The organism is Pseudomonas sp. LBUM1669, from assembly GCF_059695705.1.
This window is the reverse complement of record NZ_CP166784.1, coordinates 6,138,089-6,251,482: the sequence shown is the minus strand read 5'-3', so window position 1 is coordinate 6,251,482 and position 113,394 is coordinate 6,138,089. Positions and strand designations below refer to the sequence as shown.

Here is a 113,394-nt window from a genome sequence, read left to right as displayed (position 1 = left end):
GACCGCACACTTTTGAAGTGGACACCGACTGCCAGCGCGCCTTCATCACCATGGAACTCATGCGTGGGCTGACCCTGGACAAACTGCTCTGCGAGCGGCCCCTGGGCCTGCCGTGGAAAGAGCTGCGCGACATCGCGCTGCCGCTGCTCGACGCGCTGGCCTACGCCCACGCTCGCGGCGTGCTGCACGGTGACATGAAACCAAGCAACGTGATGCTCAGCGAAGAAGGCGTGCGCCTGTTCGACTTCGGTCTCGGTCAAGCCGAAGAGGGCATCCTGCCCGGCCTGCCACACCTGAGCCGCGACCGCTTCAACGCCTGGACCCCGGGCTACGCCGCACCGGAGCTGCTCGAAGGCCAACCGCTGTCGGCCAGTGCCGACGTGTACGGCGTGGCCTGCGTGCTCTACGAACTGGCGGGCGGCAAACACCCGTTCCGTCGCTTGTCTTCAGTCGAAGCCCGCGACGCGCACCTCGACCGCGAGCTGCACGCACCGCGCAATCTACCGAAACACTGCTGGCCAGCCCTGCGAACGGCGCTGGCTTTCGATGCGGCCAAGCGCACCATCACCGCCGCCCAACTGCGTGACGCCATGGGCGCCACTTCGTCTTTGCTGCAGCGCCTGCGACTGCGGGCGTAACGGATGACTACCGAACAGGGAGCAAGCAATGTTCAACCCGTCTAACGAAACGCATTTCAGCCTGACCGTCGAAGACTACGTGGGCGACCTGCAAGTGCTGTCGTTCACCGGCACCGAAGGCATCAGCCAGCCGTATCGCTTCGACCTCGAACTGGTCAGCGAAAACCCCGATCTGGACCTGGAAAAACTCCTGCACAAACAGGCGTTCCTGGCGTTCGATCCGCAAGGCTCCGGCATTCACGGCCAGATCTACCGCGTCGCCCAAGGTGACGCCGGCAAGCGACTGACCCGCTACAAAATCTCCCTGGTGCCGCAACTGCAATACCTGCATCACCGCACCAACCAGCGCATCTACCAGCAGATGTCCGCGCCGAAAATCATCGCGCTGATCCTCGACGAACACGGCATCAAGGGCAACGCCTACCGCTTCCAGCTCAGCCAACCCTGCCCGGACCGCGACTACTGCGTGCAATACGACGAAACCGACCTGCACTTCGTCCAGCGCCTGTGCGAAGAGGAAGGCATTCACTACCACTTCCAGCACAGCGAGAAAGGCCATCTGCTGGTGTTCGGCGATGACCAGACAGTGTTTCCAAAACTCGGCCAGCCCACCGCCTACGTCCAAGGCAGCGGCATGGTCGCCGACGAGCCCGTCATCAAAGGCTTCAAACTGCGCCTGGAAACCCGCACCGGCCGCGTCACCCGCCGCGACTACGACTTCGAAAAACCACGCCTGCAACTCGAAGCCGCCTACAAGCCTGACGGCGAAAGCACCGAACCGGATCTGGAAGATTACGACTACCCCGGCCGCTTCCTCGACCGCGCGCGCGGCAAATTCCTCAGCCAACGCGCCCTCGAGCGCCACCGCGCCGACTACCAGCAAGCCGAAGGCAAAAGCGATCAGACCACCCTGGTCAGCGGCCACTTCCTGGAAATGTCCGACCACCCGCGCACCGAGTGGAACGACCTCTGGCTGCTCACCGAAATCGTCCACGAAGGCAAACAACCGCAAGTCCTCGAAGAGTCCGTGACCAGCGACACCACCGACAACAAAGACGACTTCCACCAGGGCTACCGCAACCGCTTCCTCGCCACCCCGTGGACCGTGTTCTACCGCCCGGCTCTGGAACACCCGAAACCCCGCGTCCTCGGCAGCCAGACCGCCATGGTCACCGGCCCCAAAGGCGAAGAGATTCACTGCGATCAGTACGGCCGCATCAAAGTGCAATTCCACTGGGACCGCGAAGGGTTGGCGGATGACAAAACCAGCTGCTGGATGCGCGTCTCCAGCTCTTGGGCCGGCGACCGCTACGGCGCCATCGTCATCCCGCGCATTGGGATGGAAGTGCTCGTCACCTTCCTCGAGGGCGACCCCGATCAGCCACTGGTGACCGGTTGCCTGTATCACAAGGAAAACCAGGTTCCCTACGAATTGCCGGCCAACAAGACTCGCACCGTGTTCAAAACCCTCAGCTCACCGGGGGGCGGTGGGTTCAATGAACTGAGGATTGAAGACAAGAAGGGTGCAGAGCAGATCTTCATTCATGCCCAGCGGGATTGGGATGAAAACATTGAGCATGACCAGAAGATTCGCGTGGGTAACGAACGCCACGATACGGTGGTCAAGAACACCTACACCGAGCTCAAGGCTGAAGAGCATCGCACCACAATTGCTGATCGTAAGGTTGAAGTGAAAGCCGACGACCACCTGTCTGTGGGGCAAAATCAACACGTCAAACTCGGCACAGCTCAGTTGACCTATGCGGGGAAAGAGATCCACCTCAAATCCGGCGACAAAATGGTGATTGAGGCGGGGATGGAACTTACGGTTAAAGCGGGAGGAAGCTTCATCAAGCTGGATGCTGGCGGTGTGACCGTGGTGGGGCCAGTTGTGAAGATCAACGCTGGGGGGGCGGCGGGAAGCGGAACGGGTATTGGGATTCTGGTTCCCGGACTGCCGATGATTGCTGATCAGGATCGGGCGGGCAGTGTGCTGAAGAATGAGGCGATTAAAAGCTATTACGAAAAAATTCAATTCGTAACGAGTTCTGGTGATCCAGTTGAGGGGCTTACTGCCGCATTTATTTTGCCTAACACGGCTTCCCCGTTGAGGTTTCGCAGCGATGCTGATGGCCACTCCCCTCAGGTAAAAGCGGATTCAGTACAAACTGCCGACGTCCACCTTGTATGGGACAGCTTTGGTGTTCCTGATGGGGCAGATGATTACGAACGGAGTCGAAAAAAATGAGTAGTGCACCCACCCCTTTGGCAAAAGTTGAAATTAACAAGGCCAAAAATGATCCCCCGCGACAGATCGAGGCGACGTGCGCGCATTTGTGGTCTCTTGCGCAATTTCACGCAATAAAACGGTTGAGTACCTACAGGAAGGAGTACTACCTGTTCGGTGAGTCAAAATGGATGCTTGTCGGTGACTTTAGTACCCGTGCTGCCCGTATTGCCGGTGTATATGCTTCTTTCTATTTGGAAGAAGAAGATGGCGGCAAGAAGGAATTTAAGGGGCGGTTTTATTGGATGGGATTGGCTGCATTTGCAAGCAAGCAAGTCATGTGCGGTCTAGATTTTACAAAGATTGCTACCGCTGCGATGCCTATTGGTAAACCCGTGATTGATATTGGGAAGAATGGTCTAGGTAAAGGTAATTTTTGGTTGTTTCAAGATATTTTTTGCTGGCATTGGTTTTATAGTAAGTACCCAAACAAATTTGAAGGTTGTTCGGGAGGTCGTAATAGTGAAAAGTTTGAAGAGATAATAAAAACAGGTTTGAAAATTCTGCCATGGGCTCAGGAGTCTTTGGGTGTCATTGATAATTTTAAAATAAAGCAGGAAGTAACTGATGCCTTTTCAACTATCAAAAAAGTTGAGGGGAAGGCGCCGGGAAAAGAGAGGCAGGATCTTCAGTATAAATCGCTCATTGCGACGGCAAATCATGAGCAGCTAAATATACTGCAACCACTTATATATGAAGATCCAGTGTTTAAAGCAATTCTTGATGTCCAGAAAAAATCAGAAGGGATGCCGCTTGTGCCTTTGCGGTCAGCTGCATTTTCAACAGCTTGCGACGTAAAAGAGCCAGAACTGAGAGAGCAGATGTATGAAGGTGATTTATATAACGCTCAGAATCGGATGGAATTTATTCAACAAATCGCCGATAAATATCATGGGCTCATGATAAATAGAAAAGAATACATGGAAAGAATGATTACTGAGATATCTGGATGGAGAAACAAACCGTGAAGTGGTATTGGATCTTACCGTTCCTCTGTCTCGCTGGATGCGATAGCGCCAAAAATGAAGGTGCCAATGAAATGAAAAATGAAGCAGTTAACATGAGTGTCGAATTGGGTAGCCCTGTCGAGACCCTATTGAAGAAAGGCCCATTAGAATTCACCTCCGATTGCTTGGATGCGGTAAACATGTGCTGGTATGAAATTAGGCGCGGAGGTAAGGATCAAGCGTTGATGAACGTAACCGTCACTCAGCCAGACAGTACTCTCGAAATAAAACAAGTGATAGGTCTTAATGTTGTCGTAGATGGCGATGTAACTCAGGATGTTGAAGAGGTTGTGATGACTCTCCGAGGATTGCCAGATAATAGTTCTCATGAAGAAAATAAGAAGCTTGTATACAAATTGATATCTGACCTCAAAGCCGGCGGTTGGAGGAAATATTATTTTTCTTCCGATCCTCGCATTTCCAGCTCGGAGTTAAATAAATTTGACTGGAAGGATGATGTTTTTGGCGGAACGCCATTAAGCCATCCGTTGTTTGATCCTGATCACGAAATGAGTTTGGACGACTGGCTGGCAGGTGATGGGTTTTATGATTGGTATTTGTACAGTGGTCACTACATTAGCCATGTCAAAGTACAAAGAAGAAATTCCGCCACTGATCCATCCCGGACAGGTGTATACCTTGTAAAAATCGAGTTCAAGTCTCTGGATAATTTCTGGAGGACGGACTTCGAGGAGGCAGTTCGACCTAGATGGAAAGAGTTATTTCCAGCTCATTTGCAACAGCTCCTCCAACGGCGTTCGGAAACAGAAGATCGAGCTCGAGCCGCTGGGGTGAAGATAGATGAAAGCTACAAAGCGCCGATTATGGAGCAAGTCAGATAGGTGAGATAAGAGGATGGATTTATTTCGAAAGTAAATCCATCCCCTTACTTCTCTTATGTTTTAACTTGTTGCACTTTCATCTCTAACTCATCCAGACGGTCCAAAGCTCGTTCCACCAAAAGTTGTACTCCATCCGCCATCCTGCTCAGCGCCAAGGCTACGGATCGCCGAGTGCCTTCCACATCGTCCGCCAGATCGGCGGCGATAGCGCTTATGGACAGCAGGTCTTCGGAGGCGTTGGCCAACAGAGCTTCAGTGTCGATATCGGGGGAGACGGTGAAGAGATTGCCTTTACGACGTTTGGCTGGTTTTTCGTTGGCCGGGGGGAAGTAATGGGCGAAAGCGCGGTCAACAGCTTCTTTATTGAGTTTTTCGGTGTCGAGGAATTCTTCAGTAGAGGTGCCAGATTTGTCTGGCGGGTTGGGCGTGACCTTGAACATGTATGTATCTCCATCTGTATTTTGGGAGCCACCACCGTTCGCTTGCACGCGAATATGGTGGCAACTGTGCGCAGGTGTGCAAGACCGGGCAGACGGACCCCGGCAGATCGCTCTCGAAAGAAAGATCTCCCACGCACAGCCGCCATAAAACAGGTGCCACGAGCAGGACTCTGCTCGACCAGCGACCAATGACGTTGTGCGTCGTCTTTTACCCGGACTTGCACGTCCGTGTCACCGTTTTTTGCGATGACAAGTAAAGGTTAGCGGTGAAAGTGAGGGGCGAATAGTTCATGAACAGCCCCACGTCTTGCAGGAAATGTCCGATAAACATGACATCCCTGTAGGGGCAAAATCAAAAGGCCGTGATTCCGTTTAAATAGTTGCGGCATGTAATAGATCGGTCTGACAGCGACGACCTGTCGACGTAACGGATGACCACCGAACAGGGAGCAAGCAATGTTCAACTCAGCTAACGAAACCCACTTCAGCCTGACCGTCGAAGACTACGTCGACGACCTGCAAGTGCTGTCGTTCACCGGCACCGAAGGCATCAGCCAGCCGTATCGCTTCGACCTCGAACTGGTCAGCGAAAACCCCGATCTGGACCTGGAAAAACTCCTGCACAAACAGGCGTTCCTGGCGTTCGATCCGCAAGGCTCCGGCATTCACGGCCAGATCTACCGCGTCGCCCAAGGTGACGCCGGCAAGCGACTGACCCGCTACAAAATCTCCCTGGTGCCGCAACTGCAATACCTGCATCACCGCACCAACCAGCGCATCTACCAGCAGATGTCCGCGCCGAAAATCATCGCGCTGATCCTCGACGAACACGGCATCAAGGGCAACGCCTACCGCTTCCAGCTCAGCCAACCCTGCCCTGACCGCGACTACTGCGTGCAATACGACGAAACCGACCTGCACTTCGTCCAGCGCCTGTGCGAAGAGGAAGGCATTCACTACCACTTCCAGCACAGCGAAAAAGGTCATCTGCTGGTCTTCGGTGACGACCAGACCGTGTTCCCCAAACTCGGCCAGCCAACGGCCTACGTGCAAGGCAGCGGCATGGTCGCCGACGAGCCCGTCATCAAAGGCTTCAAACTGCGCCTCGAAACCCGCACCGGCCGCGTCACCCGCCGCGACTACGACTTCGAAAAGCCGCGCCTGCAACTTGAAGCCGCCTACAAACCCGACGGCGAAAGCACCGAACCGGACCTCGAAGACTACGACTACCCCGGCCGCTTCCTCGACCGCGCGCGCGGCAAATTCCTCAGCCAACGCGCCCTCGAACGCCACCGCGCCGACTACCAGCAAGCCGAAGGCAAAAGCGATCAGACCACCCTGGTCAGCGGCCACTTCCTGGAAATGTCCGACCACCCGCGCACCGAGTGGAACGACCTCTGGCTGCTCACCGAAATCGTCCACGACGGCAAACAACCGCAAGTCCTCGAAGAGTCCGTGACCAGCGACACCACCGACAACAAAGACGACTTCCACCAGGGCTACCGCAACCGCTTCCTCGCCACCCCGTGGACCGTGTTCTACCGCCCGGCTCTGGAACACCCGAAACCCCGCGTCCTCGGCAGCCAGACCGCCATGGTCACCGGCCCCAAAGGCGAAGAGATTCACTGCGACCAATACGGCCGCATCAAAGTGCAATTCCACTGGGACCGCGAAGGGTTGGCGGATGACAAAACCAGCTGCTGGATGCGCGTTTCGTCGAGCTGGGCCGGGGATCGGTATGGCGCAATCGTCATTCCACGCATCGACATGGAAGTGCTGGTCACTTTCCTTGAAGGCGATCCTGATCAGCCGTTGGTGACCGGGTGCCTGTATCACAAGGAAAACCAGGTTCCCTACGAGTTACCGGCGAACAAGACTCGCACCGTGTTCAAAACCCTCAGCTCTCCAGGGGGCGGTGGGTTCAATGAACTGCGCATTGAAGACAAGAAAGGCGCGGAGCAGATCTTCATTCATGCCCAGCGGGATTGGGATGAAAACATTGAGCACGACCAGAAGATTCGCGTGGGTAACGAACGCCACGATACGGTGGTCAAGAACACCTACACCGAGCTGAAGGCTGAAGAGCATCGCACGACGATTGCGGATCGCAAGGTTGAAACGCGGCTCGATGATCACCTGACGATTGGGCAGAACCAGCATGTGAAGCTGGGGACTGCGCAGCTGACTAGCGTTGGGAAAGAGATTCATCTGAAGGCTGGGGCGAAGATTGTTATCGAGGCTGGCACCGAGCTGACCATTTTGGGCGGTGGCAGCTTTATCAAGCTGGATGCCGGTGGGGTGACTGTGGTTGGGCCGGTTATCAAGATTAATGCGGGTGGTTCGGCGGGCTCGGGCACCGGGATTGGCATCAAGCCACCGGTGCTGCCGGGAGCAGCGGATAAAGACAAGGCGGGGAGTTTGATGGATCAGGCGTTGGCCAATCCATTGAAGGAAACGCCTCCCGGACAGCTACGCCTACGCATTGCGCCGTTGCCGAACATGCCCGGTTATGCCGATGAGCCCTATCAGCTCTACGCGGATGGCGCGCCGATCAGCAAAGGCTTCAGTGATGAGCAGGGCAACGTGGTGTTCCAGCACATTCCCGGTACCCGCAACTATCTCGTGGAAACCATCAACGGCCATCGTTTCAGCATGGACATGAGTGAAGAGTCTACTGACCAGACGCGCCACCGCACTGAACGGCTGGGGCGTGAAGGCTACCGCGATTTTCCTGAGGGAGCGGCGTCGCTGGAAGCTGCGAACATCAGCGACGTGTTTCGCCATCTGTGGGCGGATCAAAGCGAGCCGAAGGCGTAAAAGGAGTTACTTGAATGACCTACCTCGACCAAAAATTATCGCTTTCGGTTGCAGAAAGCACCGCGACCCTGAGTGCCGACTGGTTCGCGCACAAAAACAATCCGCTGAGCCCGCCACGCCCGGCGGGCAACATCGTTACCCCGCTGGTGTGTGGCGAAGAAGCGTTCGGCAAAGTGTATGAGTGCATACAGAAGGCCAAGCGCAGCATCGACCTCATCAGCTGGGGGTTTGACCCGGGCCTGCGCCTCAATCGTGGCTCGGCCGATAGCCTCAGCCTGGGCGAGCTGCTCAAGAAAAAGGCTGATCAGGGCGTGGAAGTGCGAGTGCTGATTTGGAACAACCGACTGGCCCAGCTCGGGGAAAACTCGGTCATCGGTGAAGGCTGGAACGGTTCTGGCGGAACGTCGATGGGCTCGGGTATGACCCAAGGCCAGCCTGCGGACACCAGCGGGCGAGACGCCAAACGCCAGAAACTCCTGCAAAAGCAGCAGGAAGAGCAAGCAAAGCTGGCCAAGCTTTCACCCAGCGACGAAAGTGGCAGGCGCGCTTCGCGTGACAGGTTGATCAAGATCCAGATCGACCTGGATGCGCTGGACAGTGGCTACACCAAGGGCAGTGATTCGGGCGGAACAGTGCAAGATCCGAACGAGCAGATCAAAACGCGTGACTGGCACCGTTGGGTGCACAGCAGTGAGGCACGCAATATCGAATTTCGCACGCGGGACTTCAACTGGGCGGGCGAACTGACCTACGACGACGAAAACGGCTTGCGGGTCCATTACGGGCGTCTTGCCATTCTGTGGCGCTTGATGAAAAACGAGTCCCCGGATGTGCCTTTTATCCAGATGCTCGCACTCGGCCTGTTTCCCAGCCATCACCAGAAAACCCTGGTGATCGACTACATGGACCCGCAAACGGCCGAAGGCTTCGTTATGGGGCACAACCTGCAGCGCAACTATTGGGACACCACCGAGCATGCCTTCGACGACCAGAACGGCAAGCGCGACCAAGGCTTCGGCCCCTGGCAAGACCTCTCCCTGCATGTGCGTGGCCCGGTGCTGTTCGACCTCAACCACAACTTTTGCAATGCCTGGGACAAGGGCACCAATTGGATAAAACGTGCCTTCAGCGGCTCCTTGATCGACCAGCGAAAAGTGGTCAAGCCATTGAGCCTCATCTGCAATGGCGGTGAACCTGCGCAAATCTGCAGAACCCAGCCAGAAGAAGGACCGGAAACCACCATTCTCGAAGTGTATGAAAAGGCACTGGGCAACGTGCACCAGTACGCCTACATCGAGAACCAGTATTTCCGCTACAAACCTTTGGCCGAACGCCTGAAAAAAACCGCGGCCGACTACACCGCCGCAGGCAAGCTTCAAGACCTGTACCTGTTTGTGGTGACCAACAACCCGGAAAGCGGGCACTTCTCAAGCACCACTCACGAGACGCTGGATACCCTCGGGCAGGGAGAGCTGATGCCCTTGGCCCACCGCGATCTCAAATACGACCAGCGCCAGCTCGCCCTCCGCGAACGTGAACTGAAGGCCCAACCCAGCTCGCCTCAGCGCGATCGGGACCTTGCCGCCGTACACGCGAAAATGGCCAAGGAGAACATCGACTCCAGCCGCGCCGACGACTTGATCGAAACGGACCCCAACAAGCACTACAACCAGGCTGCGGCGAGAGAACTGGAACCTGAACTCATCCCGCCCAAGGGGCTAAAAATCATCGTTGCCACCTTGGTCAGCAGCAAGGACAGTGGAGCTCCGATAGCCACGAAAACCAGCGCAGAGCGGCAAACGGATAAGGCCATCGAAGAGCACCTCGGCCCTGAACAAGGCACGGCGCAATACAAGTCGATTTATGTGCACAGCAAATTGCTGCTGGTTGATGACCTGTTTTTCACCTTGGGTTCGGCGAATATAAATTTACGCAGCTTGCAGACTGACTCTGAATTGAACATCGCCATGCCTAGCCCGAAAACGACGCGGACTTGGAGAGATCGGTTGTGGGTGATGCATTCGGGGATGGCGGTTAGCGCGGAAGGTAGTACTCCAAGCGATAATATTAAAGATGACTTTGATAACTGGGAGCGCGCGGTAAAAAGGAACTGGAGGAATCAGAAACAAAACCTGCCTCTTAAGGGGCACCTTGTTAGATTTTGGGATTTGGTGACGCCTTATGCAAAAGCGGTTGATTAACTCAATATTCGCATTTTTATTCTTTTTTACTGGAGGTGCAGCCGTGGCTGATGAATTCAAATGTACCCATGAGGCAGATACTGCGCCGCCTCTGGATCAACAAGCAGATCAATGGTTTAAACAAGCTCGAGAGATCAGTAAAGAGCGGCTGCCTGATTGGGTTGAAGTGGCGAGTCTATACCAGCGTGCTGTAGAAAAAAATCACTGGAAGGCTATGCATAATCTTGCAGATTTATATTTGCGAGGTGATGGTGTTGAAAAGGATACAAATAAAGCAATTGATCTATATATGCTAATGGTTAAGTTGGAGGTTCCTCTTGGTTATTACGATATGAGTGTGATGACTCAGCGAGGAGTGGGGCTGGTCCAATCGGATAAAAATGCGATGATGTTCTTGTTAAAGGCAGGAGATCTAGGCAGCCCTCTGGCCCAACTTAGGCTGGGGAACATATATATATATGATCTGAAAAAATACAAACTAGGTGAGTCTTATTTACGCTGCGCTGCGCATCAGGGCGACGCAGAAGCAAATTATGAGCTGGGTGGCTATTATGAGGTGGTGGATAGGAACTATCCCGTGGCAATGCATTACTATCAAAGCGCTGCTTCCTTGGGGGAACGTAAAGGCGCAATGGAAATCAAGGATACATTTCGTGAAGGTAAGTTTTCTTATAAAAAGGATGAGAGGCTAGCCAAGGCGTACTACGAAGTGTCGAGCCAATTATCAAAAAATCCAGAACTTCGTCTTCCTAATCTAGCCAAAGATATTCCTCTTCCTCCAAATCCGGTTCAGGGTTATCACGGTGATAAAGATATCAATTGGAAACCTACTGGACGTGATGACGATTATTAAAGCATGGCTGGCGGCTGGCTTATTATCTGCCAATGGACTTGTGCTGGCTCACGAATTCAAGTGTGTCCATGAACAAGATACTGCTCCGCCTTTGAATCGACAGGCGGAGCAGTGGTTTCATCAGGGACGTTCTATCAGTAAAGAGCGCCCTGCAAACTGGACGGAAGTCGCTCGGTTCTATCAACAAGCGGTAGAAAAAAATCATTGGAAGGCTATGCACAACCTCGCCGAGCTTTATTTGCGTGCCGACGGGGTAGTCAAGGATACAAATAAAGCTATCGACCTATACATGGAGATGGTGAAGTTGAATGTGCCCTTGGGTTATTACGACATGAGTTTGATGACCCAGCGAGGTGTAGGCGTTGTGCAGTCCAATAAAGATGCCATGCTATTTCTGCTAAAGGCAGGCGACATGGGAAGCCCATTGGCTCAGACTGTGTTGGGGAATACATATATTTATAAGCTGAAAAAAGTTAGTTTGGGCGCAGCATATTTGCGCTGTGCAGCTCATCAAAATGATGCGAAGGCTAACTATGAGCTGGCTGAGTATTACGAAGTCACTGATAGAAACTATCCAGTCGCCATGCATTTCTACCAGCGTGCGGCTGCATTAGGATATGCGAAAGGGTTCTTGGCAATTGAAAATACTTTTAATTTTGGAAAGTTCGGATATAAGAAAGATGAAAGGCTAGCTAGCAATTACAGTGCGGTGTCTAGCAAGCTTTATAGTAACCCCGAACTGTTGTTTCCAAATCTCGCCAAAGATTATCCACTTCCGCCACACCCTGTTCAGGGCTATCACGGTGATAAAGATATCAACTGGAAACCGGCTGGGCGTAATGACGATTATTAAAGCATTGCTAGCTGCGGCCTTATTAAGTGCCAGTGGATTTGTTGTCGCCGACGAATTCAAGTGTGTCCATGAACAGGATACTGCTCCGTCTTTGAATCAACAGGCGGAGCAGTGGTTTCAACAGGGACGGTCTCTCAGTAAAGAGCGCCCTGCAAATTGGACGGAAGTCGCTCGGTTCTATCAACAAGCGGCAGAAAAAAATCACTGGAAGGCTATGCACAATCTTGCCGAGCTTTATTTGCTTGGCGACGGGGTTGATAAGGATACAAATAAGTCTATCGACCTATATATGGAGATGGTGAAGTTACAAGTGCCCTTGGGCTATTACGATATGAGTGTGATGACCCAACGTGGTGTTGGAGTAGTACAGTCCGAAAAAGACGCCATGATGTTTTTGCTTAAGGCTGGGGATATGGGGAGCCCGCTCGCACAGATCAGGCTGGGAAATATTTATATTTACGACCTGAAGAAATATCGACTAGGGGTGTCTTATTTGCGCTGTGCGGCGAATCAAGATGATGCGAAAGCAAATTATGAATTGGCCGCATACTACAAAATAGCTGATAGAAATTATCCTGTTGCATTGCATTATTATCAAAAGGCTGCTGCCTTAGGTGAGCGAAAAGATGCTATGCAAATCGAAAGTGTATTTCGGGATGGACTGTTTTCTTACCAGAAAAATAAGAAAGTTGAAGATGCTTATTATGAAATATCAAACCAGCTGTCGAATAATCCGGAACTTCGTTTTCCAAGCCTAGCGAGAAGCCACCCATTACCTCCAAATCCGGTTCAAGGCTATCACGGCGATAAAGATATCAACTGGAAACCGGCTGGGCGTAATGATGATTATTAAAGCATTGCTAGCTGCGGGCTTATTAAGTGCCAGTGGACGTGTTGTGGACGACGAATTCAAGTGTGTCCATGAGCAGGATACTGCTCCACCATTGAATCAACAGGCAGAACACTGGTTTCAACAGGGACGCTCTATGAGTGAAGAGCGCCCCGCAAACTGGACGGAAGTCGCACGGTTTTATCAGCAAGCGGCAGAAAAAAATCATTGGAAGGCGATGCACAATCTCGCCGAGCTTTATTTGCGTGGCGACGGGGTTGTAAAGGATACAAATAAAGCTATCGACTTATATATGCAAATGGTGAGGTTACAGGCGCCATTGGGCTATTACGATATGGGTGTTATGACTCAGCGTGGCGTTGGAGTGGTGCAGTCTGATAAAGACGCCATGATGTTCTTGCTCAAAGCTGGGGATATGGGTAGTCCGCTAGCGCAAAATAGGCTGGGCAGTATATACATATACGAACTAAAGAAATTTAAGTTTGGTGAGTCTTATCTGCGATGTGCTGCACATCAGGATGATGCGGAGGCAAGTTACGAGCTTGCTGCCTATTACAAAATAGTTGATAGAAACTACCCTGTTGCCATGCATTACTATCAGCTCGCCGCTTCTCTCGGTATGAAAAAAAGCGCGTTGCTGATTGAAAATACTTTTACGGATGGCGAATTTGGCTACGCGAAAAACCAAAAAGTAGCGAAAGCTTATAGCAATATCTCTAGTCAGCTATACAAAAATCCAGATCTACGATTTCCTGATTTAGCGAAAGATTATCCACTGCCGCCACACCCTGTTCAGGGCTATCACGCTGATAAAAACATCAACTGGAAACCCACGGGACGTGATGACGACTACTAATCCTGCGACAAAATGAGAGACTCTTTGTCAGAGAAAAGCATCCCGCTCAAATTCGCGGTGAACAGGTTTTCGACTTAAGCATGTCCATGAAGGACTCGACGAATGAAGGAGCACTGTAATGCGTAAGACCTTGGGGATTTTGGCGGCTGTGTTGTTAGCCCTTTCGATATTCAGTGCAGTGCTGGGGCTCGGGGGGATCGCTGCCGGAGCGACCGGCAGCGGAAGTATATCCAGCGGCCTTGATGTTGCCTTCACCGTGGCGTGGGTGTTCTTTGTCTTGAGTCTGTTAAGCGGAGTAGTCGCTGTTTTCTGCCCGAAAGACAGTCGTCCGTAGAGCGGGGAAGGGATGGGTTTTTTAGGCTGAACCCATCCCCCCAGTTTGCTATTTAGCGTTGGCCCGATGCTCCGCCGGATTCGGTGAATCAATATGATCCAGAGCTCGCTCCACCAACAACCGGACCCCATCCGCCAATCTGCTTAGCGCCAAGGCTAAGGAACGCCGTGCACCGTCCACGTCGTCGGCCAGGTTGGCGGCGATGGCGCTGATGGACAGCAGGTCTTCCGAGGCGTTGGCCAGAAGGGCTTCGGTGTCGATATCGGGGGAGACGGCGAAGAGGTTGCCTTTTCGAGGCTTGGGTTTGTCGCCGGGTGGTGGGGCGAAATGGTGGTCGAGGGCGCGTTCGGCGGCTTCGTGGAGTTTCTTCGAATCGAGGGATTCGTAGGGGGAGGTGGCTTCGTTTTCTGGTGGATTGGGTGTTGGCTTGATCATATGAGTAGTACCGATATTAGGAGCTAATCACCGTTTCGCTTGCGCTTCGAATGTGGTGGCAGCTGTGTATAGGTGTGCAAGACCGGAATCGGCAAACCGGCAGACCCGAAGGCCTCCCACACACAGCCGCCATAACAATTCGCGAGCATAAGAAAACGCTCGATGAATAGCCATAACCGATTGTGTGCCGATCCCGGACTTGCACGTCCGTGTCACCGATTTTGCGGTGACGAACAAAGCCTATCGGTGAAGCCCAAGGCTGCCTAGTTCACGAACAGCACCACGTATTGAAGGAAATATCCGAGGGAGTCGAGCGTAGAAAGATCAAAATCTTCACGCTTTTAAACACCCTCGTCTCGTCAATGACTTGGTAGTCATCAGCGTCAAAAACTACGGCATCTTCTTCTATCGCTGCACAACAGTGGCGTTCTCGCTTGAAGCCGCTACACTGCGCCGGCCGTTCACTTTTCTCTTGAGGCTGTGCGCATGAAATTTCGTTTTCTTCTGTGGATGCTGGGTTTGTTGATGGGTAAGGCCAGTCGGACGAATCCTGCGTTTCAGCAGCAGTTGGGTGACAAGGAATTGGTGTTCCAGCTACAGACCCTGGACGGGAAAGTGGCGCGGCATTTCTTTGTGAAGGATCAGCGCATTACCAGCAAGTCGGGCGTGTATGCCGAGCCGGCGTTTGCGATTGCCTTTAAAGATGCGGCGTATGGCTTTGCCACGATGCAGGCGAAGAACAAGCAGCTGGCGTTTATGACGGGGATTCAGGACAAGTCGATTCAGATCAAGGGCAACCCGGCGCTGGTGATCTGGTTTCAGGGGTTGACCAAGTATTTGAAGCCGCGCAAGGCGAAGGCTAAAGCCAAGGCTTGAGGTCGATGATTAACCCTGTGGCGAGGGAGCTTGCTCCCGCTGGGCTGCGAAGCGGCCCTACAGTCTGAGACCTCGGTTGTATCTGACACACTGCGTTGGCTGGGTTGCGACTGCTGCGCAGTCGAGCGGGAGCAAGCTCCCTCGCCACAGAGGTGTGGTGATTCAGAGATACCGAGGTGGATTCTTCGCGGGCAAGCCTCGCTCCTACAGGGATTGCGTGAATCCTGTGGGAGTGGGCTTGCCCGTAGTGCTTTAGGCCTGGCTGAATTGCGAAGCCAGTTCGCGCAGCAGCACTTCAGCCTCAAGCACTTTGCTGACGACGTCGTTGGCCTTGTCGCTAGTCAGGCCTACGCGTTCCAGCAATGCGTCCGGGATGTCCTCGTCGGGGCCGGAGCCAATCCCGCGTCCACGCAGCAATCGCACTGCCAAACACACCAGGTTCGGATACTCGGCATAGTCGCCGTCGTAGCTCGGATCGTGCTGGAAGCGCAACGCGGTGGCGAGTTCTTCGGGCATGTCCCAATAGCGCATCAACCACGAGCCAATCTGTTCGCGGCTGATGCCAAGCAGGTGTTGCTCGATGTAGCTGTGGCACAGGTGCGGGTTGACTTCCAGGTGGCGGCAGATCAGCGAGAAGTGCGGCGGGAACACGTGGGCCAGCAGCAAGTAGCCGAAATTGTGCAGCAGGCCGGCGAGGTAGGTCAGGCCGGCTTCCGGGCGCTGGGCGCGGGGCATGGCGCGGGTCAGGCCTTCGATGACGGCGGCGGTGTAGATCGATTGCTGCCAGTACGGCGTGGTGTGTTGCGGGTGGTCTTTGGGCAGGCTCAGGGTTTTGCCTAGGGCCAGGCCCAACGCGAGGTTGATCACCAGGTCGAAACCCAGGACACGCACGATCGCGTCTTCCACTGAACGAATTTTGCCCGGCGAGGCGTAGTACGGCGACGCGGCCCAGCTGACGACTTGGGCGGCCAGCGCCGGGTCGGTTTCGACCACGCCGGTGATGTCGTCGATGGTGGCGTTGGGGTCGACGCGCAGCTTGATGATTTTCTGCGCGGTCTCGGCCAGCGGCGGAATCTCGATGGTCTCTTCCAGACGTTGCTGGATGCGTCGCGCGGTGAACGCCTGGACGGCCTGGGTGATTTCCTGGCGGTCATCGTCGGGGCGGTCGAGGTTCGGGCGGATGGTGGTCAGGTTCTCGCCGAAGTTGGCGGCGCTGGCCTTGGTCAGCATGCTCTTGAAATCTTCGCGGGTGATTTCCAGCAGCAGGCCCGGCTCGCCCGAGTTGATCAGCAACTTCGGTTCGCGCAGCAGGCTTTCTTCGTACAGGCACGGCGAACTGGTCAGCGCCGGCAAGCCGGGCAGCAGACTCAGGTTGTGCTTACCAAGCATTTTCACAAGGCGTTCTGTGGGCACGGCGGTGAGGCGGCGACCGGTCAGTTCGGCGAGGCGGTTGAGGTCCAGCAACTGGCTTTGCGGGAACAGCACCATCAAGGCGCCGACCGCGTCGTCCACCAGAACGGCCTGCACTTTGCGCGAGGCGTTGAGGCCGTGGTGGTCGAGCACTTCTTGGTAGGCAATGCCCAACTTGCCCAGCAGCAGCCGAATAACAGACGGAGCGTGCAGGGGTTCCGGGGCGAGGGCAGCTTCAGTCATGGTCTGTATCCGTATTCAAACAATTGCAGGAGTATAACCAGCTTGTTTAAAAGCATCGTCCACAAACTGCGACGGTGCTCACACTTGGCCGTATTGCTGCCCATGGCGCAGCCAGCGGTCAAGCAACGGGCTGACATGGTCCGGCCAGCGTTCCAGCAAGGCCTGGGCGGCATCGCGCACGGCTGGCAGCAAATCGGCGTCGCGCATCAGGTCGGCGACCTTGAATTGCAGCAGGCCGGTCTGGCGCGTGCCGAGCATTTCGCCGGGGCCGCGCAGCTCGAGGTCTTTTTCGGCGATGACAAAACCGTCGTTGGTTTCGCGCATGATGCCCAGGCGCTGGCGGCCGATCTGCGACAGCGGCGGATGGTAAAGCAGCACGCAATGGCTGGCGGCGCTGCCTCGACCGACACGGCCGCGCAATTGGTGCAGTTGTGCGAGGCCAAGGCGCTCGGGGTTTTCGATGATCATCAGGCTGGCGTTTGGCACATCGACGCCGACTTCGATCACGGTGGTGGCGACCAGCAGTTGCAGGTTGCCGGCCTTGAATTCGGCCATGACGGCGGCTTTCTCGGCGGGCTTCATGCGGCCGTGGATCAGGCCAACTTTCAGTTCGCCCAGTGCTGCGGTGAGGTCTTCGTAAGTGGTCTCGGCGGCCTGGCAGGTCAGCTCTTCCGACTCTTCAATCAGCGTGCACACCCAATAGGCCTGACGCCCTTCGGCACAGGCGCCGCGCACCCGCTCGATGACTTCGACGCGTCGGGTATCGGTGACCAATACCGTGTTCACCGGGGTTCGGCCGGGCGGCAGTTCGTCGAGGATCGAGGTGTCGAGGTCGGCGTAGGCGCTCATGGCTAGCGTCCGCGGAATCGGTGTGGCGGTCATGATCAGCTGATGCGGGCACATCCGCCCGCCGACGCCTTTTTGCCGTAGCGCCAAACGCTGCTGCACACCGAAGCGGTGCTGTTCGTCGATGATCGCCAGGGCGAGGTTCTTGAACTGCACTTCGTCCTGGAACAGCGCGTGCGTGCCGACCACCATCGGTGCGCCGTTGGCGATTTGTTCCAGCGCGGCCACGCGGTTTTTGCCTTTAAGCTTGCCGGCCAGCCACGCGACTTCGATGCCCATCGGTTCGAGCCAGCGCTTGAAGGTGATGAAGTGCTGTTCGGCGAGGATCTCGGTGGGCGCCATCAGCGCGACCTGATAACCGGCCTCCAGCGCCTGAAGTGCGGCGAGGGCAGCAACCACGGTTTTGCCCGCGCCGACGTCGCCCTGGATCAGGCGCAGCATTGGTTCATGCTGACTGAGGTCGTAGGCGATTTCGTTGCCGACCCGTTGCTGGGCGCCGGTTGGCGTGAAGCCGAGATTGGCCAGGTATTGCGCTGGCAGTCGCGTGGCTTTCGGCATCGCCGGCGCGCGCAGGGAACGCATGCTTTCGCGCAGGCGTTGCTGGGACAGTTGATGAGTCAGCAGTTCTTCGAAGGCCAAACGGTGCTGCGCCCAGTGATGACCGAGGGCGAGTTCGTCGACATCGGCATCGGCGGGTGGGTGATGCAGGTAGCGGATCGCATCGGCCAGCGGCGCCAGTTGGTAGTCGCGCGCGAGTTCGGTCGGCAGCCAGTCGGGCAGGCTGGTGGGGCCGAGCATCGTCAGGGTTTGCATGCACAGTTGGCGCAAACGCTGTTGTGTCAGGCCTTCGGTGAGCGGGTAGACCGGGGTCAGGGTTTCATCCACCGGCGGTGGCTCGTCACCGGTGATGGCGCGGTACTCCGGGTGGTAGATTTCCAGCCCGGACGCACCGGGCCGCGCTTCGCCGTAGCAGCGAATCCGCGTGCCGCGTTTGAGGCCTTCTTTCTGCGCGTTGCTGAAATGGTAGAAGCGCAGGCTGAGCCCGCCGGTGCCGTCCTGAATTCGAACAACAAGGCTGCGGCGACGACCCATGACCACGTCGGCGCCGCTGACGGTGCCTTCGATCACAGCGTCCTGACCCGGTCGCAAATGGCCGATCGGGACCACACGCGTGCGGTCCTGATAGCGCAGCGGCAGGTGGAACAGCACGTCCTGAAGATTCTCCAGGCCGACCTTGGCCAGTTTCTCGGCCATGGCCTCACCGACACCCTTGAGTGCCGTCACCGACACTTGCGACAACTCGGTCATGACTGCAACTTACGCCGCAACCACCGGCACCGGCGGCTTGGCCACCGAGCACAGGCGAATGGAGTCAGCGAGGATCTCGATGGCTTTCGGACGCGGGAAGCTCGCGCGCCAAGCGATGGCCACGGTACGGAACGGTATCGGCGGCGTCAGTGGGCGCACTTCGATGATGCCGGGGGCGTAGTGATGGCTGTCCACTGCCGAGAGCGGCAGGATCGAAATGCCGAGGCCGGACGCAACCATGTGGCGGATGGTTTCCAGGGAGCTGGATTCCACCGTGGTGTGCTTGGCGCCGTCGTTGCCTTTGGCCAGGGTCGGGCAGGCTTCCAGCACTTGATCGCGGAAGCAGTGGCCTTCGCCGAGCAGCAGCAGGCTCTTGTCGTTGAGCAGGGCGGCGTCGATGGATTCTTTTTGCGTCCACGGGTGCTGGGCCGGCATCAGGACGTAGAACGGCTCGTCGTAGAGCTGCAGGGTCAGAACGTCGGCTTCGTTGAACGGCAGGGCGATGATGATCGCGTCGAGCTCGCCGTTGCGCAGTTTGTCGCGCAGCACGTGGGTGAAGTTTTCTTCGATGTACAACGGCATCTGCGGGGCGACCCGGTGCAGTTGCGGAATCAGGTGCGGAAACAGGTACGGGCCGACGGTGTAGATCGCGCCGACTTTCAGCGGAGCGGTCAGCTGGTTTTTGCCAGCCTGGGCCAGTTCGCGAATGCCTTGGGCCTGTTCCAGGACTTTCTGCGCCTGGGCAACGATGCCTTCGCCGACCGGGGTCAGGCGCACGGCGCTCTTGCTGCGCTCGAAAATCAGCACACCGAGTTCGTCTTCAAGCTTTTTCACGCCCACCGACAGGGTCGGCTGGCTGACATGGCAACGCTCGGCCGCGTGGCCGAAATGCTGCTCTTGGGCGAGGGTAACGATGTAGCGTAATTCTGTGAGAGTCATAGCAAGCGTCCATGAAGTTGCGAGCCAAGCATACCGGCTGCAATCGATAGACGCACGTTATCAGACTGAGTGTGCTGAGTGACACTGGGTAATGCCGGTTTGCCGCTGGTGGATATGCAAAAGGCACCTTTCGGTGCCTTTATGGCTATGCACGTATCTCCCTGTGGGAGCGGGCTTGCTCGCGAATACGGTGTGTCAGTCAAAGTTGATGGCGACTGTCACACCGCTTTCGCGAGCAAGCCCGCTCCCACATGGGGTTTTGTGTTGCGTTTAGCGGCGGCGTTTTTCCAGGGAGTAGAGGAACGGCGCCGTGATTTCGATGGTCCCGTTGGTCAGCATGTCGGCCGGCGGCTTGGGCAGCGGTTGGGCGAGGCGGATCATTTCCAGGGTGGCGCGGTCCAGATCGGCAGTGCCTGAACGGCCCACCAGTTCGTACGACAACACATTACCTTCGCCATCAACGATGAAGCGCAGACGGTTGGTGCCTTGCTTGCCCCGATTCTGTGCGCTCACCGGGTACTTTTTGTACTTGCCCAAGTGCGCAAGCAGGGTGCCTTCCCAGCTGGCCTTGGCAGCCTGTTGTGCCGGCGATGGACCCGGTGCCGGTTGCGCGGATTTCTCCGTCGGTGCCTGGGTCGGTTGCGCGTCGCTAGGCTTTTCCTCGGACGGCTTCTCCTTCGGCGGCTCCGGCTTTTTCTCCACAGGCTTGGGCGGTTGCGGCTTGGGCTTGGGTTTGACCGGCTTCGGCACAACGATCTCGGCCTTCGGCACTTCAGCCAGCTTCGGGATCGGCAGTTCTTCCACCGGAGCCGGTGGCTGTGGCGGCGTTATGACTTTCGGCGGTGCCGGCGGTGGTGGGGCGGGGACCGGCGCCAGCTCGACCATCATCGCCTGCGGCGGCAGCTCGATCGGTGGGCGCGACGTCCAGTTCAGCGCCAGCGCAATGGCCAGTGCATGGACGCCCAGCACCACGGCCAGGCTCGCGCTATAACGCGTCAGCTTATGGCGCGTCGTGATCATTTCTTGACTGCCGTCTCGAGCCCGACCAGACCTACCTTCAGGTAACCGGCGGAGCGCAGGTTGTCCATCACGCTCATCAGGTCGCCGTAATCCACGCCTTTATCGGCCTGGAAGAAGATCGTCGTGTCTTTCTTGCCTTGGGTCCTGGCGTCGAGGGTGGCGCCGAGTGCTTCGGCCTTCACTTCGTCTTCACCGAGGAACAGGCGCTGGTCAGCCTTGACGCTGAGGAACACCGGTTTCTCCGGCCGCGGCGCCGGTTTGGCGCTGGAAGCCGGCAGGTCGACCTTGATGTCCACGGTGGCCAGCGGAGCGGCCACCATGAAGATGATCAACAGCACCAACATCACGTCGATGAACGGCGTGACGTTGATTTCGTGGTTCTCGGCCAGATCGTCGTCTGCGCCTTCTTTCAAATGCAAGCCCATGGCTGATTACCCTACTTTGACCATGTGCGGTTGCGTGGAGCGCTCGGTGGTCGGCAGGTGATCGAGGTCACGACTGACCAGCAGCAGGACTTCAGCCGAGGCATCGGACACTTGAGCCTTGTAGCCAGCGATGGAGCGAGCGAAGACGTTGTAGATCACCACGGCAGGAATCGCCGCAACCAGGCCCAGCGCGGTGGCCAGCAGGGCTTCGGCGATGCCGGGCGCCACGACGGCGAGGTTGGTGGTCTGGGTTTTGGCGATGCCGATAAAGCTGTTCATGATGCCCCACACGGTGCCGAACAGGCCCACGAACGGCGCGGTGGAACCGATGGTGGCGAGCACGCCGGTGCCGCTGCTCATGTTACGACCGCAGGCTGCAACCAAGCGCTCGAGACGGAAGGCAACACGTTCCTTGATGCCTTCTTTCTCGCGGCTGTTGACCGACAAACGCATCTCTTCCAGGGCGTCATGCACCAGCAGGTTGGCGAGGGTGCCTTGCTGGGTGGCGGTCGCGCTGGCTTCTCTAAGGGTGGTGGCTTTTTTCAGGTGGACGATTTCGGTGCGCAGACGACGCTTGGCGCCCATCAGCTCAAAGCCCTTGGCGATCCAGATGGTCCAGGTGATGATCGAGGCGATGGCCAGGCCGATCATCACGATTTTCACGATAATGTCGGCGTTCTTGTACATGCCCCAAGGCGACAGGTCGTGGGCCATGCCCAGGGTGTTGTCGGCTTCGAGGGCTTCAGGGACGTCTTGGGCGGCTATTGCCTGGGCCGGGTCGGTTGCGGTTGGCGCAACGGCGGGAGCGGTATGATCCGCCGGGGCTGGAGCAGTGGCGGCGGCCGGAGTGGCGGGCGCTTGTGCGTCAGCGAAAGCGGCGGTCGGCGCCAGCATCAGGCTGAGCAGCAGGGCGGCCACTGCGCTCCAGGCGCGAGGTCGTTTGGTTGGCGAAGCGGGGAATTGATTGCGTGTCATGCTGGCCGGACCTGAGAGAGAAAATAGGGTAAATGTTCTTCCAGACCTCGTAAGGCCGAGAACAAAAGTGGCTGGCATTATTGCAATTAATTCTTGTTAACAAAAGTAATAGAGTATCTTTTTTTCCTTCATTGCTAGCCGCTCGTCCTTTGCCGGCGCTAGTCTGTGCCTTTCTGATGGGAGTTTTCTGATGTCTGCGCCTTCTGTTTTGATTGCCGGCTGTGGTGATGTCGGCAGTCGTCTGGCCACGCAATTGTTGGCTTGCGGGTGGGAAGTTCATGGCCTGAGGCGTGACGTTTCACGCCTGCCCGATGGGGTCATTGGCGTCGCTGGCGACTTGTTCAATGAAGACTGCCCGGAGACCTGGCCGGTTGGCGCAGTGGATTACGTGGTGTATTGCGCAGCGGCCACCGATCACGATGAAGCCGGTTATCGCGCGGCTTATGTGCAGGGCTTGCAGCATGTGCTGGAGTGGCTGAACGACTATGGGCAGGTGCCGAGTCGCCTGCTGTTTGTTTCCAGCAGCAGTGTGTATGGGCAGCAGGGTGGCGAGTGGGTCGACGAGACTTCGCCGACCATTGCCGAAGGTTATTCGGGCCGATTGATGCTGGAGGCTGAGCAAGTGGCGCTGCAGAGCGGCATCCCGGCGAGCATCGTGCGCTTGACCGGCATTTACGGCCCCGGCCGCGAATGGCTGCTGACTCAGGTGCGTCGCGGCTATCGCGTGGCCGTTGACCCACCGCTTTATGGCAACCGCATTCACGCCGACGACGCAGCGGGCTTGATGGCGTTTTTGCTTGAAGCGGATCGGCGCGGGGTGGCGCTGGATGACGTCTATATCGGCGTGGATGACGCGCCGGCGCCGCTGGCCGAAGTGGTCGGCTGGTTGCGTGAATACCTGGGCGTTACGGAATGGGCGGAGGACGCAAGCGTGCGGCGCACCGGCAGCAAGCAGTGCAGCAATGCCCGGGCGAAGGCGTTGGGCTGGGCGCCCAAGTACCCGACCTATCGCGAAGGCTACGCCGCCATTCTCGAAGGCCGCTGCTGATTTCCATACGCCCAAAAAAATTGTAGGAGCGAGGCTTGCCCGCGAAGGCGTCATAACTTCCAACATTTATGTTGGCTGTTACATCGCCTTCGCGGGCAAGCCTCGCTCCTACAATTGGATTTTTGTTGGCCTTCAGGGCCGGGTTACTGCTTTTCCAGTAACCACTTGCGATCACCCGGCGTGAACTGAGGCATTTCATCCGCCTGAGCCGTGTTCACCGCCTGCAGAATCTCAAGCTCCTTGCCCTTGCGCGCAAAGATCCAGGTATTGCCCTGGCCGTTGACTTGCAGCCACATGTTGTCATTGCCGCCGCTCATCGACGCGCAATCGCCCGCCAGGCACAGGGCATATCGATCGGCACCCGGCAGGCCGGCAACCTGGCCATCGGCCTGGAATTGCACGGAATTGCCTTCGCCCGGGCCGTTGACGATTTTCCAGCTTCCACCCATATAGGCGGTGTACAGCGCGCGTTCGAAGCTCGCGCCAATCGGTGCGCCATCCGGGACCGGAATCAACGCGCGGTCAAAGACCTGCTCCGGCTCGTTTTCGCTGGCGGCCTGGCTCAGTTGCTTGCCGTCACGCTTCAGCTCGCTGGCGGAGCTGCCATAAAAGTCGACTTTCCAGGCGCCGGACTCTTCGCCCAGCAGCTTGCCTTCGACATTTTCAAAACCATTGGTGTAGCGAGCCTGGGCGGCCTTGGTGTTGACGTCCCATTCCAGGTTCGGGCCATAAGCCTGGAGCGCTTCACGCAGGGGGCCGCCTTTGGACGCAGCGTCGATCGCCACCTGATTGATCCAGGTGCCGCTGATGTCGCGGTCGGCAGGGTTGCTGGCACAACCGCCCAAGAGTAGGGCGACCAGCGAGAGAGCTAGCGCATGGCGCATGGTGGAATCCTTTCAGAAACGAAGTCGACGCAACCTTGAAAAGGCTGCGCCGGATGTATTACTCGATGACCAGAATGGCATCCATCTCAACCTGCGAACCCTTTGGCAGGGCAGCTACGCCGATGGCGGCGCGGGCAGGGTAGGGCTGATCGAAGTACTTGCCCATGATCTCGTTGACCTTGGCGAAGTGGCTCAGGTCGGTGAGGAAGATGTTCAGTTTGACGATGTCCTTGAACGAACCGCCAGCGGCTTCGGCCACGGCTTTGAGGTTCTCGAACACCTGGACAGTCTGGGCTTCGAAGCCTTCAACCAGTTCCATGGTTTTTGGGTCCAGAGGAATCTGGCCCGACATGTAGACGGTGTTGCCAGCCTTGATCGCCTGGGAGTAAGTACCGATGGCAGCCGGGGCCTTGTCGCTGGTGATAACAGTCTTGGTCATGAATGACTCCTTGTAATAGTGGGCTTAAGCGCGCATGCGGGTGATGCGAATCACCCCGGTCAACGCGCGCAGTTTCTTGATCACGCGGGCCAGGTGCACACGGTCGTGCACGCTGACCACCAGTTGGACCACGCTGATGCGACCATCGCGTTCGTCCATGCTGATTTTCTCGATATTGCCGTCGGCCGCGTTGACGCTGCTGGCCAGTAGGGCGATCAGGCCGCGCTGGTGTTCCAGTTCGACGCGCAGCTCGACGTTGAATTCGCCGGTGACATCCTTGGCCCACGAGAGCTGGATGCATTTTTCCGGGTTGTGACGGATTTCGCTGATGTTGCGGCAGTTGTCCAGGTGCACGACCATGCCTTTGCCGGCGGACAAGTGACCGACAATCGGGTCGCCCGGGATCGGTGTGCAGCACTTGGCGTAGCTGAGGACCAGACCTTCGGTGCCGCGAATCGCCAGCGGGCCTTCCGGGCTTGGCAGCTGTTCGCCTTCGCCGAGCAGGCGGCGGGCGACCACGTAGGCCATGCGATTGCCCAGGCCGATGTCTTCCAGCAAGTCTTCGATCAGTTCGAGACGGTATTCGGCGAGCATCGCCTTGACGCGATCAGCTGCTACTTTTTCCAGCGAGCTGTCGAAACCGTTGAGCACTTTGTTCAGCAGGCGCTCGCCGAGGCTGATGGACTCGGAGCGGCGTTGCAGTTTCAGCGCATGGCGGATGTGGGTCCGCGCCTTGCCGGTGACCACGAAGTTGAGCCACGCCGGGTTCGGCCGCGCGCCGGGAGCACTGACGATCTCGACCGTGGAGCCGCTTTGCAGCGGTTCGGACAGCGGTGCGAGGCGGCGATTGATCCGGCAGGCAATGCAGCTGTTGCCCACGTCGGTGTGCACCGCGTAAGCGAAGTCGACCGCCGTGGAGCCTTTGGGCAGCTCCATGATCCGGCCTTTGGGCGTGAACACGTAGACCTCGTCCGGGAACAGGTCGATTTTCACGCTCTCGATGAATTCCAGCGAGTTGCCGGCGCGTTGCTGCATTTCCAGCACGCCTTTGACCCACTGGCGAGCACGGGCGTGAGTGCCTTTTGGCTGCTCGTCGCCGCTGGATTTGTACAGCCAATGGGCGGCGATGCCATTGTTGGCCATCTCTTCCATTTCACGGGTGCGGATCTGGATCTCGATCGGAACGCCGTGCATGCCGAACAGCGTGGTGTGCAGCGACTGATAACCGTTGGCCTTGGGAATCGCGATGTAATCCTTGAAGCGCCCCGGCAACGGTTTGTACAAATTATGCACAGCACCCAGCACGCGGTAGCAGGTATCGACCTTGTCGACGATGATCCGGAACGCGTAGACGTCCATGATCTCGTTGAAGGCCCGACGCTTGCCACGCATTTTCTTGTAGATGCCGTAGAGGTGTTTCTGACGACCGCTGACCTCGCCCTGGATGCCATCGATGGCCAGGCAGTGGCTGAGGGACTCTTCGATCTTGTTGACGATTTCCTTGCGGTTGCCCCGGGCGCGTTTGACCGCCTGGTTGATTCGCGCGGAACGCATCGGGTGCATCGCCTTGAAGCCGAGGTCTTCGAATTCTATGCGGATGGCGTGCATGCCCAGCCGGTTGGCGATGGGCGCATAGATTTCCAGGGTTTCCTTGGCGATCCGTCGGCGTTTTTCGCCGGACAGCACTTCCAGCGTGCGCATGTTGTGCAGGCGGTCGGCGAGCTTGACCAGGATCACGCGAATGTCGCGCGCCATGGCCATGGCCATTTTCTGGAAGTTTTCGGCTTGTGCTTCGGCCTTGGTCTCGAAGTTCATCTGGGTCAGTTTGCTGACCCCGTCGACCAGTTCGGCCACGGTTTCGCCGAACTGCGCTTGCAGCGCTTCCTTGGCAATACCGGTGTCTTCGATCACGTCATGCAGCATCGCCGCCATCAGGCTCTGATGGTCCATGTGCATGTCGGCAAGAATATTCGCCACCGCAAGAGGATGCGTGACATACGCCTCACCGCTGCGGCGGCGTTGGCCGTCGTGGGCTTGTTCGGCGTAGAAGTACGCTCGGCGGACCAGGTTGACCTGGTCCTTGCCGAGGTAGGTCGATAAGCGATCGGCGAGGGCGTCTATGCTCGGCATGATAACTCCTGCCGTTCGCTGTGACCCCGCGCCGTGCTACGTCGACCAGGCATAGGCTTAGACGGCCTCGTTGGACTCGTCCTCGAACGCTGCGAACAGCGGTTCGTCTTCGACGATTTCAGCATTGGCGATGAACTCGTAGCTCATCAGGCCTTCGGCGATTTCACGCAAGGCTACAACGGTAGGCTTGTCGTTTTCCCACTGTACCAGTGGCTCTTTGCCGCCGGTGGCCAGTTGACGGGCACGCTTGGTGGACAGCATGACCAGTTCAAAACGGTTTTCCACGTGGTTCAGGCAGTCTTCAACGGTTACGCGGGCCATGGTATTCCTCGGAGCGAATGCAATATGCGCGCTGCCCGGGTGGGCGAGCGGACTGAACAGTTTAAAAAATCACCAGCGATTAGGGAAGCGCTGATTTTTTGACCAAGCCCTTCAACGCGCTGCAAGTGCCAATGTAAAGCCCTTGCAGCGGTTTTGGGAAGCGCTGTTTAGCCGAGCAATTCAGCCAAAAGTTTTCCGTTACGCTGCTGCTGACGCTTCTGATGCAGCTGATTGGCACGGAAAATCGCCTGCAAATCCTTCAGCGCATGGGCGAAATCGTCATTGATGATCAGGTAGTCGTAGTCGACGTAGTGGCTCATTTCGCTGACGGCTTCGCGCATCCGGCCTTCAATGACCTCGTCACTGTCCTGGCCGCGATTGTTCAGGCGCTGATGCAAGGCTTGCAGCGACGGCGGCAGAATGAAGATCGAGCGGGCCTGGGGCATCAACTTGCGCACTTGCTCGGCACCCTGCCAGTCGATTTCCAGAATCAGGTCGTGGCCTTCATCCAGGGTCTGCTGCAGGTGGCTTTGCGAAGTGCCGTAAAGGTTGCCGAACACTTCGGCGCGCTCAAGGAAATCCCCGTGCTCGATCATCTTCACGAACTCGCCGCGTTCGACGAAGTGATAGTTCAAGCCGTTCACTTCACCGGGGCGCATGGCGCGGGTGGTGTGGGAGACCGAGACGCGGATCTCCTGATCCGCGTCGGTCAGGGCCTTGACCAGGCTGCTCTTGCCCGCGCCCGAAGGGGCGGAAATGATGTACAGGGTGCCGGTGCTGTGGGTCATGTCGGGTTTGCCTTACTCAATATTCTGCACTTGTTCGCGCATCTGCTCGATCAACACTTTGAGGTTGACCGCCGCCTGGGTGCTGCGCGGATCGAAGGCTTTGGAGCCCAGTGTATTGGCTTCGCGGTTGAGTTCCTGCATCAGGAAGTCCAGGCGCCGACCGGCAGCGCCGCCGGACTTGAGCACCCGGCGAACTTCAATGATGTGAGTGCTCAGGCGATCCAGTTCTTCGGCGACGTCGCTCTTTTGCGCGAGCATGACCATTTCCTGTTCCAGGCGCTGTGGGTCCATCTCGGCTTTCATGTCGGCAAAGCGGTCGAGGACTTTCTGGCGCTGGGTGGCGAGCATCTGCGGTACCAATTCACGCAGTGTCACGACGTCTTCTTCAATGGAGGTCAGGCGATCGTTGATCAACCGGGCCAGCTCCGCCCCTTCACGCTCGCGGCCGGCCTTGAGTTCTTTCAAACCTTCGTTGAACAGCGTCAGTGCTTCGGCATTCAAGGCTTGCGGGTCAGTGGCGTCGCCCACCAGCACGCCGTGCCAGGCAAGCACTTCCAGCGGGTTGAGTGCGGCCGGATTTTTGATCAGGCTGGCGATGGTTTCGGCGGCAGCGACCAATTGCGCAGCGCGTTCGCGATCCACTTGCAGGGGTTTGTCAGTGTTTTCTTCGGTGAAGCGCAGGGTGCATTCGAGCTTGCCCCGGGATATCCCCTGGCGCAGCGCTTCGCGGACCGCACCTTCGAGGTCGCGAAACGACTCCGGCAGGCGCAGGTGGGGTTCCAGGTAGCGGCTGTTGACCGAGCGCAATTCCCAGCTCAGGGTGCCTTGGGCGCCAGCTTTTTCAACGCGGGCGAAGGCGGTCATGCTGTGCACCATGGAGGTACCTCGCAATTCAGGTTTGCGTTACCAAAGGTTTCGCGAGACCCGATATCTGTGAATTAAAGCCGACAGGCAGCAAAGGCGCAGGATTGTAGCGCAGTGGGGCGGATGCGCCCAAACACACGGTGTGACAAAGGGCTGCAGGCCGTCGGTAAAGCGCTGTTCTACGCTCTAGTCAGCGCCTTCAATCGTCGGACGGATTTTTTAGAAGTGCCCACTCCTGGCGCGCGGCTCTATAATGCTCGGCAGTTTTCCGTCCTCCGTACAGGTATTCCCTATGAAACGTCCAAGTGGTCGCGCTGCCGATCAGCTCCGCTCGATCCGCATTACCCGCAACTACACCAAACACGCCGAGGGATCTGTACTGGTCGAGTTCGGTGATACCAAAGTCATCTGCACCGTCAGCGTCGAGAACGGCGTGCCGCGTTTCCTTAAGGGGCAGGGCCAAGGCTGGTTGACCGCCGAATACGGCATGCTGCCGCGCGCCACCGGCGAGCGTAACCAGCGTGAAGCGAGCCGTGGCAAGCAAGGCGGCCGCACCCTGGAAATCCAGCGTCTGATCGGTCGTTCCCTGCGTGCTTCGCTGGACATGTCCAAGCTGGGCGACGTCACCCTGTACGTCGACTGCGACGTGATCCAGGCTGACGGTGGCACCCGCACCGCGTCCATCACCGGCGCCATGGTTGCGCTGGTCGATGCCTTGAAAGTGATCAAGAAGCGCGGCGGCCTGAAAGGCGGCGACCCGCTCAAGCAAATGATCGCTGCCGTTTCGGTGGGCATGTACCAGGGCGAGCCTGTGCTCGACCTCGATTACCTGGAAGACTCGGCTGCCGAGACTGACCTGAACGTGGTGATGACCAGCACCGGCGGCTTCATCGAAGTCCAGGGCACTGCCGAAGGCGCGCCGTTCCAGCCGGAAGAGCTGAACGCTATGCTTGAACTGGCGAAGAAAGGCATGACCGAGATCTTCGAACTGCAAAAGGCCGCACTGGCCGACTGATCGAATGTTCCACGCAAGGAGGACACCATGAGTGACGAGCAGCAACTACTTCCCATCCCGAGCAAAGAAGTTCGGCAGTGGGCCATGTTTTGTCACTTGTCCGCCTTGCTGGGGATCTGGATTCCGTTCGGTACGTTGATCGGCCCGCTGATTCTCTGGCAGATGAAGCGCGAGATGGACCCGTTTGTCGATGCCCAGGGCAAGGAGGCGCTGAACTTTCAGATCACCGTCGCCATTGCCTCTGCCATCTGCTTCTTGCTGATGGTGGTGATCGTCGGGTTCTTTCTGTTGGGTCTGGTGGCGATTGGTGCGTTAGTGCTGACGATCATCGGTGGCGTGAAAGCCAACGAAGGGGTGCCGTATCGGTATCCGTTCACCTGGCGGTTGATCAAGTAGTCACCGCTGTCCTGTAGGAGCGAGGCTTGCCCGCGAATTGAGGCGCATCGGTCTGTCAGGAAAAACGCGTTTTCGTTCTTCGCGGGCAAGCCTCGCTCCTACAGGAATGAGGTGTGTCTAGTCCTGAAATAGGTTTACACCTGTTTCACCCCAACGCCCGATGCACCGCATCGGGCGTTTTGTATTTTAAGGACAGGTGCGGGCGTTCCTGGTTGTAGATCAGGATCGCTTCTCGCACCATTTGCTCCGCTTGCGCCAAGTCTGTCGGCCGGTGGAGTAATAGTTCTGTTTTCAAGATGCCGTTGACCCGCTCTGCCAAGGCGTTTTGGTAGCAGTCGTAGCCATCCGTCATCGAACACGTGATGCCATGCTTGGCGTGGAGCTTTTGATACAGCGCCGAGCAGTACTGGACTCCTCGATCCGAGTGATGGACCAGTTTCTGACGTGTTCGACGTGTCTTTAACGCCATGCGTAAGGCTTGGGCCACCGAGTCGGCATGCAGGCTGCCATGCACGTGATAACCGACAATTTTTCTTGAGAAGGCATCTGTGACCAGGCTCAGGTAGACCGGATCGTCACGCTGGGTGGACAGGTAAGTAATATCGGCCACCCAGACCTGTTCCGGACCGGTTGCAACGACTTGCTGCGGGCCTGGCTTTAGCAGATTGGGATGGCAGCGAAAGTGATGATGGCTGTCGGTCGTCTTGTGATACGCCCGTTTCCTGCGAACCAACTGCCGGTGCTCGCGCAGCACTTCAAACAAGCGATCCCGGCCAACATGCAACTCAGGTTTCTCATGCTCCGCGTGCATCAATGACTGGAGCTTGCGTGCGCCAATGCAGGGTTGGCGCACTCGGATTGCCTGCACAAACTTGATGAGTTTCTGATCTTGATCGACTCGCGCCCGATAGACGCGATCACGCTTGTAAAAGGCTTGGCGACTGATCCCCATAAACTGGCAAGCCCTGCTGACACTCAGGGTTTGGGTTTGCGCAACGACTTGCCGGGCCGCTTTTTTACAATGGATACGCCGTAGTCATTCTTCAGGACATCAACCACATCTTCAAAGAATTTGGCTTTCTGATTTGCTAGTGCCAGTTGCTCCTCAAGCTCTTTGATTCTCTGCTCGGGGGTCAAAGGCAAAGTTGGCTCGTCCATCGGTCGAGTCCTCTGCGTACGAATGGAGGCGCCTTGGCTCCAATCTTGTCGACCATGCTTGCGTAACCAGACCAACACCGTCGACCGACCTTGAATCCCATAACGCCGCTGAGCCTCTTTATAACTCAACTCGCCTTTTTCTACTTGGTCGACAACCGACAATTTAAAAGTCAGCGTGTAATCGCGCTGACTACGTTTTGCGCCCGTATCCATTGCACCTTCCTGATAAAAAGCCAGAAGGTGTAAACCTTATTCAGGACGAGACAGTGCACACAAAAAAGCCGACAGCGATGTCGGCTTTTTTGCATCTGCGAAACGACGCTTATATGGTCAGCGTCCAGTCGTAGTCCACGATCAGTGGTGCGTGTTGCGAGAACCGTGGCTGGCGTGGCAGGCGTGCGCTGCGAACAAAGCGGCGCAGGCCAGGGGTCAGCAACTGGTAGTCGAAACGCCAACCGAGGTTGAGCATTTCCGCCTGTTCGTTGTCCGGCCACCAGCTGTACTGGTCGCCTTCACGGCTGACTTCACGCAGGGCATCAACATAGCCCATGTTGCCGACAATCTCGTCCATCCAGGCACGTTCAGGTGCCAGGAAGCCCGGGGATTGCTGGCTGTCGCGCCAGTTCTTGATATCTAGCTTCTGTTGCGCCACGTACAGCGAGCCACAATAAATGTACTCGCGACGTTTGCGTCGCTGTTTATCCAGATAACGGGCGAAGTCGTCCATTAGCTTGAACTTCTGGTTCAAGTCTTCATCGCCGTTCTGCCCCGAAGGGAGCAGCAAGGTCGCGATGCTGACCTTGTCGAAATCGGCTTGCAGGTAGCGCCCGTAGCGGTCGGCCGTCTCGAAGCCGAGACCGCTGATGACTGCCTTCGGTTGCAACCGCGAATACAAAGCCACGCCACCCTGGGCGGGAACTTCGGCTTCGCAGGCATAAAGGAAGTAGCCATCCAGTTGGAAGGCTGGATCGTCCAGTTCAAAGGCGGAGGCGCGGGTGTCCTGCAGGCAGATGACGTCGGCATTCTGTGCTTGCAGCCAACTGAGCAAACCTCGCTCCACTGCAGCCTGAATACCATTGACGTTCACACTGATGATCCGCATAAATGGCCCCAAAAATCGCGTGCGTGTATGATACACGGCGTCAACCTAATTAGCTAAATCCGTGGTATTTGGGGTTTTTTTCATGCAAGCGTATCAGCGCGATTTCATTCGTTTTGCCATCGATCGCGGCGTTTTGCGCTTCGGCGAGTTCACCCTGAAGTCCGGACGCACCAGTCCTTACTTCTTTAATGCCGGCCTTTTCAACTCGGGTTCGGCCCTTGCGCAGCTGGGTCGTTTCTACGCGGCAGCCATCGTCGAGAGCGGCATTTCGTTCGATGTATTGTTTGGTCCGGCGTACAAAGGCATCCCTTTGGCGGCGACCACCGCAGTGGCCCTGGCCGAACATCACGAACGTGATCTGCCATGGTGCTTCAACCGCAAGGAAGCCAAGGCTCACGGCGAAGGCGGCAGTCTGGTTGGCGCGCCGTTGACCGGCGATGTGCTGATCATCGACGACGTGATCACCGCCGGCACCGCGATCCGCGAAGTGATGCAGATCATCGCTTCCCAGGACGGTGCCAAGGCCAAGGGCGTACTGATCGCCCTGAACCGTCAAGAGCGTGGCAACGGCGAGTTGTCGGCGATCCAGGAAGTGGAGCGTGATTTCGGCATTCCGGTGATCAGTATTGTGTCGCTGAACCAAGTGCTCGAATTCCTGGCTGACGATCCGCAGCTCAAGCAGCATTTGCCAGCCGTTGAAGCCTATAGGGCTAAGTTCGGCGTCTAAAGAAAAGGCCCTGTGAGAACAGGGCCTTTTTTTATCGGGAAAAGAAACGGCTGTGCTTATCTGTTTGGATACGGATCTTTCACCGCGTCGCCCTGGCCGGTCAGAACTTTCCAGCCATTAAGCAGGTGCACCGATTTCTGGCGCTGAGGGCACGGCGGAATCGAGGTTTTGGCCTGATTCGAATACCGATGTCCGCAGTCCACGCATTCAAAGGTGCCTGCTGAAACGTCGCTGCCATATGGAACGTAATCTTTTTGCATGAGGTCATTCTCCTGTGGATACAGGGAAGATCCTAGGCGGATTGTTTTCTACGCGATGTCGGACGTTTCGCTGAGTCAGGTCGGATATTTCCGGCGCTCATAAAAAAGATCGCAGACTTCGTCAGTTCTTACAGAATATTCGTACTTCCGTATTGCCGGCGAAGGCTGCGATCTTTTGCCGTGCTTGAATCAGTGACGCTTGCGATTGCTGATCAACGTACCCACACCGGTATCGGTGAAGATTTCCAGCAGAATCGCATTCGGCACCCGACCATCAATGATCAACGAGCTGCCGACGCCGCCCTGAACCGCTTCCAGCGCGCAACGGATCTTCGGCAGCATGCCGCCGTAGATGGTGCCGTCGGCGATCAGGTCGTCGACTTGCTGGGTGGTCAGGCCGGTGAGGACGGTGCCCGACTTGTCCATCAGGCCGGCGATGTTGGTCAGCAGCATCAGCTTTTCAGCTTTCAGCGCTTCGGCGACTTTGCCGGCCACCAGGTCAGCGTTGATGTTGTACGACTCGCCGTTGGCGCCGACGCCGATGGGCGCGATCACCGGGATGAAATCACCTTTGACCAGCAGGTTCAGCAGGTCGGTGTTGATCCCGACCACTTCGCCGACCTGGCCAATGTCGATGATTTCCGGTTGGGTCATCTCCGGCGTCTGGCGGGTCACGGTGAGCTTCTTCGCACGAATCAGCTCGGCGTCTTTCCCGGTCAGGCCGATGGCGCTGCCGCCATGACGGTTGATCAGGTTGACGATGTCCTTGTTCACCTGGCCGCCGAGGACCATTTCCACCACGTCCATGGTTTGCGCGTCAGTCACGCGCATGCCATCGATGAAGTGGCTCTCGATCGACAGACGCTTGAGCAAGTCGCCGATTTGCGGGCCGCCGCCGTGAACCACCACCGGGTTGATGCCGACCGCTTTCATCAGCACGATGTCGCGTGCGAAGCCGGTTTTCAGCTCCTCGCTTTCCATCGCGTTGCCGCCGTATTTGATCACCAGCGTCTTGCCGACATAGCGGCGAATGTAAGGCAGCGCTTCGGACAGGACCTTGGCGGTGTTGGCGGCGGCTTCGCGTTCGAGGGTCATTCAGGGCTCCGGGTGCTTCAGAAGATCAAAACGGTAATTGGAGATCAGGTGCAACACGCTTCAACTGGACTTTGAAAACGTCCTTGATGCGTTGCAATTCAGCCTCGTCATCGGCCTCGAAGCGCAGCACCAGCACCGGCGTGGTGTTGGACGCGCGCACCAGGCCCCAGCCTTTGGCGTAGTCGACTCGCACGCCGTCGATGGTGGTCAGGTCGGCGCCTTCGCCCCACTTCGCGTCGTGCAATGCATCAATGATGCTGAATTTGCTCTCTTCGGTCACATGGATATTGATTTCCGGCGTAGAAATATCGTTCGGGAAGGTCGCAAACAGCTCTTCCGCGGTGGATTTTTCCTTGCTGAGGATCTCCAGCAGACGCGCAGCGCTGTAAATGCCGTCGTCAAAACCGAACCAGCGCTCCTTGAAGAAGATGTGCCCGCTCATTTCGCCGGCCAACAGCGCGCCGGTTTGTTTCATTTTCTTTTTGATCAACGAGTGACCGGTCTTCCACATTAGCGGACGGCCGCCGTATTCCTTGATCAGCGGTGTCAGGCGGCGGGTGCATTTCACGTCGAAGATGATCTCCGCGTCCGCGTTGCGCGCCAGTACATCGCGGGCGAACAGCATCAGCAGGCGGTCCGGGTAGACGATGCTGCCGGTGTTGGTGACTACGCCAACGCGGTCGCCGTCGCCGTCGAAAGCCAGGCCGAGGTCGGCGTTGGTTTCCTTGACCTTGGCGATCAGGTCCACCAGGTTTTCAGGCTTGCCCGGGTCCGGGTGGTGGTTCGGGAAGTTGCCGTCGACGTCGCAGAACAGCGGGATGACTTCGCAGTTCAACGCTTCGATCAATTGCGGGGCGATCACGCCGGCCGCGCCGTTGCCGCAGTCGACCACGACTTTCAGGCGACGAGCCAGTTTGATGTCCTGGACGATTTCGGTGTTGTAGCGGTCGAGGATCTCGACCTGGGTGACGCTGCCCTTGCCACTGCTCAGGTTGTTGGTCTTGAGGCGGTCGTGCAGGGCCTGGATCTGTTCGTTGGCCAAGGTATCGCCAGCGATGACGATCTTGAAGCCGTTGTAGTTCGATGGGTTGTGGCTGCCGGTGAGCATGACGCCGGATTTGCCTGCCAGTACGTTGGCGGCGTAGTACAGCGCCGGGGTTGGCACCAGGCCGACGTCGCTGACGTGGCAGCCGCTATCGGCCAGGCCCTTGATCAATTGTTCGACCAGTTCAGGGCCGGAGAGGCGGCCGTCGCGGCCAACGGAAACGTTCGGTTCGTCCTGGGCCAGGCTTTGGGCACCGATGGCGCGGCCGAGCCAGTAAGCGGTCTCAGCGTTCAGGAATTCCGGGACGGTGCCGCGAATGTCGTAGGCGCGGAAGATGCTGTCGGGGAACTTGGGTACGACTTGGGCTGGGGTGCTCATCTGTAGGAATGCTCCATCTCGAAAGTGACTGGACAGGCCTGCGAAGAACTCTTCGACCGGCTCAAACTGAAGGGTAAGACGGCGTTTTCTACAGAGAGTTCGTGGTGCGAAAAGGCCATGACACCGGTTTCACTGAGCATCTGGACGGCCAATGCCTTGATTTCCAGTGTTAAACCTTGCAGATGACGACTGTGCAATTTCTGCTTTGAAATCCACCTGTGGCGAGGGAGCTTGCTCCCGCTTGAGTGCGTAGCGCTCACAGAATCCTGGGGCCGCTTCGCAGCCCAGCGCGAGCAAGCTCGCTCGCCACAAGGAGGCATCTATCGGATCAGTGGCTGCCGGAATGCCCGAAACCACCCGCACCGCGTTCGGTTTCAACGAACTCTTCGACCATCTCGAAGTGCGCTTGAACCACCGGCACCAGCACCAGTTGAGCCAGGCGCTCACCGACCACTATGTTGAAGTCAGTCTGGCCGCGGTTCCAGCACGAAACCATCAGCGGACCCTGGTAATCCGAGTCAATCAAACCGACCAGATTGCCCAGCACGATACCGTGCTTATGCCCCAGGCCAGAGCGCGGCAGAATCAGCGCGGCCAAACCTGGATCGCCAATGTAAACGGACAGGCCGGTCGGGATCAGCAGGGTTTCGCCCGGCTTGATGACGGTGTCTTTTTCCAGCATGGCGCGCAGGTCGAGGCCGGCGGAGCCAGGCGTGGCGTACTGCGGCAACGGGAATTCGGTACCGATGCGGGGGTCGAGGATCTTGGCTTGCAAAGCGTGCATGTAAATTAAACCTGGTTCAGACGTTCGGCGATAAAAGTGATCAGCTGGCGAGCAATTTTGCTCTTGCTGGTCTGGGCGAAAAGTGTGGCGTGTAGCTCGCGATCGATCACGCTGCAGGCGTTTTCTTCGCTGTTGAAGCCAATGCTCGGGTTGGCGACGTCGTTGGCGACGATCAAATCGAGATTCTTGTCTTTCAGCTTGCGGGCAGCGTAGTCGAGCAGGTGTTCGGTTTCGGCGGCGAACCCGACACTGAACGGACGGTCGGGGCGAGTGGCGATGGTGGCCAGGATGTCTGGATTACGCACCATTTGTAGCAACAAGCCGTCGCCGTTCGTAGGGTCTTTCTTGAGTTTCTGTGGGGCGACGACTTCCGGGCGGTAGTCCGCGACCGCTGCCGAGGCGATAAACAGATCGCAAGGGATCGCGGCCTCGCAGGCCGCGAGCATGTCGCGAGCGCTGACCACGTCGATGCGGGTGACGCGATCCGGGGTCGGCAGGTGCACCGGGCCGGTGATCAGCGTGACGCGGGCGCCAGCTTCCACCGCGGCTTCGGCCAGGGCAAAGCCCATTTTCCCGGAGCTGTGGTTGGTGATGTAGCGCACCGGGTCGATGTTTTCCTGGGTCGGGCCGGCGGTGATCAGCACGTGTTTGCCGGTCAATGCGTGGCGCTTGAAGCAGTCCGCCGCGCATTGGGCGAGCTCGACGGCTTCGAGCATGCGGCCCAGGCCGACGTCACCGCAGGCCTGGCTGCCGGAGGCCGGGCCGAAGGCTTTGATGTCGCGGCTTTCGAGGATTTGCAGGTTGGCCTGGGTCGCCGGGTCGCGCCACATGGCCTGGTTCATCGCCGGCGCAACGGCGACCACGGCATCGGTGGCCAGCACCAGCGTGGTCAGCAGATCGTCAGCAATGCCTTGGGCCAGGCGGGCGATCAGGTCCGCCGTAGCGGGGGCGATCAGCACCATGTCGGCCCATTTGGCTAGCTCGATGTGGCCCATGGCAGCTTCGGCCGCCGGGTCCAGCAGGTCAAGATTAACCGGGTGGCCGGACAGGGCCTGCATGGTCAACGGCGTGATGAACTCGCTGCCGCCACGGGTCATGACCACGCGCACTTCGGCACCCTGGTCGATCAGGCGGCGAACCAGGTCGGCGCTCTTGTAGGCAGCAATACCGCCGCCGACGCCCAGAACGATGCGTTTCCGATACAGCCGCTGCATAGGTCTGCCTTTCATTTCGTTGATGACTGCGTGGCGATACCCCCTCCCCAGGAGTGAAATCGCCCGCAAAAAAGATGGGCTACGATATCACAGCGACCGCTATGGAACAGCGGCGCCCAAAGACCAAGGAGGTGGTATGAGTATTCGCGATTGGCCGGCGGCCGAGCGGCCGCGGGAGAGGTTACTTGAGTTGGGTTCGGCGAGTCTTTCAGACGCCGAGTTACTGGCCATCTTTCTACGAACCGGCGTATCCGGCAAAAGCGCGGTAGATCTGGCGCGACACCTGTTGAATCAGTTTGGCAGCTTGCGCACGTTGCTTGAGGCCGACCTTCGGACCTTCAGCGGCGAGCTCGGACTTGGGCCGGCAAAGTTTGCGCAGTTGCAGGCGGTGCTGGAAATGGCCCGCCGGCATCTGGCAGAACGGTTGCGGCGGGATTCTGTGATGGAGAGTCCTTTGGCGGTGCGTGACTACCTGAAGTCGATGCTGCGTCACGAGCCGCATGAGGTCTTCGGTTGCCTGTTTCTGGATTCCAAACACCGGGTGCTGGCGTTTGAAGTGCTGTTTCGCGGCTCCATCGACAACACCAGCGTGTACCCGCGACAGGTGGTCAAGCGTGCATTGGCCCACAACGCCGCCGCGTTGATCCTCTGCCATAACCATCCGTCGGGCAATCCGGACCCCAGTCAGGCCGATCGGCTGCTGACTAAGCGCTTGCAAGAGGCGCTCGAACTGGTTGATGTGCGGGTGCTCGACCATTTCATCATCGGTGACGGCGATCCGTTGTCGATGGCTGAGTATGGGTGGATGTAACAGGAAATACGCGGACTCTGTAGGAGCCGGCTTGCTGGCGATCCGGGCGACGCGGTGTGGCCGGTTAACCGCGGTGATGCCATCGCCAGCAAGCCGGCTCCTACAGGGTTTTGCGTGAGGCTGTTATTTGAGGATGACCTTGGAGTAGTCCTGACGACCAAACGGGCTGACCGAGTAACCCTCGACGTCTTTACGCGTCAGCGCAAAAGCAGTCGGATGCGCCAGCGGCAGCCACAGCGCCTGTTGCTGGATCTGCGCCTGGGCCTGTTCGTAGAGCTTGGTGCGCACCCCTTGCTCGCCGGTGGTCTTGCCGGCGCTGATCAGCTTGTCCAGGTCCTGGTTGCAGTAACGGGCGAAGTTGGTGCCGGATTTGACTGCGGCGCAGGAAAACTGCGGCGTGAGGAAGTTGTCCGGGTCGCCGTTGTCACCCGCCCAGCCCATGAACAGCAGGTCGTGCTCGCCGGCCTTGGCGCGGCGAATCAACTCGCCCCATTCGATCACGCGGATTTCGGCCTGGATGCCGATTTCCGCGAGGTCGGATTGCAGCATTTGCGCACTGAGGCTCGGATTCGGGTTCAGCAGACTGCCGGAAGGTCGGGTCCAGATGGTGGTCTGGAAACCGTCCTTAAGTCCGGACTTCGCCATGAGTGCCTTGGCCTTTTCGACATCATGCGGATAACCCGGCAGGCCTTTGGCGTAGCTCCAGGTGTTGGGCGGGTACGGGCCGTTGGCGGGCTCGGCGGTGTCTTCGAACACGGCTTTGACGTAGTTGGCCTTGTCGAACGCGAGGTTGATCGCCTGGCGCACTTCAGGTTTGTCCAGCGGTGGATGCTGGCTGTTGATGCCAACGAACGCGGTCATGAAGGCGTCAGTCTTTTCCACTTTCAGGGTCGGTTCTTTCAGCGCGGCCTGTACGTCCAGAGGCTTGGGCGACAGGGCGATCTGGCACTCGTTGCGACGCAGTTTCTGCAATCGCACGTTGGCATCCGGCGTGATAGCGAAGATCAGTGGGTCCACCGACGGCTTGCCACGGAAGTAGTCCTGGTTGGCCTTGTAGCGAATCGAGGCATCTTTCTGGAAACGCGTAAACACAAAAGGGCCGCTGCCGATCGGCTGGCTGTTGAGCTTCTCCGGCGTGCCGGCCTTCAGCAGTTTATCGGCGTATTCGGCGGAATAGATCGAGGCGAAGCCCATGCTCAGGGTCGCCAGGAAAGTCGAGTCCGGGTGATCAAGGGTGAAACGCACGGTCAGCGGGTCCAGTGCGTCGATCTTCTTGATCAGCGCCGGCAACTGCATCGATTGGGCGTGCGGGAAACCGCTCTGGGCAACTTTGTGCCAAGGGTTCGCCGGGTCGAGCATGCGCTCGAAACTGAATTTGACGTCTTCGGCAGTCAATTCGCGGGTCGGGCTGAAGTACTCGGTGCGGTGGAACTTCACCTGTGGGTGCAGTTTGAACACATAGGTCAGGCCGTCGGGCGTGACTTCCCAGCTGTCCGCGAGGCTGGCGACCACTTTGCCGCTGGCGGTATCGAAGTCCACCAGGCGGTTCATCAGCACATCGGCCGAGGCGTTGGTGGTGGTCAGCGAGTTGTATTGCACCACGTCGAACCCTTCCGGACTGGCCTCGGTGCAGACGCTCAGGGCGGCGGCATGGGCCAGCGGGCTCAGCAGGAGCGGGGCGAGCAACAGCGGTAGGGCAGCAAGGCGCATGGTCGGATTCCTTTACAGATCGAAGGCCCATCTGCAAGTGCAGTCTGGAAAAGGCTTACCCTAGTGGGCTCTTTTGCAAATGACTATCCCCTTTTTCATTTTCAGGGGACTATGTGCGCTTGTTTTCGGTGATGCGGGCCGAGGAAAACCCGGAATCGGTCGGTTGGCCGATTCTCTGCGACGAGCGGTCTTCATCGACCACAGCCTTTATCCAAGGCGCCCGGCGCCCGAAAAATGGGGAATTTATCAAGTCCGCGCACACGGAATGTTGTTGCTCTCCAGTCTTTCTGGTATAAAGCAGCGCTCTTTTCTAGGGGCCCGGTTCCTTCACTGTAGGTGTAGCCGGTAAGACCTCTAAAGAAACGCGGCGCCTGGCGCCAAATGACTGAGAGATTAAGCGGCCAACCCATGCCGGGTTGGGCATGTGGTTTTAGAGGGCTGAGGCATGTCGAGAGTATGTCAAGTTACCGGTAAGGGTCCGGTGACTGGGAATAACATTTCCCACGCAAACAACAAAACCCGTCGTCGTTTCCTGCCGAACCTGCAGCATCACCGCTTCTGGGTTGAAGAAGAGAAACGTTTCGTGCGTCTGCGCGTATCTGCCAAAGGCATGCGTATCATCGACAAGCGTGGCATCACTGTCGTGCTGGCCGAAATCCGCAAAGCCGGCAAGATCTAAGGGAGCTAATCATGCGTGAATTGATTCGTTTGATTTCGAGCGCCGGTACTGGTCACTTCTACACTACCGACAAGAACAAGCGTACTACCCCGGACAAAATCGAGATCAAGAAATTTGATCCGGTTGTTCGCAAGCACGTGATCTACAAAGAAGGCAAAATCAAGTAATTGATTTTTCTCTCTTACGAAAAAGGCCCGTATCGCGAGATACGGGCCTTTTTTGTTGCCTGCAGGTTATGGGTTGCCTGTTAGTGCCCTTCGCGGGCAAGTCGAAGAGACCGGCCCAGCTAATACAAATCCTCAGGCCTTCTGTTCAAACGCCACATAGATCTTGCGGCACGTTTCCAGCACTTCCCAAGTGCCGCGGAACCCTGCCGGGATCACGAAGCGATCGCCTGCGCGCAGGGTCTTGCCGTTACCTTCGTTGTCACGCAGCACTGAAACGCCCTGAATGATTTCGCAGTATTCATGCTCGGTGAAGTTCACATGCCACTGGCCAACCGCACCTTCCCAAACCCCCGCGTTCAACTGGCCGCAAGGGCTGTTGTAGTGGTTGTAGACCACTTGCTCGGGATCGCCCTTCAGGATTTTTGCCTGGTCCGGCTTATAGCGCTCGGGCTCGGTAGTGGCGAGGCTGAAGTCGACGACATCCTGGATATTCATTGTTGTAAGTCCCCGTGATTGCGGCGCGATGGCTGGAAAGACCCAAAGTCTATGTTTATTAAAATGAACATCGCAAGGCCGTTTGCCGGCCTTATGTCAAATATATTGAAACTTCACCTGCCGCTGGTTTAGGGTGGCGGTTGCCTTGGGCCGAAAAATCAGGCTGGCTGGGCAGAATTCCTGACAGCGTCCGCGAAGATCGCGGGGCGCTCGTATTCAATAAGAGGAGGACACTCGTATGACCACCCTGACTCGTGCCGATTGGGAGCAACGGGCTCGCGATCTGAAGATCGAAGGCCGCGCCTACATCAATGGCGAATACACCGATGCCGTCTCCAGCGAGACCTTCGAGTGCATCAGCCCGGTCGATGGCCGTCTGCTGGGCAAGATTGCCAGCTGTGACGCCGCCGACGCCCAGCGCGCCGTTGAAAACGCCCGCGCCACCTTCAATTCCGGCGTCTGGTCGCGCCTGGCGCCGACCAAACGCAAAGCCACCATGATCCGTTTCGCCAGCCTGCTGAAGCAGCACGCCGAAGAACTGGCGCTGCTTGAAACCCTGGACATGGGCAAGCCGATCAGCGATTCCCTGTACATCGACGTTCCCGGCGCGGCGCAAGCCCTGAGCTGGAGCGGTGAAGCCATCGACAAGATCTACGACGAAGTCGCCGCCACTCCGCACGATCAGCTGGGTCTGGTGACCCGCGAGCCGGTCGGCGTCGTCGGCGCCATCGTGCCGTGGAACTTCCCGTTAATGATGGCCTGCTGGAAACTCGGCCCGGCGCTGTCCACCGGTAACTCGGTGATCCTCAAACCGTCGGAAAAATCCCCGCTGACCGCCATCCGCATCGCTGCACTGGCCGTCGAAGCCGGCATTCCGAAAGGCGTGCTCAACGTTCTGCCAGGTTACGGTCATACCGTCGGCAAGGCTCTGGCCCTGCACAACGACGTCGACACCCTGGTGTTCACCGGTTCGACCAAGATCGCCAAGCAATTGCTGATCTACTCCGGCGAATCGAACATGAAGCGCGTCTGGCTCGAAGCCGGCGGCAAGAGCCCGAACATCGTGTTCGCCGATGCCCCCGACCTGCAAGCTGCAGCCGAAGCGGCGGCGGGCGCCATCGCCTTCAACCAGGGCGAAGTCTGCACCGCCGGTTCGCGTCTGCTGGTCGAGCGCTCGATCAAAGACACCTTCCTGCCGCTGGTGATCGAAGCGCTGAAAACCTGGAAGCCGGGCAACCCGCTGGACCCGGCGACCAACGTCGGCGCGCTGGTGGATACCCAGCAGATGAACACCGTGCTGTCCTACATCGAATCCGGCCACGCCGACGGCGCCAAACTGGTGGCTGGCGGCAAGCGCACGCTTCAGGAATCCGGCGGCACCTACGTTGAGCCGACGATTTTCGACGGCGTGACCAATGCGATGAAAATCGCTCAGGAAGAAATCTTTGGCCCAGTGTTGTCGGTGATCGCGTTCGACACCGCCGAAGAAGCCATTGCGATTGCCAACGACACGCCTTACGGCCTGGCCGCAGCGGTGTGGACCAAGGACATCTCCAAGGCCCACCTGACCGCCAAGGCTCTGCGCGCCGGTAGCGTGTGGGTCAACCAATACGACGGTGGCGACATGACCGCACCGTTCGGTGGCTTCAAGCAATCGGGCAACGGTCGCGACAAGTCGCTGCACGCGTTCGACAAATACACCGAGCTGAAGGCGACCTGGATCAAGTTGTAAGTCCTTAAAGGGAGCCTTCCAAATCAGGCTCCCGACAAAGACCCTTGTGGGAGCAAGTCTTTGTGGTGAGGGGATTTATCCCCGTTCGGCTGCGAAGCAGTCGCAGAACCAATGCATGCGGTGTATTTGATACTCCGTAATTGCAGGTTTTGGGGTCGCTGCGCGACCCAGCGGGGATAAATCCCCTCGCCACAATGGCTCGCTCCCACATTTTTTTGCGTCGTCTGTGAAAAATAAGATCCACAGGAGCGTGGAACATGCGTTGGGCGACTTATTTCGCCGTGTTGGCGTCTGTCTTGAGTGTCGGTCTGGCTCTGGGTGTCAGCATGCCGCTGGTGTCGTTTCGCCTGGAAGGCTGGGGCTACGGCTCGTTCGCCATCGGTGTAATGGCGGCGATGCCGGCCATTGGCGTGCTGCTGGGGGCGAAGATCTCCAGCCATCTGGCTTCGCGACTTGGCACAGCCAATCTGATGCGTCTGTGCCTGTGGGCTGGAGCGGTGTCCATTGGCTTGCTGGCGCTGCTGCCGAGCTACCCGGTCTGGCTGCTGTTGCGCTTGATGATCGGGGTGATCCTGACCCTGGTCTTCATCCTCGGTGAAAGCTGGATCAACCAACTGGTGGTTGAACAATGGCGCGGACGATTGGTGGCGCTGTACGGCAGCAGCTATGCGCTGAGTCAACTGGCCGGGCCGTTGCTGCTGGGCGTTGTGGGTACCGAACACGATTACGGCTTCTGGGTCGGCGTCGGCTTGCTTATGGCGGCGCCATTATTGTTGTTGGGCCGCAGCGGCGCACCGACCAGCGAAGCCTGCAGCGTCACCTTCAGCGACCTGTGGGGCTTCTGCCGTGGCCTGCCGGCGATTGCCTGGGCGGTGTCGCTGTTCGCGGCGTTTGAAGCAATGATTCTGACCTTGCTGCCGGTGTATTGCCTGCGTCAGGGCTTCACCACGGAAATCGCCTTGGCGATGGTCAGCACCGTGGTGGTGGGTGATGCCTTGCTGCAACTGCCGATCGGCGCGCTGGCGGATCGCTTGTCGCGACGCACCTTGTTCACCGGTTGTGCGGTGGTGTTGCTGATCTCGAGCCTGGCGATCCCTTTGCTCATCGACACGTTGCTGATCTGGCCGTTGTGGGTGCTGTTTGGCGCCAGCGCCGGGGGGTTGTTCACCTTGTCGCTGATCTTGATCGGTGAACGTTATCGTGACGATGCGCTGGTCCGGGCCAACGCACATATTGCGCAGCTGTGGGGTATTGGATGCCTGATCGGACCCTTGGCCGCCGGTGCCGGCAGCCAGTGGGTCAGCGGGCATGCCTTGCCGTTGTTGATGGCGGCGGGAGCGTTCGGGTTGGTGATCTTACTGTCACGCCAAGGCGCGTTCGGTGGAGTTGCCGAACCGGCCTGAAACCCTGCACAAGCGTGTGGCGAGGGAGCTTGCTCCCGCTCGACTGCGCAGCAGTCGCCTATCGGAGCCCTCGTTCAGTCTGAATGAACGGGGGCTTCTGGTTTAGGGCCGCTTCGCGACCCAGCGGGAGCAAGCTCCCTCGCCACATTTGATTGATGGAAGCAACGCTACAACATCCGCTCCAGGCCGACCGCGGTGCTGAACCAGGAATTGAAGCGGCGCCATAGACTCCCTGGCTCCTTGGTCAGCGTGTGCATTTTGCCGTCGTCCTCAGTCACCCAGACGATCCGGTCATTTTCCAGTTTCACCTGATAACTCAAGGGCGGCGCCATACCTTCCATGGCCGCTTTGCGCACATGCGCGGCAAGTTCGGGGCTGTCCACCAGCACGCCGACTTCGGTGTTCCACAGCACCGAGCGTGGGTCGAAGTTGAACGAGCCGATGAAGGATTTCTGCTGGTCGAAGATCATCGCCTTGCTGTGCAGGCTGGAATCGGAACCCCGGAAAGACTTGCTATAGAAAATATGCGGCCCGCTGCCGCCGCCTTCGCCGGGCTGGCGGCGCAATTCGTAAAGTTTCACGCCATGTTCCAGCAGCGCCCTGCGATAAGGCGCGTACCCCCCGTGCACGGCCGGCACGTCTGTGGCTTCCAGCGAGTTGGTCAACAAACTCACCGACACCCCGGCGTCGGCCCGGCCGGTGAGATAGACCAGCCCCGGCTGCCCCGGTACGAAGTAAGCCGAGATCATGATCAGTTCTTTGCTGACGCCCGTAAGCTCCGGCGCCAATTGCGTGGTCAGCAGCAAATGCGGGTCGGGCTCGCCGTCCGACAAGACCTTGCTCGGTGCATCCCACAACGCCTGGTTCCAGGCCCAGATCAGCTCCCGGCGCCAGATGTCCATGCGTGGCTTTGTGGTGTACGTCATCAACTGCTGATACAGCGCATGATTCTGCTTGCGGGACTCTTCCAGCGATTCTTCCAGGCGCGTGCGGGTATTGCGCAGATCCTTTTGCGTCGGTCTGCTCGACAGGAATTCGTCGATCGGCTTGCTCAGCGCGCTGTTCCAGTACTGGTCGAAGCTGTGACCAAGCTGCTCGGCCACCGGCCCGACGCCGAGCATGTCGATGTCGGTGAAATTCAGGTTGGGTTCGGCATCGAAGTATTCGTCTCCCAGGTTGCGGCCGCCGACGATGGCCGCGCTGTTGTCCGCCAGCCACAACTTGTTGTGCATGCGCCGGTGTTGCAGCGACAGGTTAAACAAGCGGCCCATGGTGCGCGTCACGCCCGTGGCACGGCCCAGGTGCAGCGGGTTGAACAGGCGAATCTGGATCTGCGGATGTGCGGCGAGGGTCGCGATGATCCAGTCCAGACCGTCGCTGGTGGTGTCATCGAGCAGGATCCTCACCCGCACGCCGCGGTCTGCTGCCTTGAGCAATTCGTCCACCAGCATCCGCGTACTGATGCCGTCATGCACGATGTAGTACTGCAAGTCGAGGCTGCTTTGGGCGTTGCGGATCAGCTCGGCACGGGCCATGAAGGCTTCGCCGCTGTTGGACAGCAAACGAAAGCCGGACTTGCCCTCATGGGGCGCGGCCTGGGCCTGGATGGAGCGGCCGAACGCCGAATCGCTGGCGGGTAAAGCCTGGCTCGGTTCACGTTGAACGTCGAAGCTGGCGCAGCCGCCCAGGAACGAGGCGAGTAGCAGAAGAGCGAGCAGGGGCTGTCTGACTCTCACGTGGGAACGTTCCGATTGGCGGCAAAGGTCGGCATATGGACGCTGGATTCCTGAGAAAGGTCAGTCGTTGATGGGGGGGCGTTTCTGCCAGCAGTTTTATCGCTGCGGCGCCGACCTTGCGCACGGCCTCTTCGATCAGCGGGGTCGGCTTGGCAGCGTAGTTCATCCGCAGGCAGTTGCGGTATTTGCCCGAGGCGGAAAAGATGCTGCCAACGGCAATCTGTACACCTTGATCATGCAGGGCGCGATTGAGTTTCAGGGTGTCGAAGCCGTCCGGCAGCTCAACCCACAACATGAAGCTGCCCTGAGGGCGACTGGCGCGGGTGCCGGCGGGGAAATAGCGCGTGACCCAGTCGATCATCATGTCGCGATTGCGTTGGTATTGCGTGCGCACCCGCCGCAAGTGCGGTTCGAAATGCCCGGCCTTGAGAAATTCGGCAATCGCAATCTGCGGTTGCGGCGCCGTAGAGCCAGTGCTGATGTATTTCATGTGCAGCACCCGTTCCAGATAGCGTCCCGGCGCGACCCAGCCAATGCGCAGCCCGGGCGCCAGGGTTTTGGAAAAGGAACTGCACAGCAGCACGCGGCCGTCTTCGTCGAAGGATTTGATCGTGCGTGGACGCGGGTAGCTGTAGGAGAGTTCGCCATACACATCGTCTTCGACAATCGCCACGTCGAAACGCTGTGCGAGCGTCAACAACGCGCGTTTGCGCGATTCCGGCATGATGTAGCCCAGCGGGTTGTTGCAGTTGGGCGTCAACTGTATGGCTTTGATCGGCCATTGCTCCAGGGCCAGTTCGAGCGCATCGAGGCTGATCCCGGTGATCGGGTCGGTGGGGATTTCCAGGGCTTTCATGCCCAGGCCCTTGAGGGTCTGCATGGCGCCGTGAAAACTCGGCGAGTCCACCGCCACAATGTCCCCCGGCTCGCAGATGGCGCGAATGCTGGTGGACAGCGCTTCGTGGCAACCGGTGGTCACCACCAGGTCATGGGCGGTCAATTGGCAACCGGAATCGAGCATCAGGCGGGCGATTTGTTCGCGCAGTTCGAGGGTGCCGTAGATGTTGTCGTAATACAGACCGGGCATGTCTTGGCGACGGCTGATGCGCGCCAGGTTGCGCAGCAATGGCTTCATCGTCGGCGTGGTGATGTCCGGCATGCCGCGCCCGAGTTGCACGACGTCCTTGCGAGGAACGGCGCGGATCAATTCCAGCACCTGGTCCCACTGCGAAATATCCACCGGACGCTGGGCCGGACGGCCGATGGCCGGCAGCTCCGGCAATTCGCGACCCACCGGTACGAAGTAGCCGGACTTGGGTTTGGGTGTCGCCAGCCCACTGTCTTCCAGCACGCGATAGGCCTGCTGCACCGTGCTCAGGCTGACCCCATGCTCGACACTCAACGCCCGCACCGAGGGCAGCCGATCACCGGGGCGATAGAAGCCCTGTTCAATACGCGTGCCGAGCAATTCGGCGAGGTTGACGTAGAGGGTCATGGCGCAGTCTCGGTATAGATGATTCGATTGACCAGTACAGATGGGGCGAAATTATAGGATTCAGACGCTAAATCGCTAAATCTGTATGGAGTTAATACTGCATTGTTGAATCTGTAATGCTTTTCGGCGTCCGCGCATCATGAAAGCTCTGGCTACCCAAGTAAACAGGAGCAATCAACATGAACGGCTTGAGCGATGTGCGGCTGACGTTACACAGTCAGGAACTGGTGGCAGGGCAGGAAAACGGTGCACGTGAGGCGGTCATGCGCAATGCACCGTCCGGCCTGAGTCGCTGGGGTCTGTTCTGGCATCGTCTGCACACGCGCAGGGCGTTGCTGGAGCTGACACCGCAGCAGCTCAGGGATGTCGGGTTGAGTCGGGAGCAGGCGCGGAAGGAGGGGCTCAAGCCTTTCTGGCGGGTCTGAGTTTTGCGCTGTTCTTTGCAGGCCTCTTCGCGGGCAAGCCTCGCTCCTACAGAGTTAGCGTTGATCTTCCGACCGACGCATAACCTGTAGGAGCAAGGCTTGCCCGCGAAGGCGTCCGCAAGAACGCTACAACTTCCTCAGACCAACTCTTTGAGCCGATGCCACAACATCCCCAACGCCAGCAACGGCGAGCGCAAATGCTTCCCGCCGGGGAAGGTGATGTGTGGGACGCGAGCAAACAGATCAAACCCGCCCCCCTGCTGCCCGCTGATCGCTTCGGCCAACAGCTTTCCGGCCAAATGCGTGGCATTCACCCCATGCCCGGAATACGCCTGGGCGTAATACACATTCGGCTGGTCCTTGAGCCGGCCGATCTGCGGCAGGCGATTGGCGCCAATGCCGATCATTCCGCCCCATTGATAATCGATCTTCACCCCGCCCAGTTGCGGGAAGACTTCCAGCATCTTCGGCCGCATGTACGCGCCGATGTCCTTCGGATCGCGGCCCGAATAGTGGCAGGCACCGCCAAACAGCAAGCGTCGATCCGCCGAGAGTCGGTAGTAATCCAGGGCCACCCGTTGATCGCAGACCGCCATGTTCTGCGGCAGTAGCGAATGCGCCAACTCTTCACTCAATGGCTCGGTGGCAATGATGTAGCTGCCGGCGGGCAGCACCTTACCGCTGAGCTGCGGGTTGAGTTCGTTGAGGTAGGCGTTGCAGCCCAGCACCAGCGTCTTGGCGCGGACCGAGCCTTGTGCGGTATGGACCTTGACCTCGGGGCCGTAGTCGATGCGAGTCACCGCCGAGTGTTCGAACAGCTTCGCGCCCAGCTGCTGCGCGGCGGCCGCTTCGCCCAGGGCCAGGTTAAGCGGGTGAAGATGGCCCGAACCCATGTCGATCAGGCCGCCGACGTAGCGGTCCGATCCCACAACCGAGTGCATTTCATTGGCTTGCAGCAGCCGGGTTTCGTAGCGGTAGCCAAGGCTGCGCAGCTCTTCGGCGTCCTCGGCGAAACCTTCGAGGTCGCGAGGCTTGTTCGCCAGGTCGCAGTAACCCCAGGTCAGGTCGCAAGGGATCTGAAAACGCTCGACGCGCTGGCGGACGATTTCCACCGCTTCCAGGCCCATGAGTTTCATCTGGCGCACGCCGTCCGCACCGATCACGTCGGTGAACTGATCGAGGCCATGACCGACGCCACGAATCAATTGCCCGCCATTGCGTCCGCTGGCGCCCCAGCCGATCTTGTGCGCTTCGAGCAGGATCACGCTGAGGCCACGTTCGGCCAGCTCAAGCGCCGTGTTCAGCCCGGAAAATCCGCCGCCGACCACGCACACATCCGCCACCAGGTCACCTTGCAGCACCGGATGATCGGGCTGCGGCAGGCTGCTGGCGGCGTAGTAAGAGGCAGTGTGCTGGGCACGGGCATTCATGTGAGCGTCCCTGATTCGTGTGTCTATAAAATGTGACGGAGCATAAGCCGGACTTCCCGGCACGGGCAACACTGGTCGGTTCGTGCTGTCTGGATCGGGGCTTTTGCGTCAGAATCCCGGTCTATTCCGCTTTGGGTCACCGCTTCGATGAGCTGCAACAGCCAGAAAATCCGCACGCTTCGCCAGCAGATTCCCTCGTTCGAGTGCGTGCCCGGCTGCCATGACTGCTGTGGGCCGGTGACCACCTCGCCGGAAGAAATGTCCCGCCTGCCGCGCAAGACCCGGGCCGAGCAGGATGCGGCGATGGATGAGCTCAACTGCGTGCACCTGGGGCCCAATGGCTGCACGGTGTATGACGAGCGGCCGCTGATCTGCCGGTTGTTTGGTACCACCAAGACCTTGCCGTGCCCGAATGGGCGGGGGCCGGTGGAGCTGATTCATCCGCGGGTGGAGAAGCAGATTCATGAGTACATGGCTTCTACCCGACAGGTCCTCGTCTGAGGAAAGACCGAGTCGCCTGTAATCGCCAGCAGGCTAGCTCCCACAGTGGATCTGAGTCATGCACAGACTGTGTGTCCGCTGAAGATCAACGGTGGGCGCTAGCCTGCTAGCGATGGGGGTCTGAACAGACACCACAAAGTCTCAATCCGGAATCGGCAGGCACAAACTCTCTTTCACCTCTTCCATCACGATATAGCTCTTGGATTCGCGCACATGCGGCAGCTTGAGCAGGATGTCGCCCAGCAGCTTGCGGTACGAAGCCATCTCGGAAATCCGCGCCTTCACCAGGTAATCGAAATCCCCTGACACCAAATGGCACTCCAGCACATGGGGCAGCTTCAGCACCGCACGTCGGAACTCTTCGAAAGTATCGCCGGATTTGTAGTCGAGGCTGATCTCGACGAACACCAGGAGACTACCCTTGAGGTGCTGCGGATTGAGCCGGGCGTTGTAGCCCATGATGATCCCTTCGCGCTCCAGGCGCCGGACCCGCTCGGTACACGGTGTGGTCGAGAGCCCGACCTTTTCCCCAAGCTCGGTGAAGGAGATACGCCCGTCCGCTTGCAGGATCCGCAGGATGTTGCGGTCTATCTTGTCCAGCTCACGTTTGGTCTGAGTGTTGGTACGCATAGGGGATGCGCCTCCGTGAAAAGGGTTTTTGCCGAGAATTCTCGCCAAATATAGGCAGTTATATAGTGAAAAGCACTGCCTAATCTTTTTTACACTGCGCACATCAATGCTCTACAACTACGAACGTCAGCGGCACGCCGCGATGAGGGATATGAAAATGCGCGTTATGGTCTTGGGTAGCGGCGTCATTGGCACCACCAGTGCTTATTATCTGGCGCGTGCCGGGTTCGAAGTGGTGGTGGTGGACCGTCAGCCAGCCGCTGCCATGGAGACCAGTTTCGCCAACGCCGGCCAGGTGTCGCCGGGTTATGCCTCGCCGTGGGCCGCACCGGGCGTACCGCTCAAGGCTATCAAGTGGCTGTTGCAGCGCCACGCACCGCTGGCGATCAAGGCCACCGCCGACATCGACCAGTACCTGTGGATGGCGCAGATGCTGCGCAACTGCACCGCCAGCCGTTATGCGGTGAACAAAGAGCGTATGGTCCGTCTGTCCGAGTACAGCCGTGACTGCCTCGATGAACTGCGCGCCGAGACCGGCATTGCCTACGAAGGCCGCAGCCTCGGTACTACGCAACTGTTCCGAACCCAGGCCCAGCTCGATGGCGCAGCGAAAGACATCGCTGTATTGAAAGAGTCCGGCGTACCGTTCGAACTGCTCGACCGCGCCGGCATCGCCCGCGTTGAGCCAGCGCTGGCCAGCGTCACCGATATCCTCGCCGGTGCCCTGCGCCTGCCGAACGACCAGACCGGCGACTGCCAGATGTTTACCTCCCGCCTGGCCGAAATGGCCGTCAAATTGGGCGTGGAATTCCGTTTCGGCCAGGACATTCAGAAGCTCGACTTCGCCGGTGATCGCATCAACGGCGTGTGGATCGACGGCAAGCTGGAAACCGCCGACCGTTACGTGCTGGCACTCGGCAGCTATTCGCCGCAACTGCTCAAGCCGCTGGGCATCAAGGCCCCGGTGTATCCACTCAAGGGTTACTCCCTGACCGTGCCGATCACCAACCCGGCGATGGCCCCGACCTCGACCATTCTCGACGAGACCTACAAGGTCGCTATCACCCGCTTCGACAACCGTATCCGCGTCGGCGGCATGGCTGAAATAGCCGGTTTTGACCTGTCGCTGAACCCGCGTCGGCGCGAAACCCTGGAGATGATCGTCAACGACCTTTATCCTCAGGGCGGCGATCTGGCCCAGGCAAGTTTCTGGACCGGTCTGCGTCCGACCACCCCGGACGGCACGCCGATTGTTGGCGCCACCCCGTTCAGCAACCTGTTCCTGAACACCGGTCACGGCACGCTCGGCTGGACCATGGCGTGCGGCTCCGGCCGTTTGCTGGCTGACCTGATGGCCAAGAAAACGCCGCAGATCAGCGCCGAAGGCCTCGATATTTCCCGTTATGGCACCAAACTTCAGGAGTCCGCAAAACATGTCAATCCAGCGCCAGCTCACCAATGAGCGCATGAGCCAGATCGTTGTCCACAGCGGCACCGTCTATCTGGCAGGGCAAGTCGGCGACGACATGAGTGCCGGGATTGAACAGCAGGCCCGTGAAACCCTCGCCAATATCGAGCGTTTGCTCGATCTGGCAGGCACCGACAAGAGCCGTTTGCTCTCGGTGACGATTTACCTGAAAGACATCGACGCGCATTTCGAAGGCATGAACGCGGTGTGGGACAAGTGGCTGCCGAAAGGCGTCGCCCCGGCCCGTGCGACGGTTGAGTCGAAGCTGTGCGAACCGGAAATTCTGATCGAGCTCTCGGTCGTCGCTGCTCTGCCGTAAGCCTGTCAGAAAGATAGAAAGATCCCTCTCCCGGTGCTGTTGGTGGTTCACGCCGTCAGCCAGCGCCGGTTTTTATTCCCATGACCGCCTAGAAGTCTGCCGCCATGCGTCCAGCCCGTGCCCTGATCGACCTTCAAGCCCTGCGTCACAACTACCAGATCGCCCGTGAAGTCACGGGGGCCAAGGCCCTCGCCGTGATCAAGGCTGACGCCTACGGCCATGGCGCGGTGCGTTGCGCCCAGGCGCTGGAAGCCGATGCGGACGGGTTTGCCGTGGCCTGCATCGAAGAAGCGCTGGAGCTGCGCGCAGCGGGTATCCGGGCTCCGGTGTTGTTGCTGGAAGGTTTTTTCGAAGCCGATGAGCTGTCGCTGATCGTCGAACATGATTTCTGGTGCGTGGTGCATTCGTTGTGGCAGCTCGAAGCCATCGAGAACGCTGCGTTGAGCAAGCCGATCACCGTCTGGCTCAAGCTTGATTCGGGCATGCACCGGGTGGGTTTGCATCCAAAGGATTATCAGGCGGCTTATCAACGGCTGTTGGCCAGCGGCAAGGTGGCGAAGATTGTTTTGATGAGCCACTTCGCCCGCGCCGATGAGCTGCACGAACAAGCCAGTGCCGAGCAGGTCGCTGTATTTGAAGCGGCACGTAAAGGTTTGTCGGCCGAAATCAGCCTGCGCAACTCGCCGGCGGTACTCGGCTGGCCGCAGATTCCGAGTGACTGGGTTCGCCCGGGCATCATGCTCTACGGCGCCACACCGTTTGAAGAAGCCAACGCCGTGGCCTCTCGTTTGCAGCCGGTGATGACCCTGGAATCGAAAGTGATCTGCGTGCGTGAACTGCCGGCCGGCGAGCCGATCGGTTACGGCGCCAAGTTCATCACCCCCAAGCCCATGCGCGTCGGGGTGGTGGCCATGGGTTATGCCGATGGTTACCCGCGTCAGGCACCGACCGGCACGCCAGTGATGGTCGCCGGGCAGCGCAGCCAGTTGATTGGCCGCGTGTCGATGGACATGCTCTGCATCGATCTGACCGATGTGCCGCAGGCCGGCCTGGGTTCGACCGTCGAGTTGTGGGGCAAGAACATCCTCGCCAGCGAGGTGGCTGCCGCCGCTGACACGATTCCTTATCAGATCTTCTGCAACCTGCGCCGGGTGCCAAAGCTCTATTCCGAGGGTTAGCGGTCAGCAGTCCGTACCGGAAGTCGCCTAGCTGAACAGGATTCAGGCCAAAGTGTTGTAAATACTGAACGCTGTCGCCATGATAACGCTATAACGCTCAATATTTCTACAACCTGAATCTTGGAGGCGCAAGCTTGGACGTCGGTGAACGACTGCAATCCATCCGTAAGCTCAAAGGTCTTTCCCAGCGTGAGCTCGCCAAGCGCGCGGGCGTCACCAACAGCACGATTTCCATGATCGAGAAGAACAGCGTCAGTCCCTCGATCAGTTCGCTGAGGAAGGTACTGGGCGGGATTCCCATGTCCATGGTCGAGTTCTTTTCCGAAGAAATCCTGCAGGAAAAACCGACGCAGATCGTCTACAAAGCCAACGAGCTGATCGATATTTCCGATGGCGCAGTGACCATGAAACTGGTTGGTCGGGCGCATCCGAGCCGGGCTATCGCCTTCCTCAATGAAATCTACCCGCCTGGCGCCGACACCGGTGACGAGATGCTTACCCATGAGGGCGAGGAAACCGGCATTTTGGTGGAAGGCCGACTGGAACTGGTGGTAGGGCTGGAAACTTTTGTGCTCGAAGCGGGCGATAGCTACTACTTTGAAAGTACCAAGCCACACCGTTTCCGTAATCCGTTCGATGCGCCGGCGCGACTAATCAGCGCAGCCACGCCCGCGAATTTCTAAGAGAAGAGGCGTCCTGCCAGCATCGCTGAGGCGCCCGAACCGTTTTTCCATTGCGCAACAAGACCCCTTCGACTTTGGGGTTGTTTCAGTGTGACGGGGTTACCGTTATACTTGCGCCCGCCTGCGAACCGTGGCCGTAGGCGTGACTAGCCACCATTGAGGGTGAACGCGTGAATCTAATTATGAAAATGCTGGCCGTACCAGCAACCGTATTGGCCCTATGGGCAGTCAGCGCACAAGCAGCGACCAACGACGATATTGCAAAACGCCTTGAGCCAGTCGGCCAGGTTTGTGTGACGGGTAAAGAGTGCAAGGGGATGGAAGTCGCTGCTTCGGCGGGTGGCGGTGATGCCAAAACCCCTGACTCAGTGATTGCAAAACATTGCAACGCTTGCCACGGTACAGGCCTGCTGAACTCGCCAAAAATCGGTGATGCCGCAGCCTGGGGCGAGCGCGCCAAAAAAGAAGGCGGCCTTGACGGTTTGCTCGCGAAGGCGATCTCCGGCGTCAATGCCATGCCTCCAAAAGGCACATGCGCCGATTGCACAGACGCCGATCTCAAAGGCGCCATCCAGAAAATGTCCGGCTTGAAATAAGCGTTCATCTTCAGCAAAAAGCCGCTTTCGAGCGGCTTTTTTGTTCCTGCGATTTACTGCCCATGACTGTTCATTGCAGCAAAGACCCGGCAAGCTCGGTCAAACCCCAATTCACCGAATGTAAGGGAGGATCAGATGGTGCAGCTGTGTTCTATCGAGCAGGCGGTCGATGACGTATTGGCGCGGTTGCCGGCGCATATCCACATGGGCTTGCCCCTCGGTCTGGGCAAACCCAACCACTTCGTCAACGCGCTGTTCCAGCGCATCGCGCAGTTGCCCGAACGGCAACTGACGATCTACACCGCCCTGTGCCTGGGCCGTCCGGCCTTGGGCGACGGTTTGCAGAAGCGCTTCCTCGAACCCTTCATCGAACGTGTATTTGGCGATTATCCGGAGCTGGATTTCCTTGCCGACCTGCACAAAGACAGCCTGCCGGCGAACATTCATATCCAGCAATTTTTCATGCAGCCCGGCAGCCTGCTTCATAGTGTGTCCGCTCAGCAGGATTACGTGAGCAGCAACTATAGCCACGCCGCGCGGGACATCAACGCCGCCGGCTTGAACCTCGTGGCGCAACTGGTGGCCAGCCATGCAGAGCACCCGGACCGCCTGAGCCTGAGCTGCAACCCGGACATTACCCTCGACCTGTTCCCAATGATCGCCAAACGCCGGGCGGCGGGGGAGACGATCCTGCTGGTAGGCCAGGTTCACAACGACTTGCCCTACATGCCCGGTGACGCCGAAATCGGCATCGACACCTTCGACCTGCTGATCGACGAGAAGGACAACACCACGCTGTTCTCTACGCCGAACATGCCTGTGGGTTTCCAGGATCACTTCATCGGCCTGCACGCCAGTACGCTGGTGCGCGATGGCGGCACCTTGCAGATCGGCATCGGCGCCATGGGCGATGCCCTGACCGCGGCGTTGCTGGCGCGCCAGGCAGACAATACCGGTTACAAGGCGCTGCTGGCGGATATCAATCTCAGCCAGTGGGCGCAGTTGATCGATCGTGAAGGGGGCGTGGAGCCGTTCGCCAAGGGTCTTTATGGGTGCAGCGAAATGTTCGTCAACGGCTTGCTGGTGCTGGCCGATGCCGGAATCGTGCGGCGCAAGGTCTACCCGGACGTACCGACCCAGCAACAGGCGAATGCCGGCACCCTCGATGAGGCCGCGCAAACCGACGGCATCTCCGTGCATGGCGGGTTTTTCCTCGGGCCGCGCAGTTTCTACGAGCGCCTGCGCGAGCTGCCGCAAAGCAAGCGCCTTGAATTCAACATGACCCGCATCAGCTACATCAACGAGCTCTACGGCCAGGAAGAACTCAAACGCTTGCAGCGTCTGGATGCACGCTTCATCAACACCGTGTTCACCATGACCCTGCTCGGGGCGGGCGTGGCCGATCAGCTGGAAGACGGGCGGGTGCTGAGCGGCGTTGGCGGGCAATACAACTTTGTCGCCCAGGGCCATGCCTTGGAAGGCGCTCGGTCGGTGCTGCTCCTGCGCAGTTGGCGCGAGGCGGGCGGTGAGGTCAATTCGAATATCGTCTGGGAATATGGCCACTGCACGATCCCGCGGCATCTACGAGACATCGTAGTCACCGAATACGGCATCGCCGATTTGCGCGGCAAGACTGACGCGGCGGTGATCGAGGCATTGCTGAATATCAGCGACTCACGCTTCCAGTCGGGGTTGATCGAGCAGGCGCAGAACGTTGGCAAATTGCCGAAGAATTTCCGCATCGATCCGCGATTTGCCAACAACAGCCCGGAGCGATTGCAGGCGATTCAGGCGCTGCATCCGAATTTGTTTCCGGAGTATCCGCTCGGGTGCGATTTCACTGAAGTGGAGAGGGATCTATTGCGGGCGCTGAACTGGCTGAAGAGCAAGTTCAAGCTCACGGAGATTCTGGAGCTGGGCAAGGCCGCGCTGGATGCACCCGAGGCTACGGTGTTTCCCGAGCATCTGGAGCGGATGCAGCTGACCCATCCGGAAGGGCTGAAAGAGGATTTGTTCCAGCGGCTGTTGCTCACCGGCCTGAAGGCCACCGCGCAATAACGCCCAGCGCAAAACCAACTGTGGGAGCCCGCCTGCTGGCGATGGCTGTCTGTCAGTCATGAAGATTTTGACTGACACGACGCCATCGCCAGCAGGCTGGCTCCCACAGGGGAAATGCGGTGTTGCGGGTTATTCGATGAAGGTAACCACGCCATCCTTCAGCGATTGCACGCGAGCCAGGGATTCCACGCGATAACCCTGCGCATCCAGTTCCGCACGCCCACCCTGGAACGATTTCTCGATCACGATCCCCAAACCAGCGACGGTGGCGCCGGCCTGTTTGATGATCGAAATCAGCGCCTGCGATGCCTTTCCGTTGGCCAGAAAGTCATCGATGATCAGCACGCGGTCGCTGCTGGTCAGGTGGCGCGGGGAGATCGCCACGGTGCTTTCGGTCTGCTTGGTGAACGAGTAAACGGTCGCCGACAGCAGGTTTTCGGTCAGGGTCAGGGACTGATGCTTGCGGGCGAAAATCACCGGCACGCCGAGGTTCAGGCCGGTCATGATCGCCGGGGCAATGCCCGAGGCTTCGATCGTGACGATTTTGGTGATGCCCGAGTCCTTGAACAGCGCGGCGAATTCATCGCCGATCAGCTTCATCAGGGCCGGGTCGATCTGGTGGTTCAAAAAGGCGTCGACCTTCAAGACCTGATCGGAAAGCACGATGCCTTGTTCGCGGATTTTCTGGTGCAGTGCTTCCATGAAGCGTTCCTCTACTGGCGCCATGTGCGCCTAGCTTGTCAAAAAATGTTCGGTTAAAAAGTGCTCAATTCTAGCGCTTTAACATCGCCCGTATATCCGCCAATGCGGTATTGCCGCGAACGGCTTTGACTTCAACAGGCGTGTCATCGTTGCCTTCCCACGCCAGGTCGTCCGGCGGCAGCTCATCCAGGAAGCGGCTCGGCGCGCAGTCGATGATCTCGCCGTATTGCTTGCGCTTGGCGGCGAAGGTGAAGGCCAGCGTCTGGCGCGCCCGGGTAATCCCGACGTAGGCCAGCCGGCGTTCTTCTTCGATGGTGTCGGCTTCGATGCTGGAGCGGTGCGGGAGGATTTCCTCTTCCATGCCCATGATGAACACGTAAGGGAATTCCAAACCCTTGGAAGCGTGCAAGGTCATCATCTGCACACCTTCGGCGCCGTCTTCCTCTTCCTGCTGACGTTCAAGCATGTCACGCAAAACGAGTTTGCCGATGGCGTCTTCGACGGTCATCTCGCCTTCTTCGTCTTTCTCCAGCGTGTTCTTCAACGCCTCGATCAAGAACCAGACGTTACCCATGCGGTAGTCGGCGGCCTTGTCGCTGGAGCTGTTGGTGCGCAGCCAGTTCTCGTAGTCGATGTCCATGACCATGCTGCGCAGGGCCGAGATCGGGTCTTCGCCGGAGCACTGCTCGCGGACCTTGTCCATGAAGCGCTTGAAGCGCGACAGGCGATCGGTGAAGCGTGCATCCAGATGCTCGCCCAGGCCGATTTCGTCGGTGGCGGCGTACATCGAGATTTTGCGTTCGGTCGCGTAGTTGCCAAGCTTTTCCAGCGTGGTCGAACCGATCTCCCGGCGTGGGACGTTGATTACCCGCAGGAAAGCGTTGTCGTCGTCCGGGTTCACGATCAGGCGGAAGTAGGCCATCAGGTCTTTCACTTCCTGACGTCCGAAAAAGCTGTTACCGCCCGACAGGCGATACGGGATCTGGTGGTGCTGCAGCTTCAGCTCGATCAACTTGGCCTGGTAGTTGCCGCGATACAGGATTGCGAAATCGCTGTACGGCCGGTCGGTGCGCAAGTGCAGGGTCAGCAGTTCCACGGCCACGCGCTCGGCTTCGGCGTCTTCGTTGCGGCAGCGGATCACGCGAATCTCATCGCCGTGGCCCATCTCGCTCCACAGCTGCTTTTCGAATTCGTGCGGGTTGTTCGAGATCAGCACGTTGGCGCAGCGCAGGATGCGGCTGGTGGAGCGATAGTTTTGCTCGAGCATGACGACTTTCAACGATGGGTAATCGTCCTTGAGCAGCATCAGGTTTTCCGGGCGGGCGCCGCGCCAGGCGTAGATCGACTGGTCATCGTCGCCGACCACGGTGAACTGATTGCGTGTGCCGATCAGCAACTTCACCAGCAAATACTGGCTGGCGTTGGTGTCCTGGTACTCGTCCACCAGCAGGTAGCGGACCTTGTTTTGCCACTTTTCGAGGATGTCGGCGTGTTCCTGGAACAGCTTCACCGGCAACAGGATCAGGTCGTCGAAGTCCACCGCGTTGAACGCCTTGAGCGTGCGCTGGTAGTGGGTGTAGACGATGGCGGCGGTCTGCTCCTTGGGATTGCGCGCGTTTTCCAGGGCTTCGGGCGGCAGGATCAGGTCGTTTTTCCACGAGCCGATCATGTTCTTGATCTCGTCGACGCCGTCGTCGCCCGAGTATTCCTTCTGCATGATGTCGGTCATCAAGGCTTTGACGTCGGTTTCGTCAAAGATCGAGAAGCCTGGCTTATAGCCCAGGCGAACATGTTCCTTGCGGATGATGTTCAAGCCCAGGTTGTGGAAGGTGCACACCGTCAGACCACGGCCTTCGCCGCCCTTGAGCAGGGTGCCGACCCGTTCCTTCATCTCGCGCGCCGCCTTGTTGGTAAAGGTCATGGCGACGATGTATTGGGCGCGGATGCCGCAATTCTGGATCAAGTGGGCGATCTTGCGCGTGATCACGCTGGTCTTGCCGGAGCCTGCACCGGCGAGCACCAAAAGAGGGCCGCCGACGTAGCTCACGGCTTCTTGCTGCCGGGGATTGAGTCGGGACATACGAAATCAGGGAGTCGTTTGTGAAATGGGCCGGCATTTTAACAGGCTCAGCGAATTGTGCTGCTCTCTCCGACTTGTGACGCACCACGCTATCTCTATTTGCCGGTTTTGATACTTTCAAGCAGGATGCGCGGTGAGTTTGCGGCTAATGTTCGTATTCCAGACACAAAGCCACGTTTGATAACTGATGTCGTTTGGTCATTGGTTACCGGCGCGGCATAATGCCCGCCGCCTACATCTTTGCAGAGTCTAGGGAGCTAGCTTGTCTACGCCTGTCGAACCCTTGCGTTTGCTGCTACTGGCCGAAGAGCCGGCGTGGGCAGCGTTGTTGCGCGAGTGTCTGGCTCCGATGGGGAGCTCGGCCGTGCTCATCAGCGCGCCGAGCTGGGAGTCGGTCAGCAGTCTTTTCGATGACAACCGCAGCGCGGTGTTGTTGACCATTCCTGCGCTTCAGCCTCTGCCTGGCCGTTGCAGCCTGCCGACGGTGTTGCTGCTCGAGCACGAGCCCCTGACGCCGCCCGATGGTGTGAGTGATTGGCTGGTGCGCGATCATCTCGATCCCGGCATGCTGCGCCGTTGCTTGCGCCATGTGCGCGAACGCGGCTTGCTGGAAAACACCCTGCAACGCCTGGCCGAGCAAGACCCGCTGACCGGCATCGCCAACCGTCAGGGCTTCCAGACCTTGCTGGCCGCGCGTCTGGCGGAAAACGACGGTCGCGGCCTGGCCCTCGGTCACCTTGATCTCGACAACTTCCGTCACGCCAACGATGCCCTCGGCCACCAAGCCGGCGACCGGTTGATCCTGCAAGTGGTCGCGCGGCTGAAAAGCCAGCTTGAGGCCGGCGATCAACTGGCGCGGCTGGGCAGTGACGAATTCGCCCTGCTGATCGACACCCGCCGCGCGCCTCAGCGCGCCGAATGGATGGCCGAGCGGATCACCGAAGCCCTGGCCGAGCCTTACTGGGTCGACGGCGAAAGCCTGTTGATCGGTTCCAGCCTGGGCATCGCCCACGCCCGGGCTCAGGCCGGTGCCGACCCGTTGATGTGGCACGCGCACATCGCCATGCAGCAAGCCAAGAGCACTCAGGGCTGCACCTTTCATATCTTCAACGAACGCATCAACCGCAATGCCCGCAGCATGGCCGACCTCGAAAGCGAGCTGCGCCGGGCGTTGCGCCGTGACGAGCTGGAGTTGCATTACCAGCCGCGCCTGAACCTTGAGGACGGCCAGATCGTCGGCCTCGAAGCCCTGGTGCGCTGGCGGCATGCCGAGCGCGGTTTGCTGGCGCCCAGTGAGTTCGTGCCGCTGGCCGAGCAGAGCGGTTTGATCGTGCCGCTGGGTTACTGGGTGATTTCCCGGGCCCTGCGGGACATGCAGGCGTTGCGCGAGCGTGGATTGCCGGCGCTGCACATGGCGATCAACTTGTCGTTCCGACAGTTTCAGGACAGCCAATTGCTGTCGACCCTGAGCCGGCTGATCGCCGAGCGCGGTGTCGAGGCGCAATGGCTGGAATTCGAGCTGACCGAAACCGCGGTCATGCGCCGCAGCGACCTGGTCAAGCAGACCATGGATGCCCTCGGGCGCCTGGGCGTGCGTTTCTCTCTGGATGACTTCGGCACCGGGTTCTCGTCCTTCGTGCACCTCAACAGCCTGCCGATTGCCTTGCTCAAGGTCGACAAGAGCTTTGTCGGCGGCATGGAAGAGCGGGAAGAGAATCGCAAACTGGTCCACGCGATGATCAATCTGGCGCACAACCTCAACCTTGAAGTGGTGGCCGAAGGCGTGGAGACGGCGGAGCAGCTGGAGTTGTTGCGCGGGTTTGGTTGCGATCAGGTGCAGGGGTATCTGATCAGCAAGCCGCTGCCGTTGGCGGAGTTGGTTGAATACCTGACGTTCGGTAGCAGCCAGCAGTCCGCCCTGGAAGTCGTGGTTTAAACACGGACATAAATGTGGGAGCGGGCTTGCTCGCGAAGGGGTCGTGTCAGTCGACGTCTACGTTAACTGACATACCGCTTTCGCGAGCAAGCCCGCTCCCACAGGGATTTTCACTCGGTCTGGGCGACGTCGAAACGCTGCGACGCCGGCTCTCGCCTAATCATCCGCTTCATCTTCCACTCAAACGCCAGCGTCAAACTCACCGCCGCGCACGCCAACCCCAGCGCCAACCCCCACCAGACGCCTGTCGGCCCCCAGTTCAAGTTGAACGCCATCCACCACGCCGCCGGCGCACCGATCAGCCAATAGCAACCCAGCCCGACCAGGAACGTGGTCTTGGCGTCCTTGAGTCCGCGGATGCAGCCCATGGCGATGGTTTGCGTGCCGTCGAACAGCTCGAACCACGCTGCCACCGCCAGCAGGCTCACGGCCAGGTTGATGACGTCTCGAAACGCCGGGTCGTTGTGGTCCAGGAACAGGCCGATCAACTGATTCGGCAGGAACCAGAAGACCATGGCAAAACCCAGCATCGCCGCCGCACCAAAGGCGATCCCCACCCGTCCGGCCAGCCGCGCATCCAGCAATTGTCCGGCGCCGTAATGCTGGCCGATGCGCATGGTGATCGCATACGAAAGCCCCGCCGGAATCATGAACGCCACCGAAACAATCTGCAGGGCGATCTGGTGCGCCGCCAGTTGCGTACTGCCCATGGTGCCCATGCACAGCGCGGCGAAGGCAAACAACCCGACTTCCACCGCGTAGGTGCCGCCAATGGGCAGGCCGAGGCGCCACAACTCTTTCAGGTACTGGCGGTTAGGCCGCGACAAACCCTGGCGCAGCGGATAAGCGTCGTAGGCCGGATGCCGACGGATGTGCAGCGCCAGCGCCACGGCCATCAGGTTGGCGACAATCGCCGTGACCAGACCAATCCCCACCAGGCCTATTTTCGGCAGGCCGAACATCCCGGTGATCAACGCATAGTTGAGGAGGAAGTTGGCCACGGTACCGCCAAGGCTGATGACCATCACTGGTGTCGCCCGGCCGATGGCGCTGGTGAAACCGCGCAGGGCCATGAAGCTCAGGTAGCCGGGCAGGGCGAACGGCAGGATCAGCAGGAACTGCCCGGCAGCCTGGACGTTGGTTTCGGTCTGGCCGAACAGCAGCAGCACCGGTTTGAGGTTCCACAGCAGTAGCCCGGCCACCAGCGCCATCAACCACGCCAGCCACAATCCGGCCTGGGTCAGTCGCGCGGCGCCGACGATATCGCCCGCGCCCTGACGGATCGCCACCAGCGTGCCGACTGCCGCGATCACGCCGATGCAGAAGATCGACACGAACGAATACGTCGCCGCGCCCAGGCCGCCACCGGCCAGCGCTTCGGGACTCAGGCGCGCCATCATCAAAGTGTCGGTGAGGACCATCAGCATGTGCGCCAACTGCGAGGCAATCAACGGCCCCGCCAGCCGCAGGATGGCCCAGAGTTCGGTACGTGCTGGATGCTGCATGGTCATCACGCCTCGATTATCAGATTAAACAGGAGAGAGCCGATTCTCGGCGCTCTGCGGGGTTTTCACAAAGGGATAAAAAGGATGGGTGGCATGAGTCAAACTCATGCTGACAAGTTTCTGCTAACGTTGCGTAACCGCGCTATAGGAGCTTTCCCAATGTCTCGTCGTCTTCCTCCCTTGTATGCCCTGCGCGCATTCGAAGCGGCGGCGCGACATAGCTCCTTTACCCGCGCCGCTGAAGAATTGTCGATCACCCAAAGCGCGGTCAGCCGACACATTCGTACCCTCGAAGAGCATTTCGCCTGTCGGCTGTTTCACCGCAGCGGGCGCAACCTGCAACTGACCGAGTCGGCGCGGCTGATCCTGCCGGGCATCCGTGAAGGGTTTACCGCGCTCGAACGCGCCTGCAATACCTTGCGCGCCGAAGACGACATCCTGCGCATGAAAGCCCCGTCGACGTTGACCATGCGCTGGCTGCTGGCGCGCCTGAGTCGCTTCCGGCACTTGCAACCGGGCAACGAAGTGCAATTGACCAGTGCCTGGATGGACATCGACACCGTGGACTTCAACCACGAACCCTTCGACTGCGCCGTCATCCTCAGCACCGGGAATTTTCCACCGGACTGGGAGGCGACGCTGCTGTTCCCGGAAGAACTGATTCCGGTGGGCGCGCCGAACCTGATGGACGATCAACCGTGGGATGTCGCGCGTCTGGCCAGCACTGAGCTGCTGCACCCGGCACCGGACCGGCGTGACTGGCGCACGTGGCTGCAACGCATGGGTCTGGCCGATCAGGTCTCGCTCAAGGGCGGGCAAGTGTTCGACACGCTGGAGTTGGGCATGATCGCGGCGGCTCGAGGCTACGGCGTGTCCATGGGCGATTTGCTGATGGTGGCGGAGGATGTTGCGCAGGGTCGTCTGAGTTTGCCTTGGCCGACGGCTGTCGCCAGCGGTGAGCATTATTACCTCGTCTGGCCGAAAACCCGCCCGGGAGGTGAACGTTTGCGCAGGCTCAGCGATTTCCTGCAAGGGGAGGTCCGGGCCATGGATTTACCGGCTGTCGAGCGCTTGAGCTGAATCGATAGAGCCTCTGCAATAGAGGCCTTGCGCCATATCCCCGCTAATTACTCAAGTATTCAGGTTTGCCGCCGAAAATCTGCAGGTGGGACCTTCGTGCAGGTTCCCTGTAATTCCCCTTATTAGAATTTTGCCGAGTGTGCATCGTGATCAGGATGATCCGGTCACTCGGCCAGGAGCTGTCATGTCTCAACCTCGTGCCCGGATCGCCTCACAGCTTGGTCTTGCGCTTGCCGTGATATTGGCGATTGTCATCACTGGCAGTACCGTGTTCGCCTTGCGTTCGCTGGACACCGCCAACCTCGCCACACGCGAAGAGCACTTGGCCAGTGAGGCCCGGTTGCTGGCCGATCAGTTGAGTACCTTTCACGGCACGTTGCGTGAAAGCACCCAGCGCCTGAGCGGTCTGTTCGAGAAGCGCTTCAGCGCCGGCTTGAGCGTGCACCCGGATGAGCCGGTGGCGGTGGCCGGTGTGCAGACCCCAGGCCTGCACTTGGGCAGCGAAGTGTTGAACAACAACTTCAAGGAAGTGGACGAGTTCAAGCAAATGACCGCCGGCGTTGCGACGGTGTTTGTGCGCAGCGGTGAAGATTTCATCCGCGTCAGCACCTCCTTGAGCAAGCAGGACGGCAACCGGGCCATCGGCACCTTGCTGGACCACGCTCACCCGGCCTATGCACGCTTGATGGCGGGACAGAGCTATGTCGGCCGCGCCTTGCTGTTCGACCGCTCCTACATGACGCAGTACACGCCTGTACGCGACAGCGGCGGTAAGGTGATTGCCGTGCTGTTCGTAGGATTCGATTACACCGACGCGCAGAACGCGCAGTTCGAGAATCTCAAACGCTTCCGCATCGGCCAGACCGGCTCGCTGGCGCTGCTCGATGAGCAAAAAAAATGGTTGGTGCCGATTGCCGGCGTGCAAGCGCTGGATCAAGCGGTCCCGGCCATCGTCGATCTGGCGAAAACGCCGGGCAAGGGTGATTTCTGGAGCGACAAGTCCGAAGACTTCTACAGCGTGGCCGTGCCGTTCGACGGCGGCCCGTGGTCGGTGGTGGCGAGCATGCCAAAAGCTGAAATCAGCGCCGTGACCTGGAGCGTCGGCATTCAATTGGCCATCGGCAGTCTGCTGGCGATGTTGATTGCCGTGGGTTCGGCAGTCTGGTTGCTGCGCAGCAAACTCGCGCCGCTGGGCGATCTGGTGCGTCAGGCAGAAGCCCTGGGCGCCGGTGATTTGAGCGTGCGCCTGAGCGTGACGAGCAATGACGAAATCGGTCAGCTCGCCCGTGCCTTCAACCAGATGAGCCAGGCCTTGTCGACCATGGTCGAGCACATCCGCAAGGCCTCGGGCGAAGTTAACAGCCGCGCCCAGGCTTTGTCCGGCCTGTCCGGTGGTGCTTATGAAGGGATGGAGCAGCAGTCGGGCGAAATCACCAGCATGGCCGGCGCCGTGGAAGAGTTCAGCGCGACTTCCCTGAACATCGCCGACAACATGGGCAGCACCCAGCGTCTGGCGCAGGAAAACGCACAGCAAACCCAGATCGGTCGCACATCGATGGACGAGGCTTCCTCGTCTCTGGAACAAATCGCCGGCGCGTTGAATAGCACCGCCACCGTGATCAATACCTTGGGGCAGCGCTCCCAGGAAATCGGCGGGATCGTCGGGGTGATTACCTCGATCGCCGATCAAACCAACCTGCTGGCGCTGAACGCGGCCATCGAAGCGGCCCGTGCCGGTGAGCAGGGTCGTGGTTTTGCGGTGGTTGCCGACGAGGTGCGAAACCTGGCGTCGCGTACACGTCAGGCCACTGATGAAATTTCCGGGATGATTCAAAGCATCCAGCAGGAAACCGGCAATGCGATCAGCACCATGGAACAAGGCAACGTGCTGATGCAGGAAGGCCTGTCACGCAACGCCAACGTAGCCTCGGCCCTGGCGCGGATCGATGAGCAGAGCCGTTCGGCTGGCCAGCAATTCGCGGCGATCACCACCGCGACCCAGGAGCAGAGCAGCACCGCGACATTGCTCAGCAGCAACCTGCAAAGCATCGCGCTGGCAAACAGCGAGCAGCGTGAAGTAGTGTCGAACCTGGCCGTGACCGCTAAAGAGCTGGAGAAGCTGGCGGCGGACTTGCGCCACGAGGTTGACCGGTTTCGTTGAGTCGTCGCTGAAATAGCCATCGCGAGCAGGCTCGCTCCCACAGGAAATTTGTGTAGTCGCACAATCGTGTGAACAACACAAATCCTGTAGGAGCGAGCCTGCTCGCGATTGGGCTCACCTCAATACCAAGCCGAGTGATTAATCACACTTGGCATTGCTCGACACTTCCTTGCTCGCCAGTTTCAACTGCTTGCCCAGCTCCGCCGCATTGGTGCTGCTGTAAACCCGGCCGCCGGTGTTTTCAGCGATGCAACGTGACGGGCCGCCGGCACCGATTTTCACTACGTTGACCCGCAGCCGCGGTTGATCCCTGGCGATTTGGCGGGACACGGCGCACACGTTTTTCTGGCAACCGTCCTCCCCGTCGACGAACATCACGATCACGGCATCGTTATTGCGCCCGTCGACGGTGCTTGCTGCGTGGGCCAGGCTGTCGGCCAGCGGTGTGCCGTCGTTGGGCACCAGGCCTCGAATCCCGTTGATCAGCCGCTGGCGGTCGCCAAACTTGAACACGCCCTGGTCCGGCGTTCTTTCGCAGCCGGCGAAGGTGATCAGGCGCGTGTCGATCTTCGGGTCCAGCCCGTTGATCATGCCGGCCAGCGAGTCCTTGGCGACGTCCATGCGGCTCGGTTTGGCGAAGATCTGCGTGGTGCGGTTCACGTCCAGGTACTTGTTGAGCTCGTTGCCGAAGAACCAGTCCTCGTCGGCTTTCACTGACTTGATGTTCAAATCCATCGAGCCCGAAGTGTCGAGCACCACCACAAATTGCGGGATCTCTGCGTTCGGTGCTTTTTTGCGGCAAGCGAAGTTGTCCAGCGTCGGGGCCGGTGGCGGGGCGGCCACGACCGGTTTGGGTGGCGGGACGGGCTTGGGTGCCGGTACCGGTACCGGTTCTGGCACGGGTTCGGGCACGGGTTCGGGTTCTGGAACAGGTTCCGGCTCCACGACAGGCTCGGGAACAGGCTCAACCGGTTTCTCGACCGGTGTCACCACTGGCGCTACAGGTGGGACCACGACGACGGGTTCGCGGTGCATAAACCACCAGTAAGCCCAGAGCGCCAGAAGCAGCAACAGCAGCGCCAGCAAGGCCGCCGCGATCCACCAGCCGCGACGCGACGGCGGCACTACCGGCACCACCGGAACAACGGGTGGCACGATCGGTTTGGGTGGACGCTGGTTCCAGCGCACCACCAGCGGTTCGCCGTTGAGGCTGTAGAGTTTGTCCAGCTCGGGCGTGCCGAGCAGGCTGCGCAGGTCATCCGCTACCGTGGGCTGACCGCGTTTTTGCAGTTCGTCCGCCAGCTGTCCAAGGGACGTCTGACGCACTTCATAGGTTTCCAGCAAACGTCGTTGCGCGTCCTCGTTGAGGTCGGCATAGGGTGTGGGTTGGCCACCCAGTTCGGTCCACCATTCCAGCACGTCGCCGCTGCCCATTCGCGGGATGGCGAAAAGGCTGGCGACGGTCGGCGGAAAGTGTTTCTGGATGAGGGCGACTTTGGCTTGCAGCGCACTCATCCCCTCTGGTGTGGCTTGCGCATCCCTGATGACCCGCTGCATGACGACGATTCCTGAAAAGGGTGCAGGCCGCCATCGGCAGGCCTGCGGGGTGAAAAGTTACTCTTCGTAACCGAGGCTGAATTGCAGCTGATTCACTTTCTTCTGCAAGGCCTTCAGTTGTTCCTGCTTGGCGGCCAGCGTCGCAGGCGAAGGCTTGGTCGCGGGCGCCGCCTGTGAAGCCTTGAGCTGCTGCTCGAGCCCGGCAATCTGCTTCTGCACCTGGCTTTTATTGCCATGCCGGGCTTTGAGCGAAGTCAGCAACTGGCCCAGCGACTGGTTCAGCGCCGCCTGGGACTTCTGCTGGCTGGCCAGGTCGGTCTTGGTGCTGAGCTGCTGGGCCTGAATGTTCTCGTACACCTGGCGGAACATCGCGTTTTCCTGACGGGACGCGGTCAGGGCCAGTTCCTTCTGCTTGACCTGGTCGCTATAACCTCCAGAGTAGTCGCAGTTCATCTTGGTCAGCATGCTGCTGTCGCGATTGGTCGCATCGCATTCGCCCGGCTTCGTCGCGCAACCGCTCAGGGCCAGGACGGCGGTGAGGACCGCCAGCTGTCGTAGAGTCATGTGCTTAGCCCAGAGTGATCGCGGAACGCTGGTTGTACAGACCGTCGACTTCCTTTTGCAGGGCGGCGACTTTCTGGTTCATTTTCAGAATGTTCATGTCCACCTGCTTGATCTCGGTACCGGCGCCTTGTGCACGCTCGGCATCCGCCACTTTGGTGTACTCGGTGACTTTGGTGCGCATGTTGCCGAGGTCTTTACGCAGGCGTGCGATGTTCTGGTCGATCTCGGCGATCTGCGCCTGAGCCTTGGTCTTGTCGACTTTCTTGTTGGCGATGTCCTTTTTGATCTGGGCGATTTGCGCCTGGTCATCATTGATGACTTGCTGAGCGGTCGCGGTACGGGCGATCACGTTCTGGGTGTCTTGCTCGACGTCGCTGTTCATCTTCGCCAGGCGAGTGGCGGTGTCGGAGTATTCGCTGCGACGTTGATCCAGGTAGTAGTTCGCGCCCATGGCCACGCCACACGCGGTAATACCGGCGGCGATGGCGCAGACCGCCTTGTTGCTGCTATTGGACAGTGCGCAACCGAGGATGCCGACACCGGCGCCGACCGCACAAGCCTGGTAACCGGATTTGCTGAAGAACTCTGCGTCATTGCCTTGGGTCAGGCGCGGGTCGGCACCCTCGCTGCCACCGAGCATCGAGCTGCCGGTGTTGGCACAACCGGTCAGCAGCAGGCTGCCAGTGAGGACAAAAGCGATCTGAAGCTTGAAGCGAGTCCAAAGGCTGCGCGACATGGTGAAACTCCTTGGTGACGGTGTTGGCGTGTTGTTATTGAGAGAGTTATTGAGTGACGGTTTTGCAGCTGGTCAGCCAGGCGTCAGTGTCGATCTTTTGCTTTTGCAGGAAGGTCTTCTGATTGGCCCAGTGGGTGCGCAAATAGGGTTTGAGCTCTTGCAGCTGTTTGTTGCGGGTGATGATCTCTTCCATCACTGGCACCTGCGCTTCCAGCAGTGGCTGGCCGTACAAGGTCGCCGATTCCACCAGGCTGCTGGCGTAGTAACGGCTGAGTTTGTGCAGGCGATCCTTCTGCTCATCGAGCTTGCCTTTGCGCATGTCGCAGCTGGCGTCTTTGTCCGCGCTTTCGCAATTGAGCTTGTAGTTCTTCTGCAAGAAGTCCACGTACTGGCCGTCGTCGAGCATCTTGGTGCACAGGAACGCACCGAGGTTGAGGCTGGCGCGGATTGCCTGGTCGCGGGTTTCTTCCTGCTGCTGGTTGCTGGCGCGCAATTGGTTTTCCAACGCCTGAAGCTTTTCCTTGAGCGCCTTGTCTTCGACGCCCGAGGCCAGGGTGTTTAGCGACTGAACGGTGCCTTTATCGGCCGACTCGGTTTCCTTGCTGCCGGTACCCAGTTTCTTCCAGCTGCTTTCAATGCTGGCGACACGTTCGCGGGACGTCAGGGTCGGCGAGACCAGCACCAGACGCAGGCCGGTGGTTTTGTTTTTCACCTGGCCCTCGGCGTTGTAGTACGGCTCTTCTTTGCGCAACCCGGTACGCAGGTCGGCTTGAGCGGTCAGGTAGTTGCCGCCGCGTACCACATAGCCACCGGCCTGACCGTGCTGGCGGTCGAGTTTGTTCAGGCGAAACGGTTCAAACATCATCTCGTCGACGTTGCCGAGCATGTCGTGCAGGCCCAATGGATTGGGTTTTTGCAGGCCGGACAATTGCAGTTTGCCGTTGGACGATTGCGCCCCGGCGAACCACTCATACGCATTGATGCCGTCAGCCATCGGGTAGCGCGTGTCACGGAACTCAGCCGCGCCGACTTCCAGGCCACCGCGCGCCGCGAACTCCCACTCGACTTCCGTCGGCAGACGCAGAAAGCCCAGTGCGCCGTCTTCTTTCGGCAATTTGCCGGCCGCGTTTTTGCGCAGCCACAGGTTGTATTTGTCCGCCGCTTCGACCGCTTGCACCCAACTCACGGACACTTGCGGCAGGCGCATTTTGGTGGCGGCGGTAGGGCAGGTTTCTTCAGTCAGCGCGGCGTATTGGAGCTGACTCATCTCGTACTTGGCCATCAGGTAGTAGCGGGATTTGTCATTCTTGGCGCCGGTGAAACTGCCGGCGATGAAGGTCGGCCGGGTCTGTTCGACGTAGCCGTATTCCGCGCCGTCCTGACCGATGTTGATCGGGTAGTCGTCAAGCGGTCCGGCCACCGGAATGAACACCTTGCGAAACACCATCGAGCCTTCGCACGGCATCGGCAGCACGACGTCGCTGGCATCGGGCATCGGGTTGTAATACTTCTCTTCCCAGCCCGCCGCCGAAGCGTCGAGCAGGTAGCCGAGGCTCAGGGGCAACAGCAAGCCAAAACGTTTATAGCTCACGCAGACTCTCCGCAGGTTGGATGTTGATCGCTCGCACGGCGCCGATCACGGCCACCAGTGCAGCGACCAGAAAGGTCAGGAGCAGGGCGGCGAGGCCGTGCCAGATTGTAATGTGGCAGACAAAGGTGCCGGTGGCCTGGCTGCTGCCGAGCAGGTAGTCGAACAAATGGCTGCCAACAGCGTAAAACCCCAATCCACCGAGGTAGCCGGCCAGGCTCAGCACCAGCGCTTGCAGGACCACGAACCCGGCGACAGCCGTGCGCTTGAAACCCAGCAGGCGCAGCACCGCGAGGCTTTTGCGCTTGCGGTCGATGTTGGCCAGGAACGCCCCGACCATCGACGCCACACAGCCGATCAATGCCGCCAGGGCAATCACCCCGAAGATCAGTCCCAGCACATGGTTGATGGCTTTGACGTTGTCGATGTCGGCCAGTCGGCTTGAGGTTTCGATGTGTTGTTCGTTGAGCCAGCGCTCCAGCGGCGCCACCTGGTCGATGTCGCGGGCATAAAGGCGGGCGCGGGCATACAGCGGTTGCAGATCGCCCAACGGCTTGCCGGTTTCGATGCCGAATGCGCTGACCTGGTAACCATCCCGGAAGCGCTCCAGGTTCAGCAGCAACGGCGGGGCGACAAACCCGGCCGCGCGGCCGAAACGCGCACCGTCGAGCACCGCCAGCACTGTCAGCGTCATCTCGCCGCGCTCGTTGACGCCTTCCAGTCGGCGCAACACACGCAGTTGCACGCGGTCGCCGGCCTTGGCCTGCAAGCGTTGCGCGGCGCGGGCGCTGAGGATCACTTGGTCGCCGGTCGGGTTGAGTTGCGGCAGGTTCAATTGCGGGTCGCCGGGTTCGGTGGCGATGATTTCCGCACCTTCGACAAACCGTTGCATGCCCATCAGCAAGTCTGCCTGGGTGTTGAGCGAGCGGGTCTGGCCGAGCGCAAATCCGGTCTCGGGACGCTGGCGCACCCGCTCGATCCAGGCGCTGTCGTAGTTGCCGTTGCTGAGCATCTTCACTTCAAGGTTGCGCGGGTCGCGCAGCAATTCGTCCTGCAACTGGCTGACCACCCCGTGCTTGAGTCCGAACAGCAGCAACAGCGGCGCGATCACCGCCACCAGGGAGGCGGCGATGCACAACGACACTTTGCGGTCGTGCCAGAGGTCTTGCAGGGCCAGCGTTCCGAGCAGGCGCAAGCGGTCAGTCCATCGGTTCAAACAGGGTCTCTCCCTGACGGCTGATAGCGCCGAGTCGCGGCAAGCCGAAATCCTTCAGCAAGGCCCAGTCATGGGACACAACGAGTGCACTCAAGCCCATGCTCGACACCAGACTCATCAACAATTCGAACAACCTCCGGGCACTGTGGGGATCGAGTGCCGCGGTCGGCTCGTCGGCCAACAGCAGCAGCGGTTCATGGGCAATCGCCCGCACGCAGGCCACGCGTTGGCGTTCGCCGATCGACAGCGCTTGAGGCTGTTTATCCAGCAAGCCTTGCAGGCGCAACACCTCGATTGCGTGATCGATGTGCGCGCTCTTGACCGGCATGCCGAGCAAGCGGCGCGGCAGGCTGATGTTGTCGCGCACGCTCAAAAACGGCAGCAAACCGCCGCTCTGCAAAATGAACCCCAAGTGACGCGAACGCACCGCTGCCAATGCCGGCTGGTCATCAGTGGCCAGCAATTGCGCGATGTCTTGATCCTGCGTTGCGCCCAGCCGAAAACGCTCGAGTTCGACCGGTGCCAGCAACAGGCCGATGGCTTCGAGCAACGTGCTTTTGCCGCTGCCGCTCTCGCCGGTGATGGCGAGGATTTCCCCGGCACCGACCTGCAAGCGCGGCAGGCGCACGTGATGGGCCAGCGCGCCTTCACCACGGCGCACCAGCAGGTTCTTGATATCGAGCATCGGCGTCTCGTTAAGGCATCATTTCCAGTGGCACGGGGTACACGTTGTCCCGTGCATCGCTGTCCTTGGCTAACGCCACCCAACGGTCGACGTCAGCGTTGTAACGCTGGTAGTGCCGCAGTTTGGTATTGAGCGTGCGGATGAATTTCTCCTGCGCCAGGCCATCCCAGCTCTTCCAGGTTTCTTCGTCCAGGTTCAGCACTTCGCTCTGGTACGGCAGGTCTTCGAGGTACTCGCCGAGCACGCCCATGTCCGCCAGTTTGGCGTTGCCGTTCTGTTTGAGCTGATTGGGATCGGCGCCCATGGTCGCGGCCACCGAGCGCAGGCGCTCGAACATTTCCGTCGGCGAGATCAGGCCTTCGTTGGCGGCGTCGAGGATCTGCTTCATCACATCGCTCAAGTCACTGAGCTGGGACTTGGTCAGCAGCACCCGCACGTCGGTGGTCGGGATGTTCTGCTTGATCAGGTCACGGTCGGTGATCCATGCCTTGAACACCGGCGGCGCCTTGCTGTTGGTCTTCTCGCCCAAATAAGCGAGCTGCATGGCGTGGCCGATCAGCGCCGCGTCTTCGAGCATTTTCTTCTCGGCCGGGTCCTGCTTGGCGTTCACCGCGCTGCCAATGGCGTCTTCGCCCATGTAGGCGGCTTTCACCTGCGAGGTGATCGCGGTGGCCAGCGAATCCACCTTGCGCCCGAACTCCTGAATGTCACCTGCGTTCACCGGGTAATACAGCGAAGTGTTGGTGCCCGGGTAGGTCGACAGATTCTGATATTGCGCTTCAGCTTTGGCGTGGTCCTTGATCCCGGCCGGGGTTTTCAGGTGCAGCGTGTAAATCGCCACGCCCGGATTGGCCGCTTCGAGGCGAACCTGCGAGGCGCTCAAACCGGTTTTCGACAGCTTGTCATCGCCTTCGATGGCGCCCGCGTCGGTGATCAACACCACGTAGCGCGCGCCGAACTGGCTCCAGTCGACCTTGTCGATGCTCTCCATGACACCGGCAAAGGCGTCTTCATCGAAGCTGCTGCTCGATACTTTGGCCTGCTTGAGGTCGGCGACTTTGGCGAGGAAGTCGGCGCTGTCCTTCACCTGAGTCGGGTCGGCGTACATCTTGGTGGTGTATTCCAGGCCCGGCACCGCCTGGGTGTTGGAACGGAATGCGACCAGACCGAACTTGACCTGCTTGCCCAGGTTCTGCGATTCGATCTGCTGATAGACCTTGCGGATCGCTTCGCGGGTGCGGTCGATGTACGGGTCCATCGAGATCGTCGAGTCGATGACAAACACCACCGCCGCACTGAATTCCTTCAGTTGGCTGGCCGCTTTGTCTTCGGCTTCCTTGCCGCCGGCCGCGCTGTTGGCAGCACCGCCCTTGGCGTTCTTGTCATCCGGTTTGCTGACCGATGCGACGTTGAGCAGCCGAGTACGGAAACCGCCTTCGGTCATCACTTCTTCGCCGCTGAGGACCGGCAGCAGGTAGAACTGCTTTTGCAGGTCGACGAAGTATTCAGGTTCTTCGGCAAGCACGCCCGGTGCTTGCTTGCCCTTTTTCAGCGTGGCCCGCAGCGGGGCGACTTTGCTCACCGGGTCCGGCGCATCAAGGATGCCTTCGACCGTGGCGCGTTCCTTGAAGAACAGCAGCCGGTCGCGGTTGGCCGGGTTGGTGAACGCCAGTGTCAGCTGCATCTTCCAGTCGGTGGTGCAGCTTGCCGGCAACCAGCCAATGGTTTTGCCATAACTGTCGGGGCCGACTTTCAGCCATTCGGCGTTGGCCGCTTGCGCACGCTCGTACACATAAAAACGGCTGAACACCGGTTGCTCGTCGCCGGCGGCGCCGCCCGCTGTTGGGCTGATTTTGCAGCCTGGGGTGGTCAGCACGCGTTGGAACAGGGTCTTTTTACCGGCCTGGATCAGCGGTTTGTCTTCAGCCTGGGACAACGGGCTGATACACAGCGCCAACAGCGCGGCGCTGCTCAGCAGGAAACGACTCAGGGGCGAACGCATCACTTCTGCAACTCCTCGAAGCGCTGCTTGGCTTCGGTGTTGTTCGGGTCCTGGGTCAGGATCGTTTCATACCAGTAGGCGGCGGTGGCGTTGTCCGCGACCGGGAAGCACTCACTGGCCTTCAGGTATTTAGGATCGTATTCGCGGGCATAGGCGTTGGCGATCAGCGCGTCACCGGCCTGGGCACGGTTGGCGTACAGACGCTGGGCGATGCCGCAGTGCTTGCCGGCCTTGGCTTCGTTGATGATCTCCAGCAACTTGGCGCTGTCGGGCGCGGCCTTGATGCAGGTCTGGACGAAGGTCAGCTCGGGCAGGCTGTTCATGCTGTCGAGGGTGCAAGCTTGTGCATCGGCACCGGCCGGTGCGGCGGCAGCGATGGCCGGGGCGGGGGCCGGAGTGCGTTTGTAGAACCAGAACCCGGCCGCTGCGGCCACCAGCAACAGCACGACGAGCGCGAGGCCGATGAGGCCTTTGTTGCTTTTCTTCACCGGGGCCGGAGGAGGGGTGTAAGCGGGTTCGTTGGGCACCGATTCCAGTTCGATTTCTGGCTCGGCGGTGTTCAGGACCAGTTCCGGCAGCTCTGGAATCTCGGGTTCCGGTGCAGCAGGTGCGGTCAACTCCGCGCCACCGTAAGTCGAACGCGTCTGGCCACCGGCCGTGGACGGCAGCAACCCGACGCCTGGCCGGACCACACCTTTGTCGGTGTGCCCTTGGCTCTGTTCGCGTAGCTCGATCATGAATTGCGAATTGGCACCGCCTTCGAGCAGCGGATCGACCACTTCCGGGCCGACCTGGGCTTCAAGGGCTTCACCACTGGCCGCAACGCTGAAACGCGAGACCTTGAACCAGAATGGATTGTTGCTCCAGGCCTTCTGATCCTGGAGGTAGAAACCGTCCTGGTTACGCTGAATGGAGAACTCCAGCTGTTCTTCGCCACCCTGCCATTTCTTCACAGTGAGGCACGCCTGGCCAGGCACGTTGGGTTCTAAGGCGAGCAGGTCGACACGAATTGGCATTGCTTATCTCGCTGTGAAGGCTGTGAGCACTTGGCCCAGCCGTTCATTCTGTTCAGGGGTGATTTCGCGACCGGCACCATGGCCGGCGTTGTCCTGCGTGATGTAGGCCAGGCCTGAGAGCCAGTCGCCCAGATACCGTTGCGCCTGGTTCGCCGGTTGTGGCGGCAGCACCGGCACTTGTCCCGGACCGATGTCGGTATAGAACGAGAACAACGGCGCCTTGGCACCGGCACGGCTGTTCGGGCGCTCGTTGACCGGTTTTTGCAGGTAGCCGAACCAGGACACGAAATCGCGCAGCACGCGTTGCACTTCCAGCACTTGGCGTTCGACCAGTTGATCGCGCCGCGCGCCGCTTTGCGCACGCTTGAGCACCGCGCGGCTCAGTTGACCGGGCAAGTCCTGGCGATAACCGGCCGTGATCAATTCGTCGACCACCGCTTCGATCAACGCCTTTTCCAGCCCCAGCAGGGTGAGCAGGCTTTGCCGGGTGGTCAGTTCGCGAAGGTGTGCAATCCAGGCCTTGAACGCGGCTTTGGCGAAGCGGTGTTCGTTGCTTTGCAGTTCCGGCGTCGGGGTGTTGGTTTTACTGCTGACCGGTGCTTCATGGCTCAGGTCGTCGCCGAAATCGAAGTCGAACCCGGCGTCGTTGCCGTACAGGCTCTGGCTGGGTGTCGGCGCGGCCGGCTCATCGCTGGCGGCGGGCGCGTCATCGGTTTCGTACACACCGCTGAGGTACAGGTCGCGCACCGACTCGCTGGGCATGTCGAGTTCATCGATGAACTCGCCGAGCACCGCCGGGCGACGGCCCAGGCCAGTCAGGATCATCTGCGCTTGGGCTTTCTTCGCCGCTGCGGCGCCGTCACCGTCGGCGTGATACCAGGTGCTCAGGCCGTGAGTGGTCAGGCCTTCGAGGCATTCGTTGAGTTGTTCGCGGATGCGTTGCAGTTTGAATTCAATGTTGGCTACGCCTTTGAAGCTGCCGCTGAAGTGGCTGATGCCACCGTCATCGTTGCGCAGCATTTCCTTCCAGGCGTTGGCGGGATTGTTGATGTGTTTGCACACCAGCTCATTGCCGGCAAAGCTTGTGCCCAGAGCGTCGACGCGCTCCTGGTAGCTGGCGTTGAGGCCGGTTTCGGCGCCGGTCGCGTCTTGCACAATGAACGCCGCGTCCATGCGCGGTTTGCGCACCAGGAAGGTGTTCTGGAACGGCGTGCCGGCCCAGTCGTTCATCCAGCTCAGACTGCCGAAGCGTTCGAGCATCGTCAGCTTGACCATGCCGTTCCAGCTCTCGTCGTACTGATCAGGCGTCAGGCTCAGGGAGTTGGTGATGCGCAGGTCGAGCATGGTCAGCGCCCAGATCAGGCCGGTGTCGCGTTTGCTGCGAGCGGCTGCATCGGCACCCTGGGTTTTTTCGATCCAGCGCGTCAGCACCGGGCCGACGTCGTTGACATCGCTCTGTTTGGTCGAGCCGGTGCAGACCACCAGCGCGTTCATTTCCTGGTTGTCGGTGTAGCGTTCGAACAGGTAAGCAACCTTGCCGCGCAAGATCAGCTGCGAGACGGAGTTGTCCTTGGTGGCGGATTCCGGGTCGCTGGAGTTGGCGATCTCGTGCAGCTTCTTGCGCCCGCGATAACCGGGGAAGTCCAGCAAGTCGACCTGGTTGACGATGTCGTCCGCCGGGGCTTCGATCAACCCGAAGGTCATCTCGGCGGTCAGTGCCGCCAGTTGCGCGACCGGGATGCCCTGGCTGTTTTGCAGGCGTCCGTCGACCTGGGGCCGCACATCGATCGGCAAGTCTTGCGGGCTGCCGAAACGTTCGAGGATGTCGACGTTCATGATGCTGTCGCGCTGGCTGTAGGTGTCGTTTTCGAAACTCACCAAGGCCTTCAAAGGCGCGAACACGGTCTCGGGCAGGCCCAGCTTGTGCAGCGCACCGGCCAATTGCTGGTACACGCGCGTCAGCTCGCTCTGCTCACCCCAAAGGATGGAAAACAGCTCGGCACGCTCCTGGAAATTCAGGCGGGGTGCCAGTTGCAACGCCGTCGGCCAATACAGGTGCTCAAGTTTTTTCACCGAATTGCGGAAGTTGTCGCGCAGGTAGTCCCACAGCGACACCAGATCGTCGGCGCTGACGCCCGGTTGCAGCGGCCCGGTCTCGCGGCCTTCAAACGGTTTCAGCACGCGCTGGATGCGCTCTTCGTCGATCTCGTAGGAGATCCGCTCAAGGTCGAAGTCCTTGAACCACGAGTTGGCGAGAATCTTCGCCAGCTCGATTTCCTTGAACAGCGTCAGCTCGACCGGGAATTGTGGATCCTGGCTTGGCGTGGCGCGGCGGCTGAAGCGCGTCACCAGGCCGGTGGCTTCCTTGCCGCCACCCACCGGGTTGATGTGCTTGATGAAGTCCAGGCGCTGGCCACCGAAATCGGTTTCCAGTTTGCCGTTCTGACCGGCCGCAAGCGCCGAAATCAGGTAGGACTTACCGGCCTGGGACAGACCGAAAAAGCCAATGGTCATCGGCGTGCAAGCCACGCGACCGAGGCTGTGGGCCAGGTTGCGGGCCCGGTGCAGGCGGATGTTCAGGTTGTCGGCTTCGCTGTCCAGCCGTGGCGCGTTGCCGCGGGTCTGGCCAATCCAATCCAGCGCCTGACCGGCACCTTCATAAACAGCGGCCCAACGGGCTGAAAGCTGAGTTTGTTCGGGGGTCAGGTCATTCATTTGCGTTTCACACTTCCACTGTCGAGCCAGTACTTGGTCTCGCTCAGGCCGGCGTCGAGCATGGTGTTGAGTTCCAGCTCGAGGTCGCTGCGCGGGTTGAAGTTGACGTTGTTACTGTTGGATTCGATGTCGCGAACCGAGAGGCGGTCGCTGACCAGATCCTGCTTGCGGGTGTACTTGTCGGCCGCTTTGACTTCGAAGCGCACCTTGAGCAGCGGCGCACTGCCGTTTTCCCCAATCGCCCTGGAGAACTTCTCCCGGCCGGCCTTGGTGAACCGCAAGGTGTACAGCGGAGAAGCGGCCCAGCGATCAGCGGCCAACTGGCGGAAGCCGAGGCGCAGGTCGCCGCGCATTTCCAGTTGCGGCGTATCGGCGTCATCGCCCGTGCCGATTTCCGGCAACTTGATTTTGTAGTCTTCGGACTGGATGTCGCGGTACAGCACGTCGGCATCCTTGATCACGTTGTTCAGGTCGATGACGCCAATGTGCTTGACCGTCGAATACGGCTTGAGCGCCGAAGAGCGGAAGTAGAAGTTCGGCACGCTGTGGTTGGCGCACAACAGGCACAGCATGGCGCCCACCGAAGCGGTGCTTTTCGGGTCGTCGATCCGGCCGTTCTTGTGGAACGGGTACCAGCCGCCAGTGCGGTAGTTTTGCAGCGCCAGAATGCGCCCCGGTGGCAGCGGCAACACCTTGCGAATGAACGCCTGGATGCCAGGCAGGCGCGAAGGGCGGCCGGTCAGCAGCAAGACATCGCACGGGTAATGCGCGACCACTTCACAGAGGGCGCCGAGGATCTTGGTGATGTTGATCTGATCGTTGAGGAACGCGGCGTGGAGCTTTTGCAGGTCGAAGCCGATCAGCGCTTCGTACAGGTCGAACCCGCTCTGGCCCCCGACATCGCGGCGCACGGCGGCGTTGACGTAGTCGAGCACGGTCTGGCTGATCGCGTTGTCGCCCAGCAACTGGCGGTAGCTTTGCGGGCTGACTTCCTGCGGGACTTGCGGGTCGTAATGCTCGTAAGCCTTGAGCAACGCCAGGCCCAGCGGTGCGAACACCTGCAGGTTCAATTGCTGGCGCAGGATCATGTCCTGGGCGCTGACCGATTCGTCGCCGCACAACCGCGACATCAGCGAATCCGGGGCTTTGACGCCGGCGTTCTGCAAGGCTTTCTCGAAGCTCGGCAGGATGAAGTCCTGGATCACGTCCAGCAGGATGTCGTCGCCGGCCACTTTGAAGCCATCGCGAAAACGCTGCTCGGGCACGATGTGCACGTTGCTGCCGCTGCCGGTGTTGCCGGCGCGGTCGAGGCGATAGTCGGTGATGACCAGGTCGGTGGTGCCGCCGCCGATGTCGATGGTCGCCAGGGTGATGCGTTCGCGGTCGGTCTTGTCCGGCCGGGCGATGGTGTCGAAAAACTCTTCCGGGTGGCCGGCGAAGTTCTCGTTAACCTCGGTGTACAGGTACACCAACTGGCCGCAGGAGGCTTCGTCCCATTCCACGCGAATGCTCGGGATCGGCGTGCGCGGGCTGACGGCCTGATCCTGATGCGGGTCTTCCTCGCCGGCGTGCCAGCCGAGGCTTTTCCACACCAGGCCGATGGCCTGCTGCATGCGTTCGTTGAGGATGCTGCGCTCAGCCTGGGGCATGCCCGGCGGCACGGTCAGGGTGATGCTGTTGAGCTGGCGCGGTACGCGGGTATGACCCTGTCGCGAGCGTTGGGCCGGGCTGTTGATTTGCGACAGCGCCTGGGCCAGCACTTCGGCGAGCATGAAGGTCATCAGCGAGCTGCGCGAGTAACGCGGCATGAACACCGGCAGGCGATCGTCTTCTTCGAGGCTGTAAAGTGCCTCGCCTGTTTCGTTGATCAGGTGCGAGAACGGCGCGGCGGTGGCGTAGGGCTCGTTGTCGGTCTTGATGTACGAGCAGTTGAAGCGCCAGCCGTGACCGTAGGCGTTTTCATCCCACAGATAACGTTTCGGGCTGGACAGGCCCGTCGAGCCTTCGGTGCCGCGACGGCGACTGGCCAGACGGCTGGCCTCATTGCCGACGCGGGCGATCGTCGCCCACTGAAACGCATCGTGCCGGCCGCTCTTGACCGAGCAGTGGTCCTTGCCGAAATACGCCTGGGCAAACTCGACGCGGCTTTCGAACGGCAGGTTGTAAGTGTGTTCGGGGGTGATCAGGTCACGCAGTTCCAGCACGTAATTCTGCTTCAGCCCGGAGCCGGCCTGACCGTGGTTCTCGATCAGAATGCCGCAGGTGCGCGAGTTGCCGACGTCCAGCACCAGGTCCACCGGAATCGGTTTGACCAGGCCATTGCTGTCGTTGGCGACCACTTTCAGTTCAGGAATTTCCACCTTCGGCCTGGCGGTCGACTGCGCTGCCGCCGATGGCGTGCTCAACAGGCTCAGCAGGTTGAGGTAGTGCGCCAGGTGATGGTTGGCGCGTATGTCGATGTCGAGCTCTTCGCGCGAACGATGGGCATTACCTTCGTTGAACACTTCCAGCAGCCATTCATTGACCCACGGCTGAGCCAGAAACCAACGGGTTTCGCTGGCCTTGGTCGCCAGCTTGAAGGACACGCCGGAGCTGATGTCTTCTTCGTTCGGCGCCAGATAAGCAGTGCCGTCACGCTTGGGCATGACACGGCTGTCGAACGCCATCGTCAGGCGATGGGTGTTGCCGTCGATGTCGGGCGTGGCCAGTTTCACCAGACGCATCCGCGACCAGTTGGTCGGGCCTTCGTCGAAGCGGTGTGGCGGCATGAAGCGGAAAAACGGCGTCGGCAGCCAGACACCGTCCAGCAGCTCCAGGCTGCTTTTCATGTCGACGCTGAACGCCGGTTTGGCCTTCTCGACCTTTTCCGGTTCGGGCTCGTAGAAGTAGAAGTCTTTCTCTTCGTTGTACATCAGGCGGCAGATCAGCCCGCTGATCATCGGCGCGAACTCGCCCGCCGGTTCCTTGCGAGGATCCAGGTGCAGGGCGAAATCCATGAACTGGATACCGGTGTCACTGACGAGCGTGACGGTGTCTTCGAATTGGGTGACTTCAGGCAACATGTCGGGTTATTCCAGTCTTATTCGCCCATTTGACGCATGGACATGGGGAATTGATCTTTTCCATAACCGCCGGTGCAGTCCGCGACTGTGGTCGCCCCTTTGCGGCAGTTGACCTTGGGCATGTCGTAAGTGCTGCCATCGCCGCACACGGCCTGGCCCTGGCTGTCGATGGCGAGGCTGCCACCCTTCATGGTAGCGCTCACCGGCCCGCTGCACTTCGTGCCGTCAGCCTGGTGTACGGTGACTTCGCCCTTACCGTCCTTGAGCTGGTATTCCAGACGCAGCGGTTTGCCGGTCCGACGATCCTGAATGCCGGCACCGGCGCGGTACTGACCGTCGAGGAACTTGGCCGCGCCGTCGGCGGCGTCAGGCGGAATGCTCAGGGCCGGGCCGGGTTTTGCGGCGGCGGATTTTTGCGCATCGGGCGGTGTGACGGCAGGCGCCTCGGTTTTGTTTTCGGGTGGCGTGGTCGGGGATTCGGCGGCCGGGTCTTGTGTTACGTCGGCGGTCGCGGCGTCAGCTTCGTTACCGGCAACGGCTGGAGCTTCCACACCATGAGTGCCGGTCACGGCTGTGCCCGTGGTGGAACCTGCGACCGTGCCGGTCACGGGAACGCCATTCAGCGTTGTGACATTGCCGGTCAGCTGCGGCTCTTCCAGCTGTTTTTCCACTGGCACGATGCCCTCAGGCAGCAAGTCCACCGCCACCAACGGAATCGGCACGCACCCGCGCAAGCCGAGCAGCAGCCACAACAGCAGCAACAGGAACGGCAACAGCAACAGCCACCACCAGCGACGCCACCACGGACGAGCCACTACTGGCACGACGGGCGCCACCACCGGTTCTTCGACCACGGGTGGCAGCGTGAACACAGGCGGAACCTGATAAAGGCAGTGCAGGGGGTCGCGATTGCCGGTACCGGCGTGCTCGAAACCCCAGAAGGTCAGCACCGGTTTGCCTTGCACCAGGTAGACGAAGTTTTCGTCGGGGAAATGAATGACGCGCTTGAGCAGCTTGCCGAACACGGCTTTGTCGCCTTGCTGCTGTTCGGCCGGATCGGTGCCAAGGAAACGCTGGCTCAACTCATCGAGCGCAGTCTTCAGGGCTTCAAGTTGGCGACGGGCCGGCGCGCGTTCTTCTTCGGTCGCACTGCTCCACGGGATGACATCGCCGTCGAGACCGCTGTACCAATCGATCTGGTTGCCGAGTTCATCGCTTTGAGGAATGGCCAGGTGATCGACCATGTCGGGGTTCTTGCGGCGAATGGCTTCGCGCAATTGCAGGGCTGCCCGGTAGACCGGTTGACCTGTTTCGCCCAGGGCTGTGAATGACCCGCTCTTACCGCTGCGTAATAGTGCCCCGCGCATTCAAACTCCATATGTTGCGTTGCGCAAAAATGACAGACAAAGGCGTCTGTTCCTGCTCCTGCATTTAGCTGGCGACCTTAATGTCATAATGATGTCGCCGTCAATCAGCGGAGGTCCAAAACCGTATGAGACTAGCGTAAGCGTGCGGAGGTTGCATGGGGGCAATGTGAATTGATTTGGGAAGACTCGGGCGTTCGCTTTTTTAAGCTTGCTGAATCGTTTCATCAGCGCTATAAAAAATGCACAACTCCAAGAAAGGCTTCCCCATGACCCCGCTCAAATTAGTCGTTGCCCTTGGCGCGCTGTCCGCCTCCCATGCCATGGCTTGGGACTATGTCCTGCTCGACAGTGACAAGGCTGCCCAGAACTGGCAGATCACCAGCCAGCAACTCGGTGTCAAAACCGACAAACCTTTTTCCGTGACTCTGCGCACCTTGCATGGCGGTCGGCAGGAGGGCGTCAGCATCGTCGACATCGATAACGGCACACTGAAACTCTCGGTGGTGCCGACTCGCGGCATGAATGTGCTGCAAGCGTCGGTCGGCGATGTGCGCATGGGCTGGGATTCGCCGGTCAAGGACGTGGTCAACCCGTCCTTCATCGAGCTCAACGGCCGCGGCGGACTGGGCTGGCTCGAAGGCTTCAACGAACTGGTGGCCCGCTGCGGCTACGAATGGGTCGGTCATCCTGGCATGGATAACGGCGAACTCCTGACCCTGCACGGCCGCGCCGCCAACATCCCGGCCAGTAAAGTCACCCTGCACATCGACGAAAAACCGCCTTACGCCATCAGCCTGCGTGGCGAACTTAAAGAGCAGGCGTTCAAGAAAGTCGATTTCTCGGTGGTGACCGAATTGGTCACTGAAGCCGGCAGCGTAGCGTTCGCCCTGAACGACACCTTGACCAACAACGGCGACTATCCGAAGGAATATCAGGCGCTGTACCACAGCAACTTCAGCACGCCATTCCTGGAACAGGGCGCGCGTTTTGCGGCGCCGGTTAAACAGGTGTCTCCGTTCAACGACAAGGCCAAAGGGGATTTGCCGGACTGGCAGACTTACCGTGCACCGACCAAGGACTACGACGAGACGGTTTACAACGTTGTGCCTTATGGCGATGCCAAGGGCGATACGTTGACTGTGTTGCATAACAAGGCCGGGAGCCTGGGGGTGTCGGTTGGGTTCAACACGCAGCAGTTGCCGGTGTTTTCGTTGTGGAAGAACACGGATACACAAGGGCAGGGGTATGTGACCGGGTTGGAGCCTGGGACGAGTTTTTCCTATAACCGACGGTATCAACGGCCGATTGGTTTGGTGCCGATGATTGGGGTTAAAGAGCAGAAGCAGTTTCAGATTCATTACAGTTTGCTGGCGGATAAGGGGGCTGTGGATAAGGCGTTGGAGCGGGTGAATGAGATTCAGGGTGGGAGGGCGACTGAGGTGCGACAAACGCCGTTGGTTGATCTCACTAAAGAATGATTCTTGTCAGTTTGTGCTTGGCCGATACTGCAATGCCTCCGCCAGATGTTCGCGGGTGATGCCATCGACCTGTTCAAGGTCTGCCAACGTGCGCGCAACCTTGAGCAGTCTATGGGCCGACCGGAGTGACAAGGTCAATCGCTCGCAGGCGGTTTCCAGCCAGACTTCGTCAGTTGTGGATAACTTGCAGTGACGACGCAGCCCCGGCAAATCAAGGAATGCGTTGGCGCAACCTTGGCGTTTTTGTTGCCGCTCCCGGGCGTTGGCGACCAGCACCGCAGCAGTGGCGGTGTCATCACCGGGTTTGAGCGCAGGATTCAACGCCGTGGCTTCCCGAGCGACGGTCAGGTGCAGGTCGATCCGGTCCAGCAGTGGCCCCGACAATTTGTTGCGGTAGCGCTGGACCATGTCCGGCGTACAACTGCATTTGCCGCTGGGTTCTCCAAGATATCCACAGGGACACGGGTTCATCGCGGCCACCAATTGAAAGCGCGCCGGAAACCTCACGCGGTCCTTGGCGCGGGAAATCACGATGTGCCCGGATTCCAACGGCTCCCGCAAAACCTCCAACACCTTGCGATCGAATTCCGGGAGTTCATCGAGGAATAGAACGCCATGATGGGCGAGGGTGATTTCGCCGGGTTGCGGCTTCGAACCACCGCCCACCAATGCCGGGCCGGAGGTGTCGGCTTCCTAAATAACTGCGAAAGAACTAGGCTAGAAGCCGCAAGATACGGCTTCTGATTACGCAAATAGATGCGAAAAACTTTCAAATTAGATGCGACAGGATTGAAAATGACTAGAAATAGCTGCGACCAACCTAAACAGGTCCGCCCTATCAAGCCGACACGTCGCAGCGTTTCAGGTTTCTTGCCGTTTCGCGGCGCAGGTGGCGTGCCGTACGAATCACTGCTTGAGCGCGACTTCTTAAAGCGAATGAGGTTTTCTCATCGGGTCGAGTCAGTGGTTGCCCAGCCAGTCCGCGTCGACTTTGTTGATTCACGAGGGCGCGATTTGACCTACACCCCTGACTTTCTGGTGCATTACCGTCAGCCGGCGGGCGTTAACTACATGGACTACATCAAGCCAATGTTGGTTGAAGTGAAGCCCGCTTATGAGTGGCGAAATAACTGGCGCGCCTGGCTTGGGAAATGGAAGGCTGCACGCCGATACGCGCGGGAAGAGGGCTGGACCTTCAGCATCTATGACGAGTCGCGCATTCGTGGGTTGCCGCTCGATAACATCACGTTCCTAGAGCGTTTCGAGCGTTTGGACTTTGATCGTGAAGACATTGAGATGGTCCTGAAGACGCTTCAGGAAATGGAATTTGCACCTGTGCACTATCTCTTGGCTCGCCATTTCAAAGGCGTGTACCGGGATCGCGGTGTTGCGCTGTTCTGGCACCTAATCGCTACTGGCCGGGTGGAGTGTGATATCACCGAGCCGCTGAATGAATACCTTGAACTCTGGGTGGCTACGCCATGAACATTTATGAAATCGACACGGATGAGCACTTCACCCCATTCGAACCCTCCAGAGAGCGTGTCTTGGTCGAAGTCGGGGAAATGGTTAGCTGTGACAAGCAAATCTTTCGAATCGTCCAGCTACTCGACTTTCAGAACGTCGTCGGAGTAGAAGTCGAGACCGGCCGTAGCGTCTCGCTCCGCATTTCCGAACTCCAACCTGTCGCGCAAGACCGAGTCGACGGCCTGTACGTGAACTACGACATCTCGACGATCAGTTCGGATGAGTGGGCAATAGCGCAACAGCGGTTCTCAGCCATCAAGCCCTTACTGCGCGATTCGATCTTGCCCAGAGCGAGCGTAGAGGAGAGAGCCAAAGAAGTAGGTGTTGATACTGCCACTCTCTATCGGTGGCTGGATCGGTATCAAAGTTGGCACGAAGTGCTTGCGCTCGTGCCGCGCAAGCGGGGTTGGCAATCCGGTAACAGCCGATTGACTGCACAAGCCGACAAACTCATTGATGAAGTGATCGAGCAGCACTACCTGACGATTCAGCGGCGAACTGTCCAATCGACCATTGCCGAAATCGAATTGCGGGCCAAGGCTAAGGGAGTTAAGCCACCCAGCGCATCCGCTATCAGGGCAAGGATCAAGCGCATTCCTGAGAAGATCAAGCTGCGTAGACGTGGATATGCTGATCAAGCTCGTAATCGGCATACACCCTCAGTTGGTAAGTTTCCAGGCGCCGATTACCCGCTGGCGGTCGTTCAAATTGATCACACCCCGATTGATCTGATCATTGTGGATGATCGGCATCGCAAGCCCATTGGTCGTTTGTGGCTAAGCCTAGCGATTGATGTGCACTCGCGCATGATCACCGGCTATTACCTGGCCCTTGAGGAACCTTCCGAAATTTCCGTCGGCATGTGCGTTGCCCACTCTATCCTGCCAAAAGAGGCTTGGCTGAATCTTCACAACGTTCGCGGTGAATGGCCAGTGTGGGGTTTCCCTCGAATGGTCCATACCGATAACGGACCTGACTTCCAGGCAGAAAACTTCCGTCGTTCGTGCGCAAATTACAATATCGAAAATCAATTCCGCCCAGTAAAGCGGCCCAAATACGGCGGCCATATTGAACGCCTGCTCGGTACTTTCATGAGAGAGCTACATGAACTGCCGGGTACTACGCACAGCAGCGTGCCTGATAGAGACGGCTACGATTCCGACAAGCATGCTGCACTCACGATGGGTGAGTTTGAGGAGTGGCTGGTTCGGACGATCATTCTGTATCACAACCGACCCCACTCAGCGCTTTACATGAGCCCTTCTCTGCCTTGGATTGCTAGTTCAAGCGAGCCTGGCAAGACGGGTAAGGCCGTTTGAGTCGCATTAATTTAGATTTTTTCGCATTAATTTCGAAAACCTACAGGAGGCGGAGTGATGAGGCTGGCGGAAGGGTCTTTGCGGCCAGTGGCTCAAGGGCACACAACTGGTGACGGATTGTATGGCTGCGACTTCCAGCGCCTCGTTTTCGGCTAGCGGTGGAAGCAAACCCGGCAAACGACTCGCCAACAACGTTTTCCCAGTTCCCGGAGGTCCGCTAAATAGCAGGTTATGGGCCCCAGCCGCCGCAATCAGCAATGCGCGCTTGGCCGAGATTTGCCCCTGCACTTCATTCAAGTCCGGATAGGGTTTGCTGGCGTAGAGCAAGCCATTGGAAACGTAGGGTTCAACCGGCGTATGTCCATTGAAGTGCGCAACGGCTTCCAGCAGGTGGTCCACGGCAAACACCTTCAACCCGGACGCCAGGCACGCCTCCTCGGCATTCGCCCGCGGCACCATCAGTGAGCGCCCGGCCTTGCGTGCGGCCAGCGCAGCCGGCAACACACCTCTTACGGCACGTACCGCGCCTGACAACGCCAATTCTCCCAGGCATTCAATGTCATCCAGCGTCAACGTCGGCACCTGCACGCTGGCGGACAGAATCCCCAGTGCAATCGCCAGATCGAACCGTCCGCCGTCCTTCGGTAAGTCCGCAGGCGCGAGGTTCAGCGTGATGCGCCGCGCCGGAAATTGCAGGCCTGAATTGATGATCGCGCTGCGTACCCGGTCCTTGCTTTCCTTCACTGCCGCCTCGGGTAAGCCGACCATCGTTAATGACGGCAGACCGTTGGCCAGATGGACTTCTACGGTAACGGCGGGCGCATCCACGCCAATCTGGGCGCGGCTGTGAACGATGGAGAGGGACATGGTCGTTCCTTGAGCTTTACGGGAACCGCTTCCTGCGGTTTTTGAAGGGTAGACGGAGGAGGTGGATTTGGCGGGTGGTTACGCGGGTAAAATTTCACTGGATGTTGCGAGTACGGGACGGAATAGTCACGTAGCACAAAAAAAACCGCCATTTAGGCGGTTTTTTCAAGAATTGGTATTTAGGTTCTTCCGCCGGCCAACCATCCACCGGGCTCAAGTTCTTTGCCGCGCGCGATGCCTACTTCAATAAAGCGTCGCTGATTAGCCGATAAATCTCCAGCCAAGCGACGTGCTTCGGCGTGAAACTCAGCAAGCTGTAACAGCTTGGCTTTTCGCTTTTTGGGGCTCACGTACACCTCCTGCGATTCGTTTACCTGGATGTTATTGGTCGCTCAAGTAGATGACAAGGCGGTTGGTCTGGTCAAAGTCGAACCCGAGCTCTCGATAGTAAAAAACAACATTTGGATCAGGATCTTGGATTTCGATCTCCCTGCACTCCAGCATACGCGCATAGAATTCTGCGGCCAGCAGTGCGACTGGAGCTATCAAGCCACGAAGCGGATGGAGTTTGTCTGGATCCCCTGCAAAAGTACTATCTTCAGACAGATAGCGCTTCGTCGCGGTGTTGCATAGCACAAGCCGCAAAGATTCTGCTCATACCAAATTGCCAAATCCAAACCTTTGGCATCTTTTCGCTTCCATTCGGGGATGCGTTCCCACGGGTAGTTTGCTACTCCTTCCCATAAATGACATTTCTCTATCGCTGCGGCAGTAATCGGCTCAATCCTGACAACTGATATGTCGATGTTTGAAGCACGAGGCGCGATTTTTTTAATAAACGCTTTGTAGGTGAGCTTCCTTACATCCGATTTAATGGTTTGGTTACGGAGGTCCGTGCCTTTTCCTTTTCTTCTCATTGTTGGTGTCTTTCGAAAATCAGAAAGAAAAGGTTAAAGGAGCGGTGTGCACCGATAAATCAGGCCATGGAGCTGCTTTTTGTAGGACCGTGCCTAGATAGGTGAAGGACGCCAGTGAAAGCGCTCGGAGGGTCTTGCCAGATGAAGGTTGCTGCTTATGATCACGGCTAAACGCAACCATAGGAGACGTAAATGCACCGGATTGGAATGCGGCCGATTCATCCTGGTGAAATTCTCAGCGAGGAGTTTTTGACACCACTTGGCATTACAACAGCGGCTTTGGCTCGTTCGCTGAGCGAGCCTGAGGCCGAAGTGAGCGACGTTCTGAGACGGCAGAGGGATGTCAGTGTTGGTCTGGCGAAGAAGCTATCCATGCTTTTGAATACCACGCCCGAATTCTGGTTGAATCTGCAATCGAGCTACGATCATCGCAGCGCCGAAATCGAGCGTGGATGAGCGCTTAAAGCGAATGCAGCGCTCGCGAAGCTTTTTTCCACCATGGCACGTTGACCGGGCGCTGCGTCTGCTCTCCGCTCGGCAACAGTTGCGGAACATCCTGCAACCGAATCCATGGCTGATTATTCCAGTGCAGCAAACTCAATGACATCTCCGGCCAGTTCAACAGACTCAGGACCGGGCGTTCGCTTGACGTCGGTTGTTGGGCATCTCTGAGCGCTGGCACTACGTCGTGGGTCAGCCACTCACGCAGGCCTCGGTATTCGGGGCAGTAGTGGTAGACGAGCAGGGCGTAGACGCCGGATTCGCTGATTAGCAGGGTGTTATCGAGGGTGCCGTGGATAACGACTCGCGCGGATTGATGTTGATCGGGATCGAGTTTTCGGACGGCGCGTTCGTCGAGGAATAGGCGAAGCAGACGGCCGAGGTCTCGGGCGCTGAACCAAGGCTGGTTTTCGATCAAAAGCGCGTGAAGGTGGAGTTTGTGGCGGGTGAAGACGTGGGGGATTAGATAGTTTTCATTCATGGTGCAGCTCCCGGATGCGAATTAAGGAAACTGCCTCTGATCGTCGCCAAACGAAAAGGGTGGCAGCTATGCGCGGGTTGGCGAACCGGTGCATCCGGAAACCGGCAGACCCGAAGGTCTCCCACGCACAGCCGCCATAATTCGAGATGGGAATAATTCCCTGATTCGAACGTGGTCGCGATGCGTTTAGATGCTATCCAGGTCGCCAAACCCAGTGCTGAAATATTCAGCTGGGGATGAGCTTAGGAACCTGGGCTTCGCGGCGCTATCGGACGGCGGTGGTGATCTTTGTAGGACGTTGCCGAGATGGTGGCGGGGCGACAGATCAGGAGATTGCGGCCTTCGGCAGGTCCTACAAGGGTGGTCTATCCAGTGTGGGATGGCTGGAGGACCGAGGTGACCTTATTCGCGAGCAAGCCCGCTCCCACAGGGGATCGCATTTCATCGGGGATGTGCGGTGTTACTCGGCAGGCGGATTGAGCTTCGCTTCCAGCTCCGCAACTTTCGCCTCAAGACTCTCCAGCCGTGCCCGAGTCCGTGCGAGCACAACCATCTGACTATCAAACTCTTCACGACTCACCAGATCAAGCTTGCTGAAGCCGCTCTGCAGCAGCGCCTTGAACTGGCTTTCAATTTCGCTTTTCGGCAACGGGGTTTCGCCGCTGAAGAGGCGCGAAGCGGTGCCGGTCAGGGCGTCGAGGAAGTCTTTGGGTGCGAGCATGGGAAATGTCCTGTCAACAATGGCGGGCAGTGTATCACGCAGTGTCTATAGTCAATTCCGACAGCAGGGATGCACGCTTTTCGCGCATGGGGACGGACGGCCGCGCACTGTTGTTGTGCGTATCCGTCGGGCCGATTGAGGGAAGCGGCTGTCGGCAGCGGTCAAGGGGTTGAATTCAGTGGGTTTTGGCGAGATGGCAAGCTTTCTGCTTAGTCAGTAGTAACCCATGCACTGATGCAGTCGCTGTGACGAATGCAGTGCGCCAAGCGGAACGGGGAGTTGTTTCGTGAGGAGCGGTTAGCTGGCGTCGGACGGGCAGGTAAGGCCGACGATGCGTTACAAAGCCAGGCACTGCGCTTAGACTTGAGCCGGGTTTGTTTTCCTGGGGCAAGTCCACCAATTCGGGAGAGAGTTTTCATGAAGCTAGTCACTGCCATCATCAAGCCGTTCAAACTGGACGACGTGCGCGAATCGCTGTCCGAGATCGGCGTGCAGGGCATTACCGTTACTGAAGTCAAAGGCTTCGGTCGGCAGAAGGGTCACACCGAGCTGTATCGCGGCGCGGAATACGTGGTCGATTTCCTGCCCAAGGTGAAGATCGATGTCGCCATTGACGACAAGGATCTGGACCGGGTTATCGAGGCGATAACCAAGGCCGCCAACACCGGCAAGATCGGTGACGGCAAGATCTTCGTGGTCAATCTGGAACAGGCGATTCGCATCCGTACCGGCGAAACCGATACCGACGCGATTTAAACGCCGCCACAAACCCAACGCCCCAGGAGAAAACAATATGACTCTGCGTAAATTCGCAGGGCTAGGAGCCCTGTTGTCCCTCGTAATGCCCAGCCTGGCTATGGCGGCAGACGAAGTGGCGGCCCCAGTCCTCAACTCCGGCGATACCGCCTGGATGATGACCTCGACAGCCCTCGTGCTGTTCATGACCATTCCCGGCCTCGCCCTGTTCTACGGCGGCATGGTTCGCTCCAAAAACATTCTTTCCGTGATGATGCAGTGCTTCGCCATTACCGGTCTGATCAGCATTCTGTGGGTCATTTATGGCTACAGCATCGCGTTCGACACCACCGGCATGGAGCAGGGCGTCGTCAACTTCAACTCGTTCTTCGGTGGCATGGGCAAGGCATTCCTCGCCGGTGTCACGCCTTCGAGCCTGACCGGTCCTGCGGCGCTGTTCCCTGAGGCGGTGTTCATCACCTTCCAGATGACCTTCGCCATCATCACCCCTGCGCTGATCGTCGGTGCCTTCGCCGAGCGGATGAAGTTCTCCGCCATGCTGATCTTTATGGGCGTGTGGTTCACCCTGGTTTATGCACCGATTGCGCACATGGTCTGGTCCGGCAACGGCGGCCTGATGTGGGATTGGGGTGTGCTCGACTTCGCGGGCGGCACCGTGGTGCACATCAACGCCGGTGTGGCCGGTCTGGTTGCGTGCATCGTGCTCGGCAAGCGTAAAGGCTTCCCGACCACTCCGATGGCCCCGCACAACCTCGGTTACACCTTGATGGGCGCCGCCATGCTGTGGGTAGGCTGGTTCGGTTTCAACGCCGGTTCCGCTGCTGCAGCCAACGGCACCGCCGGTATGGCGATGCTGGTGACCCAGATCGCAACCGCCGCCGCGGCACTGGGCTGGATGTTCGCCGAGTGGATCACTCACGGCAAACCAAGTGCACTGGGTATCGCTTCGGGTGTTGTGGCCGGTCTGGTTGCCATCACCCCGGCCGCTGGCACCGTGGGCCCGATGGGCGCTCTGGTCATCGGCCTGGCGGCGGGCGTGGTGTGCTTCTTCTGCGCGACCACCCTGAAACGCAAACTCGGTTATGACGATTCCCTGGACGCCTTCGGTGTACACGGCATCGGCGGTATCCTCGGTGCGATCCTGACCGGTGTGTTCGCCGCACCGTCCCTGGGTGGTTTCGGCACCGTCACCGACATCGCCGCTCAAGTCTGGATTCAGTGCAAAGGCGTGGGCTTCACGGTGATCTACACCGCGATCGTCACCTACATCATTCTCAAGGTTCTGGACGCTGTCATGGGGCTGCGTATCACCGAAGAAGAAGAAGCTGTCGGCATCGACCTGGCTCTCCACAACGAACGCGGCTACAACTTGTAATACGCGCATAAAAAACTTGCCCGGCTTGCCGGGCATTTTTTTGTCTGGCGTTTGTCAGTGAAGGGACTGCTGATAGGTTTTTTCGTACACGTTTAGTGGCGTTTACGACGGGCGTTTTTCTGCGGCCAATGGCTTACATGATTGAAGGAATATTAGGGCCTTTGTTTTTTCCCTGAGCGCGCTAGAATGCGCCCCGAACGTGCGGAGAACTGTATGTGGCAACAAACTCTGATTACCCTGCGGGCACGGCCCCGGGGCTTTCATCTGGTAACGGACGAGTTACTCGCCGGCCTGCCTGAACTCAAGGCGTGCCGGGTCGGTCTGTTGCATTTGTGGCTGCAGCATACCTCGGCGTCGTTGACCATCAACGAGAACGCCGATCCGGCGGTACGTCGCGACTTCGAACGATTTTTCAATCGTCTGATCCCACAAGGAACAGACGGCTATGAGCATAACGACGAAGGCCTGGACGACCTCCCGGCGCACTTCAAGGCCAGCGTGCTTGGCTGTCAGCTCAGTTTGCCGATTTCGGCAGGCCGACTGGCGCTAGGGACCTGGCAAGGTGTTTATCTGGGCGAGCACCGTGATTTTGGCGGTGCCCGTAAAGTCCTTGCCACCGTGCACGGTGAAGAGGCATGAACCGCTGGTCACCAGCGGTTATTGAATTTTTCCGGCGGCTGTCGACAGACGGTGAAGCTGGGCTATAACTAATCTGCTTTTCGCAAGTCATGAGGTAGAACATGAGCGACGATGATCTGGAAAACGACGACCTCGAAGTAGGCGACGACGACGAAACCGAAGAAGGTCTGGAAGCGGCGGCCGAAGACGTCGCTGAAGACGACGGCGGTGAAACGCCCGTTCCGACCGCCAAGGGTAAAGCCAAGGCAGCGGTATCGGTCGATGAGCTGCCGAGCGTCGAAGCCAAGAACAAGGAACGCGATGCTCTCGCGCGGGCCATGGAAGAGTTTTTGGCCAAGGGCGGCAAGGTGCAGGAAGTGGAGGCCAATGTGGTCGCCGATCCTCCCAAGAAGCCTGATAACAAGTACGGCAGCCGGCCTATCTAAGCGTCTGCTCGTGCTTGCTGAAAAAGCCCGCCGTCGCTGCGGGCTTTTTCGTGGGGGATGGGTAAGTAGACCGCGTTATCGTTCTTCGCGGGCAAGCCTCGCTCCTACAGGCTTTGCGTCGCTCACATAATTGGCGTGCGACACAAATCCTGTAGGAGCGAGGCTTGCCCGCGAAGGCGATCTCGAAGACGCTACGAAACGGAATTCCACAGGGCCAACAACGCCGGCAACTCCGTCAGGCTGCGAACCTCGGCATCCGGCGCCTTGTCCGCTTCCCATGCCTTGCCCGTCGGGTTAAACCAGATAGCCCGCAACCCCGCCTGCTGCGCCCCGGCAATGTCATCACCTGGGTGATCGCCGATATGCACCGCCGTCGCCGCCGTCGCCCCACCACGCTGCAACGCCTCGTGAAACAGGCGCGCATCGGGCTTGGCGATGCCGATGTCTTCGGCGCACAACGCAAACTTGAAGTAATCCGCCAGCCCCAGTCGACGTACATCGGCGTTGCCATTGGTGACCACACCCAGGGCGTAATGCTTGGCCAGGGTTTCCAGCGTCGGTTCGACTTCGGGGAATACCTCGATCTGGTGCCGGGCATGCAGGAACACTTCAAAACCCTTGTCGGCCAGCGCCGAAGCGTGTCCGTGGTCGTATCCGGACTCTTCCAGTGCATGGAAAAGCACCCGGCGGCGCAACGCACTGATGCGGTGTTTGAGGCTCGGTTCGCTGGTCAGGATCCGCTCACGAATAGCCCACAAATGCTCCACCGGCACCGCACCCAGGTTCGGTGCGTGCTCGGTCAGCCATTCACGCAGTATGGCTTCGGCGCTGACGATCACCGGGGCGGTGTCCCACAGGGTGTCGTCGAGGTCGAAGGTGATCAATTGGAGGGTCATGAGTCATCGCCTTTAATGCGTTTGGCCCGTGGATGGGCGCTGTCGTAGACCGTAGCCAGGTGCTGGAAGTCCAGGTGGGTGTAGATCTGGGTGGTCTTGATGTCCGAATGGCCGAGCAATTCCTGTACGGCGCGCAGGTCCTGCGAGGATTCCAGTAAATGGCTGGCAAAGGAATGCCGCAGCATGTGCGGGTGCAGGTTTTGCCCCAGCTCACGCTCGCCAGCGGCTTTGACCCGCACCTGAATCGCCCGGGGGCCAAGGCGCCGCCCTTGCTGGCTGACGAACACCGCGTCATCCGCCGGGTTGGTCATGGCCCGTAGCGGCAGCCACAGCTCTAGCGCCTCGCGAGCTTTTTTGCCGACCGGCAGCAGTCGGGTCTTGCTGCCCTTGCCGAGCACTTGAACCATGCCGTCGGCCAGATCCAGCTGATCCAGATTGAGCCCGGTCAGCTCCGAAAGGCGCAAACCCGAGGAATAGAACAGCTCCAGAATCGCCTGATCCCGACGCGCCAGGAAATCATCTTCCACCGCGCCTTCAAGCAGTTGCAGCGCGCGGTCGGTATCGAGGGTTTTCGGCAGCCGGCGTTCGCCCTTGGGCGGCGCCAGGCCGTTGGCCGGGTCGTGATCGCACAGGCCTTCGCGGTTCAAATAATGATAGAGCCCACGGACTGCCGACAGCAGTCGAGCCAGGCTGCGGGACGATTGACCCTGAGAATGCAGGCGCGCGATCAGGCTGCGCAGGCGCTGAATGTCCAGCGCGGCCCAGCTGCTGATGTTCTGTTTGACGCACCAGCCCAGCACTTTGTCGAGGTCGCGGCGGTAGGCGTACAGCGTGTGGGGCGACACCTGCCGCTCACTGCGCAGGTGTTCGCAGTAAGCGTCCAGTTGCCGTTCCATGGTCAGCGTACCGAGCGCAGGGAACTGTTGACCCGAGGCAGTACGCGACCCATGACTTCGGCGATGTAGCTCAGGAACAGCGTACCGACCGAACTTTTGTAGTGTTGCGGGTCACGACTGGCAATGGCCAGGATGCCGTGGATGCCTTGATGACTGATGGCGACGACGGCGGTGGAGCCTATCTGCTTGCGCTGTTCTTCGCCGAACAGGAAGTCCAGTTCGTGCTCACGCAGGCTGCCGCTGACGCTCTTGTCTTCCGAGAGCAAGCCACCAATGGCTGTTTGTGCCTCGGCATGGGTAACCCAGCGGCCCACCGGCATCGGGTTGTCACCCAGCAGGATCAGGCTGACGAAAGGCACCTGGAAGTCCTGGCGCAGACTGTCTTCGACGCTGATTACCACGTCTTCCAGGCTGCTGGCATCCATCAGCGCCAGAATCAGGCGACGGGTCTTGTCGAAGAGGCGGTCGTTATCGCGGGCCACGTCCATCAAATGCGAGAGGCGATGACGCAATTCGATATTGCGGTCGCGCAGGATGGTCATCTGCCGTTCGACCAGCGAAATGGTGTCGCCGCGCTGGTGCGGAATGCGCAAGGCCGGGAGCAGTTCTTCGTGCTCGACGAAGAAATCCGGATGAGCCTCCAGGTACGCGGCAATCGCCGCCGCCTCAAGGCTTTCGGAAGGAGATTCGTCGGGCTGTGGGGCGGGAACCTGGGGCTTATCTTTCATGGATTCGACTCTCTCAAAGACGCACTTGTCCTTCATAAACGCGGACTGCCGGGCCGGTCATCATGACCGGTTGGCCAGGGCCTGCCCATTCAATGGACAGACGCCCGCCGGGCAGGTCGATCAATAGCGGCGAATCCATCCACCCCTGGCTGATCGCGGCCACTGCGGCAGCGCACGCGCCGGTTCCGCAGGCCTGGGTTTCCCCGGCGCCACGTTCCCAGACGCGCAACTGCGCACGGTTGCGGTCGATGACCTGGAGAAAACCGACGTTGACCCGCGCCGGGAAGCGCGGATGGTGTTCGATTTTCGGCCCCAGTTCATGCACCGGTGCGTTGTTGATGTCGCTGACTCGCAGCACGGCATGGGGGTTGCCCATGGACACGGCGGCCAGTTCGACGGTCGTACCCTCGACATCGAGCTTATAACTCAAGGCCTGTTCTGGCGCGTCGAATGGAATCTCGGTCGGCACCAGGCGCGGTGCGCCCATGTTGACACCGATCTGGCCGTCGCTGCGGATATCCAGTTCGATGATGCCGCTTTTGGTCTCGACGCGAATCTGCCGCTTGGCGGTCAGGCGCTTGTCGAGTACGAAGCGGGCGAAACAGCGCGCACCGTTGCCGCACTGTTCCACTTCGGAGCCGTCGGAGTTGAAAATCCGGTAGCGGAAGTCCACGTCCGGGTTGCTCGGCGCTTCGACGATCAGCAGCTGGTCGAAACCGATGCCGGTGTGCCGATCGCCCCATTGCTTGGCGTGCTTGGGCAGGATGTGCGCGTGCTGGCTGACCAGGTCGAGGACCATGAAGTCGTTGCCCAGGCCGTGCATCTTGGTAAAACGCAGCAGCATGGGATTACTCCGGCAGCAGGCTTTCGCCAGCAAACAACTCGGCTACCGTCTCACGGCGACGCACTTCAAATGCCTGATCACCGTCCACCAACACTTCAGCGGCGCGGCCGCGGGTGTTGTAGTTGGAACTCATGACAAACCCATAAGCGCCGGCCGAATGCACGGCCAGCAGGTCGCCTTCTTCCAGGGCCAGTTCACGATCCTTGGCCAGGAAGTCGCCGGTTTCGCAGATCGGGCCGACGATGTCGTAGGCGCGAGCAGCGGTAGCACGCGGGCGCACGGCGGTGACGTCCATCCAGGCTTGATACAGCGCCGGGCGGATCAGGTCGTTCATGGCCGCGTCAACGATGGCGAAGTCTTTGTGCTCGGTGTGCTTGAGGTACTCGACCTGGGTCAGCAGCACGCCGGCGTTGGCGACGATGAAGCGGCCCGGCTCGAACACCAGCGCCAGGTCGCGACCGTCGAGACGCTCGCGCACGGCTTTGATGTAGTCGGCAGCCAATGGCGGCTCTTCATCTCGATAGCGCACGCCCAAACCGCCACCGAGATCGATGTGGCGCAGGTAGATGCCGCAGTCGCCGAGACGGTCGACCAGACCCAGCAAACGGTCAAGGGCGTCGATGAACGGCGGCAGGGTGGTCAGTTGCGAACCGATGTGGCAATCGACGCCGACCACTTCCAGGTTGGGCAACTGGGCGGCGCGGATGTATACATCTTCGGCGTCGGCGATCGCGATGCCGAACTTGTTCTCTTTGAGACCGGTGGAAATGTACGGGTGCGTGCCGGCATCAACGTCCGGGTTCACACGCAGCGAGATCGGCGCGCGAACACCCAGCTCGGCGGCGACCACTTGCAGACGCTCCAGCTCATCGGTGGATTCGACGTTGAAGCAATGGACGCCAACTTCCAGGGCGCGACGCATGTCGTCACGGGTCTTGCCGACACCGGAGAAAACAATCTTGTCGGCGCTGCCGCCAGCGGCCAGTACGCGTTCCAGCTCGCCACGGGAAACGATGTCAAAACCGGCGCCCAAACGCGCCAGGACATTCAGTACACCCAGGTTGGAGTTGGCCTTGACCGCAAAGCAGACCAGATGCGGCATGCCGGTCAGCGCATCGGCGTAAGCCAGGTACTGGGCTTCGATGTGCGCACGGGAGTAGACGTAAGTCGGTGTGCCAAAGCGCTCGGCGATGGCGGACAGGGCAACCCCTTCCGCGAACAGCTCACCGTCACGGTAGTTAAAAGCGTCCATGGCGTTCCCTTATTGGTAGACGTCGTGCTTGTGTGCTTTGGACGGCTGCTTTTGCGAGGACTGGGCCTGCTCGGCAGGGTCCTGGGAATCGTCAGGCAGGTACAGCGGGCCTTTTTGACCACAAGCCGACACAAGACAGGCAACCGCGAGGAGCGCGGCAAGGGAAGAGATCAGGCGCTTCATGGCGAAATCCTTGAAAATGCGTTAATTGCGCCGGAGTATACCGGCCACCCGGCAGCTTGCCTATGTAACGCAGCTCCCGTCCGGCGGGGCTTGGCCCGATACCGGCCAGATAGGTGTAATCCCTGTGGGAGCGTTTGATGTACCTATATCAGTGCTTGATCGTTATCCTTTGCAATCACCGGGGCTCGCCCGTATCTTGCGGCGCTTGAGCGTGAACAGACACTTTTTGAGGTTGCCGTAATGAGTTTGACCGAAGCCCGTTTCCACGATCTGGTCGATGCCACCCAGCAGACGCTGGAGGATATTTTTGACGAAAGTGGCCTGGATATCGATCTGGAGAGCTCTGCCGGTGTGCTCACCGTCAAGTTCGAAAACGGCAGCCAGTTGATCTTCAGCCGCCAGGAACCGCTGCGGCAGCTGTGGCTGGCGGCCGTGTCCGGTGGTTTCCACTTCGATTACGACGCCGAAAGCGAGCGCTGGATGTGCGACAAGAGTGAAGAACAGTTGGGCGAAATGCTTGAACGCATCGTCAAGCAGCAAGCTGACGTCGAGCTCGATTTCGAAGGTCTGTGAGATCGTGACCCAGCCTGCACCACTTCGCCCTCCCAAGCCGCTCTACAGCAATGTCAGCCCGGCGGTGCCCTCGCCGTGCAGCGGTGTGTGTCGGCTGGACGAACAGAAAGTCTGCCTCGGGTGTTTTCGCCATGTCGAAGACATCCGCGAATGGCACTCGGCCGACGATGATCGCCGCCGGGTTATCTGCGCCCAGGCAGTCCAGCGCAAAGCCTTGGCATAAGAGCTTTTGTGGCAAGGGAGCTTGCTCCGCTGGGCTGCGAAGCGGCCCCAAAAAGCTTACGACTGCTGCGCAGCCGAGCGGGACGGTGCGGCGATCCGACAAGCTCCCTCGCCACAGGCAAGCCTCTCTCAAAATGTCAGCGCAGGGGCTTGGTCGCCCCTCACTTGTATATTTATTGAGCTGTGATAGTGTCCAGAAACGCCTCAACCCATCGAGGCTCGTGAAAACCCCGCCTTTTTCTGGCGGGGTTTTGCTTTTTCTGTGCAGAAGAAAGGAGTCTGCCTCAATCATGACCGTACCTTCCATCACCCTCACCCGTCTGGACGTGCAACGTCTGGAACGCCTGATCGACAGCCTGGACGACACGCTGCCGGGCGTTATCGCGCTGCAAACCGAACTGGATCGCGCCGATACCCTGGTCGGTCACGATGAAGTGCCTGCCGATGTCGTCACCATGAACTCCCGGGTGCATTGCCGTGAAGAAATCAGCGGCAAGGACTATCACCTGACATTGGTTTACCCGAAGGATGCCAATGCTGACGAAGGCAAAATTTCCATTCTTGCGCCAGTTGGGAGTGCTTTGCTTGGTATGAAAGTGGGTCAGCACATCGACTGGCCGGCTCCGGGCGGCAAGACCCTGAAACTGACCCTGCTGGAAGTTGAATCGCAGCCGGCCAATGGCGGCGCTTTCACGGAGTAAAACCCTTCAGACCTGCTCGAGCGCCTCATTCAATGCGCGCTCCAGGTCGGCCTTGTAGCGCAAGTACAAATTACTTGAGCTCTGAGCATCACCGAGCAGACCCGACAGGTCCAGGTCGGTGATGTAGCAGCGATAGCGTTCGGTTTCCCGGCGCTGCTCGACGATTTCCTGGGCGACCACGCTGAACAGTTGGTCGCCATATTCCAGCTCTGAAAACTCCCGCTGATTGCAATACAACGTGACCTGCACCTCTCCCGGCGCGGCTTTGCCGATGATCGCCTGCACGTCGTAGAACGGTTTGTTGATCGGGGTTTGCGGCGCCGGCCGGGCTTCGACGCGACGCGCCCGGCCGGGGCCTGACGGCAATAGCTGGTAATACATCGTGTCGAGGTTCAGCGGCTGGGCGGCGTTCATCGGCAGCAAGGCGTCGCGTCGGTACTGGATCGATTGCAGGAACCGTTGCAGCGGCACCAGCAGGCTTTGTTCGTCGTGATAGGGCAAACGCTGCTGCCACAGGGCATTGAACTCGTCCAGGACGTACAGATCCGCCTGCTGTTCGGTGATTCGGTAGAACACCTGAATGCATTCGGGCTGGCCCATGGGCAGGATCAGCGCCAGGTCGTGGTCTTCCAGTGCCATCGGGTCCAGGTGCAGCGGGCTGTAGCTCGCGAGCTCTTCACCCAGGTAATCGAACAGCGCTGGCAACGTGGCGAGGGCGACGTGATTGACCTGGCCGGGCACCAGCTCCAGCACGTGGTAATGCTGCTGGACCTGAACCAGGTAACGATGATTGAGCTGGCTCAACAGCAGGTTCTGCGCGGTATCGAGGACCTCTTCGACTCGCCGGGCGATGAATTGCGCCCGGTTGTGGCAGAAACAGCGCACCCTCAACCTGGGTTGCAGTGGACCGTTCGGCAAGTTGTTGAGGTAGTCGCGCAGGCAGTCAAGCAGGGCGTGAGGGCCGTCGTAGCGATTGACCAGTACTTCGTTCCAGCTGTTGAGCGTGACCTGGTCCAGGGTCAGCACCAGGTTTTCCCGGACACCGGCGTAGCTCAGGGAATCGGTGCGCTCGGTGGTCATCAGGATATTAAGGTCGCGGTGATGCTTGAGCGGGTCGACGCCGACGTTCACCAGAATCAGCACTTCGCTCGGCACACTGGCGCGCAGTAATGGCTCTTCGGCGACCGTCGCCAATGGCAGGGCGATGCTTTGTTGCAGGCTGCCGAGCAGGTTGAACAGTTCGAACTCGCTCAAATCGCTGGTGCCGGGGTGCAAGGCGAGGCGGGTGCTGCTGTCGATCACGCCATTGCGGTGGCACCAGGTCAGCAGCTCCAGCAGTTGCCGACTGCGCTTGATCGGCGCGAAATGTTCCCACTCGTGGGCTGCCAGGCTGCCGTTGTATAAGCCCCACTGGGTTTGCCCGGGTTCTTTCTTGTTGGGCGCCTGCACCAGGGTCAGGGTGTCTTCGGCCAAGTCCGGGGCGATGCCGGGGTTGATGAACTCGACTTTGTCCGCTTTGCGCTCAAAGGCCGCATACAGCCGGCGACCCAGCACGTTGAGGTCGCGTTTGTTGATCAGGCTGACGGTTTGCTCGTTGCGGGCGAACTGGGTCAGGAAGCGGTAGCTGTAGTTCAGCTCGTTGACCAGGGCTCGGCGTTCGGTGCTGACCTGGCGGACTTTCCATTGGCTGCGACTGTCGAGCAGTGCCAGTTGCCGCTGATCCCAGTTCCATTCGTGAGCCAGACGCTCAAGCAGTGAACGTTGCCAGCTCTGGGTGCGACTGCTGCCGGTGAGCTTGCGGTTGACCTTCAGGTACAACGCACGGCGTACCAGTTCCAGGCGCTCCGGCTCGCCACGCGCGGTGAGGTATTCCTCAATGCGCCGGTAAACGACGATGTAGGGGTCGAGCTCGTCGAGATCCAGTTGATTGGCGAACACTGCCTGCTTGAAGCGCAAGCTCAAGCAGTGAACCTTCGGGTGTTCGCTGGCGTAAACCTCGGTCAGCAGTAGTTTGAGCACGGACTTGTAGGGCGACTCGATGCCCTTGAACAACTGCCAGAGCCCCGCGCCGATGAATTCCCCCGGCGGGATATAGGCCAGATGCCCCAAATCCAGCGACTCGTCTGCGCGGATGAAACGCTTGGACAGCAGCGTGTGGGTGTAACGGTCGTAGGCGGCTTCTTCGTAGACTGGCACCAGCCACCAGATCGGCGTGCGGCCGGCCAGCCAGATCGCAGTGCGGTAGAACTCATCCAGCAGCAGGTAGTGCTGGGTGGTGCCGCAGTCTTCCGAACTCAATTGCGTATCGCGCTCGCCGAGCACGAAGCGGGCCGGGTCGATCAGGAAGAAATGCGCCTCGGCGCCCTGGCTGGCGGCCCAGGCCTCAAGCAACTGGCACTTTTTGCGCAGCTCGGCGAGTTCGTTCTCGTTCAAGTCCGGGCTGTGACAGACCCACACGTCCATGTCGCTTTGATCGGCCTGGGCCAGGGTGCCGAGGCTGCCCATCAGGAACAGCCCGTGGATCGGTCGCGGCGGGTTGCTGCCGTGGCGTGGCTTATAGGAAAACGATCGGGTCAGGCGCTGGGCTTCAGCGAGGGCGTTGGCGTCAGGCTCGAAACTCGACAGACCGGCCGGTGTGCTGCCCGACACATAACCGGGCAGCAGCGGATGATTCACGTGGAAAAACAGCGGCAGCAGCGTCAGCACCGTTTGCTGGCGGGGCGACAACCCTTCCATGGCGCGGGCCATGCGGCCTTCGTTGAGCTTCAGAAAACGTGCGCGCAGCTGACTGAGAACCTTGCGGTCGATTCCCTCGTCCAGATCGGGGCGGATTTCATGGGTGCGGGTCATGTCAGCTCAAACCGGCTCGCGAGGCTCGGACGTGGGGTCTGCGGATGAGGGGCAGTTTAGCGCCTCGGGCCTGGGACTTTTAAGCTGATTTTGCTTTTGACGTCAGATTTATACCGTGCGGCGACCGCAGGTCAAAAAAGTGTGCCCGCGGAAATCCCGTAGCAGGGGTTTCCGTGGGCGATGCGGTAATGCTCAGGCTGTTTCCTGGACGCTCAGAATCGTCAGAACGGTTTGCACATTTTGCGCGGCGTCACGACCCAGACTGGTCAGATAACCACCATCGGGCTGGTCGATCAGTTCTTTTTCGTACAGGCGTTGAGCGGCAGCAATGGCTTTCGGGGCAGCGGTCTGATGAATTTTCAAACCTTCCTGGGAACTGTCCAGGTTGAAGAGGGCGAGGATTTCCAGTTCGGCAACCAACTCAGGGGTAAGCGACATAAGGACTCCAGACTTTCTAGGAATTGGACGACAGCGCCCCTAAGGTGAGCCCACTCGTGCGGCATGTCCAGTGCTCGCGACAGGGTTTTTTCGCCTCGGGATGCATTCCCCGGCGGGTGGTGCGGCAGCGGGGTGGATTCAGTGTAGTCAGGGTCAGGGGGAAGGCGGAGGAGATTGGTGACAATCTGTGTTGAGAGAAGGTTGTGAGGCGATGGAGCTTCTGTGGCAAAGGGGTTTTTGTGGCGAGGGAGCTTGCTCCCGCTGGGTTGCGAAGCAGCCCCAAAATCTCGGCAACTGTCGAAGATATTGCGAGCGCTTCGCACTCGAGCGGGAGCAAGCTCCCTCGCCACAGAGGCCTGCGCCCTGGAGGTCGGGGTTACTTCTTTTCGGGTGGCAACTCTGGCAATGCACGCAGCGCTGTTTCGTACCATTCGGTATTGAACGGGCGGTCTTCTTCGAGGATCGCGTCGATTTCTACCGCCAACACGTGGGCCATCAGGTTGAGGATTTCCTCACGCTCGTAACCCACCAGGGTCAGCTTGTTGAAAGTGGCCTTGGCCGCTGGCGGGTTGTCGCTTTCGATCTGGTTTTCGATGGCTTCGATCAGGGTGTTTTCGGTGAATTCTTCTTCGTCGTTATCGATGTCGGTTGGCTCGCTCATGGCAGGCTCCTCAAGTTTAAGGCGGCCAGTTTACCTGCATTCAGCGCTGTGATGCTGCTGGCAGGAATCGCTGCGGCGTTCTATAAACAGGCACTGCCAACCCCGCACGGCCTGGAGGCTTTGTGATGCTCAAGCTTTATGGATTTTCCGTCAGTAACTACTACAACATGGTCAAGCTGGCGCTGCTGGAGAAGGGCGTGCCGTTTGAAGAAGTACCGTTTTATGCCGGCACAAGCCCGGACGCGCTGGCCATCAGTCCGCGCGGCAAGGTGCCGGTCTTGCGCACCGAGCAGGGTTTCATCAACGAAACTGCGGTGATCCTCGAGTTCATCGAGCAAAGTCAGAAAGGTATGCCGCTCCTGCCGAGCGATCCGTTCGAGCGCTCGCAGGTGTTGGCGCTGGCCAAGGAAATCGAGCTGTACATCGAGTTGCCGGCTCGCGCCTGTTACCCCCAGGCGTTTTTCGGTATGCAGGTGCCGGAGGCGATCAAGGACAAGACCAAGGCAGAGCTGTTGGCAGGCTTTGCTGCGTTGGGCAGGCACGGCAAATTCTCCCCTTATGTGGCGGGGGACAGTCTGAGCATCGCGGATCTGTATTTCTTGTACAGCGTACCGTTGGCCTGTGCGGTGGCGCATAAGCTGTTCGATATCGATCTGCTGGCGGATATGCCGGGAGCCCAGGCGCTATTGGAGCGACTGGAGCAGAACCCGAACGTGCAGCGGATTGCGGCGGACAAGGAAGCGGCGATGCCGGCGTTTATGGCGATGGTCGCGTCCAAGAAGTAGGTTTTGTAGCGTTTTCAAGAATGCCTTCGCGGGCAAGCCTCGCTCCTACAGGATTTGCGCGGATTTCGTATCGGCGTGAATCCCGTAGGAGCGAGGCTTGCCCGCGAAGCTTTTAGCGGCTGGCGAGCAATGTCTGACCGCGCGCCACAGCCTTCTTGACCTGCGCCGGCGCAGTCCCGCCGATATGGTCGCGGGCGTTTACCGAACCTTCCAGGGTCAGCACGGCAAACACGTCCTGATCGATCTGGTCGCTGAACTTGCGCAGTTCCTCCAGGCTCATTTCTGCCAGGTCCTTACCGCTTTCTACGCCGTACTTCACGGCATGGCCGACGATTTCGTGGCAGTCACGGAACGGCAGGCCGCGGCGCACCAGGTAGTCCGCCAGGTCGGTCGCGGTGGAGAAACCACGCAGCGCGGCTTCGCGCATCATCGCGTGCTTGGGCTTGATCGCCGGGATCATGTCGGCGAAGGCCCGCAGCGAGTCGCGCAAGGTGTCGGCGGCGTCGAACAGCGGTTCCTTGTCTTCCTGGTTGTCCTTGTTGTAGGCCAGTGGCTGGCCCTTCATCAAGGTCAGCAGGCCCATCAGCGCGCCGAAGACGCGGCCGGTCTTGCCGCGCACCAGCTCTGGCACGTCCGGGTTTTTCTTTTGCGGCATGATCGAGCTGCCGGTGCAGAAGCGGTCCGGCAGATCGATGAACTGGAACTGCGCGCTGGTCCACAGCACCAGCTCTTCGGAGAAGCGCGACAAGTGCATCATCGCGATGCTCGCGGCGGAGCAGAACTCGATGGCGAAGTCACGATCGGACACGTTGTCCAGCGAGTTGCCGCCGACGGCATCGAAGCCCAGCAATTGAGCCGTGAATTCGCGGTCGATCGGGTAAGTGGTGCCGGCCAGCGCAGCGCTGCCCAGCGGCATGCGGTTGGTGCGCTTGCGGCAGTCGACCAGGCGCTCATAGTCGCGGCTGAGCATTTCGAACCAGGCCAGCATGTGGTGCCCGAAGGTCACCGGCTGCGCGGTTTGCAGGTGGGTGAAGCCCGGCATGATGCTGCCGGCTTCGCGCTCGGCCTGTTCCAGCAAGCCTTTTTGCAGGCGGGTGATTTCGGCGAGGATCAAGTCGATCTCGTCACGCAGCCACAGGCGGATGTCGGTGGCGACCTGGTCATTGCGGCTGCGCCCGGTGTGGAGCTTTTTACCGGTGACGCCGATGCGGTCGGTCAGGCGCGCCTCGATGTTCATGTGCACGTCTTCGAGGTCGATGCGCCAGTCGAACTGGCCGGCCTCGATTTCACCCTGGATGGTCTTCAGGCCATCGGTGATGCTGTCGCGCTCGGCGTCGGTCAGCACGCCGACCTTGGCCAGCATCGTGGCGTGAGCGATCGAGCCCATGATGTCGTGGCGATACAGGCGCTGGTCGAAAGTGACGGAGGCGGTGAAGCGGGCGACGAAGGCGTCGACGGGTTCACTGAAGCGGCCGCCCCAGGACTGATTGGTCTTGTCAGTGCTCATGAATTCGCTCGTGTCGGCTGAAGAAAAAATGACGTTGGAAGCTGCCGCGGATAATAACAGGGTTGCCAATCCTGTCGCTGACACTGGTCGACAGGTTTTTTTCACAAGGCGAGGTCCATACTCAGGACATGCCTTGTGGGAAATTGCGCAACGATATTTTTCAATTGAGCAATATCGTCCCGGCAACCGTCTACAGTTGGACAGTAGGATCAGCGCACTTCTCGGCGCTGCGGCTGACTATAAGAAGAGGGGGTGTTCATATTGTGTATCGGCAAACCCTACGGCGATACCTCGCTTATGCGGGCCAGAGCCTCCAATCACTTGCCAGATGAAAATTTAGCCGCCGGTCTCGCGGCACTTTTTGGCCCTCGCGCTAGTCTTAGCGTGGATCGCGGTGACGGACGTCACTTCACCTGTCTACGCTATCCTTGTGCGAGACTCACGCAGGAATCCAGCGCAATATGAATGTCCTGATCGTTGATGACGAACCCCTAGCCCGCGAGCGCCTGAGCCGAATGGTTGGCGAACTTGAGGGATACACTGTCCTGGAGCCCAGCGCCACGAACGGCGAAGAGGCGTTAGCGCTGATCGACAGCCACAAGCCGGATATCGTGTTGCTCGATATCGGCATGCCAGGCCTTGATGGCCTGCAAGTGGCTGCCCGGTTGTGCGAACGCGAAACCCCGCCCGCCGTGGTGTTTTGCACCGGGTCCGATGAATTTGCCGTGGAAGCCCTGCTGGCCAGCGCCGTGGGCTATCTGGTGAAGCCTGTGCATACAGATCAATTGCAACATGCGTTGAAAAAAGCCGAGCGGCCCAATCGCGTCCAGCTCGCAGCCCTGACCCGTCCAGCCGCCGAAAGCGGTAGCGGCCCACGCAGCCACATCAGTGCCCGGACACGTAAAGGCATTGAGCTGATCCCGTTGGGTCAGGTGGTCTACTTCATTGCCGACCACAAATACGTGACCTTGCGTCATGAAGGCGGCGAAGTGCTGCTGGATGAACCGCTCAAGGCTCTGGAAGATGAATTCGGCGATCGTTTCGTGCGCATCCACCGCAACGCTCTGGTCGCCCGCGAACGCATCGAACGCCTGCAACGCACGCCGCTGGGGCATTTTCAGCTGTTCCTCAAAGGCCTCAATGGCGATGCCCTGATCGTCAGCCGTCGCCACGTGGCCGGCGTGCGCAAAATGATGCAACAGCTTTAATTCGCTGTTCACAGGCGAACTTCACACCCGATTGCTGGACGTCTGAGGCCAGGGAGGCCACGCAGTGTCTGATACAAGTCAAAGTGGATTTGGCTGAGCTGTTATTATCCGCCGTATCTATTCAGTACGGATTGATCCATGTCCTCTCGCGAAATCCGCATCGCCACCCGCAAAAGTGCTCTTGCCCTGTGGCAGGCCGAATACGTCAAGACCCGCCTGGAGCAGGCTCATCCGGGCCTGCTTGTGACGCTGGTGCCCATGGTCAGTCGTGGCGACAAGCTGCTCGACTCGCCCCTGTCGAAAATTGGTGGCAAGGGTCTGTTCGTCAAGGAACTCGAAACCGCGCTGTTGGAAAACGAAGCCGACATCGCCGTGCACTCGATGAAAGACGTGCCGATGGATTTCCCCGAAGGCCTCGGTCTGTTCTGCATCTGCGAGCGCGAAGACCCGCGCGATGCGTTCGTTTCCAATACCTACGCCAGCCTGGATGATTTGCCGCAAGGCAGCATCGTCGGCACCTCCAGTCTGCGCCGCCAGGCTCAGTTGCTGACCCGCCGCCCGGACCTTGAAATCCGCTTCCTGCGCGGCAACGTCAACACGCGTCTGGCCAAGCTTGATGCCGGCGAATACGACGCCATCATCCTCGCGGCCGCCGGCCTGATTCGTCTGGGCTTCGAAGAGCGCATCACCTCGGCAATCAGCGTCGACGACAGCTTGCCGGCCGGTGGCCAAGGCGCGGTCGGCATCGAATGCCGTAGCGTTGACAGCGAAATTCACGCCTTGCTGGCGCCGTTGCATCACCAGGACACCGCCACCCGTGTGACCGCGGAACGTTCCCTCAACAAACACCTGAATGGCGGCTGCCAAGTGCCAATCGCCTGCTACGCCGTGCTTGAAGGCGAGCAGATCTGGTTGCGCGGTCTGGTGGGCGATCCGAGCGGCGGCCTGCTGCTCAGCGCCGAGGCCCGCGCACCACGTGGCGATGCGCAAGCCTTGGGTGTGCAAGTGGCTGAAGACTTGCTGAGCCAGGGCGCCGGCGACATTCTGAAGGCGGTCTATGGCGAGGCAGGTCACGAGTGACGGGCTGGCGCCTGCTGCTGACGCGCCCTGCGGATGAGTCGGCGGCGCTGACCAGTGTTTTGTCGCAAGCGGGGATTTTCAGCAGCAGCTTGCCGCTTCTGGAGATCGAGCCGATTGCTGTCTCTGACACAATGCGCGAGGTGATTCGGGGGCTGGATCGTTACTGTGCGGTGATCGTGGTCAGTAAACCGGCCGCCAGAATCGGCGTTGACCTGCTCAATCAGTATTGGCCACAGCCACCGTCCCCACGCTGGTTCAGCGTGGGCGCGGCGACTGCGCAGATCCTGGCGGATAACGGGCTGGACGTGAGTTATCCCGCTGAGGGCGATGACAGCGAAGCCTTGCTCGAACTTCCCTCGTTGCGCGAGGCGATTGCCCGACCCGATCCGCGGGTGCTGATCCTGCGCGGGGAGGGCGGGCGCGAGTTGCTGGCTGAGCGTTTGCGCGAGCTTGGTGCTAGTGTCGAGTATCTGGAGTTATACCGTCGCGGACTGCCTCAATACCCGTCGACGGCGCTGCCTGACCGGATCGAAGCGGAACGCTTGAACGGGCTGGTGGTCAGCAGTGGACAGGGTTTTGAGCACCTGCGCCAATTGGCGGGCGATGCCTGGCCTGAAATGGCGCGGTTGCCGTTGTTTGTTCCAAGCCCCCGGGTCGCCGAGCTGGCACGTGCCGCCGGGGCCCAAACAGTTGTGGATTGTCGTGGCGCCAGTGCCACGGCTTTGCTGACGGCGTTACGGGAGCATCCCGAACCCGTTCTCTAATGCAAAGGATGGATACGTGAGCGAAACAGCCTTGCCTAAAGATGACGTGCTGCCGGTGCTTGAAGCGCCGGTTGAAACTCCACCACCTGCCACAGTGCAGCGCCGGGGCAATGGGCTGGCAATCGTCGCGCTGCTGCTGGGCGCTGCCGGTGTTGCCGTGGGCGGTTGGGGTGTCTGGCAGGTGCGTCACCTGCAAGCCAACAATCAGCAGCAGTTGAGCCAGGTCCAGGCGTTGAACGATCAGGCGCAGAGCCTGAAACTCAATGAACAGCGCCTGAGCGCGCGCCTTGAACAAATGCCTGCGGCCGAAGAACTGGACGCTCGCAGCCGCCTGGTGACGCAGTTGCAAGGTGATCAGCAACGCTTGAATCAGCGTCTGGAAACCGTCCTCGGTGCGAGTCGCAAGGATTGGCGTCTAGCCGAAGCCGAGCACTTGTTGCGTCTGGCTAGCCTGCGCCTTTCTGCGTTGCAGGACATCAGCAGCGCTCAGGCCCTGGTGCAGGGCGCCGATGAAATTCTGCGTGAACAGAACGATCCGGGTGCCTTTGCCGCTCGCGAGCAAGTGGCCAAAACCCTGGTGGCACTGCGCAGCACAGCACAGCCGGATCGTACCGGGTTGTTCCTGCGATTGGGCGCGTTGCGCGATCAGGTCATCGACCTCACCGAGCTGGCCCCCGAGTACAAGGATCGTGGCGAATCGCTGTTGGGTCTGACGGCCGATGGCGACGGTGCCAGTCGTTGGGCGCAGTGGTGGGATCAGATTTCGCGCTACATCCGCATCGACTTCAATGCTGACAAAAATGTTCGCCCTTTGCTGGCAGGGCAGAGCCTGAGTCAGGTGCGTCTGGCGCTGAGCCTGGCGCTGGAGCAGGCGCAATGGGCCGCGCTCAATGGCCAGGCAGCGGTTTACACCCAGGCGCTGGCCGAGGCGCGTGATGTATTGACGGGCAACTTCAACCCGGACAACCCTCAAAGCAAAGTCATGCTTGAGCAGGTGGGTGAGTTGAGCAAGCAGCCGGTCACTGTGGTCACGCCGGACCTGACCGGGACGTTGAGTGCGGTTCAGGGGTATCTGGAGCGGCGTAACGTCAACGCCGAAGACTCGATCAAACCGATGGCAAAACCGGCCGCGAACACTGCGCAGGAGGCCACGCCATGAAACGCCTCTATGTGATCGTGTTTCTGGTCATCGCCGCAGCCGCCGCACTGGGCCTGGCGATCGCCGAGCATTCCGGTTACGTGTTGATCGCCTACAAGACCTTCCGCTATGAAGCGAGCCTGTGGGCGACCCTGGTGTTGGTCTCGGTGCTCTGGCTGGTGTTCTGGGGCATCAAGGCGTTGATCGAGCTGGTGATGACTTCCAGCGGCGTGGTCAATCCTTGGTCGCGACGCAATCGCAGCCGACGGGTACAAGTGGCGATCGAACACGGTCAGCTGGACCTGGCAGAAGGACGCTGGGCCAGTGCGCAGCGTCATTTGCATCGCGCCGCCGAAGCCGAGCGACAGCCGCTGCTCTATTACCTCGGGGCTGCACGCGCCGCCAATGAACAAGGTCACTACGAGGAATGCGACAACTTGCTGGAGCGCGCCCTCGAACGCCAGCCCCAGGCGGAGTTGGCGATTGCGTTGAGTCACGCCCAGTTGCAGAACGACCGTGGCGACACGGAAGGCGCCCTGGTGACGCTGCAAGCCATGCACGAGCGTCATCCTCATAACGTTCAGACCCTGCGCCAGTTGCAGCGTCTGCATCAGCAGCGCGGCGACTGGTCGGCGGTGATTCGCCTGCTGCCTGAGCTGCGCAAGGATAAAGTCTTGCCGCCCGCCGAGCTGGCCGATCTGGAACGCCGGGCGTGGGGTGAAAACCTTTCCCTGGCGGCGCATCAGGAAGCGGATGGCACGGTCGGTTTGCAATCGCTCAATCGCGCCTGGCAGCAACTCACCTCGGCTCAGCGCCAGGAACCACAGTTGGTGCTGGCCTACGCGGAGCAGCTGCGGCAACTGGGCGCACAGGTCGAAGCGGAGGAGGTTCTGCGCACGGCGCTCAAGCGCAAGTACGACAGTCATCTGGCTCGTCTCTACGGTCTGGTGCGCGGTAGTGATCCGGCTCGTCAACTGCAAACGGCCGAGGGTTGGCTCAAGGATCATCCGGCCGACCCAAGCCTTTTGCTGACACTCGGCCGCCTGTGTCTGCAAAGCAGTCTGTGGGGCAAGGCGCGGGACTATCTGGAAAGCAGCTTGCGGGTACAGCGCAACCCGGAAGCCTGTGCGGAACTGGCGCGATTGCTCGCACAGCTCGGCGACACAGAGCGCAGCAATCAGCTGTTCCAGGAAGGCCTGGGTCTGCTGGACGAGCGCCTGCTGGCGGCACCACTCCCAGCGCCCGTTTACGCCTGAAACGATCCCTTTGTAGCAGCTGGCGCAGCCTGCGTCCGGCTGCGAAGCAGTCGTAAAACGAGCGCCACGGTTTCATCAGGCTTATCGCGTTTGAATTTATGACGGCTGCTTTGCAGCCGGACGCAGGCTGCTACAGGGGCGAAAGCCGTTCTTTGGCGCGATTCGGTCGCGTGAAATCCGTAGAATGTTTGGCGTTGTAGTCCCTGATTGGCTTTGTCCTACAGAGGGCTACATCAAATCCTCTCGACGCTGTCGGGAATTCCCTACACTTCTGGTGAAGTGTCCGTGCCGGCCTGCCTTGAAAGGCTGGCGCGCTTTCCTCTACCGTAACCGCCTGTCTCTACTGTTACGGATAAGCCATGTTTTTGGCCTGCTCACGCTCCTTGTTTTTCATGGCTTTTATTGCAGGTGCCCTGGCCTTGGGCGTTTCCTATTACCTGGAATATGCAATCGGCCTCAAGCCTTGCGGGTTATGCCTTTTGCAGCGAGTCTGCCTGGCGTTGTTTACCGGTGTCTGCCTGACTGCTTCGGTGCATGGCCCCGGCCGCTTCGGGACTTTTCTTTATTGGCTGCTCGGTTTGTCATGCAGTTTCGCCGGTATGGTCACGGCGTGGCGGCAAGTCTTGTTGCAAAGCGATCCGACGCATCAGCTATCGACCTGCTCCACCAATCCGCAGGCCCTATACGAGAACCTGCCCTGGCTGTGCAAAGTGACGCGGATGTTCAAAGGGGACGAAGATTGCGCAGAAATCTCCTGGACGTTGTTCGACCTGAGCATCCCGGAATGGAGTCTGCTGCTCTTCGTGGCGATGACG

Annotated in this window: 103 protein-coding genes and 4 pseudogenes (2 of these 107 only partly in view); 50 read left to right on the top strand and 57 right to left on the bottom strand. The window is 59.3% G+C overall.

The window, feature by feature from the left end; all coding sequences use genetic code 11:
* The 4 genes in view from ACA051_RS29125 to ACA051_RS29110 are tightly spaced (at most 28 nt apart) and all read left to right on the top strand, a layout consistent with a single transcriptional unit that may run on beyond the window.
* Positions 1-638 carry the 3' portion of a serine/threonine-protein kinase gene (locus ACA051_RS29125; protein WP_497372873.1) on the top strand. It extends 364 nt beyond the left edge of the window, so only the last 638 of its 1,002 coding nucleotides appear in the window; its start codon lies beyond the left edge, outside the window; it ends in the stop codon at positions 636-638.
* A 28-nt stretch (positions 639-666) separates the two neighbouring features.
* Complete coding sequence (locus ACA051_RS29120) at positions 667-2,886, top strand: type VI secretion system Vgr family protein (RefSeq protein WP_497372871.1); 2,220 nt, start codon at positions 667-669, stop codon at positions 2,884-2,886.
* Positions 2,883-3,893 (top strand): DUF2515 family protein, encoded by a 1,011-nt coding sequence (locus tag ACA051_RS29115; RefSeq protein WP_497306443.1) that lies wholly within the window; start codon positions 2,883-2,885, stop codon positions 3,891-3,893. Before ACA051_RS29120 ends, ACA051_RS29115 begins: the two co-directional genes overlap by 4 nt.
* Positions 3,875-4,774, top strand: coding sequence for a hypothetical protein (locus tag ACA051_RS29110; protein WP_497306441.1), 900 nt, complete (start codon positions 3,875-3,877; stop codon positions 4,772-4,774). Before ACA051_RS29115 ends, ACA051_RS29110 begins: the two co-directional genes overlap by 19 nt.
* A 53-nt stretch (positions 4,775-4,827) precedes the next feature.
* Here the strand turns inward: ACA051_RS29110 and ACA051_RS29105 are convergent, their stop codons facing one another.
* The gene (locus ACA051_RS29105; RefSeq protein WP_497306439.1) at positions 4,828-5,214 is read right to left on the bottom strand and encodes a DUF6124 family protein; all 387 of its coding nucleotides are present in this window, start codon (positions 5,212-5,214) and stop codon (positions 4,828-4,830) included.
* Between the two features lie 456 nt (positions 5,215-5,670).
* Here ACA051_RS29105 and ACA051_RS29100 point away from each other — a divergent pair, with 456 nt between their 5' ends.
* From ACA051_RS29100 to ACA051_RS29070, 7 genes are all read left to right on the top strand, one after another.
* Complete coding sequence (locus tag ACA051_RS29100; RefSeq protein ID WP_497372869.1) at positions 5,671-8,031, top strand: type VI secretion system Vgr family protein; 2,361 nt, start codon at positions 5,671-5,673, stop codon at positions 8,029-8,031.
* Between the two features lie 14 nt (positions 8,032-8,045).
* Positions 8,046-10,232 (top strand): phospholipase D-like domain-containing protein, encoded by a 2,187-nt coding sequence (locus ACA051_RS29095; protein WP_497372867.1) that lies wholly within the window; start codon positions 8,046-8,048, stop codon positions 10,230-10,232.
* Positions 10,233-10,275: 43 nt separating this feature from the next.
* Positions 10,276-11,085 (top strand): tetratricopeptide repeat protein, encoded by an 810-nt coding sequence (locus ACA051_RS29090; protein ID WP_497372865.1) that lies wholly within the window; start codon positions 10,276-10,278, stop codon positions 11,083-11,085.
* Complete coding sequence (locus ACA051_RS29085; RefSeq protein WP_497375650.1) at positions 11,072-11,938, top strand: tetratricopeptide repeat protein; 867 nt, start codon at positions 11,072-11,074, stop codon at positions 11,936-11,938. The genes ACA051_RS29090 and ACA051_RS29085 overlap by 14 nt, the downstream gene beginning before the upstream one ends.
* Positions 11,925-12,791 carry a tetratricopeptide repeat protein gene (locus ACA051_RS29080; RefSeq protein ID WP_497372863.1) on the top strand — a complete coding sequence of 289 codons (867 nt, stop codon included), beginning with the start codon at positions 11,925-11,927 and terminating at the stop codon, positions 12,789-12,791. The genes ACA051_RS29085 and ACA051_RS29080 overlap by 14 nt, the downstream gene beginning before the upstream one ends.
* Positions 12,778-13,644 (top strand): tetratricopeptide repeat protein, encoded by an 867-nt coding sequence (locus ACA051_RS29075; RefSeq protein ID WP_497372861.1) that lies wholly within the window; start codon positions 12,778-12,780, stop codon positions 13,642-13,644. The genes ACA051_RS29080 and ACA051_RS29075 overlap by 14 nt, the downstream gene beginning before the upstream one ends.
* Before the next feature lie 118 nt (positions 13,645-13,762).
* On the top strand, positions 13,763-13,978 hold the full coding sequence (locus tag ACA051_RS29070) for a hypothetical protein (RefSeq protein ID WP_497372859.1): 216 nt from the start codon (positions 13,763-13,765) through the stop codon (positions 13,976-13,978).
* 48 nt (positions 13,979-14,026) lie between these two features.
* Here the strand turns inward: ACA051_RS29070 and ACA051_RS29065 are convergent, their stop codons facing one another.
* Positions 14,027-14,413 (bottom strand): DUF6124 family protein, encoded by a 387-nt coding sequence (locus ACA051_RS29065; RefSeq protein ID WP_497372857.1) that lies wholly within the window; start codon positions 14,411-14,413, stop codon positions 14,027-14,029.
* 486 nt (positions 14,414-14,899) lie between these two features.
* On the opposite strand from ACA051_RS29065, the gene ACA051_RS29060 reads away from it, so the two are divergent.
* The gene (locus ACA051_RS29060) at positions 14,900-15,289 is read left to right on the top strand and encodes a hypothetical protein (protein WP_008150118.1); all 390 of its coding nucleotides are present in this window, start codon (positions 14,900-14,902) and stop codon (positions 15,287-15,289) included.
* A 252-nt stretch (positions 15,290-15,541) separates the two neighbouring features.
* Here the strand turns inward: ACA051_RS29060 and ACA051_RS29055 are convergent, their stop codons facing one another.
* The 6 genes from ACA051_RS29055 to exbB form a co-directional block, all read right to left on the bottom strand.
* The gene (locus tag ACA051_RS29055; RefSeq protein ID WP_497372855.1) at positions 15,542-16,942 is read right to left on the bottom strand and encodes an aminoacyl-tRNA deacylase and HDOD domain-containing protein; all 1,401 of its coding nucleotides are present in this window, start codon (positions 16,940-16,942) and stop codon (positions 15,542-15,544) included.
* A gap of 78 nt (positions 16,943-17,020) precedes the next feature.
* Positions 17,021-19,096, bottom strand: coding sequence for an ATP-dependent DNA helicase RecG (gene recG, locus ACA051_RS29050; RefSeq protein ID WP_497306426.1), 2,076 nt, complete (start codon positions 19,094-19,096; stop codon positions 17,021-17,023).
* A gap of 9 nt (positions 19,097-19,105) precedes the next feature.
* Positions 19,106-20,035 carry a hydrogen peroxide-inducible genes activator gene (locus ACA051_RS29045; RefSeq protein WP_497306425.1) on the bottom strand — a complete coding sequence of 310 codons (930 nt, stop codon included), beginning with the start codon at positions 20,033-20,035 and terminating at the stop codon, positions 19,106-19,108.
* Between the two features lie 270 nt (positions 20,036-20,305).
* Positions 20,306-21,055, bottom strand: a complete 750-nt coding sequence (locus ACA051_RS29040; protein ID WP_497306424.1) for an energy transducer TonB family protein — start codon at positions 21,053-21,055, stop codon at positions 20,306-20,308.
* A complete protein-coding gene (gene exbD / locus ACA051_RS29035) occupies positions 21,052-21,480 on the bottom strand; it encodes a TonB system transport protein ExbD (RefSeq protein ID WP_010465232.1) in 429 nt (142 codons plus the stop codon). Before exbD ends, ACA051_RS29040 begins: the two co-directional genes overlap by 4 nt.
* 6 nt (positions 21,481-21,486) lie before the next feature.
* Positions 21,487-22,455 (bottom strand): tonB-system energizer ExbB, encoded by a 969-nt coding sequence (gene exbB / locus ACA051_RS29030; protein ID WP_497372853.1) that lies wholly within the window; start codon positions 22,453-22,455, stop codon positions 21,487-21,489.
* A 190-nt stretch (positions 22,456-22,645) separates the two neighbouring features.
* Here exbB and ACA051_RS29025 point away from each other — a divergent pair, with 190 nt between their 5' ends.
* Complete coding sequence (locus tag ACA051_RS29025) at positions 22,646-23,503, top strand: SDR family oxidoreductase (protein WP_497372851.1); 858 nt, start codon at positions 22,646-22,648, stop codon at positions 23,501-23,503.
* 143 nt (positions 23,504-23,646) lie between these two features.
* Here ACA051_RS29025 and ACA051_RS29020 read toward each other — a convergent pair whose 3' ends face one another.
* The 6 genes from ACA051_RS29020 to ACA051_RS28995 all read right to left on the bottom strand — a co-directional run bounded on the left by ACA051_RS29020 (position 23,647) and on the right by ACA051_RS28995 (position 28,941).
* A complete protein-coding gene (locus ACA051_RS29020) occupies positions 23,647-24,387 on the bottom strand; it encodes a hypothetical protein (RefSeq protein WP_497306418.1) in 741 nt (246 codons plus the stop codon).
* 58 nt (positions 24,388-24,445) lie between these two features.
* The gene (locus ACA051_RS29015) at positions 24,446-24,826 is read right to left on the bottom strand and encodes a RidA family protein (RefSeq protein WP_003229509.1); all 381 of its coding nucleotides are present in this window, start codon (positions 24,824-24,826) and stop codon (positions 24,446-24,448) included.
* Between the two features lie 24 nt (positions 24,827-24,850).
* The gene (gene spoT, locus ACA051_RS29010; protein WP_403099825.1) at positions 24,851-26,956 is read right to left on the bottom strand and encodes a bifunctional GTP diphosphokinase/guanosine-3',5'-bis pyrophosphate 3'-pyrophosphohydrolase; all 2,106 of its coding nucleotides are present in this window, start codon (positions 26,954-26,956) and stop codon (positions 24,851-24,853) included.
* A 57-nt stretch (positions 26,957-27,013) separates the two neighbouring features.
* Positions 27,014-27,277: a DNA-directed RNA polymerase subunit omega gene (gene rpoZ / locus ACA051_RS29005; RefSeq protein WP_007894670.1), complete on the bottom strand. Its 264-nt coding sequence runs from the start codon at positions 27,275-27,277 to the stop codon at positions 27,014-27,016.
* Positions 27,278-27,444: 167 nt separating this feature from the next.
* Positions 27,445-28,065, bottom strand: coding sequence for a guanylate kinase (gmk, locus tag ACA051_RS29000; protein WP_497372849.1), 621 nt, complete (start codon positions 28,063-28,065; stop codon positions 27,445-27,447).
* Positions 28,066-28,077: 12 nt separating this feature from the next.
* Entirely contained in the window at positions 28,078-28,941 is an 864-nt protein-coding gene (locus tag ACA051_RS28995) for a YicC/YloC family endoribonuclease (RefSeq protein ID WP_497306414.1), read from the bottom strand.
* A gap of 280 nt (positions 28,942-29,221) precedes the next feature.
* Between ACA051_RS28995 and rph the strand changes: the two genes are divergently transcribed.
* Together rph and ACA051_RS28985 are read left to right on the top strand one after the other, a co-directional pair.
* Positions 29,222-29,944 (top strand): ribonuclease PH, encoded by a 723-nt coding sequence (gene rph / locus ACA051_RS28990; RefSeq protein WP_010465211.1) that lies wholly within the window; start codon positions 29,222-29,224, stop codon positions 29,942-29,944.
* 27 nt (positions 29,945-29,971) lie between these two features.
* Entirely contained in the window at positions 29,972-30,340 is a 369-nt protein-coding gene (locus ACA051_RS28985; protein WP_094469980.1) for a DUF4870 domain-containing protein, read from the top strand.
* Between the two features lie 145 nt (positions 30,341-30,485).
* Here ACA051_RS28985 and ACA051_RS28980 read toward each other — a convergent pair.
* Together ACA051_RS28980 and crc are read right to left on the bottom strand one after the other, a co-directional pair.
* A protein-coding gene (locus tag ACA051_RS28980) for an IS3 family transposase (RefSeq protein ID WP_497303223.1) occupies positions 30,486-31,711 on the bottom strand; the annotation gives its coding sequence in 2 pieces (ribosomal slippage) (positions 30,486-31,360 and positions 31,360-31,711; 1,227 coding nt in all).
* 109 nt (positions 31,712-31,820) lie between these two features.
* Complete coding sequence (gene crc, locus ACA051_RS28975; protein WP_007934608.1) at positions 31,821-32,600, bottom strand: catabolite repression control protein Crc; 780 nt, start codon at positions 32,598-32,600, stop codon at positions 31,821-31,823.
* 82 nt (positions 32,601-32,682) lie between these two features.
* On the opposite strand from crc, the gene pyrE reads away from it, so the two are divergent.
* Positions 32,683-33,327 (top strand): orotate phosphoribosyltransferase, encoded by a 645-nt coding sequence (gene pyrE, locus ACA051_RS28970; protein ID WP_497306412.1) that lies wholly within the window; start codon positions 32,683-32,685, stop codon positions 33,325-33,327.
* A gap of 56 nt (positions 33,328-33,383) precedes the next feature.
* Here the strand turns inward: pyrE and ACA051_RS28965 are convergent, their stop codons facing one another.
* The 5 genes and pseudogenes from ACA051_RS28965 to coaBC form a co-directional block, all read right to left on the bottom strand.
* Positions 33,384-33,587, bottom strand: a complete 204-nt coding sequence (locus tag ACA051_RS28965; RefSeq protein ID WP_219094640.1) for a zinc ribbon-containing protein — start codon at positions 33,585-33,587, stop codon at positions 33,384-33,386.
* A gap of 189 nt (positions 33,588-33,776) precedes the next feature.
* Positions 33,777-34,682, bottom strand: coding sequence for an acetylglutamate kinase (gene argB / locus ACA051_RS28960; protein ID WP_008007602.1), 906 nt, complete (start codon positions 34,680-34,682; stop codon positions 33,777-33,779).
* Between the two features lie 25 nt (positions 34,683-34,707).
* A pseudogene (locus tag ACA051_RS28955) lies at positions 34,708-36,081 on the bottom strand (phosphomannomutase/phosphoglucomutase); the annotation flags it as partial.
* A gap of 352 nt (positions 36,082-36,433) precedes the next feature.
* On the bottom strand, positions 36,434-36,889 hold the full coding sequence (gene dut / locus ACA051_RS28950) for a dUTP diphosphatase (protein ID WP_497306410.1): 456 nt from the start codon (positions 36,887-36,889) through the stop codon (positions 36,434-36,436).
* A 5-nt stretch (positions 36,890-36,894) separates the two neighbouring features.
* A complete protein-coding gene (coaBC, locus tag ACA051_RS28945; RefSeq protein WP_497310679.1) occupies positions 36,895-38,103 on the bottom strand; it encodes a bifunctional phosphopantothenoylcysteine decarboxylase/phosphopantothenate--cysteine ligase CoaBC in 1,209 nt (402 codons plus the stop codon).
* 136 nt (positions 38,104-38,239) lie between these two features.
* Here coaBC and radC point away from each other — a divergent pair, with 136 nt between their 5' ends.
* Entirely contained in the window at positions 38,240-38,914 is a 675-nt protein-coding gene (radC, locus tag ACA051_RS28940; protein WP_497306408.1) for a RadC family protein, read from the top strand.
* Between the two features lie 123 nt (positions 38,915-39,037).
* Here radC and ACA051_RS28935 read toward each other — a convergent pair whose 3' ends face one another.
* Positions 39,038-40,624: an ABC transporter substrate-binding protein gene (locus ACA051_RS28935; RefSeq protein WP_497372847.1), complete on the bottom strand. Its 1,587-nt coding sequence runs from the start codon at positions 40,622-40,624 to the stop codon at positions 39,038-39,040.
* Positions 40,625-41,069: 445 nt separating this feature from the next.
* On the opposite strand from ACA051_RS28935, the gene rpmB reads away from it, so the two are divergent.
* Both rpmB and rpmG read left to right on the top strand, forming a co-directional pair.
* Entirely contained in the window at positions 41,070-41,303 is a 234-nt protein-coding gene (gene rpmB, locus ACA051_RS28930) for a 50S ribosomal protein L28 (protein WP_007894701.1), read from the top strand.
* 11 nt (positions 41,304-41,314) lie between these two features.
* Entirely contained in the window at positions 41,315-41,470 is a 156-nt protein-coding gene (gene rpmG, locus ACA051_RS28925; RefSeq protein ID WP_007894709.1) for a 50S ribosomal protein L33, read from the top strand.
* A 132-nt stretch (positions 41,471-41,602) separates the two neighbouring features.
* Here the strand turns inward: rpmG and ACA051_RS28920 are convergent, their stop codons facing one another.
* The gene (locus tag ACA051_RS28920) at positions 41,603-41,965 is read right to left on the bottom strand and encodes a cupin domain-containing protein (protein ID WP_109626712.1); all 363 of its coding nucleotides are present in this window, start codon (positions 41,963-41,965) and stop codon (positions 41,603-41,605) included.
* 238 nt (positions 41,966-42,203) lie between these two features.
* On the opposite strand from ACA051_RS28920, the gene ACA051_RS28915 reads away from it, so the two are divergent.
* Positions 42,204-43,697, top strand: coding sequence for an aldehyde dehydrogenase (locus tag ACA051_RS28915; protein ID WP_497306404.1), 1,494 nt, complete (start codon positions 42,204-42,206; stop codon positions 43,695-43,697).
* A 257-nt stretch (positions 43,698-43,954) separates the two neighbouring features.
* Positions 43,955-45,100, top strand: a complete 1,146-nt coding sequence (locus ACA051_RS28910; protein WP_497306402.1) for an MFS transporter — start codon at positions 43,955-43,957, stop codon at positions 45,098-45,100.
* 167 nt (positions 45,101-45,267) lie between these two features.
* Here the strand turns inward: ACA051_RS28910 and ACA051_RS28905 are convergent, their stop codons facing one another.
* Both ACA051_RS28905 and ACA051_RS28900 read right to left on the bottom strand, forming a co-directional pair.
* On the bottom strand, positions 45,268-46,836 hold the full coding sequence (locus ACA051_RS28905) for a phospholipase D family protein (RefSeq protein WP_497372845.1): 1,569 nt from the start codon (positions 46,834-46,836) through the stop codon (positions 45,268-45,270).
* Positions 46,837-46,924: 88 nt separating this feature from the next.
* Positions 46,925-48,331 (bottom strand): annotated as a pseudogene (locus ACA051_RS28900) (aminotransferase-like domain-containing protein); the annotation flags it as partial.
* A gap of 179 nt (positions 48,332-48,510) precedes the next feature.
* Here ACA051_RS28900 and ACA051_RS28895 point away from each other — a divergent pair.
* Positions 48,511-48,756: a DUF1127 domain-containing protein gene (locus ACA051_RS28895; RefSeq protein ID WP_497306397.1), complete on the top strand. Its 246-nt coding sequence runs from the start codon at positions 48,511-48,513 to the stop codon at positions 48,754-48,756.
* A 137-nt stretch (positions 48,757-48,893) separates the two neighbouring features.
* On the opposite strand, the gene ACA051_RS28890 is transcribed toward ACA051_RS28895, so the two are convergent.
* Positions 48,894-50,186: an NAD(P)/FAD-dependent oxidoreductase gene (locus ACA051_RS28890; RefSeq protein WP_497306395.1), complete on the bottom strand. Its 1,293-nt coding sequence runs from the start codon at positions 50,184-50,186 to the stop codon at positions 48,894-48,896.
* 147 nt (positions 50,187-50,333) lie between these two features.
* Here ACA051_RS28890 and ACA051_RS28885 point away from each other — a divergent pair, with 147 nt between their 5' ends.
* The gene (locus ACA051_RS28885) at positions 50,334-50,687 is read left to right on the top strand and encodes a YkgJ family cysteine cluster protein (RefSeq protein WP_007947437.1); all 354 of its coding nucleotides are present in this window, start codon (positions 50,334-50,336) and stop codon (positions 50,685-50,687) included.
* Between the two features lie 141 nt (positions 50,688-50,828).
* Here ACA051_RS28885 and ACA051_RS28880 read toward each other — a convergent pair whose 3' ends face one another.
* A complete protein-coding gene (locus ACA051_RS28880; protein WP_010465173.1) occupies positions 50,829-51,317 on the bottom strand; it encodes an Lrp/AsnC ligand binding domain-containing protein in 489 nt (162 codons plus the stop codon).
* A 157-nt stretch (positions 51,318-51,474) separates the two neighbouring features.
* On the opposite strand from ACA051_RS28880, the gene dadA reads away from it, so the two are divergent.
* From dadA to ACA051_RS28850, 6 genes are all read left to right on the top strand, one after another.
* On the top strand, positions 51,475-52,779 hold the full coding sequence (gene dadA / locus ACA051_RS28875; RefSeq protein WP_497372843.1) for a D-amino acid dehydrogenase: 1,305 nt from the start codon (positions 51,475-51,477) through the stop codon (positions 52,777-52,779).
* Complete coding sequence (locus ACA051_RS28870; RefSeq protein WP_497372841.1) at positions 52,751-53,104, top strand: RidA family protein; 354 nt, start codon at positions 52,751-52,753, stop codon at positions 53,102-53,104. The genes dadA and ACA051_RS28870 overlap by 29 nt, the downstream gene beginning before the upstream one ends.
* Positions 53,105-53,208: 104 nt before the next feature.
* Positions 53,209-54,282: an alanine racemase gene (gene alr, locus ACA051_RS28865; protein ID WP_497306391.1), complete on the top strand. Its 1,074-nt coding sequence runs from the start codon at positions 53,209-53,211 to the stop codon at positions 54,280-54,282.
* A gap of 134 nt (positions 54,283-54,416) precedes the next feature.
* On the top strand, positions 54,417-54,965 hold the full coding sequence (locus ACA051_RS28860; RefSeq protein WP_007947433.1) for a cupin domain-containing protein: 549 nt from the start codon (positions 54,417-54,419) through the stop codon (positions 54,963-54,965).
* A gap of 170 nt (positions 54,966-55,135) precedes the next feature.
* Positions 55,136-55,561 (top strand): c-type cytochrome, encoded by a 426-nt coding sequence (locus ACA051_RS28855; protein ID WP_497372839.1) that lies wholly within the window; start codon positions 55,136-55,138, stop codon positions 55,559-55,561.
* Between the two features lie 135 nt (positions 55,562-55,696).
* Entirely contained in the window at positions 55,697-57,619 is a 1,923-nt protein-coding gene (locus ACA051_RS28850; protein WP_497306388.1) for an acetyl-CoA hydrolase/transferase C-terminal domain-containing protein, read from the top strand.
* A gap of 129 nt (positions 57,620-57,748) precedes the next feature.
* On the opposite strand, the gene ACA051_RS28845 is transcribed toward ACA051_RS28850, so the two are convergent.
* Together ACA051_RS28845 and rep are read right to left on the bottom strand one after the other, a co-directional pair.
* Entirely contained in the window at positions 57,749-58,321 is a 573-nt protein-coding gene (locus ACA051_RS28845; protein ID WP_109626693.1) for a xanthine phosphoribosyltransferase, read from the bottom strand.
* A 70-nt stretch (positions 58,322-58,391) separates the two neighbouring features.
* Positions 58,392-60,401 carry a DNA helicase Rep gene (rep, locus tag ACA051_RS28840; protein ID WP_497372837.1) on the bottom strand — a complete coding sequence of 670 codons (2,010 nt, stop codon included), beginning with the start codon at positions 60,399-60,401 and terminating at the stop codon, positions 58,392-58,394.
* Positions 60,402-60,663: 262 nt separating this feature from the next.
* On the opposite strand from rep, the gene ACA051_RS28835 reads away from it, so the two are divergent.
* A complete protein-coding gene (locus ACA051_RS28835) occupies positions 60,664-62,337 on the top strand; it encodes a putative bifunctional diguanylate cyclase/phosphodiesterase (RefSeq protein WP_497306387.1) in 1,674 nt (557 codons plus the stop codon).
* A gap of 110 nt (positions 62,338-62,447) precedes the next feature.
* Here the strand turns inward: ACA051_RS28835 and ACA051_RS28830 are convergent, their stop codons facing one another.
* Positions 62,448-63,842, bottom strand: a complete 1,395-nt coding sequence (locus tag ACA051_RS28830; protein ID WP_497306386.1) for a NorM family multidrug efflux MATE transporter — start codon at positions 63,840-63,842, stop codon at positions 62,448-62,450.
* 159 nt (positions 63,843-64,001) lie between these two features.
* On the opposite strand from ACA051_RS28830, the gene ACA051_RS28825 reads away from it, so the two are divergent.
* Both ACA051_RS28825 and ACA051_RS28820 read left to right on the top strand, forming a co-directional pair.
* Positions 64,002-64,922 carry a LysR substrate-binding domain-containing protein gene (locus ACA051_RS28825; protein ID WP_497306385.1) on the top strand — a complete coding sequence of 307 codons (921 nt, stop codon included), beginning with the start codon at positions 64,002-64,004 and terminating at the stop codon, positions 64,920-64,922.
* A gap of 184 nt (positions 64,923-65,106) precedes the next feature.
* Positions 65,107-67,083 (top strand): methyl-accepting chemotaxis protein, encoded by a 1,977-nt coding sequence (locus ACA051_RS28820; RefSeq protein WP_497306383.1) that lies wholly within the window; start codon positions 65,107-65,109, stop codon positions 67,081-67,083.
* A gap of 138 nt (positions 67,084-67,221) precedes the next feature.
* On the opposite strand, the gene ACA051_RS28815 is transcribed toward ACA051_RS28820, so the two are convergent.
* Genes ACA051_RS28815 through ACA051_RS28765 form a run of 11 tightly spaced genes read right to left on the bottom strand, consistent with a single transcriptional unit; the run spans position 67,222 to position 83,591 of the window.
* Entirely contained in the window at positions 67,222-68,640 is a 1,419-nt protein-coding gene (locus tag ACA051_RS28815; RefSeq protein ID WP_497372835.1) for a vWA domain-containing protein, read from the bottom strand.
* A 57-nt stretch (positions 68,641-68,697) separates the two neighbouring features.
* Positions 68,698-69,204 (bottom strand): hypothetical protein, encoded by a 507-nt coding sequence (locus tag ACA051_RS28810; RefSeq protein WP_497306381.1) that lies wholly within the window; start codon positions 69,202-69,204, stop codon positions 68,698-68,700.
* 4 nt (positions 69,205-69,208) lie between these two features.
* Positions 69,209-69,940: a hypothetical protein gene (locus ACA051_RS28805; RefSeq protein WP_497306379.1), complete on the bottom strand. Its 732-nt coding sequence runs from the start codon at positions 69,938-69,940 to the stop codon at positions 69,209-69,211.
* A 46-nt stretch (positions 69,941-69,986) separates the two neighbouring features.
* The gene (locus ACA051_RS28800) at positions 69,987-71,531 is read right to left on the bottom strand and encodes an SUMF1/EgtB/PvdO family nonheme iron enzyme (protein WP_497306377.1); all 1,545 of its coding nucleotides are present in this window, start codon (positions 71,529-71,531) and stop codon (positions 69,987-69,989) included.
* Complete coding sequence (locus tag ACA051_RS28795; RefSeq protein ID WP_497306375.1) at positions 71,521-72,744, bottom strand: ABC transporter permease; 1,224 nt, start codon at positions 72,742-72,744, stop codon at positions 71,521-71,523. The genes ACA051_RS28800 and ACA051_RS28795 overlap by 11 nt, the downstream gene beginning before the upstream one ends.
* Complete coding sequence (locus ACA051_RS28790) at positions 72,728-73,429, bottom strand: ABC transporter ATP-binding protein (protein WP_497306373.1); 702 nt, start codon at positions 73,427-73,429, stop codon at positions 72,728-72,730. The genes ACA051_RS28795 and ACA051_RS28790 overlap by 17 nt, the downstream gene beginning before the upstream one ends.
* A 10-nt stretch (positions 73,430-73,439) precedes the next feature.
* Complete coding sequence (locus ACA051_RS28785; RefSeq protein WP_497306371.1) at positions 73,440-75,431, bottom strand: vWA domain-containing protein; 1,992 nt, start codon at positions 75,429-75,431, stop codon at positions 73,440-73,442.
* The gene (locus ACA051_RS28780) at positions 75,431-76,447 is read right to left on the bottom strand and encodes a hypothetical protein (protein ID WP_497306369.1); all 1,017 of its coding nucleotides are present in this window, start codon (positions 76,445-76,447) and stop codon (positions 75,431-75,433) included. The genes ACA051_RS28785 and ACA051_RS28780 overlap by 1 nt, the downstream gene beginning before the upstream one ends.
* 3 nt (positions 76,448-76,450) lie before the next feature.
* Complete coding sequence (locus tag ACA051_RS28775) at positions 76,451-79,162, bottom strand: putative virulence factor (protein WP_497306368.1); 2,712 nt, start codon at positions 79,160-79,162, stop codon at positions 76,451-76,453.
* Positions 79,159-82,224 (bottom strand): virulence factor SrfB, encoded by a 3,066-nt coding sequence (locus tag ACA051_RS28770; RefSeq protein WP_497372833.1) that lies wholly within the window; start codon positions 82,222-82,224, stop codon positions 79,159-79,161. The genes ACA051_RS28775 and ACA051_RS28770 overlap by 4 nt, the downstream gene beginning before the upstream one ends.
* 17 nt (positions 82,225-82,241) lie before the next feature.
* Positions 82,242-83,591: an SrfA family protein gene (locus tag ACA051_RS28765; RefSeq protein ID WP_497372831.1), complete on the bottom strand. Its 1,350-nt coding sequence runs from the start codon at positions 83,589-83,591 to the stop codon at positions 82,242-82,244.
* A 266-nt stretch (positions 83,592-83,857) separates the two neighbouring features.
* Here ACA051_RS28765 and ACA051_RS28760 point away from each other — a divergent pair, with 266 nt between their 5' ends.
* Positions 83,858-85,069, top strand: a complete 1,212-nt coding sequence (locus ACA051_RS28760; protein WP_497372829.1) for an aldose 1-epimerase family protein — start codon at positions 83,858-83,860, stop codon at positions 85,067-85,069.
* 6 nt (positions 85,070-85,075) lie between these two features.
* Here the strand turns inward: ACA051_RS28760 and ACA051_RS28755 are convergent.
* Positions 85,076-85,750, bottom strand: a pseudogene (locus ACA051_RS28755) (ATP-binding protein); the annotation flags it as partial.
* A 255-nt stretch (positions 85,751-86,005) separates the two neighbouring features.
* On the opposite strand from ACA051_RS28755, the gene ACA051_RS28750 reads away from it, so the two are divergent.
* Entirely contained in the window at positions 86,006-86,554 is a 549-nt protein-coding gene (locus tag ACA051_RS28750; protein ID WP_497375648.1) for a TnsA endonuclease N-terminal domain-containing protein, read from the top strand.
* On the top strand, positions 86,551-87,915 hold the full coding sequence (locus tag ACA051_RS28745; RefSeq protein ID WP_497372827.1) for a TnsB C-terminal domain-containing protein: 1,365 nt from the start codon (positions 86,551-86,553) through the stop codon (positions 87,913-87,915). Before ACA051_RS28750 ends, ACA051_RS28745 begins: the two co-directional genes overlap by 4 nt.
* A 45-nt stretch (positions 87,916-87,960) precedes the next feature.
* On the opposite strand, the pseudogene ACA051_RS28740 reads toward ACA051_RS28745, so the two are convergent.
* From ACA051_RS28740 to ACA051_RS28730, 3 genes and pseudogenes are all read right to left on the bottom strand, one after another.
* Positions 87,961-88,782: pseudogene (locus tag ACA051_RS28740) on the bottom strand (YifB family Mg chelatase-like AAA ATPase); the annotation flags it as partial.
* A 179-nt stretch (positions 88,783-88,961) separates the two neighbouring features.
* A complete protein-coding gene (locus ACA051_RS28735) occupies positions 88,962-89,132 on the bottom strand; it encodes a hypothetical protein (protein WP_461956277.1) in 171 nt (56 codons plus the stop codon).
* Between the two features lie 195 nt (positions 89,133-89,327).
* The gene (locus ACA051_RS28730; protein WP_497372825.1) at positions 89,328-89,699 is read right to left on the bottom strand and encodes a hypothetical protein; all 372 of its coding nucleotides are present in this window, start codon (positions 89,697-89,699) and stop codon (positions 89,328-89,330) included.
* Positions 89,700-89,891: 192 nt separating this feature from the next.
* On the opposite strand from ACA051_RS28730, the gene ACA051_RS28725 reads away from it, so the two are divergent.
* Positions 89,892-90,155 (top strand): HigA family addiction module antitoxin, encoded by a 264-nt coding sequence (locus tag ACA051_RS28725; RefSeq protein WP_497372823.1) that lies wholly within the window; start codon positions 89,892-89,894, stop codon positions 90,153-90,155.
* A 4-nt stretch (positions 90,156-90,159) separates the two neighbouring features.
* Here ACA051_RS28725 and ACA051_RS28720 read toward each other — a convergent pair whose 3' ends face one another.
* Positions 90,160-90,681 (bottom strand): BRO-N domain-containing protein, encoded by a 522-nt coding sequence (locus ACA051_RS28720; RefSeq protein ID WP_497306356.1) that lies wholly within the window; start codon positions 90,679-90,681, stop codon positions 90,160-90,162.
* A 460-nt stretch (positions 90,682-91,141) separates the two neighbouring features.
* Positions 91,142-91,402, bottom strand: a complete 261-nt coding sequence (locus ACA051_RS28715) for an accessory factor UbiK family protein (protein WP_046032213.1) — start codon at positions 91,400-91,402, stop codon at positions 91,142-91,144.
* A 417-nt stretch (positions 91,403-91,819) separates the two neighbouring features.
* On the opposite strand from ACA051_RS28715, the gene glnK reads away from it, so the two are divergent.
* The 4 genes from glnK (at position 91,820) to sutA (ending at position 94,597) form a co-directional block, all read left to right on the top strand.
* Positions 91,820-92,158 (top strand): P-II family nitrogen regulator, encoded by a 339-nt coding sequence (gene glnK, locus ACA051_RS28710; RefSeq protein ID WP_002555808.1) that lies wholly within the window; start codon positions 91,820-91,822, stop codon positions 92,156-92,158.
* Between the two features lie 37 nt (positions 92,159-92,195).
* Positions 92,196-93,533 carry an ammonium transporter gene (locus ACA051_RS28705; RefSeq protein WP_010465110.1) on the top strand — a complete coding sequence of 446 codons (1,338 nt, stop codon included), beginning with the start codon at positions 92,196-92,198 and terminating at the stop codon, positions 93,531-93,533.
* Between the two features lie 213 nt (positions 93,534-93,746).
* Positions 93,747-94,172, top strand: a complete 426-nt coding sequence (locus tag ACA051_RS28700) for a secondary thiamine-phosphate synthase enzyme YjbQ (RefSeq protein ID WP_008030499.1) — start codon at positions 93,747-93,749, stop codon at positions 94,170-94,172.
* 101 nt (positions 94,173-94,273) lie between these two features.
* Positions 94,274-94,597 (top strand): dormancy-specific transcriptional regulator SutA, encoded by a 324-nt coding sequence (gene sutA, locus ACA051_RS28695; protein ID WP_094470027.1) that lies wholly within the window; start codon positions 94,274-94,276, stop codon positions 94,595-94,597.
* Between the two features lie 191 nt (positions 94,598-94,788).
* Here the strand turns inward: sutA and ACA051_RS28690 are convergent, their stop codons facing one another.
* The 6 genes from ACA051_RS28690 to lptM are packed head-to-tail and all read right to left on the bottom strand — an operon-like array spanning position 94,789 to position 99,396.
* Entirely contained in the window at positions 94,789-95,493 is a 705-nt protein-coding gene (locus tag ACA051_RS28690; protein WP_497372820.1) for an HAD family hydrolase, read from the bottom strand.
* Entirely contained in the window at positions 95,490-96,389 is a 900-nt protein-coding gene (gene xerC, locus ACA051_RS28685) for a tyrosine recombinase XerC (RefSeq protein WP_090178141.1), read from the bottom strand. The genes ACA051_RS28690 and xerC overlap by 4 nt, the downstream gene beginning before the upstream one ends.
* A gap of 2 nt (positions 96,390-96,391) precedes the next feature.
* Positions 96,392-97,117: a DUF484 family protein gene (locus ACA051_RS28680; protein ID WP_497306350.1), complete on the bottom strand. Its 726-nt coding sequence runs from the start codon at positions 97,115-97,117 to the stop codon at positions 96,392-96,394.
* Between the two features lie 13 nt (positions 97,118-97,130).
* Positions 97,131-97,961 (bottom strand): diaminopimelate epimerase, encoded by an 831-nt coding sequence (gene dapF, locus ACA051_RS28675; protein WP_027926405.1) that lies wholly within the window; start codon positions 97,959-97,961, stop codon positions 97,131-97,133.
* Positions 97,962-97,965: 4 nt separating this feature from the next.
* The gene (gene lysA / locus ACA051_RS28670) at positions 97,966-99,213 is read right to left on the bottom strand and encodes a diaminopimelate decarboxylase (protein ID WP_497306348.1); all 1,248 of its coding nucleotides are present in this window, start codon (positions 99,211-99,213) and stop codon (positions 97,966-97,968) included.
* 9 nt (positions 99,214-99,222) lie between these two features.
* A complete protein-coding gene (gene lptM / locus ACA051_RS28665; RefSeq protein ID WP_075946461.1) occupies positions 99,223-99,396 on the bottom strand; it encodes an LPS translocon maturation chaperone LptM in 174 nt (57 codons plus the stop codon).
* A gap of 240 nt (positions 99,397-99,636) precedes the next feature.
* Between lptM and cyaY the strand changes: the two genes are divergently transcribed.
* The 3 genes from cyaY to rnk all read left to right on the top strand — a co-directional run bounded on the left by cyaY (position 99,637) and on the right by rnk (position 100,892).
* The gene (gene cyaY, locus ACA051_RS28660) at positions 99,637-99,969 is read left to right on the top strand and encodes an iron donor protein CyaY (RefSeq protein ID WP_305447385.1); all 333 of its coding nucleotides are present in this window, start codon (positions 99,637-99,639) and stop codon (positions 99,967-99,969) included.
* A gap of 4 nt (positions 99,970-99,973) precedes the next feature.
* Complete coding sequence (locus ACA051_RS28655; RefSeq protein ID WP_497372818.1) at positions 99,974-100,192, top strand: DUF1289 domain-containing protein; 219 nt, start codon at positions 99,974-99,976, stop codon at positions 100,190-100,192.
* Positions 100,193-100,481: 289 nt separating this feature from the next.
* A complete protein-coding gene (rnk, locus tag ACA051_RS28650) occupies positions 100,482-100,892 on the top strand; it encodes a nucleoside diphosphate kinase regulator (protein WP_497306345.1) in 411 nt (136 codons plus the stop codon).
* A 6-nt stretch (positions 100,893-100,898) separates the two neighbouring features.
* Here the strand turns inward: rnk and ACA051_RS28645 are convergent, their stop codons facing one another.
* The 3 genes from ACA051_RS28645 to ACA051_RS28635 all read right to left on the bottom strand — a co-directional run bounded on the left by ACA051_RS28645 (position 100,899) and on the right by ACA051_RS28635 (position 104,841).
* Positions 100,899-103,742: a class I adenylate cyclase gene (locus ACA051_RS28645; RefSeq protein WP_497372816.1), complete on the bottom strand. Its 2,844-nt coding sequence runs from the start codon at positions 103,740-103,742 to the stop codon at positions 100,899-100,901.
* A 192-nt stretch (positions 103,743-103,934) separates the two neighbouring features.
* A complete protein-coding gene (locus tag ACA051_RS28640) occupies positions 103,935-104,180 on the bottom strand; it encodes a TIGR02647 family protein (protein ID WP_094470036.1) in 246 nt (81 codons plus the stop codon).
* Positions 104,181-104,556: 376 nt separating this feature from the next.
* Positions 104,557-104,841: a hypothetical protein gene (locus ACA051_RS28635; protein ID WP_497306341.1), complete on the bottom strand. Its 285-nt coding sequence runs from the start codon at positions 104,839-104,841 to the stop codon at positions 104,557-104,559.
* A gap of 125 nt (positions 104,842-104,966) precedes the next feature.
* On the opposite strand from ACA051_RS28635, the gene ACA051_RS28630 reads away from it, so the two are divergent.
* Positions 104,967-105,626, top strand: coding sequence for a glutathione S-transferase family protein (locus tag ACA051_RS28630; RefSeq protein ID WP_497372814.1), 660 nt, complete (start codon positions 104,967-104,969; stop codon positions 105,624-105,626).
* 112 nt (positions 105,627-105,738) lie between these two features.
* On the opposite strand, the gene argH is transcribed toward ACA051_RS28630, so the two are convergent.
* On the bottom strand, positions 105,739-107,133 hold the full coding sequence (argH, locus tag ACA051_RS28625; RefSeq protein ID WP_497306337.1) for an argininosuccinate lyase: 1,395 nt from the start codon (positions 107,131-107,133) through the stop codon (positions 105,739-105,741).
* A gap of 461 nt (positions 107,134-107,594) precedes the next feature.
* Here argH and ACA051_RS28620 point away from each other — a divergent pair, with 461 nt between their 5' ends.
* The 6 genes from ACA051_RS28620 to ACA051_RS28595 all read left to right on the top strand — a co-directional run.
* Positions 107,595-108,341, top strand: coding sequence for a LytR/AlgR family response regulator transcription factor (locus ACA051_RS28620; protein ID WP_497306335.1), 747 nt, complete (start codon positions 107,595-107,597; stop codon positions 108,339-108,341).
* Between the two features lie 138 nt (positions 108,342-108,479).
* Positions 108,480-109,421 (top strand): hydroxymethylbilane synthase, encoded by a 942-nt coding sequence (gene hemC, locus ACA051_RS28615; RefSeq protein WP_497372812.1) that lies wholly within the window; start codon positions 108,480-108,482, stop codon positions 109,419-109,421.
* Positions 109,418-110,185 carry a uroporphyrinogen-III synthase gene (locus ACA051_RS28610; RefSeq protein WP_497306331.1) on the top strand — a complete coding sequence of 256 codons (768 nt, stop codon included), beginning with the start codon at positions 109,418-109,420 and terminating at the stop codon, positions 110,183-110,185. Before hemC ends, ACA051_RS28610 begins: the two co-directional genes overlap by 4 nt.
* A 16-nt stretch (positions 110,186-110,201) precedes the next feature.
* Positions 110,202-111,344 (top strand): uroporphyrinogen-III C-methyltransferase, encoded by a 1,143-nt coding sequence (locus ACA051_RS28605; protein ID WP_497372810.1) that lies wholly within the window; start codon positions 110,202-110,204, stop codon positions 111,342-111,344.
* The gene (locus tag ACA051_RS28600; protein WP_497372808.1) at positions 111,341-112,579 is read left to right on the top strand and encodes a heme biosynthesis protein HemY; all 1,239 of its coding nucleotides are present in this window, start codon (positions 111,341-111,343) and stop codon (positions 112,577-112,579) included. Before ACA051_RS28605 ends, ACA051_RS28600 begins: the two co-directional genes overlap by 4 nt.
* 359 nt (positions 112,580-112,938) lie before the next feature.
* Positions 112,939-113,394: the 5' portion of a disulfide bond formation protein B gene (locus ACA051_RS28595; protein WP_497372806.1), read on the top strand. Its footprint extends 96 nt past the window's final position; the window shows 456 of its 552 coding nt (coding positions 1-456); its start codon is at positions 112,939-112,941; its stop codon lies beyond the right edge, outside the window.

What these genes read in the sequence shown, in the direction of transcription:
- ACA051_RS28870 (WP_497372841.1), top strand. Translation starts at nt 52,751, where the DNA reads ATGTCAATCCAGCGCCAGCTCACCAATGAGCGCATGAGCCAGATCGTT.
- ACA051_RS28635 (WP_497306341.1), bottom strand. Translation starts at nt 104,841, where the DNA reads ATGAGCGAGCCAACCGACATCGATAACGACGAAGAAGAATTCACCGAA.
- ACA051_RS28885 (WP_007947437.1), top strand. Translation starts at nt 50,334, where the DNA reads ATGAGCTGCAACAGCCAGAAAATCCGCACGCTTCGCCAGCAGATTCCC.
- ACA051_RS28830 (WP_497306386.1), bottom strand. Translation starts at nt 63,842, where the DNA reads ATGCAGCATCCAGCACGTACCGAACTCTGGGCCATCCTGCGGCTGGCG.
- ACA051_RS29060 (WP_008150118.1), top strand. Translation starts at nt 14,900, where the DNA reads ATGAAATTTCGTTTTCTTCTGTGGATGCTGGGTTTGTTGATGGGTAAG.
- ACA051_RS28680 (WP_497306350.1), bottom strand. Translation starts at nt 97,117, where the DNA reads ATGAAAGATAAGCCCCAGGTTCCCGCCCCACAGCCCGACGAATCTCCT.
- spoT (WP_403099825.1), bottom strand. Translation starts at nt 26,956, where the DNA reads ATGCCGAGCATAGACGCCCTCGCCGATCGCTTATCGACCTACCTCGGC.
- ACA051_RS28985 (WP_094469980.1), top strand. Translation starts at nt 29,972, where the DNA reads ATGAGTGACGAGCAGCAACTACTTCCCATCCCGAGCAAAGAAGTTCGG.
- ACA051_RS28880 (WP_010465173.1), bottom strand. Translation starts at nt 51,317, where the DNA reads ATGCGTACCAACACTCAGACCAAACGTGAGCTGGACAAGATAGACCGC.
- dadA (WP_497372843.1), top strand. Translation starts at nt 51,475, where the DNA reads ATGCGCGTTATGGTCTTGGGTAGCGGCGTCATTGGCACCACCAGTGCT.
- ACA051_RS29110 (WP_497306441.1), top strand. Translation starts at nt 3,875, where the DNA reads ATGGAGAAACAAACCGTGAAGTGGTATTGGATCTTACCGTTCCTCTGT.
- ACA051_RS28620 (WP_497306335.1), top strand. Translation starts at nt 107,595, where the DNA reads ATGAATGTCCTGATCGTTGATGACGAACCCCTAGCCCGCGAGCGCCTG.
- cyaY (WP_305447385.1), top strand. Translation starts at nt 99,637, where the DNA reads ATGAGTTTGACCGAAGCCCGTTTCCACGATCTGGTCGATGCCACCCAG.
- ACA051_RS28890 (WP_497306395.1), bottom strand. Translation starts at nt 50,186, where the DNA reads ATGAATGCCCGTGCCCAGCACACTGCCTCTTACTACGCCGCCAGCAGC.
- dut (WP_497306410.1), bottom strand. Translation starts at nt 36,889, where the DNA reads ATGCACGCTTTGCAAGCCAAGATCCTCGACCCCCGCATCGGTACCGAA.
- ACA051_RS28845 (WP_109626693.1), bottom strand. Translation starts at nt 58,321, where the DNA reads ATGGAAGCACTGCACCAGAAAATCCGCGAACAAGGCATCGTGCTTTCC.
- rph (WP_010465211.1), top strand. Translation starts at nt 29,222, where the DNA reads ATGAAACGTCCAAGTGGTCGCGCTGCCGATCAGCTCCGCTCGATCCGC.
- ACA051_RS28745 (WP_497372827.1), top strand. Translation starts at nt 86,551, where the DNA reads ATGAACATTTATGAAATCGACACGGATGAGCACTTCACCCCATTCGAA.
- ACA051_RS28760 (WP_497372829.1), top strand. Translation starts at nt 83,858, where the DNA reads ATGACCCCGCTCAAATTAGTCGTTGCCCTTGGCGCGCTGTCCGCCTCC.
- ACA051_RS29080 (WP_497372863.1), top strand. Translation starts at nt 11,925, where the DNA reads ATGACGATTATTAAAGCATTGCTAGCTGCGGCCTTATTAAGTGCCAGT.
- gmk (WP_497372849.1), bottom strand. Translation starts at nt 28,065, where the DNA reads ATGACCCACAGCACCGGCACCCTGTACATCATTTCCGCCCCTTCGGGC.
- ACA051_RS29015 (WP_003229509.1), bottom strand. Translation starts at nt 24,826, where the DNA reads ATGACCAAGACTGTTATCACCAGCGACAAGGCCCCGGCTGCCATCGGT.
- ACA051_RS28640 (WP_094470036.1), bottom strand. Translation starts at nt 104,180, where the DNA reads ATGTCGCTTACCCCTGAGTTGGTTGCCGAACTGGAAATCCTCGCCCTC.
- exbB (WP_497372853.1), bottom strand. Translation starts at nt 22,455, where the DNA reads ATGACACGCAATCAATTCCCCGCTTCGCCAACCAAACGACCTCGCGCC.
- ACA051_RS28705 (WP_010465110.1), top strand. Translation starts at nt 92,196, where the DNA reads ATGACTCTGCGTAAATTCGCAGGGCTAGGAGCCCTGTTGTCCCTCGTA.
- ACA051_RS28790 (WP_497306373.1), bottom strand. Translation starts at nt 73,429, where the DNA reads ATGCTCGATATCAAGAACCTGCTGGTGCGCCGTGGTGAAGGCGCGCTG.
- ACA051_RS29100 (WP_497372869.1), top strand. Translation starts at nt 5,671, where the DNA reads ATGTTCAACTCAGCTAACGAAACCCACTTCAGCCTGACCGTCGAAGAC.
- ACA051_RS29085 (WP_497375650.1), top strand. Translation starts at nt 11,072, where the DNA reads ATGACGATTATTAAAGCATGGCTGGCGGCTGGCTTATTATCTGCCAAT.
- crc (WP_007934608.1), bottom strand. Translation starts at nt 32,600, where the DNA reads ATGCGGATCATCAGTGTGAACGTCAATGGTATTCAGGCTGCAGTGGAG.
- ACA051_RS29025 (WP_497372851.1), top strand. Translation starts at nt 22,646, where the DNA reads ATGTCTGCGCCTTCTGTTTTGATTGCCGGCTGTGGTGATGTCGGCAGT.
- ACA051_RS28765 (WP_497372831.1), bottom strand. Translation starts at nt 83,591, where the DNA reads ATGCGCGGGGCACTATTACGCAGCGGTAAGAGCGGGTCATTCACAGCC.
- ACA051_RS29020 (WP_497306418.1), bottom strand. Translation starts at nt 24,387, where the DNA reads ATGCGCCATGCGCTAGCTCTCTCGCTGGTCGCCCTACTCTTGGGCGGT.
- hemC (WP_497372812.1), top strand. Translation starts at nt 108,480, where the DNA reads ATGTCCTCTCGCGAAATCCGCATCGCCACCCGCAAAAGTGCTCTTGCC.
- glnK (WP_002555808.1), top strand. Translation starts at nt 91,820, where the DNA reads ATGAAGCTAGTCACTGCCATCATCAAGCCGTTCAAACTGGACGACGTG.
- ACA051_RS29055 (WP_497372855.1), bottom strand. Translation starts at nt 16,942, where the DNA reads ATGACTGAAGCTGCCCTCGCCCCGGAACCCCTGCACGCTCCGTCTGTT.
- ACA051_RS29105 (WP_497306439.1), bottom strand. Translation starts at nt 5,214, where the DNA reads ATGTTCAAGGTCACGCCCAACCCGCCAGACAAATCTGGCACCTCTACT.
- ACA051_RS28815 (WP_497372835.1), bottom strand. Translation starts at nt 68,640, where the DNA reads ATGCAGCGGGTCATCAGGGATGCGCAAGCCACACCAGAGGGGATGAGT.
- ACA051_RS28715 (WP_046032213.1), bottom strand. Translation starts at nt 91,402, where the DNA reads ATGCTCGCACCCAAAGACTTCCTCGACGCCCTGACCGGCACCGCTTCG.
- ACA051_RS28825 (WP_497306385.1), top strand. Translation starts at nt 64,002, where the DNA reads ATGTCTCGTCGTCTTCCTCCCTTGTATGCCCTGCGCGCATTCGAAGCG.
- dapF (WP_027926405.1), bottom strand. Translation starts at nt 97,961, where the DNA reads ATGCTGCTGCGTTTTACCAAGATGCACGGCCTGGGCAACGACTTCATG.
- rnk (WP_497306345.1), top strand. Translation starts at nt 100,482, where the DNA reads ATGACCGTACCTTCCATCACCCTCACCCGTCTGGACGTGCAACGTCTG.
- ACA051_RS28690 (WP_497372820.1), bottom strand. Translation starts at nt 95,493, where the DNA reads ATGACCCTCCAATTGATCACCTTCGACCTCGACGACACCCTGTGGGAC.
- rep (WP_497372837.1), bottom strand. Translation starts at nt 60,401, where the DNA reads ATGTCCCGACTCAATCCCCGGCAGCAAGAAGCCGTGAGCTACGTCGGC.
- ACA051_RS28820 (WP_497306383.1), top strand. Translation starts at nt 65,107, where the DNA reads ATGTCTCAACCTCGTGCCCGGATCGCCTCACAGCTTGGTCTTGCGCTT.
- ACA051_RS28770 (WP_497372833.1), bottom strand. Translation starts at nt 82,224, where the DNA reads ATGTTGCCTGAAGTCACCCAATTCGAAGACACCGTCACGCTCGTCAGT.
- alr (WP_497306391.1), top strand. Translation starts at nt 53,209, where the DNA reads ATGCGTCCAGCCCGTGCCCTGATCGACCTTCAAGCCCTGCGTCACAAC.
- ACA051_RS29040 (WP_497306424.1), bottom strand. Translation starts at nt 21,055, where the DNA reads ATGATCACGACGCGCCATAAGCTGACGCGTTATAGCGCGAGCCTGGCC.
- lptM (WP_075946461.1), bottom strand. Translation starts at nt 99,396, where the DNA reads ATGAAGCGCCTGATCTCTTCCCTTGCCGCGCTCCTCGCGGTTGCCTGT.
- coaBC (WP_497310679.1), bottom strand. Translation starts at nt 38,103, where the DNA reads ATGCAGCGGCTGTATCGGAAACGCATCGTTCTGGGCGTCGGCGGCGGT.
- ACA051_RS29095 (WP_497372867.1), top strand. Translation starts at nt 8,046, where the DNA reads ATGACCTACCTCGACCAAAAATTATCGCTTTCGGTTGCAGAAAGCACC.
- pyrE (WP_497306412.1), top strand. Translation starts at nt 32,683, where the DNA reads ATGCAAGCGTATCAGCGCGATTTCATTCGTTTTGCCATCGATCGCGGC.
- ACA051_RS29075 (WP_497372861.1), top strand. Translation starts at nt 12,778, where the DNA reads ATGATGATTATTAAAGCATTGCTAGCTGCGGGCTTATTAAGTGCCAGT.
- ACA051_RS29070 (WP_497372859.1), top strand. Translation starts at nt 13,763, where the DNA reads ATGCGTAAGACCTTGGGGATTTTGGCGGCTGTGTTGTTAGCCCTTTCG.
- radC (WP_497306408.1), top strand. Translation starts at nt 38,240, where the DNA reads ATGAGTATTCGCGATTGGCCGGCGGCCGAGCGGCCGCGGGAGAGGTTA.
- sutA (WP_094470027.1), top strand. Translation starts at nt 94,274, where the DNA reads ATGAGCGACGATGATCTGGAAAACGACGACCTCGAAGTAGGCGACGAC.
- ACA051_RS29115 (WP_497306443.1), top strand. Translation starts at nt 2,883, where the DNA reads ATGAGTAGTGCACCCACCCCTTTGGCAAAAGTTGAAATTAACAAGGCC.
- ACA051_RS28645 (WP_497372816.1), bottom strand. Translation starts at nt 103,742, where the DNA reads ATGACCCGCACCCATGAAATCCGCCCCGATCTGGACGAGGGAATCGAC.
- ACA051_RS28785 (WP_497306371.1), bottom strand. Translation starts at nt 75,431, where the DNA reads ATGCGTTCGCCCCTGAGTCGTTTCCTGCTGAGCAGCGCCGCGCTGTTG.
- ACA051_RS28995 (WP_497306414.1), bottom strand. Translation starts at nt 28,941, where the DNA reads ATGGTGCACAGCATGACCGCCTTCGCCCGCGTTGAAAAAGCTGGCGCC.
- ACA051_RS28935 (WP_497372847.1), bottom strand. Translation starts at nt 40,624, where the DNA reads ATGCGCCTTGCTGCCCTACCGCTGTTGCTCGCCCCGCTCCTGCTGAGC.
- ACA051_RS28910 (WP_497306402.1), top strand. Translation starts at nt 43,955, where the DNA reads ATGCGTTGGGCGACTTATTTCGCCGTGTTGGCGTCTGTCTTGAGTGTC.
- ACA051_RS28775 (WP_497306368.1), bottom strand. Translation starts at nt 79,162, where the DNA reads ATGAATGACCTGACCCCCGAACAAACTCAGCTTTCAGCCCGTTGGGCC.
- recG (WP_497306426.1), bottom strand. Translation starts at nt 19,096, where the DNA reads ATGACCGAGTTGTCGCAAGTGTCGGTGACGGCACTCAAGGGTGTCGGT.
- argH (WP_497306337.1), bottom strand. Translation starts at nt 107,133, where the DNA reads ATGAGCACTGACAAGACCAATCAGTCCTGGGGCGGCCGCTTCAGTGAA.
- rpmG (WP_007894709.1), top strand. Translation starts at nt 41,315, where the DNA reads ATGCGTGAATTGATTCGTTTGATTTCGAGCGCCGGTACTGGTCACTTC.
- ACA051_RS28810 (WP_497306381.1), bottom strand. Translation starts at nt 69,204, where the DNA reads ATGACTCTACGACAGCTGGCGGTCCTCACCGCCGTCCTGGCCCTGAGC.
- ACA051_RS28600 (WP_497372808.1), top strand. Translation starts at nt 111,341, where the DNA reads ATGAAACGCCTCTATGTGATCGTGTTTCTGGTCATCGCCGCAGCCGCC.
- rpoZ (WP_007894670.1), bottom strand. Translation starts at nt 27,277, where the DNA reads ATGGCCCGCGTAACCGTTGAAGACTGCCTGAACCACGTGGAAAACCGT.
- exbD (WP_010465232.1), bottom strand. Translation starts at nt 21,480, where the DNA reads ATGGGCTTGCATTTGAAAGAAGGCGCAGACGACGATCTGGCCGAGAAC.
- ACA051_RS28920 (WP_109626712.1), bottom strand. Translation starts at nt 41,965, where the DNA reads ATGAATATCCAGGATGTCGTCGACTTCAGCCTCGCCACTACCGAGCCC.
- argB (WP_008007602.1), bottom strand. Translation starts at nt 34,682, where the DNA reads ATGACCCTCGAACGCGAAGCCGCCGCCAACACCGCCAAGGTCCTGTCC.
- ACA051_RS29120 (WP_497372871.1), top strand. Translation starts at nt 667, where the DNA reads ATGTTCAACCCGTCTAACGAAACGCATTTCAGCCTGACCGTCGAAGAC.
- rpmB (WP_007894701.1), top strand. Translation starts at nt 41,070, where the DNA reads ATGTCGAGAGTATGTCAAGTTACCGGTAAGGGTCCGGTGACTGGGAAT.
- ACA051_RS29065 (WP_497372857.1), bottom strand. Translation starts at nt 14,413, where the DNA reads ATGATCAAGCCAACACCCAATCCACCAGAAAACGAAGCCACCTCCCCC.
- ACA051_RS28780 (WP_497306369.1), bottom strand. Translation starts at nt 76,447, where the DNA reads ATGCCAATTCGTGTCGACCTGCTCGCCTTAGAACCCAACGTGCCTGGC.
- ACA051_RS28895 (WP_497306397.1), top strand. Translation starts at nt 48,511, where the DNA reads ATGAACGGCTTGAGCGATGTGCGGCTGACGTTACACAGTCAGGAACTG.
- xerC (WP_090178141.1), bottom strand. Translation starts at nt 96,389, where the DNA reads ATGGAACGGCAACTGGACGCTTACTGCGAACACCTGCGCAGTGAGCGG.
- ACA051_RS29045 (WP_497306425.1), bottom strand. Translation starts at nt 20,035, where the DNA reads ATGACTCTCACAGAATTACGCTACATCGTTACCCTCGCCCAAGAGCAG.
- ACA051_RS28850 (WP_497306388.1), top strand. Translation starts at nt 55,697, where the DNA reads ATGGTGCAGCTGTGTTCTATCGAGCAGGCGGTCGATGACGTATTGGCG.
- ACA051_RS28725 (WP_497372823.1), top strand. Translation starts at nt 89,892, where the DNA reads ATGCACCGGATTGGAATGCGGCCGATTCATCCTGGTGAAATTCTCAGC.
- ACA051_RS28915 (WP_497306404.1), top strand. Translation starts at nt 42,204, where the DNA reads ATGACCACCCTGACTCGTGCCGATTGGGAGCAACGGGCTCGCGATCTG.
- ACA051_RS28700 (WP_008030499.1), top strand. Translation starts at nt 93,747, where the DNA reads ATGTGGCAACAAACTCTGATTACCCTGCGGGCACGGCCCCGGGGCTTT.
- ACA051_RS28750 (WP_497375648.1), top strand. Translation starts at nt 86,006, where the DNA reads ATGAGGTTTTCTCATCGGGTCGAGTCAGTGGTTGCCCAGCCAGTCCGC.
- ACA051_RS28720 (WP_497306356.1), bottom strand. Translation starts at nt 90,681, where the DNA reads ATGAATGAAAACTATCTAATCCCCCACGTCTTCACCCGCCACAAACTC.
- ACA051_RS28805 (WP_497306379.1), bottom strand. Translation starts at nt 69,940, where the DNA reads ATGTCGCGCAGCCTTTGGACTCGCTTCAAGCTTCAGATCGCTTTTGTC.
- ACA051_RS28730 (WP_497372825.1), bottom strand. Translation starts at nt 89,699, where the DNA reads ATGAGAAGAAAAGGAAAAGGCACGGACCTCCGTAACCAAACCATTAAA.
- lysA (WP_497306348.1), bottom strand. Translation starts at nt 99,213, where the DNA reads ATGGACGCTTTTAACTACCGTGACGGTGAGCTGTTCGCGGAAGGGGTT.
- ACA051_RS28630 (WP_497372814.1), top strand. Translation starts at nt 104,967, where the DNA reads ATGCTCAAGCTTTATGGATTTTCCGTCAGTAACTACTACAACATGGTC.
- ACA051_RS28965 (WP_219094640.1), bottom strand. Translation starts at nt 33,587, where the DNA reads ATGCAAAAAGATTACGTTCCATATGGCAGCGACGTTTCAGCAGGCACC.